Here is a 115,343-nt window from a genome sequence, read left to right as displayed (position 1 = left end):
TCACTGGCCAAATGGTATCAAAAGTAACGTGGTCTACGAACACCCCGTTTCGGCATTGGATCTGTATCCTACGTTCGCTGCATTGGCTAAAGCTAAGATACCAGAGGGTAAAGTATTGAACGGAAAGGATGTTTTGAAAAGTATTAATAGCAACAAAAGTGCTCGTAAAGATGAAATGATTTTTGCGATGCGTCACCGTTCAGGATATAGCGATGTCGGCGTAAGGAAAGATAATTGGAAAGCTTTAAAAACTGGAAACGATGAATGGAAACTCTTTGACCTAAAGCATGATATTTCGGAACAAAAGGATTTGAGTATCCAGCATCCTGAATTATTAAAAGAAATGGTTCAGAGTGCTCAAAACTGGAGTAAGACACATACAGCACCTCGTTGGTTTGACCCACAAGAGCTGCGTCAAATATGGGAAGAAAAGGAAATGGGCAAATTTAAAGAAACCTTTGTCTTGAAAGATTTAAGGTAATATAAGATAATCTAAAGTCAATTGACGCGAAGCCCTTCGGCTCAATTAGAACTTACTTTGTTATAAAATAAATTCAAGATAATAGCTCTATTAAATGCCTGGAGTCAGGTTTTAGTAAACTTTAAAAGTCACCCATTGAAAATGAAAAAAATAATTTTGCTTTTCGCAAGTATGTTTTCACTGCAGGCAGCAATAGCCCAAAACGCAGGGATTATCAATAATACAGCCAGCCCCAATGTTAAACTTAAAAGTATTGACATTGGCGATTGCCAGTGGACCGAAGGTTTCTGGGCAGACAAATTTAAGTTGGCTGAAACGGTCATGGTGCCTTATATGGGTGAGGTATTAAAAGGCGATATTGGACATGGGCTTAATAACTTTAAAATAGCTGCCGGTTTAAAAGAAGGTAAGCATGAGGGTTTTGCTTGGCACGACGGCGACTTCTACAAATGGATGGAAGCGATGAGTTATGTGTATGCTCAAAACAAGGATCCAAAAATTCAGAAAGAATTGGACGAGATTATAGCCATTATTGCTAAAGCCCAAATGGCGGATGGTTATCTTCAAACTCAGATTCAGCTTAACCCAAATGTTGATAGATTTGAAAATAGAAGATACCATGAAATGTATAACAGTGGTCATTTATATACCAGTGCATGTATTCATAACCGTGTAACGGGTCAAACCAACTTTCTGGATATTGCTATAAAGCATGCTGATAATCTATATTCGGTATTTATGCCAGAAAGTCGCAATTATGGCCGATTCGGTTTTAATCAGACTCAGATAATGGGCTTAGTGGAACTATACAGAACCACCAAAGACCAGCGATATTTAAAACTTGCCGAGAAGTTTATCAATAACAGAGGAAAATACGGAATCGATGAAAATGCGGCTACCAAGGGTTATCCGGTAGGGGATATGGTTCAAGAAAGAACGCCGCTGCGTGAATCTACAGAAGCGGTAGGGCATGCCGTACTGGCACTTTATTATTATGCAGGTGCTGCAGATGTGGCCGCAGAAACGGGAGAAGTGGCATTACTAGACGCTCTAGATAGGCTTTGGGATAATGTTACCAATAAGAAAATGTATGTTACTGGAGCAGTAGGTCAAACACATTATGGGGCGTCTACCAATAGAGATAAAATAGAAGAGGGATTCATAGACGAATATATGATGCCTAATATGACAGCCTATAACGAGACCTGTGCCAATATCTGTAACTCCATGTTTAACTACCGCATGTTGGGCTTAAAAGGAGAGTCAAAGCACGCCGATGTGATGGAGTTGGTACTTTTTAACAGTGCTTTATCTGGGATAAGTGTCACAGGCAAGGAATACTATTATGCCAATCCTTTAAGAAAGATAGAAGGCTCTAGAGATTATTCCAAAATGAATACAGAGTATGCAGAGCGTCAGTCGTATTTGGAGTGTTTTTGCTGTCCACCTAACTTGGTTCGTACCATTGTGCAAGTGTCAGGATGGGCTTATAGTTTGTCTAAAAACGGTATAAGTGTTAACCTATATGGTGGTAACAAATTAAAAACGAAACTATTGGATGGTTCTGCGTTCGAGATGACCCAAGAAACGGATTACCCTTGGAAAGGTGCCGTTAAAATGACTATCCAGGCCTGTAAAGAAGCACCTTTCGATATGCTTGTAAGAATTCCTGATTGGGCTGTGGGTTCTAAAATTAAAATCAACGGGAAAGATGCGGGTATTAAAACGGTGGCAGGAACTTATACGACCATAAACCGCAAATGGAAAAAAGGAGATGTGATTCAGCTGGATATGCCCATGGAAACGAGTTTGGTGCAGGGGAATGATAGAATAGAGGAAGTTAGAAACCAAGTAGCAGTAAAACGTGGCCCTGTGGTTTATTGTATGGAGTCTCCTGACTTGCCAGAAAATGTAAAAATAGTTGACGTTTATATGAATGGTGACGCTGAGTTTAAACCTGATTACCAATCAGACTTCCTAGGTGGACTTACTACTTTGAAAACCGAAGTCATGCTAAGAACAGATAAAAGGGAAGGGATGTATACCAAGGTTTCAAAGCCTGTTTTTAAGCCTTTCAAAACGCAAATGGTTCCTTACTATGCATGGAGCAATAGGGGACAGGCAGAGATGTCGGTATTCTTGCCCGTGATTTGGAAATAGGAGTTTAAATAAACAGACCTTAAACGAATTCTTTATAATAAAAAATAAGCCCAACATGAAAAAAGTATATATGCTCATATTGGGCTTATTGATAATCCCTTCGCAGCTGTTTGCACAAAAGCAGCCAAATATTCTATTTATTGCAGTGGACGACCTCCGTCCAGAATTAGGCTGTTATGGTTCTCCAATAGCCAAGACACCTAATTTCGACCGATTGGCTGCCCAGTCTTTGCTCTTTAATAGAGCATATTGTCAGCAGGCCATTTGTAGCCCGTCTAGAGCTAGTATCATGACAGGTGCAAAACCAGAGTCTATCAATGTCATAGAAAACTTCTCTTATTTTAGAGATATTAATCCAGACATCATCACCTTGCCTCAGCAGTTAAGGGCTCATGGTTATGAAACCGTCTTTTCTGGAAAGATATTCCATCCAGGTTATACCGACGACGAAAAATCATGGAGTAAAAAAGAAGCCAACGTAAAGTTTGATGCTTCACTACCTAAACTTATAGGAGGTTATGCTTCACCAGAAAATCAGGCCATTTTTATAAATAATAAAAAAGCCATAGAGGCCAGTAACAGTGAAGACGGTAAATATGGTTTAGGACGTGGCCCTGCCTATGAAAGTTATGATGTTCCAGACCTCACTTATCCAGACGGTCAAAATACCGAACTAGCCATTGCCACTTTAAAAGAGTTGGTTCAAAATCCAGAGAAACCATTTTTTTTAGGACTGGGCTTTAAACTCCCACACCTAGATTGGATTGCCCCTAAGAAATATTGGGATTTATTTCAAAGAGAAGAAATCCCACTGGCAGATTATGATTACCCGCCTAAAGATGGAGCTGCAGTGGGTCTTCATGCTTCGTTTGAACTAAGAGCTCGCTCTGGGATACCAAAGTATGACAAAATAGATACAGAGCTGGCCCTAACTTTAAAGCATGCCTATCTGGCGAGCGTTAGTTATGTGGATGCCCAGTTAGGGCGTATGTTGGATGCTTTAGAGGCTTCTGGACAAAAAGACAATACCATAATAGTACTATGGAGCGACCATGGCTGGCATCTGGGCGACATGGGCGTATGGGGGAAAGCCACCAATTATGAAATAGGAACCAGAGTTCCTTTAATGATTTCTACACCACAGATGCCCGTAAATGTTAGAGGTCAAAAGACAGATGCCATTGTGGAGCTTTTAGATATATTTCCAACGCTTTGCGATTTAACCCATACTTCCAAACCTTCCCATTTGGAAGGAAAGAGTTTAGTGCCGCTTTTAGAAAATGTGAATACCAAGTGGAAAGAATCGGCATTTAGTCAGTTTCCCAGTCCTGCTTTAAGAGAATGGGCCGCCAATCCGCTATCTGAAGGTATGCGAAAGACCTATTTTGGGGCTTTAATGGCGGATTTAGAAGTAAAGATTGAAGAACAGGAAAAGGAGAAATGGGATAGAGACTTATTTGAAAACCACTTAATGGGTTATGCCATCCGCACAGACCGTTATCGTTTTATAGCTTGGAAAGATAGAAGGAACCCAGACTCTGAGCCCGTATTCCTTGAACTTTATGACCATAAATATGACCCTAAGGAAACGGTAAACATTGCTTTACAAAGAAAAGGGGTCTGTAAAAAGCTGTTGTCGCAAATAAAAGAGGAGTACAAATGACCTTTTTACTATAAGTTCAATCACAAATCATAGCTGTATTATTTGCTTATATACTATATATAGGAGAAGGATACTGCTATATATTTTATGCTCTTTAAAAGAGGTAAGCATATTTGAGTAATTTGGACAAAAAAGGATATTGCAATTACATTTACTGTTTTTGGCAATATTAAAATCCATTTTTCTTCTTAAATAAATTTCTGGTGCGTGCCAAACGGCTGCGTTTTTAGGGTCAAATATTTAAAATGGCCACAATTTTTTCTACTCCCCTTAATTTTTTTTGAAGTTTTCTAAGTGCCTTAGCGGTGAAGCTTGAAAACGCCACCCTTTAATAATCTATTGATTATAAGCCCCTAATGCATGATAAATGAACGACAAATACCTGAAGTTTGTCTATTTTCAGGTACGTAAGTCACTGGTTTATAACATTTTACGTAGGTGTGTTTTTTCTTTTGTGAGGCTGTATTGGCACGATGTTTGAAATTAATCAATCAGACTTCATTGCTACTTATCAAATAGTAATTGCCATGGATGTATTTAAATATTAAATATATAAACGTAAAAAAATGAAAAAAGAATTAGGACTACTTACTTTCGCTCTAGGAACGCTTTTATCAATGACAGGTTTTGCTCAAGACTCAGAAACAGACAATCATGTAATAACCATTAAAGTACCAGATGTTGCTTTACTAGATTTAGAAACTACAGTTTCTAAGAGCTTTGACGCTGAATTTATCCAAGAAGATAATGAAGCAGGTGAAAAAATAAAAGATGCAGTTGATAATACGGATACTTGGTTAAACTATTCTTCTATTCTAACAACAGAATCTTTAAGAAGTGTTTATGTAAAAGCTAATGTATTGGTAGCTGGAATAGATATTAGTGTAAATGCTGCTGCCGCTGCTACTGGTGCAAAGGGTACTTTAGGTACCACTGCTGGTAAAACGACATTAACATTAGCTAATCAAGCCATGATTACTGGAATAGGCAGTGCTTATACAGGAACTGGTAACGATAAAGGTCATAAGTTAACCTATACATTTGAGGCTTTAGATGATAGCTATGGTCTATTAAGAGCAAAAGATACTGACGTTACAGTGACCTATACGCTTGCAGATTCAAATTAGAATTGTTTAAGAACTGGCGGGCTTTGCTGCCTTGCCAGTTCTTTTTCTTTTAACTGACTTCTTTCCTGATGAAAAAAAATATTATTCTATTCTTGCTATTCTTACTATGTACCTGTCAGTCTCTTAAGGCTGCTGTTGTTATTTTAAACGGGCTCACACATGTACATAACATAGGAGGAAATCAAAGCATTAGCGGAAGCGTGGTGCTTAGAAACGAGTCTGATGTGCCTAAAAGGGTTATCTTTTATAAAGAGGACGTCACCGTTCACTGCGGAGAAGATGTAAAATACGGAGGAGGATGGCATAAGCGTTCACTTACCAAATGGTTAAGTACCACAGTAGATGAGAAAACGCTTGAGCCTTTAGAAGAGTATACGCTGTTTTATACCATAGACGCACCAGCCGATATGGAAAGTGGCTCCTACTGGACCGTACTGATGATAGAAGGAGCCAACCCCGTAAACGAAGTTCAGCCTAATGGAATTTCTGTAAATTCTGTGATGAGATACGCGGTTCAAATCATTGGTGATAATGGCACTTCAGGAAAATCTGGACTACTGGTGAGCGACTTAAGCATGAATGATGTCAGCGATTCTACCAAAATGATGCATGTGACGGTTAGAAATGACGGTCAGTTTTCTGAGAAAGTCAAATTATACCTTGAAGTATATGATGAAGATGGTAATCATGTTGAGACCTTTAAAACACTGAGCAGAAGAATATATCCTGCTATGTGTTCCTCTTATGCCTTAGAATTATTTGGCTTAGTTAAAGGTAGCTATGAGTCGGTTTTGGTCATGGACAATGATAATGATCTTTTTGCCTCCAATATCTCCTTAGATATTGATTAGTTTATCCAGTGTTCTTTCCTATTAAATTCTTAATTGTAAAGATTGAAAAATGTCGTTTACATATTATTTCTTACGCTTATCCGGTTTTGTGCCTTTGGTCAAAACCTGGAGAATATCCGCGTTGTAAATAAACTTGAAAACGTAAAACCTGGTGCTTACTTTTCTTTATTTCTGGAAGTGGAGCAAGATTTTCAGGAATCTTTTCCCGAAAATGAATCGGTTCTAAAGATTCCGGAGGGTTGGAGCATTCTTTCAGAAAAAAAAATAAATAAAGAGTCCGGAATGCGGTATATGTATACCATATCCACCTCCAAAGAAACGTCCTCTAAGTCCCATTTCTTAAGTTTTGGACTCTACATCAAAGGCAACATTATTGCTTATAAAAGTATTGAAGTTAAGATTTCAGAAACGTACTTTTTGGAGATCATTCCATTGGAAAAGAAAGAGTATGTGATAGAGGGAGATACCTTGGTAACCTCTTTTTTAATTCAAAATCTGGGAAATGCCTCGGAGAAAGTTTTTTTAAGTAGTACAACGGGTCGCTTAGTATCAGATACTTTAACCATCCAACCCAATGCCAGTAAAGTAGTAAAGGTGACGCAAATAGTTCCCTTTACGAAACAAACAAGCTGGCATATATCATCAGATATCCACTTAAAAGTAGCAAATAGAATTCCCTTGTATCAGGTGGTTTCTATTCCCGTCTATACGGATAGACAAAAAAAACTGGATAATCATTTGAGATTACCTATAGTGGCAGGTCTTAATTATGTCAACTACAAACTTGGGAATGTCAACTTTAGTGCATTACAATTTGATGTAAGCGGAAAAGGCCATTTAGACTATGGAAAGAAACACTATGTAGATTTTGTGGCTTTGGGTCCAAGTAATACATCCCTACCAACCCTTGGGGGCTATAGCCAATACTCCGCTCTTTATAAGTACAAAGAACAAAGTATAGTTACACTGGGCGATTATTCCAACCACGTTTCAAACTTGTTGGAATTTGGACGTTTTGGAAGAGGGGTAAAGCTAGAACAAAAAATAAATAATAATACGGTAAGTGTATTTTTTCAAAAAAGTAGATTCTCTAGCAATCAGAAATATGCTTTTGGGGGGAGTTATGAGCTGCAACTAGAGCATAAGAATAGCGTGAAATTCAATTATATGTCAAAGAAGCTGTCAGATAATGCTGGTGAATTTATGTCTAATCTTGTAAGCACTTCGGGATACTTTAATTGGAAAAATTTAGAAATAGATGCCGAGGTTAGTTTTGGTTTGGCTAAAAATAAGCTGGATATGGCCATTTATAGTAAAGCCCGATATAAGATAGGTAAATTACTGCTTCAAAATCAGCTGACAAAGGCGGGTAAAAATTATCATGGTTTTTATAACAATAGTAACTTTTTTCTTAATGCTATTAATTATCAAATCAGTAAAGAATTATTTATAGGTGTTAGCAATAGCTATTCCCTTGTAAATCCTAGCCAAGATATATTTAATTCAGCCGTCTCGCCTATAAGTAAATCAAATTCCATTTTTATGAACTATACCATAAATCGGAAGAATACGGTTGCATTAAATTATACCAATCAAGAAAGGGAAGATAGGATGGAAATTTCCTCTTTTCATTATAAAGAGAGTTATGGTAATTTTTCTTATCGGTATACTTCAGAAAGGCTAGAAATTAATTCTCAAACACGTTTTGGTAAAACAGCCAATCTATTGGTATCGGATACAGAAAAAAGTAGAAAATCTTACGGCACCACCTTGCAGCCTCATGTGGCCATTACCCCTTGGCTGAATTTAGGAGGATATGCGGAATATCAACATACCAATAAATTCTCATCGGATAACAGTAGCCAAAATTTAATATATTATGGAGGAAATGTCAGCATGAATTATAAAGATTTTATACGGCTAAACTTCATGTATCGTAATAATTATGCTCCCGATGAATTGTTTGAGAAAAGAAATTATAGCAATGCCTCCTTATCTTTTAATTTCAAGAATCACTCGCTTTCTTTGGTTGGCGGACGAGCTTTTTCACCATCCATGGTGGATAAAGGGCAAAATTCCTCCTTTTTCTCTATTAAGTATACCGTTAAACTGAACCCGAGCGTAGCAAAGGACGAGAATATTGGTCAGCTGAGTGGAAAACTCATTGCATTGAATGCTGGTATACAGAAAAAAGGGATTATGGTAAGACTGGGGCCTTATACCGCTTTGACAGATTCCTCTGGGAGTTTTCATTTTAATAATATAAGTCCTAATAAATACATTTTTTCTATTCCACCGACTTTTGAACTGGCAGGTGTGGTTTCTCAAGAAAAAACACCTTTGGAGGTAAATATTGTGGCTAATAGAACCGAATATTTAGAAGTGGGCTTGGTGAAAACGGGTGGAATAGCTGGTGTCCTTGACTTTAGTATAACAGAAAAATATAGTATCGCCAAGGACGGGCAAAATAAACCTACAGTCTTGGTAAAGTTAACAAATGGGGAAGAGAGTTATCTGACCACCGTGACTAAGGATAATAGATATTCCTTTAAGGAAATAAAGCCAGGGGACTGGAAGCTTACCATGTATATTCCTGGAAATCAGCGAGAGTATGAGATTACGGACAATGTTTTAAACATTCAGATAGCTTCGAGTAAGATAGAAATGGCTAATTTTACCTTGAGATCTATTGAACGGAAAATTCAAAGTACGGGTCAGGAGTTTCATCTGTCGTCAACCAATAAATGAAATACATATTTGGCTTACTTTTCTTAACTGGGACGCTTTTCGGGCAGTCTACGGTTGCGATTAATTTTACGTTGCCAAGTATTTCAAAAATGGATATCGAACCCTCAGGTACTGCACTGACTTTAGCACTGACCTCACCTGCAGAGTCCGGCACCTCCGTTTTGGATGCTCTTAAAGACTCCTCTAAATGGCTTAATTTCACTTCTGCTGTAGGTCCTAGTACCTCTAGAAGAATAACCGCTGAGGTGCTAGAGACTAACATTAATGGGCTAAGTTTAAAAATGGGTATTGCCAACTATGCGGGTAATGGAGGCGGTGTCTTAGGTACTTCAACATCTTCAATTATCCTCAATAATACTGCTCAAGCCATTATCAATGGCATAGGAGGAGCATATACTGGTGATGGTACAGGTAAGGGGTATAATTTAAGCTATTCTTTAGAAATAGCAAATTTCAGCCAATTGAGGAATGTTACGAAATCGTTTACCGTTAAATTTACTATGTCCGACAATTAATGAGAATCATAGCCTTCCTCTTATTGGTTTTTAGTGCAATTGACCTTTGTGGTCAGAACATGGATGTAAGTCAAGGATGGACGTACGTTGTGTCAAGTACGGCCATAACGGAAGCTGGTAATGACTATAGTGGTGTATTTGAAAGCCCAACAGATCAGACGCTCATTGATTTTAAAGGTTTAGGTGGGATTACGGGATATACCTTATCTGTAAAAATGAGTAGTAGCACTTGGCCTTCTGCGTTGAGTATTTGGATAAGAAGAACTGGTAGTGGTACTCAAAGTGCGTCAACCATAAGTGGGGGTACAAACTATTTCCAATTAACCACCACGAATCAGTCATTCTTCACGGCACAAGCTCTCAGTGGAACAAGGAAGGATGTGCCGGTGCAATACCAAATTCGTGGTGCGTCCGTTACGATTCCTGCTCAAGCCTATTCTGCGAGTATTATCTATACGGTATCAAATTTTTAAGCTTTAAATTGGCCCTTGAGTTATCATAAAATGACAATCATTTTAAGGTTCCAAGAAAGAAACACCTTCTAAATGCTCTTTAACAGATTCCGCTAAATTCAGTTCTAAAAACTGGGACACTGTAGGGAAGATATCCACGATGGCTAAGCCGTTTTTGAATCTATCGTTTACGCTCGCTTTATTGGTGGCTATCCAGGTGGTTCTTTCTCTGTCGGTTTGTCCACCATGTCCTTTACCATCTTCTGGGCTTCTGCCATGGTCTGTGGTAATAATAATTAGCCAATCTTCATGATGTACTTTTTCTCGCTTTTGAATGGCGGCATAGATTTGACCCATTTGTTGGTCGGCTAGCTTTACGGCTGCAGTCATTTCTGGGCTATCGCCATATTTATGGCCTATGTCGTCGGTGTATTCCAGATAAACCCATGATAGGGTAGGTACATCTTTTTCAATGCTCCTTGCGGCTTCTTTTACCACCAGCTTGTCAATGTTCTTAATGAATTCCCTTTCTTTATCGTGTGGGAAGGCGAGCGTGTCGTTTTCGTATCCATCAAAAATATAATCCAGCTTTAAGTATTGGGTTTCCGGCCGTCCTTCTCCTAAGAGTTTTGTCCTGTTGTCTTCCCAAGTAGAGTAGATACCCAATTTGATATCTGGCTGGCTTTCCTTTGCCGCCTTGAAAATGCTAGGATAGCTATAGTTGGGTTCTTTGATGCTGTTCCCCCAAACATTATGTTTGTTTGCCCATGTACCCGTAAGCATGCTGTTATAGCCTACTGCAGATATAGTGGGAGATTGAGAAATACCGCCTTTCTCTCCACCTACATAGGCCCTGGCATAGGCACCCGTTTTAGCGATTTGGTCTATGTTTGGCGTGGCTGTTTTTTCTAATACATCGGCAGGAATGCCATCCAATAAAACCAAAAGGCATTTTTTCTCCTGACTGTAGCTATTTAAGAAGAAAAGAAAAAATAACAGAGCTAAAGTGGTTTGCTTCATATTGATAATTTAATAGTCGCAAAGTTCTTCTTTTGAATGTATTAATACAGTAAGTATCGCCAAAATAATAATTTCTTAATACACCGTAATTATTAAAAATGGAGGTTTAAAAAAGCAAAAGACCCTCCGAAAAGGGTCTTTTATTAAAAACTAAATTTTTAAATGCTTATTTATTCTTAAGCTTAATAAGGTTAAGAGCAGAACCTGCCTTAAACCATTCTATTTGAGCTTCGTTATAAGTATGATTAGCCAAAATGCTGTCTTTGCTTCCGTCAGCGTGAACCACTTCAATCGTGATTTGCTTTTGTGGAGCAAAATCAGCTAAATCTGTGAAGTTGAAAGTATCATCTTCTTGGATTTTATCATAATCATCTGGCGTAGCAAAAGTTAAAGCCAACACACCTTGCTTTTTAAGGTTGGTCTCGTGAATACGAGCAAAAGACTTAACGATAACCACTTTTACACCCAAATGTCTTGGCTGCATAGCGGCGTGCTCTCTAGAAGAACCTTCACCGTAGTTATGGTCTCCCACTATGATGGTAGGAATTCCAGCTGCTTTGTAAGTTCTCTGTGTATCTGGCACGGCTCCGTATTCGCCATTAATTTGACTTTTTACAGAGTTTGTTTGCATGTTAAATGCATTCACACCACCTATAAGCGTATTGTTTGCGATATTATCTAAGTGACCTCTGAAACGTAACCACGGTCCTGCCATAGAAATATGGTCGGTAGTACATTTACCGTAAGCCTTGATTAACAATTTGGCACCATCAATATTTTTGCCATCCCAAGGAGAGAAAGACTCTAATAGTTGAAGTCGCTCAGAATCGTCTTTTACATTTATTTTTATGCCACTACCGTCCGCATCTGGCTCTAAATAACCAGCATCTTCTACGTCGAATCCTTTAGGAGGAAGCTCAAGACCTGTAGGCTCTTCAAATTTCACTTCCTCACCTTTATCGTTTATAAGGGTGTCTGTGATAGGGTTGAAGTCTAAGCGACCTGCAATAGCAACTGCTGCTACTAATTCAGGAGAACCTACGAATGCGTGCGTATTTGGGTTACCATCAGCTCTTTTTGCAAAGTTTCTGTTGAAAGAGTGAACAATGGTATTCTTCTTCTTGTCTTCCGCACCTGCTCTAGCCCACTGTCCAATACATGGTCCACAAGCGTTCGTGAATATGGTAGCATCTAGGTCAACAAAAACTTGAAGTAAACCATCTCTTTCTGCGGTAAATCTTACTTGCTCAGAACCTGGGTTGATACCAAATTCAGCTTTCGTTTTCAATCCCTTGTCTATAGCTTGTTTTGCTACAGAAGCTGCTCTAGACAAATCTTCGTAAGAAGAGTTGGTACAAGAACCAATTAAACCCCATTCTACATCTAATGGCCAATCGTTCTTGATAGCTTTCTCTGTCATTTCACCCACTGGCGTAGCCAAATCTGGTGTGAAGGGTCCGTTAAGGTGAGGTAATAAGGTAGAAAGATTAATTTCAATGACTTGGTCGAAGTATTGCTCCGGGTTGGCATAAACTTCAGGGTCACCGTTAAGGTGTTCTTTAATTTCGTTGGCAGCATCGGCTACGTCATCTCTTCCTGTGGCTCTTAAATAACGCTCCATAGACTCGTCATAACCGAAAGTAGAAGTTGTGGCTCCTATCTCTGCACCCATGTTACAGATGGTTCCTTTTCCAGTACAAGACATTGAACTTGCACCTTCACCGAAATACTCTACGATAGCGTCTGTTCCACCTTTAGCGGTTAAAATACCAGCGACTTTAAGAATAACATCTTTAGGAGAAGACCAGCCAGAAAGCTTTCCAGTTAATTTAACACCGATTAATTTAGGGAATTTAAGCTCCCATGGCATTCCTACCATGACATCTACAGCATCTGCTCCACCTACACCAATAGCCACCATTCCTAGTCCACCAGCGTTTACTGTGTGAGAATCTGTACCAATCATCATTCCTCCAGGGAATGCATAGTTTTCTAAAACCACTTGGTGAATAATACCTGCACCTGGCTTCCAGAATCCGATACCATATTTTCTAGAAACAGACTCTAGAAAGTTAAATACTTCGTTACTTGAATTCAATGCCGCCTGTAAATCCTTATCTGCTCCTAATTTGGCTTGAATAAGGTGATCACAGTGAACAGTTGTTGGTACAGCCACTTTTGCTTTTCCAGCTTGCATAAACTGAAGTAAAGCCATTTGGGCTGTTGCGTCTTGACATGCAATTCTATCCGGAGCAAAGTCTACATAATCTTTTCCTCTGTTGAAGGCTCTAGGTGTTTCTTCAGGAGAAAGGTGAGAGTACAATATCTTTTCAGATAGCGTCAAAGGTTTCCCTGTGATTTCTCTGGCTTTTTCTATTTTACTAGCCATTTGACTATATAGAGCCTTTATGATGTCAATATTGAATGCCATATTCTATGATTTTGAGTGTTCTAAATGTGCGGCGAAATTAATGATTTACGAATCTAGATCCTAAGTTTGCCACTATTATAACCCCGTTTAGAAAGGAATAATTTCATGAAAAGGACTCCTTGTTGAAGTCTTTTAAAGTATTTGGTCTGAATTTGGTGCTGAAGGCTTTCTAGAAAGGATTTTAAGAGTGGCTTTAATGGGATGGTATAAAAAGCAAAATCCCTCCAGTAGAGGGTTCTGCTCGCTAACTTGCTTACTTAAAAAACTGATTTAATCTTTCAATGAGGCCGTTGTTAATTTACCCTCATTATATATAAGTTCATTATTATTGACCCTGACTATTATTTTATCAGGCACAGATTTTCCATCCAAAGAGAAGGCTAATTTTTCTGTGCCAAAATCGTCAAGGAAATAATAGGTGTCGGCTAGTTTTACTGAAACCATCCCTTCTGAGAAATCTCTAGCGGAATCGTAAATGATAGGAATAATAACCTCTCCATATTGATTTATGAATCCAAATTTACCATCCATTTGAACTTTGGCCATTCCTTCATGGAAATCTCCAACACTACTAAATGTAGGTTCTATTATTTCTTTACCATCGGTGTTTATAAAACCCCACATATTATTTCTGCTCACGGCATAAAGACCGTTGTTGCTTTGGATGGCCTTATTTAGACCAGAAACTTTTACAGTTCCCTTTTTATTTATGATGCCAAATTTGCCGTCCTGAAAACATAGGGCGTGCCCATTAATAAATTCAGAAATGTTATCAAAGTTTCCTTTAGAGATAGGTGCACCTTTTTGATTTATGATTTTGGTTTTGTTTTGGTCTATTACCGTGGCAATTCCTTCCTTAAACGTAGAGGCAATGTTGTACTGGAAATCTATGATGACCTTATTGTCGGCGTTAATATATCCCCATTTGCCATCTCTCATTACGGGTGCCAAGCCTTCGGCAAACCCCAGAGCAAAGTCATATTCAGGTTCAATGATGATTTCTCCATCTCTGTTAATATAACCGCTTAGGTTGTTTTGTTTTATCACTGCAGTTTCTCCAGTGAAACTCATAGCAAATTCGTAAGTATTCTTGATAACTTCGGCTCCATTGATGTCCAGAAACCCAAATTTTCCGTCTTTTTTGAATAGGGCTCTGTTGCCACTAAACGCTTCTAGATATTCGTATTTGATTTCTGTTATTGCTGTTCCATTTTTTAAGATAAACCCAAACTGATTGTTTTTTCTAACAATGGCAAAACCGTTTTCAAAATCAGAAGCATATTCATATTCACAAGGAATAAGTATTCTACCTTCTTTATTGATAAAACCATAAAGTCCGTTGATCTTTATTTTACATCTACCATCATTAAAGGAATAGCTAGCATTAAAACTAGACATAGGAAGGTAATTGTTTTCGTTGGCAAAAGTCACCAATGATGAGAGCAAAAAGACGAAAGCAATTAAGGCGGAAGTGAATTTCTTTTTCATATTCGTTTATTGTCTAGAGTACATTTAGGTAATTACCAATTACGTGCCAACAAGTGCTTTAAATGTCTTCTAAGAGGGTTTTTAGGATGAATAAGGTGTTTTGGATATGTGAATATAAACTTCAAGTATATACGTTTGCATAATTGCTTTTTTAATCGTCTTTCCGATTTATTAAAGTGAAATACCGTGCCAAACAACACGTATATACTTATTTTTTTATTGAGAAAGTTTCAAATCAGTATTAATGGGTGTTTTTAAAGTATGAAAGCTAAGGTTTGCAGTCCTAGTTTAATGGGTTGTTTAGTTTATTTGTTTAAAGCATTTCGCTGTCTTATCCTGGTTATAATTTCATTTTCATTATTTGTGACCAAGAAATTGAATTATTTCCGTTTTTAAAGATTGAATCTGGTAGTAGTTCTTCTGTCAAAGTAGAGTCATAAGAAAAAGACAGTCAAAGGAAAAACGCTTTAAATTGAATTACGCTTTTGAAAAATTAATTGTTGAGCTCCGAGTAGCATAGCGAAATTGCCTAATTATAGCAACGTTGGGCTCTCGGCACTTACATGCATGATGTACACCATTTTAACGCTTATTACGCATAATAAGGTAGTAAGACTGGCTTAAAAAGAGAAGAGGTCAGCTCCTTTATGGAACTGACCTCTTCTTTTAATTTAATATACGAGTTTAGAAACTGGCTCCAGCCACTAGTTTTCCATTCGTGAAAATCATTTGATTGTTGTTTACGCTGACAATAATTCTTTCAGGTATAGATTTCATATCTAAAGCCACCGCTAGTTGCTCCGTGCCTAGTTTATCTATAAAATAGTAAATGTCATTACTTCTCACGGAAGCTACACCTTCCGAAAAGTCGTTCGCATTTTCGTAAATAACAGGAATGACTATTTCTCCTTTTTCATTAATAAATCCATACTTACCATCTCTTTGAACTTTGGCTAATCCATCTTTAAAATCACCCACTTTACTGTAAACAGGAGAAATCATTTCGTCTCCACTGTTATTAATGAAACCCCAATTGTTATTTTGTTGGAAAGCATAAAGGCCATTACTGGACTGAATGATTCTATCCATACCAGAAAATTTGATATTTCCTTTTTTGTTCATCACTCCGAATTTGCCATCTTTAATAAATAAGGCATAACCATTAACGAATTCAGAAATGTTTTCAAAATTATAATCTGTTACTAAATCTCCTTTGATATTAATAATCGCCGCTTTCCCATTTTTTCTTACTGTAGCCCTTCCATCTTTGAAATTAGAAACGAAGTCATATTCAAAAGCTAATGCAACTTTCCCACTTTCATTGATAAATCCCCATTTACCGTTTTTAAGCACTGGAGCCAAACCTTCTGTGAAGTTCATGGCAAATTGAAATTGCGGCTGTATTATGGTATTTCCTTCTCTGTCAATATAACCAGAAAGCATATTTTCAACGACGACGGCATAATTTCCTTCAAAGCTCAATGCAGATTCAAACGTGTTAGATATTACTTCATTTCCGTTCTTATCTAGGTAACCATATTTGCCATCTTTTTTGAAAAGGGCTCTGTTTCCTTGAAAAGCTTCAAGTGCTTCATATTGAATAGGAGTTAATAATTTCCCTGAAGTAGAAATAAAACCGTAGTTTTTACCTTTTCTTAATATAGAAAAGCCGTTTTCGAAATCAGAAGCATTGTCGTAATCGCATGATATGATAATGTTTCCTTCCTTATTCAGGAATCCAAACTGACCGTTTATCTGAATTTTAGAAAGGCCATCCTTAAAAGCGTATCCTGCTGTAAATCCCTGAGCCGCTGTTTTATCTGGACCAGTGGCATGAATGAGCGTAGAGGATAAAAATAGAATAAGTATGGTTAAGGCAGTAATAGATTTTTGCTTGATCATGATAAGGGGCATTTATTTACCTACCCAATCCCAAATTCTATGCCAAATACCTTATACGTTTGTTATTATTCGATTTTTTTAATGATTAATCCTCGATTTAAAAGCTAAATAGCTAATATTTTCAAAAAAAGAAGATTTAATCTCTTACTGCTTGAATGCCCGTGCCAAATTTGTGTTTAAGCCAAATATTTTGTTGAATAGAAAAGAAAAGGGCTTAATCTTGAGTTTTAAGACACATTTTGTTGGGAAAAAGATTTTTAAGTTAAAGCAGCTGCGTATTGCATTTCGTAAAGGTTAGCATATGCTCCTTGTTTTTTCAAAAGCTCATCATGGGAACCTATTTCCACAATTTTCCCCTTATCTACCACCACAATCTTATTTGCTTTTTGAATGGTGCTTAATCTGTGGGCTATAACTACAGCGGTTCTTCCCTTCATCAGTTTTTCAATGGCCTTCTGGATAAGCTCTTCAGATTCTGTGTCAATCGAAGATGTAGCTTCATCTAAAACTATAATATTTGGGTTTTGAACCATGGCCCTTACAAATGAGATGAGCTGTCTTTGACCTACAGATAGGGTAGCCCCACGCTCCATCACATTATAATCATAGTTCCCTGGCAGCTGCATAATGAATTGATGCACACCCACCATTTTTGCCGCTTCTATAATTTGTTGGTCAGAAATACTATCATCTCCGAGCGTAATGTTGTTTCTAATGGTATCAGAGAATAAGAAAACATCTTGAAGCACCATACCAATTTGTCTTCGAAGATGTGATAGCTCGTATTCCTTTACATTTATACCATCAATTTTTATATCCCCTTTATTGATTTCATAAAAACGCGTTAATAAATTAACAATAGAACTCTTTCCTGCTCCTGTGGCACCAACAAACGCCACCGTTTCTCCTTTTTTAACATGAAAGGAAATATCCTTTAAAACATAATTATCATCCTTATAAGCAAACCAAACCTTCTCAAAGCTGACCTCTCCTTCAATCGGCGTGGTGATAGTGCCATTATTTTGCATAAATTCGTCACTATCTAAAACTTTCAATATTCTATCTGTACTCACAATTCCCATCTGAAGCGTATTCACCCTGTCCGCTATCATTCTAATAGGTCTGAAGAATTGATTGATAAACATAATAAAGGCCGTAATGGTACCGAAAGTAACATCGGCTGCGGGATTCAAAATCTCTTTGGCACCATACCAAACCACCAAGCCCACACCAAGAGCAGAAATGACTTCTACCACCGGATAATATACCGAGTAATAAAGTACAGACCTGATGTTGGCGTCTCTGTGTTTCTCGTTGATGTCTAAAAACTTTGAAAATGATATTTTTTCTGAATTGAAAACTTGCACCAAACTCATGCCTGTAATCTGCTCTTGCATGAAGCTGTTTAAATTAGAAACGGCATTTCTGACTTGGTTGAAAGACTTTTTTACCTTCTCTTTAAAGATATAGGTGCTAATAAGCATGAGCGGAATGGTGCTTAAGCTTATAAGCGATAAACGCCAGTCTGTATAAAACATGACCGCCATGATTAGGATGAGTTGAAGAATATCCCCAGCGATAGCCGCAAATCCGGAACTAAAGACATTTGAAAGTGTCTCAATATCTGAAATGGTTCTGGTTACCAGTCTTCCAATAGGTGTTTCATCAAAAAACCTGAGCTTAAGGCTAAGGATTTTGTCATAAAGCTCTATTCTAATATCTCTAATAATATGCTGACCTAACCATCCCGCTAAATAGGTATTGAAAAAAGAGAGTAAAGAGGATGTAAACAATAGCCCAATCATTATCATGAGCATTTTAGTCAGCTCAGAATAGCTGCCACTTGTAATGGGCCCGTCAATGGTGTATTTTATCAATAATGGCATAATAGGAGACATAACAGCTCCTAATAATATGAACACCACTAACATTATAAACCGACCTTTATAAGGGTTTATGAATGTGAAAAGCCTTTTTAAAACAGCCTTATCAAAAATTTTTCCGCTTACTTTTTCTTCTTGCAAGATTTCGCTTTTTAGAGTCTTTACCTAAAACTACAGACCAAATGTTTTCGTTCAGATATTCTAAAGGAAGATAGCTCGTATATTTCTAAGCTATTTTCTCTAAGCTTTTTCTGTTGGCTGTTAGAATATCCTTTATATCCTTTGTGCTTAGTGCCGCAGATATAAACATCGTCTCAAACTGAGAAGGTGCCAAATAGATACCTTGCTGTAACATATTTCTAAAATAATTACCAAAAGCTACCGTGTCTGAGGTCAGAGCAGTTTCAAAATTAACCACTTTTTCTGCAGTAAAGAATAAGCTATACATAGAGCCCACCTGATTCATAGTGAAAGGTAGACCAAGGTCGTTTAAGTCTTTTTTTATTCCATGAACTATCTCCGAAGTAGTCTGCTCTATTTGTTCATAAACCTCAGGATTATCTCTTAAGTGACGTAGCATGGTCAAACCAGCAGACATGGCTATAGGGTTTCCAGAAAGTGTTCCTGCTTGGTAGACAGGCCCTGCCGGACTTACATAATCCATCAATTCTGTTTTCCCACCATAAGCACCTACTGGCATTCCTGCTCCTATAATTTTACCTAGGGTAGTCATATCAGGAATTACGCCAAACCTTTCTTGTGCCCCGCCTATGGCAAGCCTAAAGCCTGTCATGACTTCGTCAAAAATCAAAATTATTTTTTCTTCGTCACAAATTTTTCTCAAGCCTTCTAAGAAACCTTCTGCGGGAAGTACGCAGCCCATATTTCCTACTACGGGTTCTAAGATAATCGCAGCAATCTCGCCTTTATTGGCAGCCACTAAAGTTTTAACGGCTTCTAAATCGTTATAAGGTGCTAGTAAGGTGTCTTTGGCTGTACCTACCGTTACACCAGGGCTGTTTGGTTCGCCCATGGTTATGGCACCACTTCCGGCCGCTATTAAAAAGGAATCACCATGACCATGGTAACAGCCTTCAAATTTTATAAACTTATCTCTTCCCGTAAACCCTCTAGCCACTCTTATGGCAGACATGGTAGCTTCTGTGCCAGAGTTAACCATTCTTACCTTATCAATAGAAGGCACGAGTTCCGAAATGGTTTTAGCCATTTCTACTTCCAAAGAAGTAGGTGCTCCAAACGAGAATGAATTTTTTAGAACTTGCTGCACTTTCTCTTCAACGGGCTTAAAAGCATGCCCTAGCAGCATTGGCCCCCAAGAGTTGATAAGATCAATGTATTGATTGCCATCAACATCATATAAATAGGCACCTTCGGCTCTATCCATAAATATTGGATTTCCACCTACAGCTTTAAATGCTCTTACAGGAGAATTTACACCTCCAGGGATATATTTTTGTGCTTCAGCGAAAAGCTGGTTACTTTTTTCAGTCATTGATATTTACTATTTCGAATCTTCCGTGGTTATATTTTACAATTGGAACCAGTTTATTTTCAAAACTCTTGTTTGAATAATTGAAACCAGAAAGAAGAAGGTCATCCATTTGAGGGCTCTCATTGAGGTTTAAACGGAATATTTCTTTTCCATCTTTTAACATTCTGGCATAAAATAGCATCATGTCATAGCCTAAATAGGCATAGTAAGAAGGAATCATCTTCATTCTAGCGATATAAGCCTTATTGAAATCATGGACAGAACTTTTTTCTGTATTGATAAATTGTGGATAGATGATATATAGGTTTTTGGATAGCAGGCTTCTAGAGACAGATTCCATATTAAAACAGGCGTCGGTTGCTATAACCGTGGAGTCTAATTTGTTTTGACTCAGAGCTCTTATCATCTTAGGACCAAATTTTGAATCACCCGTCATAAAAACGTGACCTACATTCTTCTTATTAATAATGGAAGACTGGTCGTCAAATCTTTTTTCTTCGATTATTTTATAACCTCTTTTCTTGGCTGTAATACCGTAGATGTGAGCCAGAATAGAATCTTTTCTGGAACCATCGTGATAGATACTAACCGTCTTTTGTCTTCCTAAAGATTCTACGTAGTTTAAGCATTCTTCCGCTTGAGTTTCATTGGATGCTTGTACCAGAAATCTTGAATCCGAGTCGACTATGAGGCTTCTGCTATTAGAAATAGGATGAACTTGGAAGATTTTATTCTTGTCGGCAAATTCCTCAGCAAGTTTATTTGGTCTGCCGTAAAGTGGACCAAAAAACAAGTCGATCATCTTGAAATTTTTATCATTCAAATACTTCTGAAGACTTTCTGGGGTCTTAATAACATCAAATCCGTAAAGCTTTACGGGGATTTTTTCTTTGGCAAGTTTTTCTGTGGCCATCTTCATGCCCATATACATGTCGTAAACGAACCTGTTTTCGCCCGTGGCATCTTTTATATTGATGTCTTCTAGTTCAAAAGGCAGTAAAACTCCTATGTCTATAGTTTTGTCGTCATAGCTTCTTTCATAATTAACTTGACCATTTGTGGAGCGGCTGCCTTCTTCTGGTAAAATCTCAAAAAGGTCTGTGAGTTTATCAGATAGCTCTAGATCCGTTTTGGTATTATATTTTCTGTTTTGAATCCTTTTTACCAGTGTCTCCGCAATGACCCTTTCATTAGGGAATTTTTGATTTAGCTCCTTAAGAAGTAGAATGTTTTCGATTTTTGGGATGTCTGTTTCCAGTAAGCCTTGTACGTCTTCTTCTAGTTCCTTAGCGTTTATTCTATTGAGGAAAGAAAGCCCTTCTTCATAGTATTTATCTTTAAAGTTGGCGTAGGCATATAGGTAATAAACCTCATCTATTTTCGACCAATCTGGGTATCTGGTAAATAAATCTCTCAACGAAGCCCTAGCCTGGTAGGCTTTATTCTCCTTTAAAGAGGCCAGAGAAAAATAATAGAGGACATAAGGAACCACCGCATTATCATAGCTGGGAGAAGAAAGGGGCGTTAGCTTCTGTAAAACACCCTTAAAGTCATCTTCGGCGTATAGTTGAACAGCCGCCTTATAATCTAAAAGGTACTCTTGGTCAGACCGTTGTGCGGAAGCCAAATGAGCCAAGAATATAAATCCTATTACGAAATAACGCATATGTCTTTTGGGGTTCTATAGTAAAAAAACAAAGATGTTCTGTACTAATCAACGCACAGAACACCTTTTATTATTTGTTTTTATTCTTACGCTGCTTCAAATCTTGGGCTTTTTGTTTATTAGCTTCTTCCTGAGCTTGAAGTTGCTTTTGCATATAGTCCGCAAATTTGTTTTTCTTTTTAGGCTTCGTAGCGTAATTCTTTTTGTTTTCTAGTAATACCGCTCTGATTTTATCTTCATCTATAAATCTCTTAACAGTAAGCTGCTGACCAATAGTTACTAAGTTAGAAACTAAATAGTAGAAACTCAAAGCTGCAGGGAAACTGTTCAAAACAAAGAAGAAAACCAATGGGAAGACGTAAGATATCTTTTTCATATCTATGGGTCCTGGCTGCTCTGGCGTAATCTGATTATTGTAATAAGTAAATGCCAAACTGGAGATGGTCATTAACACAACAAAAAGACTCAAGTGATTTCCTATAATCGGCAAACTGGTAGCCCAGCTAATAGGTGCATCATAAGTAGAAAGGTCATTTGCCCATAAGAATCCTTTCTGACGGAACATTTCCATGTTTGGAAAAAGGAAGAAGACAGACATTAATATAGGCATCTGAAGTAGCATAGGTATACAGCCACTAAGCGGACTAACGCCTACCTGCTGATAAAGCTTCATGGTTTCTTGTTGAACTTTAACGGTGTCATCACCAACTCGCTCTTTAATTTCTGCTATCTCAGGAGCTAAGATCTTCATTTTAGCCGAACTGGTATAAGATTTATAAAGTAATGGTGTTAAAGCAAATTTGATGATAAGAACCACTACAATAATAAGGAAACCGTAATTAGAGAAGAACTGCTCTAACCAGTTAAAAAGAGGCACAAAAACGAACCTATTAATAGGTTTTACAATGTCATAGCCCAAATAAAGGTTCTTGGTGAATCCTTCAGAAATTGGCTTAAGATCTTTAATCGTGTTTGGTCCGAAATAGAAGGTGAAATTTCCTTTACCTGAGGTCAATCCGCTATATGGGATTTGGGCAGAAACGGTAGCATCTTTTACGATTACAGTGTCATTTTTTGGCGTAAGAAGGGTCAAACTTAAATTTTCGAAGGCCTCATTTTTGCTCACTAAACCAGTGGTGAAATACTTTTGTTTGAAAGTAAACCAGGTGATAGGCGTTTCAGCTTGCTCTGTGTCATCACCAACGCTTCCTAGACCTATGTCTTCGAAATCGCCATCAGTTTCATAATAGTTTATTTGTGTGGCTTTACGGTTTTCTTCTAAATCGTTTTCTAACTTTTTAAGCTTATTTTCCCATTTCAAGTTAACGGGCTCATTATTTATTAAGCCTGAAGTACCTTCAAAGGCTAAATCGTAATCTAGAGCGTAGCCTTCTGCAGGAAGCGAATAGGTCTGTTTTACAGATTTACCTTCTGCTAGTGCTAATTCTAAAACAATGCTACTGGCAGTTTGTGCAGAAACATTGAAGTAAAGGTTAGAAAGGTTTACTATGCCAGTGGGTGTTTTAACCTCTAAGTCAATTTTTGAACTAGATTCGTCAATAAGCACAAGGGGGGTATCAATACCCTGATTATAGTTATCGTACGTTTTATGCTTTTTTAGAATGACCTCTTTAATCTTTCCACCTTTTGAGTTGATGATTACTTTAAGATCTTCGTTTTCTAGCGTGAATTCTTCTGCAGTTCCATTAGCTGCAGCAGCAAAACTTCCGTATTGAGCTTGAGCCGAAGCCGAATCTAAAACTATCGGTTGGTTGTTTTCCGCAATTATTTCCGCAGATGAGGATACCTGTGAACTTTCCGCTACCTGAGGCTCTGCAGGTACAGCTGGATAGAAATACATGTACGAACCGTACATCAAAAACAAGAGAATAAAGCCTATAATATAATTTTTATCGAATTTTTCCATTGAGGATAATTGTTGTAACAAAATTTCCGCAAAAATCGGAAAAAACTTTGACCTGAGTGAAGTAAAAAGTGATTATATGAGATATTTAAGGATAATAGGCGATATAAACGTTTGGTCTTTAGATGTGCTAAATGGTTTGATGCTAAAAAACGTAAGTTTTAAATTGATTTAGGCATGGGACCAACGGCACACCACCCGCCATCTACAATGAGGTTCTGGCCAGTGATTTGCTGTGCCTCGTCAGAAAGTAAAAATAAGGCGGCAGCGGCTATATCCGAAGTGGTGGAAGCTCTTTTAGTAGGAATGAGCTCCGCCCAGCCTTCTTCATAACCTTTTACTGAAACCGTTCTTTCTGTAACCGTGGCTCCTGGGGTAACGGCATTTACCGTTATGCCATAACCAGCCAGTTGTGTTCCAAGAGATTTAGCCAGAAAAGCAATAGCAGCTTTGGTCATTCCATAAGCCTCCAGCTCGTTGTGAGGTTGAATTCCGGTGGTGCTTGAAAGCATTATTATTCTACCTCCTGTTTTCTGTTTAATTATTTGTTTTGCTGCCTGCTGAGCTATAAAAAAAGTACCATTAATATTGACATGAAGGAGCTGAGACAATTGCTCTTCCGTATAGTCCAAGAAGGGTCCAAATGTGGTGATGCCAGCATTGGCAATAACATAATCTAATGCTCCAAATTGCTCAACGGAAGCTGCTATAAGTTTTTTGATGACTTTTAAATCTCCAGAATCTCCTCCGATGAAAACTGATTTTCCATTTTTTGATAAGCCCTCTACGGCCATCTGTCCCAGTGCTTCATCAAGGTCGTTCAAAACAATATTGGCACCTTTTTCCGCCATGCGTTTCGCCATTTCAAAACCAATACCTTGACCGGCTCCTGTGATAATTAAAGTTTTATTTTCGAAAGACATGGGCTGTTTTAATTTTTATAAAGGTTGATTTTGATGGAAATAAAGCTTTCAAGCTCAAAGTACCATGGAAATCAGACAATATGCATTCGGATGGGATTTACCATCATAAAGTTCTGCTCTTATAATTTATTGCAAAATGGCATTAAAGCTTCAATATTGAAATTTCCAAGAACAATATTGATGGAATTCCTAACTTTGTATCGCTCATTCAGCAGAAAAAATAGATATGACAAAAATAAAATCAACAACTGTATTAGGTATTGTTCATAATGGTCAAGTTGCACTGGGAGCAGACGGTCAGGCTACTATGGGAAATACAGTGGCTAAATCAAATGTTAAGAAGGTTCGAAGGCTTGCAAATGGTAAAATCTTGGCGGGTTTTGCAGGAAGCACGGCAGATGCTTTTACTTTAATAGAAAAGTTTGAAGAGAAATTAGGTGCCTACGGAGGAAACATGAAAAGGGCGGCTATTGAGTTGGCTAAGGATTGGAGAACGGATAGATACTTGAGGAAATTAGAAGCCATGATGATAGTGGCCAATAAAGATGAAATGCTGATCATCTCTGGCACAGGCGATGTGTTAGAGCCTGACAATCAAATAGCTTCCATTGGTTCAGGAAGTATGTATGCTCAGTCGGCGGCTATTGCCATAAAAAAACATGCGTCTGGCCTCAGTGCTAAAGAGATGGTGGAAGAAGGACTACACATAGCTGCGGATATTTGTATCTACACCAATCACAATTTGGTCATTGAAACTTTGGATTAATTAGGGCATTATTCATATAAGTGCTTAACTTAAAGCATTAATTACTTCCTAAAAAATTTTATGGCCTCTGTTTTTGCTAAAAACTTCAGATTTTTAAGAGAAGAAAGAGATATTTCCCAAACAGATATGGGAAACAGGCTTGGGCTTACTAGAGCATCTGTGGATGCCTATGAAGATGGCCGTGCCATGCCGCCGTACCCTAAGCTGAAGAAAATAGCAGACCATTTTAATCTAAGTATTGAGTGTATTACAGAAGATAAACTCTGGAAAAGTCCGCTGGAAAAGGAAATTGAAAGATTAAAACAAGAGGAAAGCTTTAATCTAGATTACGAAGAGCCCATTAAAAGAGAAGAAGGTAGCGATGCTACCTTTGAAGAGCAGTTAACTTCTTTGAATATTAAGCTAGAGGATAGGTCAGAAAATCTTTTACCTGTTTTCCCTTTGGTAGAACGCAGACATTTCGCCAATTATCTAAATGATACTTGGTCGGAACTCAAATTTGAGCTTAAACAATTGTCTTTCAATTTACCGCCTGACGAAGAATATCGGGCTTTCGAAGCAGGAGATGATTTCCCCGTTAAGAATAGTGTGTTGGTAGGGGCTCTCATTAAAAATTTTAGCCATATTCAGGATGGTGAAAGATACATCGTGGTTTCCGTTAAACATGGCATACTATATAGAACGGTTTTTAACCAAGTTAATAGAAAAGGAACACTCATTTTAAGTGGTGAAGTAGGGGAGATCAGCACCAAAGAAATCTCCATTTCTGAGGTGAAAGAAGTTTGGGAAGTAAAGGCTTTTATGTCCTATGCTCTTCCAGAACCTGCAAAAGATTTATCTGTTGCCATGGATTTGGCAAAGCAGCTTAAGAAAGAATTAAAACGATTGAAAGGAAATAATTAAGATAGATACTGCTGTATTTTAGAAGGCTGTATCAGATAGCTTTTTCCTAATTCATACCAAAGATCGTCTCCAATATTTAGGTAAAGACCAGATTTCTGAGGCGTTCTTTTACTGGCTTGCTCAGGTCTAAACTCACCGGAAAAAACATCTTTTAAGAAGACGTTAAGATCCTCCCAGGGGTGCACTGTTTTTGTGCCGTTTACTTCTTCAGAGTATGTCCTATCCTTAAAAGTGGCTTGAAAAATATGCTTTTTCGTTTCTGAGCTTGAAATTCTTAGCACACTTAAATTTAAAGGTGCTTCTCTGCCAGATGCTTCAAAAGCGGCTTGCTGCAACTCTTGAATAAAAACCAATAAATATCCGGTTTCGTCTGGATAACCCGTCTTACCCTTAAAGGTGATCTGCCAGAAATCTTCGCCAGATCTAAGCTCCGACTTCTTTCTTAGATGAAGGTCGTTGGCAATGTCGTTGATATAACTAGCCCAGTTTTCATTCAAATCTCCTGACCATTTTAAATCATCATCTTCAGAAAATCCTTCATCTTCAATTTCGGATATATCTAAGCCATCTCTATCAATATAGGTAAGCTCAAAGTCCATTTTAAAGCCCTTGCTCGTATTTTCTTCTAGTGTAATTTCCACCGCATAAGCGTATGGAGGTGGTACTAAATCACTGGTTTGAAATTGAATATGCATTGACAGTCTTGGTTTTATCTATTTTACCCGAACCCGTTCTTTGGAATGGCGAGAAGTAAACAACTTCCTTTGGGACATCAAATTTAAGCATTTTGAGTTTTAGTAGTTCCAAGATGCCATTTTCTTTTGCTGAGCCTTCTATGAAAAGTACAAGTTTTTGACCAAGCCGCTCATCTGGAAGTCCATAACAAAAGAAAGCACTTTTCAGGCGTATCACCGTGTCGATTTTCTGCTCTAAGGTATCAAGGTTTAGTTTGATACCACCACTGTTTATCACACGGTCTATTCTACCCTGCAGTTTAAATTCCTTAGGGCTAATTAGATCTACTATGTCGTTTGTGGTTATCCATTTATCCTCTGTAGCTTCGTTTTTAATACAAAGGCATCCTCGTGAGTCCGTTTTGATTTTGGTGTCACCCAGGGTTTTGAAATTCTGGTCCACCGCATCTCCATTCAGTCTTTTAACGGCCATGTGCGTAACCGTCTCCGTCATGCCATATGTAGCATAAACAGGAGCCTTAATGGCCTTTATGCTTTTGGCCAAGGTCTTATTAATGGCTGCACCGCCTATAATGATGGCTCTTGCGGTGTTAAGAATGCTTAGAGCTTCTTCGTTTTTCACCAATTTCTCTAGCTGCATGGGTACAAATGCAAAAAAGTTTCTACCCATATTTTTAGAAACAAAGTATTTTTGATTTCCCAAGTTTTCTAAAAAATCTCCCTCAGGAGAAATAACCAATAAATCGGCACCAAGTTCTATAGCCCTAATAATCATGAGCTTACCAGCTATGAAATCCATAGAAAGGTTACAGACAAAAAGGGTGCTTTGGTCTAAATAAAAATTCTTGGCCGTTTGAGCTACCGAGGCCTTAATTTGTGCTGTAGAAAGTTTTATATTTTTGGGTTGCCCCGTTGAACCCGACGTCTTTACTTCCAAGTCATTAACACCTCTTTCCCATTCAATAATAAAGTCTTTAACTTTTTTAAAGTAAGGACTTGAAGAAGCAGAGTTTATAAGGTCGCCATCGGAACTTCTAAAAATCATCTATTCAAAAACTCTTACTAAGTTGTTTGTCTCATCAAAAGTAACAGCATATTTGGTCAGAGGGCTGGTAGCTGGCCCTTTTTTAACCGCTCCAGTAGCCGCGAATTCGGATAAATGGTTAGGACATAGGAAATCGTTGGTGCTGGCTCTATAATTAATGATAGTGCCTTCATGAGTACAGGCTGCTGCTACTGCAATAAATGTATCGTTTTGGGTTCTGGCCACTATAACGCCATTGGATACTTTAAAGCCACCTTTGGTGTTGAGAGCTGAATTGGCAGAAAGGTTTAAATCTAAAGTGATATCTACTTTTCCGGTATTGCCTCCAGGCATTGGATCAGGGATTTCGGTGTCGGCACATGCTTGTAAACAGTTCATGAGTAGAATAGCCCCAAAGCCCATTCCTACTTGTTTCATGAATTCCTTACGCTCAATGGTTTCTGTTTTTTTTTCCTTAGGTAGCGTATTGATTTCCATTTTTTTTAACTTTTAATGTGAGAATATGTCCTGAATCTATTTTCTATTTAATAAACGAAAAAATACAGGAGTCAGTCCACTTTAGACCAATATTTTTACTAGACGATGGCGAAAAGATTGGCTTTAATTAGCTTAATAGCAATGGCCAAAAGAATTAAACCAAACACTTTTTGGAGTACTTCTATGGTGGCAGGACTAATTTTTCTTTCTAACCAAGAAGAAGATTTTAAGACAATATAAACTAAGATGAGGTTGATTAAAATACTAACAATAATATTATCCACATGGTAAGCCGATTTTAGGGATAAAAGAGAGGTCATGGTGCCGGCTCCTGCAATGATAGGGAAGGCTAGCGGAACAATAGAGCTAGACCTAGCACCCGTAGATGGGTTGTGTTTGAAGATTTCTCTTCCCAGAATCATTTCAAAACCCATTAATAAGAGTATGGTGGCTCCTGCTACTGCAAACGAATTTACATCTACACCAAAAAGTGCTAATATTTTTGTTCCAAGGTAGAGGTAGCCAAACATCAAAACACCTGAAAATAAGGTGGTTCTTTCTGCATCAATACCGCCAGTTTTTTTTCTAATATTTAATATGACAGGGATAGAACCCAGTATATCAATAATGGAAAAAAGAATGAGAGAAACAGATAGGATTTCGGTGAAATCTAACTTCATTATTTTAAAGCGTGACTTAAAAAAGTCTTTAGTTGATGATAGTCATGGTCGGGTATTGCGGGGAAATTGGCCACCCTAAAGGTGTTGTTTTTCCATTCGCCGTAACCATTACCCAAAAGTATTTCATTTTCTTGGGCATTGACTTTGATTCTCGAGATTATTTTTTCGTCTCCGGTTATTGCTACCACCGTTGAAGAACGTGTTTTTTTGTTATAAATCAAAGGTTTTACCATTTCAAAACCTTCTAAAAAATCATAAAAATCATTGGCTCTTTCTTCAAGTTTGGCAGAAACCGTGGCGATATTTTCAAGTTGTTTTAAGAGTCTATTCAATAGAAAAATAGCTAAAATGTTTGGCGTGTAATGTGTCTGATTTTTAAGGAAATTCTCTCTGATGAATAAGAAACTGTTGTAATGATTTCTTTCATTAATAATTTCAGCTTGAGCTATGGCTTTAGGCGAAACTATCAAAACGCCCATGCCAGATGGCAGTCCCAAGCATTTCTGAACGGAGGCCAAGAAAACATCACCTGACGAAAAATCGATGGTCTGTCCGGCTAAGGACGAGGTGACATCAAAGCATTTTAAAAAATGCTTTGGGAGGGCGTTTAAATTCTCATTATTAATAAATGTGCCATTGGACGTTTCGTTTTGAACCACACAAAAACAGTCATAATTTTCTGCTATCTGAACCTCCCGCAATTCTTGTTCCAAAAAGAACCTTGAGCCTCGTATTCCCATTGTTGCTTCAATACTCTTTTCTACCTGTGGGCTGGGGTTGGTGACGGTATATTTAAACCATTTTTTACCGAAGGCACCATTATAAGCAAACTGAACATTTCCTGATAATAAAGATTGAGCCACAATCTCCCAACACTCAGTAGCCGAGGAGGTGAAAAAGACCTCATAATCAGGAGGAATATTCATCTTTTCTTTAAAAAGAAGGATGGTTTCTGCTAGCATAACCATGAAGTCTTCACTTCTATGGTTTCGCTCTAAAATACCGGAATCAAAAGCCTCCAGCGTATAATTTTTGACCTCTGGATATATTTTGGATGGGCCTGGATAAAAATTCATAGTTCAGATGATTTTACACAAAGGTCGTGAAAATAAGTGGTGGAAAAATTCACTAGTGATAGAAGTTTTTAACAAGTTTTAGTCTTGGTCAGATGCTTTTCTAAATGATTGGAGGCGTGCTGTAAACCATAGCATTTTGACGTTTTTTCAAGAAAATATACCCCAAAAATTGGTTCTAGAAAAATCTTAAAACCATGGTTTTATTACGGTTTTTCAGGCTCCTACAGTGTGCCCTCAAATGCACACTTTTAAGGCTAGAATAAGATGGTATAGAAGAACTTAAATGTAATATTATCAATAGATTAAGTGCTTTTTATTTGCTGTTTTACTTGAGGGAGAGTTTTTGGCACGGTGATTGGTATTATATAATAGCTTACCCGATACATGTATTAACTGATTTAAAATTTGAATTGACTGGCAGAGATAATTTTCTACAATCGTTCATAAGAATACAATAACCTTAAGTGATTTATCATAAAAACGAAATAAAATCATCCTCAAATAGGGCTTTTGGCTTGCTGCAGTATTGTGGCACTTTGTCAAAGGTTTTTTTTGTTTTTGCACTTTTCATTTCGTTTCAATCCTTTGCCACCCAAATTGAATTAGTCACCAACGGAAATTTCAGTTCTAATAACGACGGTTTTACTTCCGATTATAGTTACAGCGGGAAGAATAATGGGGAAATTGATGTAGATGAACAACCGAGCAAAGTAGACAATAGCTTCTATAGCTTCTACGACCATACTTTCGGAAACAGTGATGGCGATATGTTGGTGGCCAATGGGCATACCAGTACCAATAAGGACGTATGGAAAGTAAATTTGTCTGTACAAAGTGGAAAAACTTATACCCTAACTTTTTGGTTGAGAAGTGCCGCTAGTGGGAACCTTTCGCAGGTGGGCTGGAAAGTGGGTGGTGTGCAGCAGGGAGCTGTCGTAACCGCCAATAGTACTTGGCAGCGAGTGTCGGTAGTATATACCGCCACCACCACTGGTAGCGTAACCTTCGCCATAATGGAGTTTACGCAGGCTTCAGCTGGTAATGTCTTTGCCTTAGACGATGTTTCTATAAAAACAGAAATTGCTGCTACTTGTTCTGGTATTTTCTACGATACGGGAGGAAGCAGTGGCAGTTATAGCAATAACGAAGACTATACCAAAACCTACTGTTCCGGTTTTGGCCAAAAGATTCAATTTGATTTTACCGAGTTTGAAGTAGAAAACAAATCTGATTACCTAACTATTTACGATGGTAGTACTACTTCAGCCAAATTAATAAAAGAATACACAAACAAGAATAGTCCTGGTACGGTAAGCTCCAGTGGGAACTGCCTTACTTTTAGGTTTACTTCAGATAATTCAGGGACAGATCCAGGCTGGAAAGCCAATATTAGTTGTATAACGGATACTAAATGTTCTAGTATTAGCAGTGTTGTCATCAAAGATTTGAATGGTAGTTCAGATATCAATATTACATCTGGAGCTACATTGTTTCTAGGTCAGCTGCCTGCCAACTGGAATTTAGATGCTACTTCTACAGGGACGGTAGGAAGTATTAAATTTGAAGTTAGTGGTGGCACAAGTCAAATAACGATTGATAATAGCAGTCCATATAGAATGCCTGCCACTTCTACAGCTCTCAATTGGGGGGCTGGCACCTATCGCATTAAAGTGATACAGTTTAGTGAGTCTGATGGAAAAGGAAATATTTGTGATGAAAAGGAATTTACCCTCATTATAGATGCCTGTGCCATTACTAATTTAACGGCTACCTCTAATTCGCCTGTTTGTACGGGTAGTAATTTAAATTTGACAGCTACTGGTGGTGGAACGGGTGCTGTTTACGCTTGGACGGGTCCTAATAGTTTCACTTCCAGTCAGCAAAACCCTACTATAAGTAATGTGGGTACTCCTGTGGCAGGAAATTATGTAGTCTCGGTAACCAATGGAGGATGCTCCGCTACTGCAAGCACCGTAGTGACCGTATTGACGGCACCTAGTGTAACAGTGAGTAAAACTAACGCAAGCTGCGGGCTTAATGATGGTGCCATAACCTTTGTATTCCCAGATAATACTTCTAGAACATATCTTCAGTTCAGTACCAATAACGGCTCAACTTACTCTGCTAACGTTCTAGACAATTCAGGAACATATACGATCACTGGGTTAGGACCAGCCACATACAATGTTTGGGCAAGGTGGGATAATAGTGAATGTCCCGTAAGTTTAGGCTCTGTTACGATTACTCGTCAGTCGGGTACCTTGACTAAAAGCTCCAATGCAACCATTTGTTCTGGAAAAAGTACGGTATTAACGGCTGCTCTAAATAATGCAGTGGGAACGGTGACCTATTCATGGAGTAACGGCCTAGGTACAGGAAGTAGTAAAACCGTTTCGCCTACAGCCAATATAACGTATTCTGTTACGGGCACAGATTCGCAAGGTTGTACGGCTTCTGCTACCATCTCCGTTGCGGTAAACAGTTTACCTACACCCACTGTTGGATCTAATTCTCCTGCATGTGCGGGAGGTACCATTTACTTAACTTCTTCTGGTGGCTCTTCTTATGCATGGACAGGCCCCAATAGTTTTACGTCCTCTACTCAAAATCCAAATATCAGCTTTGCCACCTATGCCAGAGCGGGTGCTTACAGCGTTACGGTAACCAATGCCAATGCTTGCAGTGCCACGGCAGCAGTTAACGTAGTTATCAATTCTGGCTTGACGGTAACGGCTGCTACCAGTTTTAATAAGATTTGTGCAGGTCAGACTTTAGATTTATCCTCTTCTGGAGCTAATAATTACACCTGGCAAGGGCCTAACGGCTTTACCTCTAATAGTCAAAACCCATCCGTTGCTAATGCCACCATTTCGCATGGTGGTACCTATACGGTTACTGGAAGTAACCTTCAGGGCTGTACCGCTACGGCCACCACGTCTGTAAATGTGGTGGTTAATAATCCAACCGCCGGAAATGATTCTCCAAAGTGTATGGGAAGTACCATAAATTTTACCTCAAGTGGGGGAGATGATTATTCATGGGCAGGCCCCAATGGTTTTACTGCGTCTATTGCTAACCCAAGTATTGCTGCTGCAGGACTAAATAGGGAAGGCATTTACACCGTGACCGTTACCATAGCTGGGGGATGTGCTAAAACGGCTACCACAGAATTAAGTCTATACAGTTCGCCTAATATTTCAATTACAGACCCCATACCAGCTTGCCAATACGATAATGTACAGTTGCAAGCCTCTGGAGGAACTTCTTATGCATGGACAGGACCAAATAGCTTTAGCTCATCATCTCAGAATCCATATGTAAATAACATAACCAACGCAAAAACAGGCATCTATTCGGTTACCGTTACCAATGCATCAGGTTGCTCTGCTACAGCCACCACAGAAATTACTTTATCATTTCCAAGTTTGGTGGTTTCTAGCGATACCGCCCTTTGTGTAGGAGGCACCATGAGCTTATCTGCTTCAGGTGGAGTAGGTTATAACTGGTCAGGGCCAAATTCCTTCTATTCTTCAGCCGCTAATTTTAGCCTTCCAAATGTAACCAGTTTGGAATCTGGAGTTTATACCGTAACGGTGAGTAATTCCTTAGGCTGTACAGCCACCACAGGCGTTAATGTTAACGTTTTAAGTACATCTGCCGCCATTACCACCATACCCTCTATTTGTACTGCCGACAGCTTGAAGTTAGAAGTGCCTGGTTGGACAAACTATCAATGGACTGGACCAAATTCCTTTAGCTCAACACAGGCTAAACCGTCAATCCCAAATGCTACTATCGCTCATTCAGGTGTTTATAGCGTTACGGTAAATGTAGCAGGGTGTACTACCACGGCTACATCTTCGGTTACAGTCAGACCTTTACCTGCTCCTATTATCACGAGCAATCAACCTGTATGTTTAGGTGGTACGTTAAATCTTTCTAGTACAGCAGCTTCCAGTTACACTTGGAAAGGCCCAAAAGGGTTTACCAGTGGAGCACAAAGTCCGAATATCAATGTAACAGATAGTCTGGTTCAAGGGCTTTATTCTGTGAAGGTGGTGAGCAGTTATGGTTGCGTGGACTCTACCACCCATTTGGTTGATGTAGATGTAATTTACCCAAAGGCTAGCAACAGTGGTACGGCATGTATTGGTAGTAATGTATTACTTAGTGCACAGGGTGGTTCTTCTTATTCTTGGACAGGTCCAAATGGCTATACCTCTAATTTGCAAAATGCCACAATAAGTAATGTTACCGCCGCACGTACAGGAATTTATACGGTAGTGGTTTCTAGTGCTAATGGTTGTACAGCATCAGCCACTACTGCGGTTCTGGTTTCTGTTCCTTCGGTTAGTGCCAGCAGTAATTCACCCGTTTGTGTGGGTGCTACCGTGTCTTTTACAGGCAGTAGTTCCGCTCAGTACAGCTGGGTAGGTCCTAAAGGAAGTCTTTCTAATCTGCAAAATCCAAGTATCGCTAATGCTCAATTGAATGATAGCGGCACCTATACTTATACCGTTACGGATTCTGTCTCATGTGCTGCTTCTACTTCATTAAATGTTCAGGTAAATGCATTACCCACAGTTACCATGTCTAGTAATGGACCTAAATGTCAGGGACAAACATTAAACTTGACCGGTGGTGGAGGTACTTCTTATTCTTGGGCTGGACCTAACGGGTTTTTGTCTTCTGCTCAAAATCCTATTATCAGTAATCTTGCGGCGGCGGCTAACGGAATTTATACTTTACAGGTTGTAAATGCCAATGCCTGCTCTAGCATTTCTACTTTAAACGTTCAAGTTAATCCATCTCCTGTTCCTACAGCTTCTGCTACAATTAAGGATATTTGCGTGGGCGAAACTTTGAATTTATTAGGAGGCGGTGGAGGAACTTACGCATGGGTAGGGCCAGCTAGTTTTACATCTACTAGTCAAAACCCTAGTAGAAGCACTGCCACAACTGGTATGACGGGTACATATACTGTTACCGTTACTTCAAGTCCTCAAGGCTGTTCTGCTACAGCCACGGTAAGAATATCCGTGAACACCATTCCACCTGCACCATTGGCAAATGATATAACAAGGTGCGGACCAGGAACCCTAACGCTTACTGCTTCTGGATGTTCCGGGATTTATTCTTGGTATAGTACCACCTCCAGTACCACGGTTTTAGGAACTGGGGCGACCTATACCACACCTTCTCTATCGACTGATAGATCCTATTATGTTGATTGTACAGAATTTACCTGCCCTAGCAGTGCTAGGAAAGAGGTTAAAATTCAAATATTGCCTGTTCCTACGGCCACCGCTTCTGTTTCGCAGCAGCACTGCAAAGGTTCTACGGCTAAGTTTACTGGTGGAGGAACCAATGTTAGTTCTTATTCATGGCAAGGTCCTTCGGGCTGGACAAGTGCTAGTCAGTCACCTAATTTTTTAGTGACCGCAAACTCGGATGCAGGAACATATACCATTACCACCACAAGATCTAACGGATGTACCGCCACGGCGACCACAAATTTGACTGTGGCTACTAATTGTGATAATATCTGTAATTCACAATATGTTATTATCCCTACTAATCCTTCGAGTTGTGGTTCAACCACTGGGCAGGTTTATATTTCTGCTACGACCTCTTATCAAACAAGTTTGGATGGTGTTACATGGTATAGAGGTTCATATACATTTACGGGACTAGGGGTTGGTAATTACTTCTTCTATGTGAAAGATTACGCCACACAAAACATCTGTAAGAATGTTAGTAATACGCTTGTTTCTACCACCAGTTCATTTTTTACGGGAACTCAAGTTACAGCAGCCAGTGATTGCTACGCAGCCAATGGCTCCATTAAGCTTCAGGGTGTAAATGCATCTGATGATGTTACGTGGTTAGCTACTTTAAAAGGTACGTCTGTGCCGGTCTCTTCCCTTGTACCGTCCAATACCATAAGTGATTTAACACCTGGGAAGTATTATGTCAAGGTCTCTAGGGCAAACGAATTTTGCTATGGTGAAAAATACGTAGATGTTCCTAATAATGGTACCTCTTGTATAAATACCAATATTTGCGATGATACCTCATTTCCTAATTTATTCCCTAATGGAGATTTTGGATCTGGAACAGATAAAAATGGACCTGTTTATACAGATACCCAGTATGGTTATTCCAACTATACCTGTTATGCTCCTTGGGATGGTTTTTATGCCATTACCAATAATACAGATTGCGATGGAAATGGCCATAAGGCTTTCCAATATACTCAAGCCACTGGATGGTGGGATATTCTATTAGAAGATCATACAGTAGGAGATACAAATGGTTATATGATGGTGATCAACGCCGGTTATACACCCAATATCGTTGTGGAAAAAAGGATAAATGATTTATGTCCAAATACGCAATACAATTTTACCGCTTGGATGAGGAATATTTCTCCAGACTCTGATATTCAGCCCAATGCCGCCTTTATTATTGATGGGGTAATTCAGGCTACATCCGGAGCGGTAAGCGGAAACCAATGGCAAAAAGTTGGGTTTTCTTTCAAAACAGGAAATGCCACTACCTCAGCACTTTTTGCTCTTAGGAATATTGCTCCTGGAGGTTTTGGTAATAACTGGATTCTGGATGATATCAAGGTAAGTAAATGTCCTTTATTGATAAACCTAAGTGGAACCACCATAGCATGCCTTGGAGGGGATAATGAAACCATAAATGCCAGTGTTCAAGATCCATATCAAGAACATAAATTCTACAAATGGGAAAAAAGTGATGACAACGGGGCTACATGGGATCAGGTGACAGCCGTAGCTCAGGGTACTTATACTTCTGGTTCAATGAATGTTAGTGTCAACCTACCAACGCCAATTGTTTCTGCTATAAGTGGAAGAATATATAGAATAAGATTAGCCACTACTGCGGCCACTATTGATGACCCAAAGTGCTCTATCTATAGTTCACTTACTCAGTTAATTGTACCGCCAATTCAGATAAACGTTACCGAAGATCAAGTCAAATGTATCGGTAGCGGAAGTATCAATTTATTGGCTTCACCTTATGGTGGAAATGCTCCGTATACTTATCAATGGAATAATGGACTACCTGCTACTGCCTCTGTATCTGTGAATCCAAGTGTTACCACAGATTATATAGTTACGGCAAGAGATTCTTCTAATTGCCCTGTAACAGATACCATAAAAGTGGTGGTTGAAGACCAACCCACTTTAACGGTGAGTATTGATGAAGATTCTGTGTGTGTAGGTGGTATAACAGATATCACGGCTCATGTGACAGGAGGTTCTGGAAACTTTGACTTTACTTGGTATTCTGCTTCAGATACAACGGGTACCTGGACTACATTAACGGGCGAAAAGGATTCCATATTGATTCCTAATACCTCCATAGCTCGCCAAATTTATTATCGTGTTTATGTTGAAGATTTAACCTACGACTGTAACGACGCCTTGTCAAATGCCGTTTTATTTAATGTGGTAGATGACCCCACATTTAGTATAGCCACAGATGATATCACGCTATGTCTTGGTGGGGTAGTGGAACTTATCCCTACTATAAATGGAGGAGCTGGACTAGTCACATATCAATGGCAGTCTTCGTCTTCTGGGAATGCTCCATGGACAGATATAACTGGAGGGGATGAAAGAAATACAATTGTGCCTTCTGGTAGTGTCGGTAAATATTATTACCGATTATTCTTAGACTATAACGGGAATGGCTGTAATGCACCGCCATCGGATTCTGTGAAAGTAGAAATCCTTCCAAATTTTGATGTAGATGTAAGCCTATTAAGCAATGAGGTTTGCTTAGATGGCGATGTGGTACTAACCGCGGATACGACATCAGGAACTGGGACGGTAACTTATCAATGGCTGAGAAGTACAAATGGTAGCACTTTTACAGCGGTCACAGATTCTACAGGCAAGACTTTTAGACCTGTAACTTCTGCAGAAGGGACCCTATATTATCAAGTAAGAGCTACTTCTAGTGGGGCAGGTTGTGGAACAACCACTTCTGATGATGCCTATGTAAGGGTTTTGCCAACTTTTGAAGTTGATATCGCTGTAAATAATCCTGTGGTATGTATTGGTGGGGCGGTGGAATTAGTGGCAGATACCACCAATGGTACAGGTTCCATAACCTATCAATGGTTAGCGTCTACAGACGATGTTAATTTTACAGCCATTTCTGGTGCGGTAAACGTAAATTATGTACCAAATACATCGACCACAGGAATCAAATATTATCAGGTTCAGGCTACGGCTAGCGGTGCCGGCTGTGGCACGGTAACTTCTGCTTCAGTGAGTGTTGAAGTGTTACCTGTGTTTTCTGTACAGGTGAGTTCAAATGCTGGTATCGTTTGTTTAGGAGGTACGGTAACCTTAACCGCAGACACAAGCAATGGCTTAGGAACAATTACTTACAAATGGTTTGAATCTTTAGATAATAGTACTTTCAGGTTAATTACTGGAGCTACAGATGCTACTTTAAATGTGACTACTTCCACAGTAGGTATAAAATACTATCAGGTGGAAGCCACAGCCAGTGGGCCTGGTTGTGGAGCGGTTCGTTCTAATGTAGTCGGTGTGGAGGTTATTCCAGCCTTCGAGGTTGACGTCAATCCTTCAGATAATATCGTTTGTTTAGACGGGCAGGTGTTACTGTCGGCAGACACTACTTCAGGTTCGGGTACCGTGACTTTCCAATGGTTAAGTAGTACAGATGGTACTAGTTTTTCACCCATAGCAGATTCTACAAGTCTAACATTAAGGCCATCTACCGCTACAGAAGGTTTAATTTATTATCAAATTCAAGCGACAGCTAGTGGAGCAGGTTGTGGTACGGTCACATCAGAAAATGCCGCGGTTACCGTTTTACCAATTTTTGATGTTGATGTCATCGTAGACAATGCGGTGGTTTGTATTGGCGGAGCTGTACAATTAGAAGCCGATACCATTAACGGAACTGGTAATGTCACTTATCAATGGTTGATGTCTACGAACAATAGCTCGTTTACGCCAATAAGTGGAGCCACAGATTCTATTTATACTCCTAATACAAGCTCCGAAGGCATCATTTATTATCAAGTTCAAGCTACCGCCAGCGGCTCTGGTTGCGGAACCGTTACGTCTGCGTCTGTTCCAGTTCAGGTTTTACCGGTCTTTTCTGTAGAAGTTACTTCCGCAAATAATACGGTTTGCCTAGGAGGTACAGTACAATTAGTGGCTGATACCACAAATGGAACAGGAACAGTCACCTATCAATGGTTTGAGTCATCAGATAATATTTCTTTCAGCCCATTAAGTGGAGAAACAAATGCTAACCTGACCGCAAATACATCGGCTGTGGGAATTAAATATTATAGAATAGAAGCTACTGCCAGCGGCTCTGGTTGCGGAACGGTAACTTCTAATTCTGCTCTGGTAGAGGTTTTACCTGTTTTTGAAGTGGAGGTTTCTTTAATGTCCAATACGGTTTGTATCGGTGGAGCAGTTGAGCTATTTGCAGATACCACTTCAGGAACGGGCACCATCACTTATCAATGGTTTGAATCTACCAATAATAGTACGTTTACTCCTATTACGAACGAAACAGATTCTACTTATACGCCTAATACCAGTGCTGTAGGTTCTTTATATTATAGGGTACAGGCCACTGCTAGTGGGGCTGGTTGTGGAACAGCTACGTCAGATAATGCTACGGTTACGGTCTTACCTATTTTTGATGTTGAGGTTTCGGTGGATAATGACGTGGTATGTATTGGTGGAGTCGTAAAGCTAGAAGCAGATACCATTAACGGAACTGGAACGGTAACTTATCAATGGCTAAGTGCTACCGATAATAGTACGTTTACACCAATTAGCGGAGCTACAGACTCCATCTACATTCCAAATACAAGTACAGAAGGTATAATTTATTATCAAGTACAAGCCACAGCGAGTGGTTCTGGATGTGGAACAGTGACTTCTGCTTCTACACAGGTTCGAGTTTTACCTATATTTTCAGTAGACATCGTTTTGGCAAATAATACAGTTTGCTTGGGAGGAGCGGTTACCTTGAAAGCGGATACCACCAATGGTACCGGTACGGTGACCTACAGATGGTTTGAATCTACTAATAATAGCACATTTACAGAAATTAGCGGAGAAACAGATTCGACTTTAAGCGTGAATACTTCTGCCGTCGGAAGTAAATATTATCAGGTAGAAGCTACCGCGAGTGGTTCTGGCTGTGGTACCGTGAGGTCTACTTCAGCCGTTGTAGAGGTCTTACCAATATTCACGGTAGAAGTTGCGGTAGACGATGACGTGGTCTGCCTTGATGGCTTGGTGGAGATTGTGGCAGATACCACTTCAGGAACTGGAACAGTGACTTATCAATGGTTCAGTTCTACAGATGGCAGTTCATTTACGGCAATAGCAGACTCTACCGCTAAGAAGCTTTATCCTAGTACTTCAACTGTGGGTACCCTATATTATAGAATAGAAGCGACTGCCAGTGGAGCGGGATGTGGAACAGCCTCTTCAGATATAGCCAGTGTTGCGGTGTTGCCTCAACTCTCTATTGACGTAAATCCTAGTGCATTTGAAATTTGTATCGGTGAATCCGTCGTTTTAGAAGGAAATCCAGAAAACGGCGTAGGTAACATATCTTATCAGTGGCAACAATTTAACGGTGTAACGTGGCAAAATATATCGGCGGAAATTGACTCTGTTTATAGTCCTGCTACCAATGTTTCTGGTAGGTTCCAATATAGAATAAATGCTTTTGCCGATGGCGTAGGCTGTACAGATGCTTCTTCTGCACCCGCGGTTTTAACCATTAATGAATATCCAGACGTAACAGTATCTTCCACGAATCCGCTATGTGTGCCAAATAATGGTCAAATTCAGTTTAGTTTCAGTAATGAACCTTATCAAGATTCATTACTGTTGAGCTTGGATGGAGGAATCACTTATCCTTACGTCACTTTCGACTCCTTGGGTTCTTGGTCTATTGATACCTTAAGTGCAGGTACTTATTCAATATTTGCCAAATGGGGAGATAATAGCTGCCCAGTAGATTTAGGTACTGTAGTCTTGGAAGATAGAGCCAGCCCAGCGGCAATAGTAAGCTATGTAGACCCTACTTGTACTGTAGATAATGGTCAAATCACATTTACTTTCTCAGATGAAAGCACAAGGACACAATTAGAATTTAGCCTAGACGGTGGTTCAACCTACCAGCCTGCAGTAAATGATAATTCGGGTGCTGTTACTTACAGCAATCTGGCTCCAGCAAATTACGATTTATGGGTGAGATGGGAGAATAATGAATGCCCTGTAGACCTAGCGGATGTAGAATTGGAAGATCATCCAGGACCTGCTTTAACCGTTTCTGCCGATACCACCATTTGTGTTGGTGCTACGGCTTTTTTATGGGCTAGCAGCACAGGGGGAGATGCACCCATTACCTTTACTTGGGATAATGGATTGCCAAACGGATCATCTAATTCTGTTTCTCCACTAAGTACAACTACTTATATGGTAACAGCCACAGATTCTAATGGTTGTACTACAGATGAGACTATACTGGTTACCGTTAACCCTCTTCCGGTAATTACCCTTTCAGGTGGAGAATATTGTGAAGGTGATACCATCCATTTAACAGCTTCTGGAGGTGTTTCTTACGATTGGACTGGCCCAAATAGCTTTACATCCGCTAGCCAAAATCCAAATATAGCTAAAGGAGCACCTATTCATAATGGTTACTATTCGGTGCTTGTAACGGATGGGAATGCGTGCCAAAACACGGATTCTGTAGATGTTTTAGTTAATCCAGCCCCAGAAGCCCCAACAGTTACAGATGCATTTCAATGCGGTCCAGGGGTGCTAACTCTCACTGCTTCAGGATGTTCTGGTGTTACTACATGGTTTGATAATCAGTTTTCTAATAATGTTGTAGGACTTGGCACAACATTTGAGACTAAATCATTGGTGGCCACCTCGCATTATTTTGCGAATTGTACATCAGCAAGTAACTGTGTGAGTTTTGATAGAAGCATGGCACTTGCAGAAATTAGGGAGGCTTCCAATGCGGAGGTACTTCCTGTGAACAGTACTTGTGTAGGGGAGGTAGCATTAAATAATGGAATATTGATAGCGTCAGGATTTAGAGAAGGAGAAATGTACTCATTTAGCGAAGGCACCACATTCAATGCGGCTTCTGCTATTCCTGCTACACCAACATTAATACCTACCAATGGCAGAATGTACGAAACGATTAATAACCCATCTGGAGTGACGACTTATTACACCGTAAGGATTATAAGTACCGATGGATGTCCTATTGACCAAACGGTGGAGTTTGAAAGACAGTGCGAAGATTGTTTGCCGTTTTGCGAACCAGCCACCATAAATAGAGTAAAATAATTTGGAAAAAATTTACATCAGCAATGATTTAAGCACACTCACACACTTTTTAAAAGGTTTACAGAAACCCCCCATGTATAAAATAAATTTTAAACTTTTTTAATTCGAATGAAATGGAATTATTGATTAAAAACAAAAAAAAGCTCGCCATGAAAGGGCTTGGACGGTTTGGATTCATTCTTTTATCAGCTTGCTTGTTTTTACTTGCGAATACCGCTTTTGCCCAATCTGAGTGTGCTGAAAAAATTGAATATACCGTACAATCCATCGACGAATCTACAGAAGGTACTGGTAATGCAAAGCTAGTATTGTCTGGAGTTCCCGACAACAGTTATTTCGTTAACTACACCGCTGGCTCCACTTATTCTGGAGCAGCACCTACAGGTACTTATGGTGCCTTAGCTGCTGCCTTGGAAACCAATACCCTTGGTAGGTATATTGCCACTGGCCTTGCTAACCCAGCGGGAGTTGGAGGAGACCAGTATACGGTGAGGGTTCAAATGCCGGATAACAGCTGTTATTCCGATTCTACCATAGTTTTACCAAGAGTAAACTGGTCTAAAAAGCCAGAATACACAGATTTGGAAGTGACGGTAATTAAAAGTGGTGATGCCGCCACAATAGGTCAGACAGTGACTGTAACCGTAACGGTAACAAATAATGATACCAATGCGGGTGTAAATACTGTGGATGCCACAGGCGTTGAAATTGCGGTTTATACACCAGCTGTCGGATTAACTTTTGTAGCTGGTTCAGCTTCTATGGCCAATGGAACATTTAATGAGACTACCATGGAATGGAGCGTAGGAACTGTAGCTGCTGGAGCAACTTTAACCTTACAGTTAAGCTATGTGGTTTCTGAAAGAGGGGTTTTCCAATTCTCTTCGGAAGTTAAAAGCACTACGGGTACAGAAGATGAGTTGGACTCGGTGCCTTTAGATGATGACGGTGGTACCGTTTTTGAAGATGAAGATGATGAAAGCTCCGTTTGTATAGCTACACCTTGGGACTGGTGTACTGGAGATTCTTTCGATTTCAAGCTAAATAGGAATTCTTATACTGGAATCACTTGGCAAAAAAACAATGGGGATATAACAGCCTCTGTGCCTGGTGAGTATACTTTAAATGGAGATGGCTCACTAACCATCCTATCTATCGGAACTTATAATTTCGTATTTGATAATCCTAAAGGACCAAGTTGTGATGCCACAGGATGTTGCCCTATTAATATCGTACAGGGTAAAAGGCCTGAATTAATGCCAATTCCTCCTGCAGCTATATGTTTAAATGAAACATTGCCTACTGTAATTGCTCAAGATACAGCAACAGCCTATGATTCTGATAGAGGAAATGTGGTATACCAATGGTTAAACGCCAACGGAACAAGCAACCCAACAACGGATAGCCTTACAGGTCAAACTTCTTTAACCTTGGATTTATCGGTATTACCTCAAACTGCAGGTACCTACCATTACCAGATTAAAGCATATGATGATTTACATAAAACATGTATTGATTCTACTACTTTTGAGTTTGTTATTACAGACATCGAGAAGCCTATTGCTTCTTCTAATACACCTATTTGTGAAGAAGAGCAGATAGAATTAACGGTAACCAATATGACCGCATACCCTGGTGGTAACTACGATTTTAATTGGTGGTTTAGAACGGATTCAACTCGATTTACCGCCGTTGGTGATAGTGTTGGTTTATTAGACGCAGATCCAATTCAAAACTCGGGAGATTATATCGTTCAAGTTTCTCAAACTTTTACAAGTCCATTCACTTCAGGTTCTGTAGATACATATTGTGCAAAAACAGATACGGTGGCTATGGTGGTCAATCCACTTCCTATAGAGCCTACCATGAAGGATAGCACGTATTGTCAATATGAGCAAATTGCGGAATTGATAGAGCACGTAGTAGATTCTACAGGGGGGTATTTAAGATGGTATCAAACGAAAGGAGGAACCGCATTCTTAACAGATAACTTATGGCCAAAACCAGATTCTTCTGTAGCTACTCAATGGGGTCCATATTACGTCACACAAACGGATGCTAATGGATGTCAGTCTTATCCAGATTCTTTCGTAGTGAATATCAATGCACTTCCAGAGCCACCACTTGTCCAAGATTTGGCATATTGTGAAGGAGCCACGGGTTTAGCACCTTTAGATGCTACGCCGCTGAGTGGAGGGTATACCTTAAAATGGTACAGTGATACGCTTGCTACAGGTGCTGGAAATACGGTTGCCGACCCTGCTATACCTACGCCAGACGCATCTGCTGTGGATACTTTAAGGTTCTATGTGACCCAAACATTAGGTACCACCAGCTGTGAATCCTATAATGCCGAGCTCGTCGTATATATTAAAGATACGCCTGATCGACCGTCCTTTACGGATCCTATTTACTGTCTAGACGAGACCACCGTTACGCTGGATAATCATTTGACCCAATCAGCGGCAAGTACCACATCGCCATCTGCCACTTATGTACACTGGACTTATCCGGGCTTTACAGATGACGGTTCAACTTCTCCAACGCCATCTTCTACAGATGCTGGTTCTAGTTATGGTCTAGTATGGGAAGCTTGGGATTATTTAGCTCCAGATGCTACTACTACATTAACGTGTACAGGACCTCAGGAAGACCTTCGTGTCATTATTAATCCTAAGCCAGAAGTTGATTTGATAGCTGTAAACGCTCTTTGTATTGGAGATGCACCTCAAAATGATGCAAGACTTTACATTACGGAGTATCGTGATTCTGATAAATTACTATGGCATGTAGGAACTATTTTCGACGAGGCTACTGCCACAGCGAATGCAGGAGAGCAAGTTGGTAGCGATATTAGAGCTAATGGTGGTGCTTTTGCATCTAGCTTAACGAATCCAAAAGCTGGTGACGGACCGGTTACTTATGCTGTTCAGATAGAAAATGAGTTTGGATGTATCCAAACAGGTAACATCGTTATGACAGAAAAGGATTGTGTGTGCCCAGGTGGCTATTGTGAGCCTGCAACCGTCACAAGAACAAAATGATAGATTTAATTTTATGATTTATAAAGCTAGTCCAGAATGTAATTCTGGGCTAGCTTAATTTAAAGACCTTTGTTTTTTTCTTAAAAGGCAGCCTACTACTTACAAAAAAACTGTAATAAGTTCTCTCATCAGAACAGCTATTTAAATGAATCAAGGAAACCCAAATGGTTTGAGTTCCGTAAAGAAGAAGATAAAACTCGTTTTTACCTTCGCTCTTTTGATTCTAAATTTTACGACTGTATTTGCTGCTACACATTTTGCTGGTTTAGATTCACTGGTAAAAAATTGCACGGTTCCAACCTATACCGTTGGAGGTAAAAATGTAACTAATTCCAAAACCAATGATGGTAAGATTATTATAAGCGGTATTGAAAACGCTACGCACTACGAAATCCTACAAAACAACACCATTCCTTTCGATTTCTCCCAATCATCTGCCTTGGCTCCAGGTCAAGCGAAAGTAGAGATTAAAGGATTAAAAAATCCAAATCAAGATATCGCCTACAAGATTAGACTTTATAATGGCAGCTCTATTTGTTACACCGATCAATCCATTCATTTATCTCACATAAACTTTGCAGAAAAGCTAGATTATACGCAGATAGAGGTGATTCAAGGAGTAGATAACCCCTCCCCTGCAATCGGTGATATCATTACATTTACCACCATAGTTCAGAATAATGGTGGGCAGGCAAGTATTAATCTAGAGCTAAAACAGTTTTTTTCTTCTTCCTTAGAAATTGTCTATTTCTTTGCTGATTTCGGTGCATTTTCACCCGTAGGAAACGTTTGGAATATAGGCACTTTAAAGCCAGGGCAACAGCCCAAACTGGTGATAAGAGCTCGTGTAAAACAGCAAGGACTATCTTATTTGACCTCCTATATTTCAAAGGCCAATGACTACGTCATACTTTACGGCCAGCAGCTTCCCACTCAAGATGCCTCGAATGCTATTTCGGCTACCAGCTGTGTATCGGTACCAATAGAAATTAAAAAGGACGAAGTTTACCGGGTTACACTAGCCAATTACGCTGGGCTTACTTGGTATTATAAAGATGCGGCGGGTAATTTTGCCGCTATAAATGAACTTACCAATCCATCAATTGCAGAAATAAATCCTGATAGTTCCTTAAGTATCAAACAAGGTGGAGAATTTACATACACCAAACAGGTTGATAAATGTACATTTAGTTCTTGTTGCCCTATTCTTGTGCAAAGCTGTAAGGGTCCAGCCATCGTAGTAGATTCGGTGTACTGTAATAGTAATGTAGATAGTTACAGTATGGTGGTGCATTTGGTCAATGACAACTGGAGTGTGGTAGAGAAAGTCTATTACGCCTTATCTAATTTAAGTTTCCCAGTATTAACCAATTTCCTAAAGAGATTAAATCTATTGCCATTGTCTTCCAGCTCCGGATATGTGACCTCGCTAGGTGGAGGTTATTATAGGGTAGATAATATTCCGGCTTTTATGCCTAATGTAACGCTGGTTTCTACGGATTTAAGTGGCGAATGCCGCTCTTTTAAAATTGTAAATGCCCCAAACTGTAAAGAGGAGCTCATGCAGCAGCCAGCCCTTGTGAATAATGTAGAATACTTTAGTCCAGCTAGGGTTATGCCGGCTCTAAAAGTAGAAAATGGAGAAAGGTCTGTCAAAACAGTTTGGTATTCAGACGAACTCGGCAATAACCAGGTCGGTAAAGGTAATTCTTTCAGGCCTGATGCAGTTGGGAAGTATTATGTCGCTTTTGTAAGCAAAAAGAATAAAACTCGAAGTACTTTGGTGGAAGCCGAGATTAAAAGCTTGGTAGACGAAATTCCGGGTCAATTTGTGAACGTGGCCATCTGCGATTGTGAAAGTTCATCCATGATACCAACGGGAACAAAAGAAGCCATTACGGTGGCCAAAATTTATCCAAACCCAGTGGATGCCGAACTAAACGTAGAGTACATTATTCCTCAGAGTGCAAAAACGGCAGATATGTTTGTTTTTAACATTGGAGGAAAAAAACTAGGATCCTATGTTGTGGACCTTAATCAGGATACAAAGAAGGTGGATGTAAGTTCTTGGCCTGATGGTTTGTATATTATGACGATAGCGGTAGACGGTCAGAAAAAGCTGACACAACGTTTCGTTATTCGTCACTAGAAAAGTCCCTTTTAAAAGTATTTCTCTACTTTATGGAATGATTTTATCCTATTCCTTTGTTTTTTCTTTTTACAAACTCGTGTTTGCAAAAACAGAAAGATTAACTTGCTTTGCAGACTGCAAAATCAAAGATTACGTTTAATGTCGAAAAACATCGAAAACCTCACACCAAGACAAATTGTTGAAGAGCTAGATAAATATATAATTGGTCAAACTGACGCAAAAAAGAATGTAGCTATTGCCCTTAGAAATAGATGGAGAAGAATGAATGCCTCAGCAGAAATTAGAGCTGAAATAGTTCCAAATAATATTCTGATGATTGGCTCTACGGGAGTGGGGAAAACAGAAATAGCGAGAAGATTAGCCAAAATAGCAGACGCCCCTTTTACCAAAGTAGAAGCCTCAAAGTTTACAGAGGTAGGTTATGTAGGAAGGGATGTAGAAAGCATGGTAAGAGACCTGGTGGAACAGTCGGTTAACATGGTGAAAATCGCTAAAAAAGAAGAAGTCAAAATTAAGGCAGCGGAGACGGTAGAAGAGTTGATTTTAGATATTTTGATTCCGCCCATGTCAAAGAAAAGTCTTGTTGGTATTCCGGATGGTGTGCCACAATCCAAAGATGAGGAGTTGAATGAAAAAACCAGAGAATCTTTCCGCGGCAAACTTAAAAGAGGAGAGCTAGACGAAAGGAAAATAGAAATAAACGTACAAAACAGCGGTGGTTCTTCCATAGGCGTAATGGGTGGCCCTATTGACGACGTTTCCATGATGAATATCCAGGAGATGATCGGTGGCATGATGCCTAAAAAGAATAAGAAGCGTAAACTGCCTATTGCAGATGCTCGCAAAATCTTGCTTGAAGAAGAATCAGCCAAACTCATTGATATGGATGAGGTTAAAGAAGAGGCCATCTGGAAGGCGGAGAACCTTGGGATGATATTTATTGACGAGATAGATAAGATAGCCTCTGGAGGTGGTAAAAGTGGCCCAGATGTGAGTAGAGAAGGAGTACAGAGAGACATGCTACCGATAGTGGAGGGCTCTACGGTTAATACAAAACATGGTTCTATAAATACAGACCATATCCTATTTATTGCAGCCGGAGCTTTTCATGTTTCTAAACCATCTGATCTTATTCCAGAGTTTCAAGGGCGTTTTCCTATAAGAGTAGAGCTAGAAGCCTTAACAGAAGAAAACTTTTATCAGATTCTTAAAAAGCCTAAAAATGCTCTTACTAAGCAGTATGTAGCTATGCTCAAGTCAGAGGGTGTTGATTTAGAGTTCAGTGATGATGCATTGAAAGAATTGGCTAAAATAGCTTTTGAAGCCAATGGCGAAGTAGAGAATATTGGTGCCAGAAGACTTCAAACCGTCATGAGCCATTTGCTGAACGAGATACTATTTGATGTTCCAGACGTAATAGGAGCGGGTACTAAAATCTTGATTGATAAAGAAAAAGTAACGGAAAGACTTTCTGGTTTAATTAAGAATAAAGACCTCAGTCAATACATTTTATAAATAATTATTCTGAAGATGCTTTATGCATTATAGAGCATCTTCTTCTTGTAGCCATTAAAGTGAACGGTTTATCGTTAGTTCGATTGTAAAGGCCTAGTAGCTCCTAAGGAGCGAAATCCCAACCAAAGCCGCCAAGATTAATTAATTCGGTGTGATATTGTACCTTTGCAGATTGCCTTAAATGGCACCTAAATGTTTAACTAGGGTCACTATATCTTTCTCTATCTTCATATTTAATTTTTCGGATGTAACCTTGTGCATAGCTGCTTTGCTAAAATTTTCTAGGGATTTTAGAAAAGACTTTCTTTTTGTAACTAGGACTAATTTATTACCAATCACCACGTAGTACTTCTCTCTTTTTTCATATACACCTTCATAAAGATTCGCTTTAGCAGAGCCATATCCGTTGTCTACGTCAGATTTACTCACAGAATATTTACAATCATATTGTTTAAGAAGCATGGGTTGGGTATGAACCAAGGTTTCATAATAGTAGTCTCCCGCCCCTTGAAATTCATCTTTATAGTTTGAGAAACTGTGTCCATTAATGATAAATTCTGTCGGTTTCAATTCTACTGCGTTTGAATTGGCATTTTTTGAGTAATATACACTACTACGCACCAGATCATATGCCATAACCCCTTCTACCGGTTCGCTGCCTGGTAATACAACCTTACCCATATACCAGCCATTGTTTAAATAGGGTGTTCCCATATAGTATCTCTCAAAAGATTGTGAACTATTTAGTTTTACATTTCTAGTATGGTATTCTGAAACTAAGATGGTATCTCCCTCTGCATTGACGTCTATTCTGGAGCCGGTGGAAGCAGAGTTTACTTTATCCATAAAATAGGCGGCATTGCTATTTTGGCTAAACGCCCAAAATGGACCTAGTAAAAATAGTATGGCTATGTAGATTTTGTTCATGTTAAAAAGTTTTCAATATGGTATTTATGTTCTAGCGAAAATAATAAAAATATCCAATATATCGTAAGCAAACATAGCATTACTAAGCAACTACTAGGCTTAATATGAAAGTTTTAATGCTCTATGACGCTAGATATTTTATAAGCTAGTTAACCTACCTTGAAGCCCCCCAGAATGATATATGACTATTTTAGAACCTTTCTTGAAATGTCCCTTTGCTATCATGTCAAAAACACCGAAGCATAACTTGGCGGTGTATACTTGTTCAAGTTGGATATGGAATTTAGATTCAAAGTCCTTGATGAATTCTAGTAGAACGGGGGTGTGCTTTCCGTAGCCACCAAAATGATACGACTCGAAAAAGCTTAAATTTTCTGGATGCTTACCTAACAGGTTTTCAATGTCGGTTTTTAGGAAACCACCATTTTTAAGAACAGGAAAACCGTAGATATGGCCTTTATAAGTTTCGTTGGTGAGAACGCCAGCGGCTGTGCCTCCGGTGCCAGCGGCCAAACAAAAATGTGTAGGTTCTATTTCTGTTAAAACTTCGTCCAATATTTCTGAGCAGCCCGGTAATGCCAAAGCATTACTGCCCCCTTCGGGTAAGAAAAAGTGATTTAGGGATATGAATTTCTCCATTAACTCATCTTTATCCTTATAAGCCGTTCTGGTGACAAAATGCAGTTTCATGCCTGATTTAGTGGCGAAAGATAAAGTTGGGCTAGAATTTTCATTCAATTCGTCACCTCTTATGACAGCTTCCGACTTAAAATTGAAAAGTTTGGCAGCGGCAGCTAATGCATAAATGTGATTGGAATATGCTCCGCCAAAACTTATTAAGGTATCTTTTTTTTGTTTTCTAGCGGCTAAGAGGTTGTATTTCAGTTTTCTATATTTGTTGCCAGAGAGCTCAGGATGGCATAATTCATCCCTTTTTACCCAAACTTCAAGACCCTTTTCCGTAAAAAGAGAGCTTTCAATTTTTTGTAATGGCGTAGGACTAAGAATGTGTTTTTCAAAAACCAATTTTAAAGCGGTAACTTGCGACCTAAAATTAAAGCTTTTTGGAAGACATACATATAGAAGACGATCAGGAAGACGATGAGTTGTTCGAACATCTCAATCTAACCGCAGACCCAGGGCAGATGCCAATGAGGGTTGATAAATTTATTGGGCACCATACCAATAGCTCTAGAACTAAGATACAGCACGCTATTGATAGCGAGTCTATAAAAGTTAATGGTAACATTGTAAAAGCCAGTTATAAAATTAAACCCGGCGACAATGTTATTATTTCCTTGGCAAAACCACCTAAAGAACCTTCAGAGGTATTGCCAGAAAACATTCCTCTAAATATTACTTATGAGGATGACAGCCTTTTAATTGTCAATAAAGATGCGGATATGGTGGTTCACCCTGGTTATAACAATTGGGATGGTACACTGGTAAACGCTTTGGTTTATCATTTTGATAACTTACCAACTTCCAAAAACGGTGTCATTAGACCAGGTTTGGTTCATAGGATTGATAAAGGAACAACAGGCCTATTGGTGATTGCTAAGACAGAATATGCCATGCAATATTTGGCGAAGCAGTTTGCCGACCATAGTACAGAACGAACCTACTACTGTATGGTGTGGGGAGAACCAGAAGAAGATAAAGGAACGATAAATGCTAATCTGGGTAGAGGTTTTAAAGACAGAAGAATTTCTGAAGTCTTTCCAGAGGGTGATCACGGAAGGGTGGCTATCACGCATTATGAGGTGATAAGAAGAATGAGATATGTGAGTTTGATTAAATGTAACCTAGAAACGGGGCGTACGCATCAAATTAGAGCTCATATGAAATTTATAGGTCATCCGCTTTTTGGTGACGTGACTTACGGTGGCGATAAGCCCTTGAGAGGGAATATGTTTACCAAGTATAAGCAGTTTGTAGACAATTGCATGAAAATAATGCCACGTCAGGCACTACATGCCAAATCTCTTGGATTTAAACATCCTGAGTCTGGTGAATGGATGCAGTTTGATTCAGAATTACCGGACGATTTGGTGGAGCTTATTGCAAAATGGGACCATTACGTACAGCATAACTAAAGAGGAAATATTTCTTCTTGGCTATATTTATAAAAACAATTATGAGTCTGATTTCTCTGGAAGTCCAACTGATAATTGTTTTTCATTATTTTAGGATCATTTAGCCATATGAAATTTAGGAATGGAACCATACAACCAACCCCAGTTTGACAAGAAACTATTATTAGAAATAGTAAAGATGAGAATGCCTTTTGGTAAATATAAGGGTGTTTTGATTGCAGATTTACCAGTGTCTTATTTAGAGTGGTTTATGAGAAAAGATGGCTTTCCAGAAGGAAAACTGGGAATGCTTATGGCAACTACTTTAGAGATAAAAAGCAATGGTCTGGAAGAAATAATTTGGAAATTAAAAAAGTTGGCCACCAAATGAGGTCATTATAATCATGAAAAAAAGCGTAATTCTTTTATCGCTATGCCTTTTTAGCGGATTGGCTTATGGCCAGAAATTCAAAAAGGTACCCGAGTCTAAACTACAATCTTCTCTTGTAGAAAAACACATTAGATTTTTAGCTTCCGATGAGCTCATGGGGAGAAAAACAGGACATGCAGGAAACAATTCAGCTGCCAGATATATTGCAGAAGAATTCAGAAGCTATGGCATGTCGGCCATCAATGCAGGCTCTTTTTATCAGACTGTACCATTTGAGATGACCTATCAGCCAGAAACTGCGGAAATTAAAGCAGGTGCTTCGGTCTTAAGAGCCAGTGAAGATTTTCTCTTAATGAACGGTGGAGGAATTCATCAAAAAGGTCTTGAAAAGGAACATTTAGGCTATGGCTGGGTTGCTGAAGATGGCAGTTATGATGATTATAAGGATGTGGACGTTAAAGGTAAGGTTGTGGTTGTGCAGATAGGAACACCCGAAACGAAAGGCTTTAGAGAGATGATGGCTGCATCTAAAAGAAAGGAGAAAATAGCCAAAGAAAAAGGAGCAGTGGCTCTCATTGAGATCTTTAATGCCCCAATACCATGGGGAGTTTTGGTTCAAAACTTTGGAGACGGTAGCATTAGTTTAAAAGAAGAAGATAGCAATGAGTTTACAAGGTTTTTGATTTCAGCAGAAACTGCAAAGAAAATATCAAAGAGTGTAGTAGACTTGATAGACATTAATACGGATGCCATCATTAAGAAGTCGGCTTCTAGCCAAAATGTTATAGGATTAGTAGAAGGCTCAGACCCCGAATTGAAAAAGGAATATGTGGTTCTTACGGCCCATTACGACCATATAGGCTTTCACGAAGGGGAGGATTTACCGGACGATTGGATTTTCAATGGAGCTAGAGACAATGCCATAGGTGTAGCGGGTTTGTTATCCGCAGCTCAGAGTTTGGCTACTAAGCCTGCAAAACGCTCGGTTTTGTTTATTGCTTATACAGGAGAAGAAATAGGATTAAGGGGAAGTGGTTATTATGTTGAGAACCCATTGGTGCCATTAAATCAATGTGTTTTCAATTTAAACATTGATGGTGCAGGATATAATGATAAAACAAAGATTACAGGAATAGGTATCGCTAGAACGGGTGCCGAAGCTGAAATCAACACAGCCGTGGAGGCCTTGGGTTTATCGCTTATTGATGACCCTACACCTGAATTAGGCCTTTTTGATAGGTCTGATAATGTAAGATTAGCGGCAAAGGGTATACCCGCTCCTTCTTTTTCTCCAGGGTTTACTTCTTTTGACGATGAAATTGCCAAATATTATCATAAGGAAGCCGATGAAGCTGAAAGTTTGGACTTTGCTTATTGCACAAAATTTTGTCAAGCTTATGCTTTTGCAGCGAGGTTAATTGCTAATAAAAAAACAGCTCCTCAATGGATAAAAGACGATAAATATGAATCCGCCGCAAACGAACTATATCGGAAGTAGATTTGTAAATATTAAGGAATTTAAAGGATTTATAGAGGTTTCCTAAATATCTGCTGTAGTCTTCCTTTTTTTGTCCTAAAAATCTATTATTTATGTAATACAAATTTTGTTTTGGCTTCAAATTATAGTGTTTTTTCACTAAATTCGCAGCCTGATTTAAAGATTATCGAATTCATTATTTTATAAAGAGAAACCCATAATGGCCGAAACTGCTAAGCTGACACTAGGAGGCAAAGAATACGAATTTCCAATATATACTGGTACTGAAGAAGAGAGTGCTATTGACATTTCGAAATTAAGAGGACAATCTGGATATATTACTATCGACCCAGGTTATAAAAACACGGGAGCTACCACTTCTGCCATTACTTTTTTAGATGGTGAAAAAGGTATCTTAAGATATAGAGGATATTCTATTGAAGAGTTGGCAGATAAGGCTGATTTCTTAGGAGTTTCTTATTTATTGATATACGGTGAATTACCAAATAAAGCACAATACGATAAGTTTGTAAATGACATCACTCGCCATACCATGGTGAATGAGGACATGAGAAAAATATTTGATGGTTTTCCTGTGAATGCACACCCTATGGGTGTTATGTCTTCATTGGTAAGTGCCATGAGTGGTTTTTATCCAGAGTCTTATAATAAAGACACTGAAAAGGATATAGACCTTCATATTATTAGATTAATGGCGAAAATGCCAACTTTGGCTACTTGGTGTTATAAAAAGTCTCAGGGGCATCCTATCAATTACCCAAAGAATAAACTGGATTATTGCTCAAACTTCCTTCAAATGATGTTTGGACTTCCAGTGGAAGATTACACGGTAAATCCGATTGTATCGAGTGCATTGAACAAACTATTGATTCTTCATGCAGACCACGAGCAAAATTGCTCTACTTCTACAGTAAGATTGGTAGGTTCTTCTCAAGCGAATTTATATTCTTCTATTTCTGCTGGTATTTCAGCACTTTGGGGACCTCTTCATGGCGGTGCAAACCAAGCGGTGATTGAGATGTTAGAATCCATTAAAGAAGATGGTGGGGGAGTTGAGAAGTATCTGAATAAAGCTAAAGATAAAAACGACCCGTTTAGATTGATGGGTTTTGGTCACAGAGTATATAAAAACTTTGACCCAAGAGCAAGAATTATCAAAAAGGCTGCGGATGAAGTTTTAGAAGCTTTAGGAATTGATGATCCTATTTTAGAAATAGCGAGAGGTTTGGAGGAAGCGGCTCTTAATGATGAATATTTCATCTCTAGAAAGCTTTATCCAAATGTAGATTTCTATTCTGGAATTATTTACAGAGCCTTAGGAATCCCTACCAACATGTTTACCGTGATGTTTGCTATTGGTCGTCTTCCAGGTTGGATTGCCCAGTGGAAAGAATTACGTGAAAACGGTGAGCCTATTGGTCGCCCACGTCAAATATACACGGGAGAAAAAGAAAGAGCCTTTGTGGATATTGAGAACAGATAATATTCCCATATGGATATAAAGCAAAAGAGAGTGGCCAAATGGTCACTCTCTTTTTGCTTTTTAAGGATCGAGTAGTTTAAAGATTTAAGCTCTTGAACGAACCGCGTCTAAGAAGGCATCTTTTCTTCTTCTGCTTATCTCCGCGTTTAGGTTATTTATAAGTCTAACCATTTTTACGCCCCCATTCAATTGAATGCTGGATATATGGTCTAAGTTTACCATATAAGATTTGTGTGTTCTGAAAAATGAAAATTTAGTAAACGTTTTCTCCATTTCCTTGAGTGTTTTGGAAATGATAATCTGCTCTCCATCCTCCATAGAAACCTCAGTATAATTGGCATCTGCTTTAAGAAGCACAATTTCACTTGGGCTTACATGCCTTTTTCCGATTAATCGTATTTCTGTTTTCATGTAGTTATGGAAAATTTTATGGTTGAAAGTCTTATAGATGACCCGCGAACTTCTGGAATGGTTGGAAGTATCAAAGAAATAATTTAAAATAAACCCAATTAAATTGAATTTCACCCTTTTATCCTATTTGATTAATTAGATGATAAAGCTTGCTTACTTTTGAGTAGAAAAATCAGAAAATTCAGTGAGTAATATTTTAGAAATTCGGCATATCGTTAAGAATTATGCCAGCCACCGTGCTTTAGACGATGTAAGTATATCTGTCCCTCAAGGAATAATTTTTGGTCTATTGGGGCCAAATGGAGCAGGCAAAACCTCCTTAATTAGAATAATCAATCAAATTACAGCACCAGACGCTGGTGATGTTTTGATAGATGGGGAGCATCTCAGTCAAAAGCACATTTATGACATCGGTTATTTGCCAGAAGAACGTGGTCTTTACAAAAAGATGAAGGTAGGAGAGCACCTGATTTACCTGGCTAGGCTTAAAGGATTGTCAAAGGCCGAAGCCATGGAGAAATTGAAAGAATGGTTTATCAAATTCGATATAAAGACTTGGTGGGATAAACCGGTGGAAGATTTATCGAAGGGGATGCAGCAGAAAATTCAATTTGTAGCCACCGTCCTTCATAAGCCTAAACTACTTATTCTAGACGAACCCTTCAGTGGTTTTGACCCCATTAATGCCAATATTATCAAGGATGAGATTTTGGAATTAAAAGCCAATGGCAGCACTATTATCTTTTCTACGCATAGAATGGAGTCTGTGGAGGAGCTTTGTGATAATGTGGCTCTGATCAATAAGTCTAAAAAGATTTTAGATGGCTCTAAAGCAGAATTGAAAGAAGCCTTTAAGACGAATACTTTTGAAATTGAATTTGAAGGAATATTAAACGCCAATGAGCAGGTCTTTTCAATTTTGAATACACAGGAAGGAGAGAATGGCATCATGAAAGGGCAGGTGAGGCTTAATGAAGGCGTGGGTACTAACGACATGATTAAAACACTTATGGAGCAAGTGGAGCTGAAAGGTTTTAATGAAAAGATACCTTCAATGAACGACATTTTTATAGCAGCGGTAAACGGTGAAAAAGCATAATTTATAAGACATGAAAAACATTTTACTAATTATAGAAAGAGAATATTTAACTCGCGTTAAAAAGAAGAGTTTCATACTGCTCACGGTTTTGGTACCAGTGTTGATAATGGGTATGTATGCGGCTATATTTTTTGCGATTATTAGTGGAACTGAATTAAAGAAAATTGCAGTAATAGATGACAGTGGGCTGTTTATAAATAAAATAGAGACCACCAAAGAGTATGAATTCTCTTTTAGTGATAGGGACTTAAACGATGCCAAAAGCAATTTCGCAAATGAAGGAACAGATGCACTTGTTTTTATTCCGGAAGACATCATGGATCATCCAAATGGTGTGAAGATTTTTGCGGAAAATGGCGTGTCTTTGGATCTGCAAAGCAAAATAGAAAACAGTATTGAAAGGGAAATAGAAAACATCAAACTTTCGGAGGCTGGAATCGCAAGATCGGTGCTCAAAGATTCTAAAATAAACGTTAATTCTGAAACCATCAGTATTCAAGAAGGAGAAGAGAAAACAAGCAGTTCGGGTGGAGCTACGGCCATTGGTTTTATTACTGCTTTTTTAATTTATATGTCTATTTTTATTTATGGCGTGCAGGTGATGAGAGGCGTAATGGAAGAGAAAACCAGCAGAATAGTGGAAGTTATTATTTCCTCTGTAAAGCCTTTTCAACTTATGATAGGTAAAATTATAGGGGTGGCTCTTGTGGGTTTAACCCAGTTTACGCTTTGGATTATTTTTGTCATAGCCTTAATGTCTGTAGCAGGAAAAGTGCTAGCACCTAAAATGCAAGAGGTTTCTAAAATTAGTGCAGCACAGATGCAAAATTTGCCACCAGAAGCCAGAGAGGCAGCAGAAGCCCAAATGCAGAGTGGAGTTGGTATTAACGGAGCATTGCCAGATGTGATGCAAGCCATTGAAGCATTGCCAATAGGAACAATAGTCGTTTCTTTTTTATTCTATTTTTTAGGGGGGTATTTGCTTTATAGTTCACTTTTTGGAGCTGTGGGTTCAGCAGTAGATGGAGAAACGGACACGCAGCAGTTTGTGCTTCCTATCACGCTACCCATCATTGCGGCCTTTATTATGGCTCAGTTTGTTATTAAAGACCCACACGGTCCATTGGCATTTTGGGGTTCCATGGTACCTTTCACTTCACCTATTATAATGATGGTAAGGATTCCTTTTGGGGTGCCAGTATGGCAAATCGTACTCTCTATTTCCTTGTTAATTGGTGGCTTTATTTTTACAACCTGGTTGGCATCTAGAATTTACCGTATAGGCATTTTGATGTATGGAAAAAAGGTGACGTGGAAAGAACTTTCTAAATGGATTTTTTATAAGGGCTAGAAAAGCTTATTTATCAGGATAGAAAAAGGCGAACCATGGATTCGACTTTTTCTATAATGTCACTATTTGTTAGTTATGTGCTCTCCGTAACGCCTCCTTCTGGCACTTCAAATACTTTTGTATCAGGAATAGACTTCAGGAATTTAAAATCAGAGAATATTCGTTTATAATTGGTGTTCTCTTCACCCATCGCCCCATCTTTCCATGTGAAATTTCGCATGCTACCAGGCATCATAATACCATTAATGCTCTGATAATCGGAGTAAATTTTCGCACTATTTATTCCAGCATTTTCTTTGTCGAAAAATGATACGGAATAAGTCAAAATCTCTAAAAGTGAAGTGCTAGGGTCTATGTATAAATAGTAAACATCTTCTGGTGTTAATCCTATTTCAGAACCAAAAGTAACTTTCAGTGTTTCGTATGCTTTTTCATTAATGGTGGTTTCTCCATCGTAAAATACATGGACACCATTATCTTTTAAAACAAAAGGAATAGCCACAAAGTAAAAATCTAGGTTATAGTAAAAGGCTGCCGATTTACCGGGTACTTTTTCTGCGTTTGGAAGAGACCAAGCCACTTTTCCATTAAAACCAATTTCGAAGTCTTCGGCTTTAGTGTATGTTCGTCTATCCTGTAGCTGCGTAATTTGATATAGCGACTTACCACTATTTAGTAAGTTATATGATAAGCCTTCAAAGCTGTTCCAAGTATCAAGACCACCATGGGCTGCAACGGTTTTGTCTAATAGTTCTTGTCCTTTTATTTCTTCTGGACTAAGGTTTTTTTCTTGCGTTTGTTCATTTTGACAAGACAATATGGCAAGCGTGAATATTGAAAATAAGACGTATTTGATTGAAGTTAACATTTGGTTTTAGGAATAAATTGGTAAAAGAATAAGAACGGTATATTTATGTCAAAGGATTTGCTAAGAATGACTTTTGTATCCGAATCTTGTTTTTCTGATAATTAATATTTGGAAACTATTATATTCACATCGATTAAATTAGTAAATAGGCAGATTTAAACTCAAAATGTCCGATTTAGAATCATTGTTTCAGTTTATTCATCATATCTCGCCTATATCTGCTGAGACCCAAAAGGCGTTTGAAAAACTTTTTAAGCAGAAGCATTTGAAAAAAGGAGAGGTTTTCATTGAAGCAGGCGTTTATGCCAGAGAAATGGGATTTCTGAAATCTGGAATTCTACGAGCATTTTATAGAACTGCAGACGGTAAAGAATATAACAAACACTTTTTTCAAGAACCCTGTTTTATTGGCGGTTACGCTTCTTTTATTTCTGGCCAGCCAAATCAAATTATTCAGGAAGCACTAACAGATTGTGAGATTTGGGTAGCAGATTATACTAAACTGACAGATTTGTACGATAATCACCCTGACTTAGAAAGGATGTCGAGAAAGCTGGCGGAGTATTTTTTTGTTCAAAAAGAGCAGCGTGAGGTTGAAATTGTACTCTTAGATGCTGATGAAAGATACGTTATTTTCCAAAAGCAATTTTCCCATTTAGAACAACAAATTCCTCAATATCATATTGCCTCGTATTTAGGTATTACCCCCACTCAGTTAAGTAGAATTAGGCGAAAGCGGTGATTTCTTTACATATGTAAATGTGCAGCAAATATCAAGACTCGATATTGCAGCATGAAAAAGACATTTACCATTCTGATTTTATACAGAGCCACTCATCTTTGGCTTAGCCTTACCCGAGAAGAACGAGCAGACGTAGTTGAAAAGGAAATAGCTCCTTTGCTAAATAAATTTAGCAAAACGCTACATGTTCGTTTTTTTGATAGTGAAGCGTTTCATGCCGAAACCTCCGATTTCATCATTATAGAGTCTGCGGAGCTAAACGACTACTATTATTTCATGGAACATCTTAGAGATACCAGTCTTTTTGGTAAACCTTATATTGTATTAAATGATATAATCATGGGTCTTGAAAATGGGTTTAAAAATTTTGAAGAAAATGAAGCTAAGTAAAAACAAGGTTCTAATAACGGGTGGTAGTAAAGGAATTGGTCTAGCCATGGCTCAAAAGTTTTTGGCTTTAGAGAATGAAGTCATCATAGTAGCTAGGAATTTAGACGGCTTAAAAAGTGTACAAAAGGAGCATCCTAAGCTTATAATTTATCAATCTGATTTAACTCAGCTTGAAGCGATGGCAGCCTTAGTCACTTTTATGAAGAGAGAGCATCCGGACTTAAATATCTTAGTCAATAATGCTGGGATACAACATAACTATAGTTTTTTAGAAGAAAGTGATCTGCCAAGCAAGATTGAAGAAGAGTTTCGTATCAATCTTTTAACGCCTATCCATCTGATTACAGCTTTGTTGCCAGTATTAGAGTCGAATGAAAACTCTGCTATTGTAAATGTAAGTTCAGTCTTGGGGATTGTGCCAAAGGCAAATGCTGCAGTTTACTGTGCTTCAAAGGCGGGTTTACATATTTTTAGTCTATCGTTTCGATATCAATTAAGGAAGACAAAGCTTTTTGAACTAATTCCACCACTTGTAGACACACAAATGACTGCTGGGAGAGGGACAGGGAAGATTTCGCCAGAGTCTTTGGTAAATACATTTTTCAAGAGTTTTGAAAACGATAATTACGAGATTAGCGTTGGCAAAGTAAAACTGCTCAGACTAATCAATAGGATCAGCCCGAGCATAGCTGATAGAATAATGAAAACTAATTATAAATCTAGTCCTAAAAAGGGATAAGGATTAAGACAAACGGATTTATAGTGTTCTAAATCACTTTCTGAACACACCCCTGGGAAATCTCCCACCTGACCTTCCATGGTATTCATCACCTGAAAGTGTACGTGCGGCGGCCAGTTGCCGTTTTCTGGAAAAGAGCCAACTTCTGCAAAATGCTCTCCTTTTCTTATCACTTTTCGGTTTTTTAGGCCTTCTAAGGATGCTAAGGAAAGATGCCCAAAAAGGTAGAAGGTTTTAGTAGCCATAGACCTTAAAATAATGGTAGGACCATAATCACCATTTTGAGCATTGTTTTTGAAGCTGTGAATAGTACAGTTTTCTGGGCAAAAAAGAGGGGTATAAGCATCCATCCAGATATCGACACCTAAATGATGTGAACGCTGTTTGTCACCTTGAAAGTGACTTTTTTGATTATAGACCACTCTGTTTTCCAACCAGCCACCGAGGCCTACTTTAACATTAGCTTGCTTTAATTTGTCAGAAACGTATGTATTAAAGGCTTCTATATCTTCAAAGTTTATCGTTTCTAATGCTTTGTTTTCTTTGGTAAAGTCCAGTTGGAGGTATTGACCAGGCTTAAGGTCGAAAGGCGTAATGCTAGCGTACATATTTCTAAAAAGGAACCCATTTAAATTTGATCACAAAGATTCAGAATAAGTATTTAAAACTTAAAGGAATTTCTGCATTTTAATATCGGACCTAGCATACTGGCTGTTGCCTAAATCCACCTGCTCAAAGCCTGCTTTTATATAAAGAGAAATAGCAGACTTTAAGATAGAATTGGTATAAATAATAAGTTTTTGTGCTCTTAAAATCTCCGCATGAGTGATGGCATGTAAAAGCAATTGTTTTCCAATTCCTTTTCCTTGGAAACTTTCATAAACCGCCATTTTACCTAACTCGTAGGTGGTGTCGTTGATTCTTAATAAAGAAACCGTACCAGCTATTTTGTCTTGATAGCTGGCTAAAAAGACGTAACCGCCCTTTTCCAAAATTTCGGTTTCAGGATTATTGAGCTGAGTGATATCTGAAGGCTCTAAGTAGAAATACTTTTCTAACCAAGCCACATTCAGGTCTTTGAAATGATGTTTGTTTTCGTCGTTAAGACTTATGATTTTCAGCATATCGGTAGATTTTGAAGAATGTATTTAGTCTTTTTTAGTTCCTCTTAGTACATCTATTCCTGATGGGAGTGGGTTTCCTGACGTTCTTCTAAAGCTTACTACTTGTCCTATATGCCAGAGGGCATCTTCTATAGGGCCATTAATGATATTCCAAAATGGGCTTTCAGAATTACCTTTGGCACTTTCAAAAACTAACTTTTGATTTTCAGGGTCTAGTTCATGTCCTCTTAAATATTTTGAGGCTTCTTCTAGTTTGAAGAGTGTTTTAATTCTTAATTCTCCAAAGTTATTTGGCGTTATACGCTTTGAGGAATTAGTAGGAACACCCAATATGGCGTTTCTAGTCATATCTGTTAAATCATATATGTGATTTAGAGTTTCTAGGGTACTTCTTCTCTTGTCGCCATCTGGGCTATATTCTAAATCTTTTTGCTCTAGTCCAAAGGTGGCCCAATAATATCTAAAGCCAAGGCCATCAATCATTCGAGCTAAGAGGTGACTGCTAGAATAGCTTTCTGGAGCATCTGGAATTTGATAGAAATAATCTGTCTTTTGTGACATGCTGTTAAAGTAGGAAATGCAAAAGATTAGAAGGAGAAGTTTTTTCATTTTTAAGTGTTTGGGTAAGGACATTTTATCTTTTTCAAAAGTTGCTTGAATTCTTTAGAAAGTAGCGGTGAGCTGCCGAAAATTATCTGTGCCAAAGCAAAAGAGCCTAACACTTTGCAAGTATTGGGCTCTTTTTTTGATGTTAACGGGTGTGTTTAATAAGGATAATTTCTGCTATTCAGATTCTAATTGAAAGAATATGGGCATGGTGAAGTAAACATTTACTGGCTTCCCGCTTTGGAACCCAGGCTTCCATGTTGGCATCGTATCCAGTATTCTTAGTACCTCTTCATCTGTGCCGTAACCTAAACCCTTAAGTATCGAATAGTCTCCAATCGACCCATCTTTTCTTACTACGAACTTTACAAAAACTCGTCCTTCAACTTTGGCCCTTTGTGCCGCGGCCGGGTACCGAATTTCAGAATTAATAAACTTGTAAAGTTCACTGACTCCACCAGGGAACTCGGGATTTTCTTCTACCGCTGTGAATATTTCACCTGCGGTGGTAGGCTGAAGTTCTGAGTCGTTATCTACGCAGGCAGCAGCCAAAACCATCATACCCATAAATAAGGGTGCAATTAACCCGTACTTAAGTAAAGCCGTTGTCCTCGACTTTTCTTTAGTGAGCATTTGTAGTCGCGTTTTTAAGATAGACTGATTAAAAAAGTTATTAATAAGTACATTCGTATTGGTTTTAAAATGAGAACCCACCAGAATCTGTGCATAGGCTTTTTTAGAGCCTAATATTTGAGCAGCTTGTTCATCTGCCAAATACTCGTGTACCAGCTTAATTTCTTTTTGCATGAAATGAGCTACTGGATTAAACCAGCAAATCACCCCTAAAAGCTCAAACCAGAAGACATCCAAAGAGTGATATGCCCTGCTGTGCACCTCTTCATGATTTTTTATGGTTTGGTAGTTTTCTAAGTTCTTATCAATAAATATCTTTCCAAAAACAGAGAAGGCCTGTCCTTCTAGATTCTTAATGCGGAAAAGCTGCTGAAGCTTAAAAAGACCAATACTAAAACGCAATAAACCAAAGCCAAATCCGAAGAAATAAATACTAGCCAATAGTAAATTCCAGTTCCATGTAGGGCTTTCTGAAAGGTTGTCAATGGTAAACTCTTGTAATGGAATGACAGCCACTGCGGTGGAGACTTGTTCTGTCAATGACCATGATTGAATGATGCCCATTTGTAAGAAAGGTACTCCAAACGATAAAATGGAAGCCATCATCAGGTAAGCTCTATTGGCATTATAAAAGGTTTCTTTTCTAAGTACAAACCAATAGAATGCGAAGGTGATAATAAGGTATAAATTTACCTGAAGGAGATAATTAATCCAGTTCATGAGTTTAGTATTATTTCAGTGTGAGGCATTTTTTATAATGAAATGCCTGGTTATTACTGTCAAGTCATCTAATCTTTCATCTTTTCAATCAATTTCATGATGGCATCCGCCTCTTTAATGTCAATTTTTTGTTCTTCCACAAAATAAGACACCATTTGACCTACACTGCCATTAAAATAACTCGACATGAGTTTATTAGACGCAAATTTTCGGTATTGGTTTTTACTTACCAATGGAAAATATTCATAAGTTTTTCCGTAGGCTACATGGTCCACAAAACCCTTTTGCTCAAGAATCCTTACAATGGTAGATACCGTGTTATAAGCAGGTTTTGGAGTGGGTAACCTTTCTATAATGTCTTTTACAAAGGCCTTCTCTAGTGTCCAGAGTTCCTGCATTATTTCTTCTTCCGCTTTTGTTAAATCTCTTAATTCCATTTCACGTGTTTTTTTATATCGATATTCGAAGATAGAACTAATTCATTAGTTTACAAACTAATGAATTAGTTATCTTGGTGTTTTTGTGTTTTAATATTTTGAAGCCATTATAATATGGTCTAATCATCTGCTGTCGATAGGTTTGACGGATGGCTAAGTTAATATCGATATATTTTTTACTATTTTTGACCAAATACAAACTAAAAAACTAAGCCTATTTTATATGAATTCAAACGAGAAAACTCTTTTCGGGCAACCGATGGGACTTTATGTCCTGTTTTTTACAGAGATGTGGGAGCGATTCAGCTACTACGGTATGCGTGCCATTCTTCTTTTATTCTTGCTAGACTCCATAAATGGTGGTCTGGGATTAGATACAGGAGATAGTGGTGCTGTTTATGGTCTTTATACCGCATCTGTTTATTTGCTGTCTTTACCAGGAGGTTGGGTTGCAGATAATTTAATAGGTCAGAGGAGGGCTATTTGGTATGGTGGTCTTACCATTATGATTGGTCATATTGTCTTGGCTTTTCCGGCTGGGCAGCCTATTTTCTTTTTAGGCTTAGCAGTAGTGGCTTTTGGTACGGGTCTTTTAAAACCAAACATTAGTACCATCGTAGGTGAGCTTTACCCAGAAGGTGGAGGAAGAAGAGATGCTGCATTCTCTATATTCTATATGGGTATTAACCTAGGTTCTTTCTTAGGAATTACCATTGTGGGTTATTTAGGTCAAAAAGTAGGTTGGCATTATGGTTTTGGAGCTGCCGCCGTGGCCATGTTTTTAGGACTAGTTGTTTATAAGATATTTGGAACCAAATATTTGAAAAACCTAGGTATGGAAGTCAAAGTGAAAGAAAGCAGTGTAGGCTTGGACGGTAACCATGTGAAAGCCGGCAATATTAAACTAACATATACTTTTGTAGCTATTTTTGTTGCTTTGATGGTTTTCTTTGCAAGCAATGGCACTTTCATTTGGACGGGTAAATCGGAGGTTGTTCAGTCTATAGGTATCATTATAGCTACTTTATTGCCGTTTTATTTCTTAAACATGATTTATGCTTCAGGCTTAAATAAAGTGGAGCAGAAAAGGGTGGCCGTATTGGTGGTATTGTTTATCGGTGCCGTTACTTTCTGGGCAGGTTTTGAGCAGCAAGGTTCTACTTTACAGATTTTTGCCGATAGGCATTCAGAACTGCCATTTGGTATGCCATCTAGTTGGTTTCAGAATTTCAATGCCATTTTCATTCTAATGTTTGCACCTGTTTTAGGAGCATTATGGATATGGTTTGATAAGAAAAATATCAATTATTCCACTCCCGCTAAATTTGGAACGGCCCTTTTATTCTTGGCTCTTGGTTTTTATGTCATGGTTTTGGGTTCTAAAGTGGCCGTAACGGGAGCAAAAGCATCAGCCATGTTTTTAACGCTGACTTTCTTCTTTCACACCATTGGTGAGTTATGCTTAAGTCCGGTAGGTTTAAGTGCTTTTACCAAACTAGCACCAAAGAAGTTTATGAGTCAGCTGATGGGGATATGGTTTGTGGCCACTTCCATGGGGAATCTGATTGGTGGGCTTTTTACAGGAGGTTTTGATGAAGAAAACTTAGCTCAAATGCCAGAATTATATATGATGGTGGTTTGGTCGTCGCTTATTATAGGTGTTATTATTTTATTGCTTTCTAAGCCAATTACCCGACTTATGGGTGGCGTGAAGTAAAACAACATACCGTTTTAATAGATTTATTTATGGCGTTAAGGATAGGATAATGGTATAAACTGTTATCCTATTTTGCCTTTTAAACATTTAGATTTCAAATGAATATTACAGTTAGAGAAGCTCAAAAAGATGATGTGACGGCCATGATGGCACTTGTAAAAGAGCTGGCCGTTTACGAAAAAGCTCTGGAAGAAGTAAGCAATACAGAGGAAGAAATGCTTAAAGATGGTTTTGGTCCAAATCCTATTTTTGGGGCATTTGTGGCTGAGACGGAGAAGGAGATTATAGGTATCTCTATCTATTATTATAGATATTCAACATGGAAAGGAAAGCGGATCTACTTGGAGGACATCGTTATTAAGGAGTCTTTTAGAGGCCACGGTGGTGGTAAATTATTATTTGATGCCACCATAGAAAAAGGGATGAAAGAGGGTTGTACAGGAATGATGTGGCAAGTGCTGGATTGGAACAAATCTGCTATTGGTTTCTATGAAAAGTACGGAGCCAAGTTTGACGAAGAATGGGTGAATTGTCATTTGGATTTTAAGAGGTAACATGGCTTAGATGTTTCCTTTAAAATGTTAAATAATTTGCTTTATATAAGGAGTTTGGGTTGATTTATGAAAGAAAACTATCTGTCAATGAAAAAGCTTAACCTTCTTTTGTTTTTTTTGTAAGCTCGGTGGCCATGGCTCAAATTCCTTATACTCAAAAGGAATCTTTGATGAAGGAATTTCAATATGGAAGTCCAATGAAACAGCCAATTACAACTTTTCATCAAAACTGGATGAAACCAGAAAAAAGTGAGATAGACGGAATGCCCATTTTAAAACCAAAGTTCAGTTCTTCTGGAATATTGGAGGTTTCCGCTCCAGAAGAAATGCCAAACCCTCTTTTTAAGAATGAGGATTAAGCTTACAGAATAATATTTTTGAAATAGCATGTGATGAAAATCACCCATATTCCATTTCCAATCATGTATTTTTGTTGATATGTCAATCTATGTGAAGAGAGCTTTATACATCCTTATACTTGCAGGATTTTTAATCACTGTGCTTTATGCCGTTTTTTTTAAGGAGAAAGAGGTGGTCACTCCTTTGACCCAAACTTGGGAAAAACCTGTGCCTCATCAAGAAATCCCCGAAGGTTTAGTTTCTCTTAAATCGGAAGATTGTGGCGTCTGTCATCAAGAACATTATGCGGAATGGAAATTAGCAACGCATGCTCATGCCTGGACAGATTTACAGTTTCAAGCAGAGTTAAAGAAGGAATCAAGTCCTTTTATGTGTATTAATTGCCATATTCCACTTCAGAATCAGCAGCCAGACATAGTTACAGGATTAATCAATGGAGATATCTATAGGCCTGTAAAAGAAAAAAATCCGTTTTTTGATCCCGTGCTTCAGCAAGAGGGAATAAACTGTGCCAGTTGCCATGTGAGAAACAATGAGATAATTGGCACGATAGGCAGTGAACTGGCTCCCCATAAAGTAAGAAAGGCACCGGAATTACTTTCTGAAAACCTGTGTATTGGCTGCCATAATGCCAATGCCGTGATTACACCGACGTTGGCTTGTACTTTTCAAACAGGAGATGAGTGGAAGGCTGGGCCATTTTATGGCGAAAAAAACTGTAAAGATTGCCATATGCCTGAGGTAGTAAGGCCATTAGTACTTGGTTATGCTCCTCGAAAAAGTCATAGTCATTTTTTCACAGGCTCTGGTATCCCTAAGTTTGACTCGGTAAAGACGACCGTTTTAAACGGGCTGAATTTTTACCCTGAGAAAGTTGCCAAAAGCTATGTGGTGAACGAGGACTTTAGTTTTAATATAAGACTAAAGAATGAAAATGCGGGGCACAGAGTGCCTACAGGCGATCCAGAAAGGTTTTTTATGGTGGAGCTTACGCTATCGAACGAAGCAGGTCAATTGGTGAAAACCGAGAAATATAGAATAGGAGAGGAGTGGGAATGGTATCCTGAAGCCAAAAAAACAAACGATAATAATCTCAATCCTGGAGAAGAGCGAAGTTTCAAACTTCAAACCGTAATCCATAAAGAAGGGAATTATAGACTACAAGCCAAGGTAACAAAGCATCGCCTTAATAAGGAAAATGCAGAATATAATAAACTTGGAGCTAATTATCCGCTGTTTATCACGGTTTTTGATGAAAACTATTCTTTTGCCGTGAAATAAAAACTACAAGAAAGGCCGTCACGTGTGTGTCTCACCTCATTGAACACTTACTCATTGGAAGTGCATTAATAGCAAGCTTTTGAATGCTTAAATCTTATGCCATCTATATGATTGGAAGGATGAGGTATGCTATCTAAGAAAATAAAAGAGATGGCCAATATTTAACGATCATTATGATTGTCAATACCCAATCCGAGTTAAAGCAATCGGAAACGTCAACACTACTATTAAACCTAGTTGTAATTTGTAAGAGGTATGGGTCTGTTTTTTGCCAGCCCTCTCTTCAGTTGGAATTTCAAGAAAGTTTAAAATCACTACCTCCATTTCCATGGAAAATGCTAAATGGTTTCATCCATTTTTTCAGGAATGAGTTCCACAATCACATCCAAAATCATTCGATCAAAACACCACCAGAAGAATTTCAATTCAACGTTTAGAGGCTGTTAAAATAGAGCGTTGATTATTAGAAATTGGTTGCACCAATTTACCTTCTTAAAAGCATGTAATATTTACGCTAGAAATTTGAAATTAATAGACTGATTCAGGATTGAATAAATGTATTTAAGACACTTATTGTTTTCTCTTGATTATTTATGTAATAGTCTATAAATGAAGTGGTTGAAAGTGTCCTATCCGTATTCTTTGGTAATTTATCTTGATAGAATCTCCCTAAGTATTAGGCCGTAATTCCAATTGTAATAATTGATGAAAAAAAATAATTATATTAATTATATAGTATGAGAATTTTTAGCATAGATTTGACACTTTTTTAAAATTATATAACCTATAAACGTAATATTCTCAACTATCTAATTTCTATGAAAAAACTCTACAAAGTTCCCATCCGTGGAACAAATTTGCTTCTGTTCTTTTTTCTAGTCTCGTTGGCCGGCGTAGCTCAGAAAAAAATTACGGGTAATGTAAGTGATGGACCTTCTGGCGAAGGTTTGCCTGGTGTTTCGATTACGCTCAAAGAGACAAATCGAGGTACGATGACAGATGCTTCAGGAAATTTCATTTTTGAAGTTCCTGCAACAAAAGCTGTCTTAATATTTTCTTCTATTGGTTATTTTCCTCAAGAAATTGAAGTTGGAAACCAGACCGTTATCAATATCTCTATGATACTTGATAGCAGATCCCTTGAAGAAGTTGTAGTTACTGGTTATGCATCGCAACGGAAGAAGGACATAACGGGAGCTGTAACAGTGGTAAATGCCAAAGAACTCACAGCCACTCCTGCTGCCAGCGTAACTCAGATGCTTCAAGGTAGAGCATCTGGAGTTGTGGTCGGTAACGATAACTCCCCTGGTGGTGGAACCATGGTTAGAATTAGAGGCTTTGGTACGGTGAATAATAATAGTCCGCTTTATGTCATTGATGGGGTTCCTACCCAGGGAACGCTTAATCAGTTAAATCCTAATGATATAGAGTCTATGCAAGTATTGAAGGATGCTTCTGCGGCGTCTATTTATGGAGCTAGAGCTGCCAATGGTGTTGTTATCATTACAACTAAAAAGGGTACAACTGGTGAGCCTAACATTACTTTTGACTATTATACAGGCACTCAGAAACCTGGAAAAATGTTGGATTTGTTGAATGCTGACGAGTTGGGTCAATATTTATATCAGGCTGATTTAGGGGCAGGGAAAAACCCTTCGGTTACCTCGCCTTCTGTTCAATACAAATTTGGACCAAATGGTGAAGTTACAATGGCAGACTATATCTATCCAAACGTTTATGGAGCTTTGCCTTCTAACTACACCTATACCAATGATATCACTGACCCAAATTTGGGAAAAACGGCCTTTAATATTACCAAAGCGAATAAAGAAGGTACAGATTGGCAAGATGTAATTTTTGACCCGGCACCAATAAGCAATTATCAACTTGGTGCAACTGGAGGCTCTAGTGCCGCTAAATATGCGATTTCTGCTAATTATTTCAATCAAGATGGAATTTTAAGATATACGAAGTATAGTAGATATTCCGTTAGAGCAAATACGGAATTTAAGAAGAAATTCGTAACGTTCGGAGAAAACTTAACCTTCTCTTATGATGAAAGACAAGGAATAACGAACAACAACGAGTCAAACCCAATTATGTTTGCCATTCGTGTTCATCCTATCATTCCAGTGTTTGATATTACGGGCGGACCTACCGCTCTAGGAGGAACAAACACTTCTCCATATAATGGATTTGCTGGTAGTAAGGGGGTTAACTTAGGTAATGCACCTAATCCCTTGGCCAGATTGTATCGTGAGCAAGACAACCTTACAAAAGGATCGCATTTGTTTGGAAACGTGTTTTTGGAATTGGACTTAATGAAGGGCTTAAAAGCTCGTACCAGTTATGGACTCGAGTATAATCAATTTAACAGGTCAGAATATTTTCATAGAGATATTGAAGCTGCAGAGGCTAGAAATGCAAATAGCTTAAATGTCATTAATAGCTATGATAAATCATCTACATGGTTTAATACACTTAACTATAACAGATCATTGGGTCTTCATGAGTTAAATGTATTGGTAGGTACAGAAGCTGTAACTACATATTATTTTGGTTTTCAGGCAAGTAGAAGTGGTTTTGCTTTTGATGACTTAGATTACCGTTACCTTAACTCAGGGTCAGCTGCTGGACTAAGTAATGCGGGTGATGGTGCAATTCGAAGTGCCTTGTTTTCTCAATTTGGTAAAGTTAACTATGCTTTTAAAGACATTTATTTGGCAGACTTTACCTTACGAAGAGATGGCTCTTCTCGTTTTTCTGAAGCAAATAGATACGGTGTTTTTCCTGCATTTTCTGTTGGAGTGCGTGTGTCTGAATATGACTTCTTGAAAGATGTGTCGTTTGTAAATGATTTGAAGGTAAGATTTGGTTGGGGTAAAACAGGTAATCAGCTTATTCCTAATGTGAATAACGCTTACACTTTATATGCCGCAGATCCTTCAAATAATGCCTATGACATTAATGGTACGGGCTCTTCAATTGTTGGCGGTTTTGACTTAGTTCAATTCGGAAATCCAAATGGTAAATGGGAGACTACCACTTCAAGTAACTTGGGTATTGATGCCGTTTTGTTAAACAATAAAATGGAATTTGTTTTCGACGTGTACGACAGAACTACCTCAGATATGTTAACACAAATTGCCATTCCAAGAACTGCTGGTACTGGATCTATACCGTATACCAATATTGGTGAAGTGCAAAATAGAGGTTTTGACTTAGGAATTAACTATAGAGATAAAGTGGGTAATTTTAGATACCAAGTGGGTTTAAATATTGGTCATTATAAGAATAAAGTCATAAAACTTAATGATGATCCTAATTCAACTATTTTTGGATTCTCAACGAGGTTACCTGCCATTTCTGCCACAAAAGCTGGTCTTCCTATTGCTAGCTATTATGGTTATATCGTTGATGGCGTTATAAAAGATGATGCTGAGGCAGCGGCTGCACCTAAATTTGGTTCATATACAAGGGCTGGGTCTTTCAATTTTAGAGATGTTAACGGTGATGGAATTATAACCGCTGCTGACAGAACAATCATTGGAAGTCCTCATCCAGACTTCAATTATGGTATCAATATTAATTTGGGGTATAAAAACTTTGATTTAGCCATGTTTGGTCAAGGTGTTCAAGGAAACGAAATATTTAACTATGTAAGGTACTGGACAGACTTTAACACGTTCCAAGGAAATAGATCAACAGATTTATTGTATAACTCATGGAAAAATCAAGGTGATGATGCCAAACTGCCACGCTTGAATTCTGGTGATGCCACTAGCCAACAGATTTCTAGCTATTTCTTGGAGGATGGTTCTTATTTGAGATTGAAAAATGTTCAGTTGACCTATACCGTACCGTTATTTATTGCTGAAAAAGTAAAGTTGAGCTCTGCTCAGATTTATGTACAAGGTCAAAACATGCTGACATTGACTAAATACACAGGTCTTGATCCAGATATCAACCTTAGAACTTCGGGTAACGACAATCAAGATATTCATATGGGAATAGATGAAGGAGCGTATCCTGTTGCCAAATCCTTATTGGTTGGTATTCGTTTAGGTTTATAATTTGAATGATTTAAATAGTATATAAAATGAAGAAATTAATAATCCTTTTCGTAGCTGTTTTTATCAGCTTTTCATGTACCGATACGTTTTTTGATTTGAAACCCCAGGGGCGTGCGTCGCTGGCTCAGCTATCCAATAAATCTGGGGTGAATGCCTTGTTGATTGGAGCTTATTCACTATTGGATGGAGTAGGTGCTGGTAATACCGGTCGCCATTCCACGGTTTCAAATTATGTTTTCGGTGGTATAGCATCTGACGATGCCGTTAAAGGCACGGATGCTGGTGACCAACCAGAGCAGTCCTTTATTGAACAATACAGCTGGTTGGCTGACAATACCTATTTCTTAGGTAAATGGCAGCATTCGTATGATGGTGTTGGCCGTGCCAATGAGGTAATTCAAATTGTCAATAGTCCAGATGTTAAAGACATGACTGATGCCGAAAAAACACAAGTCATTGCTGAGGCTAGATTTTTGAGAGCTCACTACCATTTTGAGGCTAAAAAAATGTGGGGTAAAATACCGTACATTGATGACAAAACTTATAATGCAGGTGACCCTAGTTCTACAAAACTACCTAACACTGCAGATATCTGGCCTAAAATAGAAGCTGACTTTGAGTTCGCAGCGGCAAATCTTCCAGCGGTACAATCCCAAGTAGGAAGAGCGTCAAAATGGGCAGCAAAGTCTTATTTAGCTAAAGCAAAAATTTACCAAAAGAAATGGGCTGAAGCAAAAGTTTTACTGGAAGATGTGTATAAGAATTCTGGAAAAACACTAGTTACCAATTATCATGATAACTACAGATCAGGAAGCAGAAACAACGTAGAATCTATATTTGAAGTGCAAATGTCTGTAAATGATGGAACGACAGGTAATAATGGAAATGCGGGAGACGGACTAAATTATCCGTATTCTTCTACCGCACCTGGTAGAGGATGTTGTGGATTCTATCAGCCATCTCATAACTTGGTCAATGCATTCAAAACAAGTGATGGCTTGCCAATGATTGGTGCTGCAGCAGATGGTACGGAAGATTCTTATAACAAAGTAGATTTACCTAACGATCAGGGTATAAGCTCTGGAGCCGCTTTTACACTAGACAAAAGTATAGCAGTGGATCCTAGATTAGACTGGACGGTAGGTAGAAGAGGCGTGAATTTCTTAGATTGGGGTCCAATGCCTGGTTCTACTTGGATTCGTGACCAAGTTTATGCAGGGCCATTCTCAGGTAAAAAATGGATGTACTATTTAGCCGAAGAAAGCAGTACTACGCATTCTACAAGTAAGAGAAGTACCAACAATAACTATAGACTTATTAAGCTGTCTCATGTTATTTTATGGCTTGCTGAGTGTGAAATAGAACTTGGAAACCTTGCCGCTGCGGAAGGCTACGTAAACCAAATCAGAAAAAGAGCACAGACGGGTTCAGTGCAAGACCCAACAGTGAAGTATGTCGTAAACACTTACCCTGTGGGTACATTTGCCACTAGAGGTGCAGATTTTGCAAGAAATGCGACACGTATGGAGCAAAGACTAGAGTTTGCCATGGAAGGTCACAGGTACTTTGATTTAGTACGTTGGGGAATTGCAGAAAAAGTGCTCAACAAATATGCTTCAGAAGAGGCTTTGCCAGGTAAAGAGCCATCTGGCAGAGTGTTCAATAAAAGAGGTTATATGTCTGGAAAAACATTTACCTCAAAGAATAATGTTTTTCCTTTACCTCAAGATGAAATTTTGAATAGTCAAATAGATGGAAAACCTACCTTGATTCAAAATACGGGATATTAATTCAATCAACAGACTAAAAAAGCCTGAACAGAAATGTTCAGGCTTTTTGCGTTTTAAAAGCCTCGTAACCCATAATTAAACCCGGATTATGCATTGGGGAATCGTTATGAGTTATAAAGTGCAATAAATCAGACAATTAAAGAATGTTAGCATAGCGTTTACCCTGAGCCAATGTCGAAGGGCTATGATGATTGAGTTTAAATGGGTGTAGCCTGTGCTGAGCTAGACGAAGTAAACTGATTTGAAATAATTTAGCTATGGTCCCGATAAAATCGGGAAATTGCCTAATGCGGGTTAAACGTTCTGAAAACAATTATTCACTATTGGAAAGAGGTTCAAAATTTGGATTTAAATGGATAGAAATTTGAAAGTGAAATAATATGAAGGTTTTGAGTTCTTAAGCCTTATTTTTGTGCCCCAATTTTACTTTTCTATCTAAAAAATACTTGATTTCTATGTCTCAGTTTATTTATGGAGTGGATTTCGGCACCACTAATTCCGCATTGGCAATTCTCGATACCACTAAAAATGAGGTTGTAAAAGTATTCACCATGCCCTCTATTTTGTTTTTCCCAGAAGTAACAGCAGCAAATGGATTTTCTTATTACATCGGAAAACAAGCCACAGAGAAGTACGTGGAAAGTAAATCGAAGGGTAGACTGATGAAGTCTATCAAGTCTGTTTTGCCTATTAAAAGTTTTACCAATACCATGATAGGAGGTAAGGTTTTTAGGGCAGAAGATTTGGTGGCTTTGATAGTGACTTCCATGAAAAAGCAGGCGGATGATTACCTCGGGCAAGAGATAAATACGGCTGTTATCGGCCGACCGGTAGTTTTTAGTGAGCATCCTGAGAAGGAGGCTGTTGCTCAAAAAAGGTTAGAAAAGGCCATACGTTTAGCAGGTTTTGAGAAGTTTTATTTTCAAATGGAACCTATTGCTGCTGCCTTTACCTATGAGCGTACGCTTAAAAAAGAGGAACTCATTCTGGTGGCGGATTTTGGAGGTGGAACCTCAGATTTTACGCTCATGAATCTTGGTTCTAAGCATTCTGGACAGAAAGAAAGAATGCTTGCCAAAGGAGGGATTTATATCGGAGGTGATGACTTTGATTCAAAATTGATGTGGTTTAAAGGCACGCCACATTTTGGTAGAGGTGTGAAAGAGAAGTTTTTTGAGAAGTGGCTGGAGCTGCCATTATCTTATTTTGTGAGTATTACTTCATGGACTAAAATGAACTTCCTGAACACGCTTAAAATGAGAGATGCCATCAAGAAGTCTTATTTTCAGTCGGATAATCACCCAAAAGTTAAAAACCTTCTGACGCTCATAGAGAAAAACTTAGGTTACTTCCTGTTTTTAGAAGTGGAGCAAACAAAGATAGATTTAACTAAAGCAGACAATGCCGTTTTTAAGTTTAAAGGAGAAGACATAGACTTTAAAGAACCTGTAACTATCAAAGAATTTGGCGAAGATATTATTGCAGAAGATGTAAATAGGATAATGGCTTATTTAGACCAGTTTTTGGAGGGAAATAATGTTACTATAAATGATATAGACTCTGTTTTTATGACAGGAGGAACCTCTATGGTAAGACCACTTCAGGATGTTTTTGTGAAGAAGTTTGGTTCACATAAAATAAAATCAGGAGACAATTTCAATAGTGTTGCCATGGGATTGGCTTATAGTTATGATAAACTAAAGTGAGTTTGACTTTAGGGGGCTTTTAAAAATTTTAGAAATTCAGTTCTTTTTACTTACTGAACAGAAATTTTGTCAACTATACTGTATTAGGATAATTTACTAAAATGCTTAAAAATAGGGTCTTAGAATGATAGGTTTAGAGCTTAAAACCGGTTTATTCATTGGAGAATCGTAATGAGTTTTTAAAGTGTAATAATTCAGACATTTAAACGAGATTAGCATAACATCATTCTGGTGATTGAGTTTAAATGAGTTTACCAACTAATTTGAAGCAATTTAGCTACAGTCCCGATAAAATCGGGAGATTTTCTAATGAATAAAGCAGGTTAAACCCTTCGCCGACTTTTTCTTCTCTAAATAATAAGAAAAGATTGTCTTTTTACTATTTCTTATAGTACAAGCTGTTTGTCCCTATAAGATACTTATTCAACTTTCTGGATTACGCATATACCTGGGCTAACAGAGGATCTCGAAATTACCATTTCTCCCAAGGATACCTTTTTTTTGCTTTTTTCTTTTTGCCATCATCAGCACCGGGTACAAAATCCGTATCTGGATTAGCCTCACCTTTGTCGCCATCCCAGAGATAGTGCACCCTGTGAGGAATGCCATTTCTTGGAGAAAAAACGCCCGCCACTAAATCGTTATGTCTATGTTCGTATTTTGACTTACAAGTTTCCATTGGGCATCTAGGAGCCCAGCAGGAAGATAATATGCCAACCAAAAACAACAGGGAAATAGAATATTTTAAAATCTTAATCATGTTCCTTTATACTTAAAGTGGTAAACAAAGCCTTACTCCAGCAGTTTTACTTAAAAACAATCCTTTTGAAGCCAGTTCTCGATCTGGTCTTCTAAATGAAAAGGCTTGTTTTATTTGTTTTGCGTCTAAATCTGGGGAAGTAGAGCTGTATTGACCTACACCAATACCTGCATATGCATCCACAAAAAACCATTTGGTCACGATAAAGTGATTCCCAAATTTTACATTCAAAGCCCTTTCCAAATAATTAACTGCAAATGGCCCGATGCCCTCTACCTGCGTGCCACCGTAGCTCTCAAGGTTTGGAGAAGCATCATATTTTAAATCCTTTTGGACATATTCCAGAGCATAATATCTTCCAAACGGTTTTTTATCTAAAGCGTAGAAAGGGTACCAGTCAGAGAAATAACCTCTTATTTCACCTCTAATAATTCTTGTTTCTTGCTCAGGATGATTTTCCTTTTGCTCTTTGTTAAATGAATTGCTGCCTTTTCCTTTTCCATAGTCAAAACCAAAACTGAACTTTCCGAAGGGGGGAGCCAATTCTACACCATACTGTAAAACATTATCTCTACCTATTAGGGCTGTGGGTGTTATTTTCAACAGCAAAAATGGCTGATGAGAAAATGAAACGGGTTTTTTCCTGTTGGTTTCAAGGTCACCTTCCGTTTGGCTGAAAAATTGAGCCTGAGCGGTATTGAATACAAGAAAGCAAATTATTAGTCTTAATATCATTAAATCTGGAATGGCGGAACAGGGTAAAAACGATACGTTACCCTATTTTATTTTCAAATAAGATGCCATTTCCTGCGAATAATATAATTGGCAAGGATTTAGATGTAAACTTATTAGAAAAACTTTTCGTTAAATTTGTGCTATGAAGAGAAAGACTCTCAGAATATTGGCTTTTATAATGGCTCTAAACGTACTGTTTAGTGCTACTGGCTTTGCTATTTTTGAGCATAGTTGCCATGCTTTGGGACTTACTTCACGAAGTCTGTCGGATGATGAAGTTTGCGGAATGGAGCTAGAAGCCGCGGATACCATTGATAATGGTGAACTTAGCTTCAAGCAGAATTCATGCTGCGAAACACATGCACATTTTAATAAAGTAGATCACCAGACCAATACTAGCATTCAGCATATTGATATGCCCTTTTTGGCTGTGGTATTACAAAAAAGTGATTACCTTTTCGGCCTGGATTTAAGCTCCTCTGTTATGGAAGATAGTATGCTTCCACCTGTGAATGCACCTCCAAGTACTGGGCGGGATATTCTTCTTAAAAATCAGACATTCCTTATTTGATAATATATAGCTATTCGATTGTTAATCAATTGTTTAATTATAATATTTATCATGAAATACATCTTACTATCAAGTATATTATTACTTCATACTTTGGCTTATGGCCAACAAATTAGTGGTACAGTTTCGGACAATACCAATCAACCACTTATAGGTGCCGTAGTCAAATGGGCTACCGAGCCATCTAATGCATTACTGACTAACGAAAACGGTGGATTCACCATAAATCGAGGAGCTAAGCAGCACCAGCTGATTATTAGTTATTTGGGTTATAAGACAGATACCGTAATGGCACACGGAGATGGGCCGTTTAGTTTTTCTCTTAGCTCAGATAATACCAGTCTAACCGAAGTGGTGGTTAAAAGTAACTCCACAGTTATAGATAGATTGGCTTCTGTTCAAACTCAAATTATTACAAGTAAGGAATTGGCAAAAGCGGCTTGCTGTAATCTTTCAGAGAGTTTTGAGACCAATGCTTCGGTATCGGTAAGTTTTGCCGATGCCATTACAGGAGCGAAACAACTTCAAATGCTGGGCCTTTCTGGAAAGTATATACAGACCAATATTGAAAATATGCCAGGAGTGAGAGGCCTGTCCATTCCCTTTGGACTTAATTATGTTCCAGGTACCTGGGTGCAGTCTATTGATGTGGCTAAAGGAACATCATCTGTTATTAATGGCTATGAATCGATGTCCGGAACAATTAATGTGGAACTTCAAAAGCCAGATTTAGCAGAGCCTGTTTATTTGAATTTTTATGCCAACGAATTGGGTAGAGGAGAAGTTAATCTAAACCTAGCTAAAAAGCTGAACGATAAATGGTCTGTTGGTTTATTAAGTCATGGTTCTTTTCTACAAACTGAAGTAGACAGAAACGACGATGGTTTTAGAGATTTACCGCTCTATGGTCAGTTTAATATTCTGAACAGATGGAAATACAATGGAGAGCGATTTATGGGGCAAGCCGGTGTTAACTTCCTTACAGAAAATAGAGAGGGTGGACAAATGTCCAAAATTGCGAATCCCTATGTTTTTGAGAATAATACGCAGAAACTGACCATGTTTACCAAAACGGCGTTATTGTTTCCAGAAACACCCTATAGAGGGCTTGGGCTTATTTTGAATGGTACGTTTTTAAATTCGAATTCCGTTTTTGGTTTAAATCCTTATGATGCTAAAGAGAATACTTTTTTTGCAAATATGATTTATCAAGATATTATTGGAAATACTTTTCATACTTATAAAACAGGCCTAAGTTTTTTAGCAGATTCCTATGATGAGAGCTACGCCAATTTTGAGAATCCAATACATCTAAGTAGGCAAGAGCTCGTTCCTGGCGTATTTGGAGAGTATACTTATAATAAGTTAGACAAAACCATACTTGTGGTAGGATTGAGGTTAGACCAACATAATTTGTTTGGAACGCAGGTGACGCCGAGAGTCCATTTCAAACAAGATTTGGGCGAAAATAGTACTTGGAGGATTTCTGTAGGAAAAGGAATAAGAGTTCCTACACCACTAGCTGAGAACTTTGGGCAATTGGTCAGTAATAGAGTTGTCATCATTCGAGACAATATAGCTCCAGAGATTTCTTGGAATTACGGTACCAGCTGGACCAAGGAGTTTGGCAGAAATAATCTAAGTTTAGATATTTACCATACCGAGTTTAAGCAACATCAAATGTTGGATATGGAGCAGGAAGGTGAATTGATTTATTATAATTCTAAAGACCGTTCTTTTTCCACCAGTGCTCAGATAGAGTTAAACGTGGTGCCAAACGATAGATGGGAGATGAAAGCCGCTTACAGATGGTTAAATGTAAAACAGACCTTTTATACGAATCCTGATGAAAGCAGTTTAAGAGATAAGATGTTTGTGCCTAAATCTGCGGCATTACTTAATGTGGCTTATGCCAGACCCTATAATAAATGGAAAATGGATGCTACCCTATCTTATAAAGGAAAGCAAAGAATTCCTGACATTATGGTTGATGATTATGCTCCTGGTTTTGTAACTTTAAATAGTCAAATTTCAAGGAATTACGTAAGATGGGAGTATTATTTAGGAGCAGAAAACTTATTAAACTTTACGCAAGACAGCCCGATTATTTCAGCTGCTAACCCTAACAGTAGCAGCTTTGATGCAGGACAAGTCTGGGGACCCGTGATAGGTAGAATCGTTTATATTGGAGCTAGGTATAGACTTAGATAGATGATACTGAAAATTAAAAATATGGTTTGTAACAGATGCGTGCTAAGCGTGGAACAGCTCATGCACGCATCCGGCATGGCTTATGAAGAGATAAACTTAGGAACGGTAAAGCTGAAGGAAGATATGACAGAAGAGCAAGAAATTCAGCTGTCTAAAGATTTAGAAAAGCTAGGTTTTGAGTTATTGATAGATAAAGATTCTCAGTATGTGGAAGCCATTAAGAATGCCATTACCAAATTAATTTATCAGCAAGAGAATGCTTTAATGAAATATACCATTTCTGCATACATTGAGTCAGAGGTTAAGAAGGATTACAAATGGCTCAGTAGTTTGTTTTCTTTGAAAGAAGGTATCACCATAGAGCATTATGTGATAGCCCAGAAAATAGAAAGGGTAAAAGAATTGATAAGTTATAAGGAATTAACAATAAGTGAAATAGCAGATAGTTTACATTATAGTAGTGTGGCACATTTGTCAAATCAGTTTAAGAAGATAACGGGAATGACTCCGAGCGTTTTTAAAACATTAGGAACCAGAACAGCTCTGGATAAAGTATAAATTTAAAAAGATAAAAAAGATGAAGGTAAAAATAGTTTTAGGCTTGTTGTTTTTAGGATTTTTGAGTGCTTGTGATAGCGGTTCTTCGGAAGCTACAGAGCATTCTGGAGAAGTAGCTCATGCACATTATGCATGCTCTATGGAGTGTGAAGGTGATAAAACGTATGAAGAGCCAGGTCAATGCCCTGTTTGCAAAATGGACTTGGAAAAAGTAAGCTCGGATGAGGATTAATCATCTCGTTAACAATTGATTAGTATAAAATTGGTTTTAAATTTAATAAATTAGAATATGAAAAAAATATTAGGAATTATTGTTTTGGGCTTTTTAATGAGCTTTGGTGCTGAAGCTCAAAGCTTTGCATCATCAGAAAATGTAGTTAAGATAAAAACCTCTGCTATATGTAAAATGTGTAAGAAGAGGATAGAGAACGATTTAGCTTTGACGAAGGGTGTAGAAAAGGCGGAGTTGAATCTGGACGATAAAGTGGTGACTGTGGCCTATAATGCGAAAAGAACAAATGGAGATGAAATTAGAAAAGCTATTTCTAAAATTGGTTATGACGCAGATTTAGTTGTAGCAGATCAAAAAGCCCATGATAGATTACCAGATTGTTGCCAGAAAACAGCAGCACCTCATCAAGATTAAGATCGGGTAAATGGGTATTTACAAAAAAACGGGATGGCATGCCATTCCGTTTTTTTTTATGATTAAGCAGCTATTAAACTTGCCTTAAAACCGGCTTCTTCCACCGTCTTTATGATTTCTTCTGCAGTGAAATCGTCACCTTCTATCGTTAAGATTTTGTCAGGATTTTCAGTGTCCACTTTCCATTCGTCTATTTCGTCTAGTTTATTTAGGAAGGGTGTTACACCTTTTATGCAGCTACCACAATTTATGTTGGTTTTGAATTTTAATTGTTTCATTATATTGGAAATTAAAGTTTTATAGAATTCTAAAGTTTTAGTCTTTTTAGTCTCAAACTGTTCAGCACTACGCTTACAGAGCTAAAAGCCATGGCCGCTCCGGCTATCATTGGATTTATCATGAAGCCATTAAAACTATATAACACACCTGCCGCTAGAGGAATTCCTATAATGTTATAAATGAAGGCCCAGAACAGATTTTGTTTTACGGTATTCATCGTTCTTTTTGACAGCTTAATGGCGTCCGGTATTTTAAGTAAATCATCAGATATAATGGCCATCTTAGCCACGTCTAAGGCGATATCTGAGCCAGAACCCATTGCTATTCCCACGTCTGCTTTGGCCAGAGAAACGCTATCGTTAATGCCGTCTCCTACCATGGCCACCGTGTGTCCTTCTAGTTGTAAGTTGGCTAAAAAGTCGCTTTTGTCAGCAGGCATACAGTTGGCTCTAAAATCATTGATGCCTACTTCTTGTGCTACGGTGGCTGCCGTTTTTTCATTGTCTCCTGTTAACATAATTACCTTTAAGCCCTGCTCTTGCATTTTTCTAATTGCCTTAGCGGAAGTTTCCTTTATACTGTCGGAAATGGCAATGATGGCTAAAATGGATTTTTCGTTAGAAAAAATAACCACAGTTTTGCCTTGATTTTCTAGTTTTGAAATCGTTGAATTTTGTTCCTCAGAAATAGAAATTTCAAGCTCTGTAGCATAGTTGGGTTTTATGATGTAGTAAGTTTCATTTTCATATTGACCTTTTACGCCTTTGCCAGTAATAGATTCGAACGCTTGAATGGCTACCGAATCAGATTCTTTAAAGTGTTCGGTAATTGCGGTAGCCAAAGGGTGTTCAGAATCAGATTCTAAACTCTTAATAATGGATTTCAGGATTTCGGATTCACCAAAATATTCAATACTTGTAAGCTTCGGTTTTCCTTCGGTAATAGTACCAGTTTTATCCAATATAACGGTGTCAATCTTTTGAGCCAATTCTAGACTCTCTGCATCTTTTATCAATATTCCATTTTCTGCCCCCTTTCCTACACCTACCATAATAGCAGTCGGTGTGGCTAATCCTAGGGCACAGGGGCAGGCTATCACCAAAACAGACAAGGCGGAAAGCATGCCCAGGGCTATTTTGTTTTCACCTCCTAAAGTCATCCAAAGTACAAAAGTCAGGATGCCTATACCAATGACCACTGGTACGAAGACACTGGCAATTTTGTCGACCATTTTCTGTACAGGGGCTTTACTGCCTTGTGCGGCTTCTACCATCTGTATGATTTGCGACAAATAGGTGTCGTTTCCTACTTTTTCTGCCAATATCCTTAAACTTCCCTTTTGATTTAGTGTGCCTGCAAAAACGACTGATTTTTTCTCTTTTAATACGGGAATGGGTTCACCGCTGATGCTACTTTCGTCCACATAAGATTCCCCTTTTTTAACCTTGCCGTCCACTGGGATTTTATCTCCAGGTTTTACCAAAAGCAAATCTCCAATGATGACTTCATCAATACCGATGCTTTGTTCTTCTCCATTTCTAATGGCAATGACGGTTTTGGGCTGAAGGCCAATCAACTTTTTCAAAGCTTCTGAGGTGCCAGATTTAGCCTTTTCTTCCAACCATTTACCTATTAAAATAAAGAAAATAACCACCCCTGCAGCTTCAAAGTATACATGAGCTTCTAGGCCTCTGTTGACAAAATAAGCAGGATAGAAAGTATTAAAAAGACTAAAAGTATAAGCTATACCCGTACTCAAAGCCACCAAAGTGTCCATGTTTACTTTTCCAATTTTAGCTTGTTTGTACGCATTTATGAAAAAGCCTTTGCCGAATATGAACAGTACGGGAGAGGCTAAGGCCAGCATGATATAATTGGCATAAGGCCAGTGCATGCCCAGCATCCCTATGATGAGTAAAGGCACAGAAAAAACACCTGCCCATATGGTGTTTTTCTTCGCTATTTTAAGACGGTCTTGCTTTAACTCTTCTGCCGAGCCATCTTTTTCAATCACCAAATCATAGCCAATGGCTTGTACTTGTTTTTGAAGTAAGGGTAAATTCGTAATTTCTTCGTCAATACTCAGGTATGCCTTTTCATTGGCATAATTGACGGAAACGGCTTTAACACCCGGAGTATTCTTTAAAATTTGCTCCACACTTCCGGCACAGCTGGCACAGGTCATACCTAAAACGGGAATTTGAAGTTTAGCTTCCATATTTATCATCTATTTTTACAAAACTAATCAGAGTATCAGTCGTTCTAGTTATATCATTTACAGTTAAAATTGTAAGATTTACTTTATGAGAATACATGTTTTAAGTCTTTTCCTATTCATCCCTTTTGTGGAATCTTGTATTTATCCGCAAGGACCTACCACCGATGCTTCTAAAGATACGACCAATGTGGAGGTGACAGTACCATCTGAAAGGGGTTTAAAAGTAGGGCAGGGCGTTTTGAAAACAGACCAAGAGGCTTTTACCAAAGGTCAAATGTTTTATGACGGGAAGGTCATGCAAAGGGCTTCTCAGTTGGCATTTAAGGCTGATGTCAATAATAATCTATTACTAACAGATACAGAATGGTCGGGAGATTGGCAGGAGGATATCAATCATAAAAAGGTGGTGTTTTGGGAAACGGAACACTATAAGGATGTGAGGAATAACAAACTTCAAGACGCCAATATGGAAGATATGAGAGGTTTTGATTTTGCTCCATTGGTTTTGCAGATGAATAATGTCCCGCCTTGGAACGGTGGCACTTTTGTGCAGCATTTTGTGACTATTCCTGGCGAGAATCGAAACCACTGGAAAGAAGGAAATCTGGAGTACTTCTTTATGCCAGATGATTTTCCACAAAATATAAGTCATACACATCTTCCTCAATTTTATAAGTATTTTCCAGATTATAAATTGCCTAATAATAAAATTGGAATCACCAGCTTCATGATAAATGACGATGTTGAGAACAAGACAGCTAAAAAGGGTTATACCTATACCGGTAGTTTTGTGGCACCAAAAGAGCAGCGAGTTTATTATGATTATGACACTTGGCTTTATGAGAGTGGGGCACCAGCAGCGTATTCTGTTTCTCAGCAGGAAATAAATGCTTGGCTAGATAAGGTAGACGAAAACGTACTGTACAGGAATTTTGAAAAGTATGTTTTAAATAAATATCAGAATGTGGGGCATTTAGTGCTGAACTGGGAAGCTTTGCAAAGCCCTTATGGTAAGTCTATCTATAAATTGGAGCGATGTTTAAACGCTTATAAAAAGAAATATCCTAAAACCACAATTTCGCTTTGGCCACGGGGATTGTTCTTTTTGAATAGGGTCAATGTGGAAGGAAATAATTTTAAATATGAGCTCACAGATGATTTGAAATTTCAAGGGAACCTTGGTCAATGGGACACCAATCAAAATCCTAAAAGCCCCTTTTCTATCAATAGCTTTTACCTGAATAATGTAGATATAAATTATGTTGGCGGGTATTTGAATTACCCTACCAATTACGGCTATGTTCAGCATTTAGTCATACAGCACATCATGAATAAGAAGTTTCAGCCTACTAAGAAAAGTATCTTAATGTGGTGGCATAATCAGGAGTATGTAGGAGATTTTGAGATGGGTACGGCATGGTTTACAGACGATAAAGGAAGAATACTTTCAGTGAAAACCAAGCCGATGGTTTTTCCATCTGCCATGCATAATGCAGCAGTTTGGGCTTTTGCTTTTTGTGATGGAGGAGAGCTGTGGTCTGAGCCTTATAGCAGAAGAGATCAAAATGATTATTTGGGAGCGGCTACTGATGTCTATGATAAAAAGGGAAACAAAGTATCCACTGCTTTCTCTCCAAACTTAACGGGTCAATATGCCATCCAAAACTATAGGAATATAGACAGATGGGAAGCAGGGAAGTGGTCCGTAAGTGCTAATAAGGATATAGTTGAAGCTAAAACGGACTGGAACTTCGTATCTTCCGCCAGAGAAAATAATAGATTTACCAGAGGAGATGAGGTACTTCCATCTTATTCGCTTTATGACAAGAGCCAGATGGTGGCGGTTAAATTTAATGAGCAAGAAACCCAAGCCCTAGTGCTGGTTTATGATGCCTGGAACGACCCATTAAAAGAAAGTGTGATACATGTGACGGTGAAGGATAAAGTGATTCCTGTAAAAGTATTTGGTAGGTATACTTCCGTGGTAAGAATCAACGAACTATAAAATTAATGAAGAAAACTGTAGAATTAGAAAAAAGAGATATTGAGAAGTTAAGTGATGAAGATATCGCTTTTTTAAAAGAATCTGAAAAAGCGGCAGAGCTGTCTTATGCTCCTTATTCTGAGTTTCATGTCGGCTGTGCCGTGGTCTTAAAAGATGGAGAGATAGTACATGGGGCTAATCAAGAGAACTCTTCTTTTCCTTCGGGTTTGTGTGCAGAAAGGGTGGCTCTTTTTCAATGTGCAAAAAACTTGGAAAATAAGGTGGAAAGAATCGTGGTTTTTGCAAAATCCAAGAAATATGAAGTGCCAAACCCTTTAGTGCCCTGTGCGGGATGTTTGCAGGTGATTTCCGATATAAGGAATCGTCAAAAACAAGCCATTGAGATATGGTTATGGGATGGCAAATCTGAACTGTATATAGCAGATGATGTAAGTCAGTTTTTACCCTTTCATTTTGAACTGGTTAAGCTATAATAAGCAATAAGGGTATTATTTTTTTCCTTTTTTTATGAGTGTAACCCCGAAAAGGGCTAAAACAACACCTGTAACTAATGAGATAAGTTGAAGTGTTTTTTGATCTTGAAAAATAGTCAGTCCTAGTATAGTAAAAAGTCCACCCAAAGCAGCGGTGGTATTACCTAGTTTACGATTATTGTTTTCTTTTTTCATGTAGCGTTCAGGTTTTATATCTAAAAATAACTATAAAAAGGTTTTCTGAAATGGCGTTTTTTAAATTCTTGTTTTTAAATGAACGTATTCTTGGTCTCTGGAACAAGGGTTAACACCTTTTTACCTAAGAATGCTCTTTTGATTAAATAGTCTTCAGTTATATCTTTTTAAAAGCATATGTTGTCTTTCGTAATATAAAGCCTTATTAAAGAAAATTTGAGGTCACCAGGAAGTTTATTTTGTGCTACAGAATTACTGATATGCGTATAAAAGTAGTCTTCGGTGAGGAAGAGAAAATAGTCTAAAGGCGTGTTTTCTGATTGATTGGAAATGGACTGTTCTGCATTTTGTTTGACCAGATTTTCAAGTTCATATTTAATTCCATTTAAGATACTATATATGGTTTTTCTAACCTTTACAAGTTGCCCTTCGGTTAAACCCGGTTTATGAATTGGAGAATCGTAATGAGTTTTAAGGTGGAGTAAATCAGGCATTTAAACGAGATTAGCAGATTACCTGAGCTTTTTGTCGAAGGGTTCTGGTGATTGAGTTTTAATCAGTTTACGCCTGCACTGAGCCTTACGAAGTGAACTGATTTGTGTTACCCTGAGCTTGCGGATGGGAAGCAATATAGCTATGGTCCCGATAAAATCGGGAGATTTTCTAATGCATAAAGCGGGTTAAAGGAAGACAAGCTCACAGAAAGAGTAACATAATCCCCGTTATTCAGGAAATCAATCAGCTGATTCATCTCACCTTTTTCAAAGAGATAAGCTTCTACATTTTGGGAGGGATCTAAAGAGTTACTTAGCTCTTCTATAGGGTTATGAAGTCTAATAATGGAGTCATCTCTATTATCGTTTTTTACCAAATGAAACAAATGAATGTCACAGTCAAAACTCCATACGTTAAAGAGTAAAGTTTTCATAGAAATCTCAGATGATTTAGAAAAGTCGGTATTGAAGCCAATTTTTACCGTTTCTTTTATTCCTACTCGTTTAGCTGCATTTTGGGGTATGGGTTCACACCTTTTTTAAGGTTTGATATGATTGTATCGTCCACGTAACTTCTGTAAAGCGTGAAATTCCATCTGATACCGTCTATATTATTATTCATAATGTTTAGCATGAAATTTTCGCCGTAATCATGCTTAAAAACAACAAAGGCGTCTATGTTGTCCTTTTCAATTAATGTTTTTAGATTTTCAATACATTGGCTTTTATCATGATTTGCTATCGTGATATCTAAATTAGGCATTATTTTTTTGACCTTTTCATGTGTTTCATTAAAGGCCTTTATATCTAGCAATTCATCGGACAAGATAATTATAGTAATCTTTGCAAAAAGGAATTTATAGTATTCTTCAAACAGGTTGGTTATATGGAGATTATCTAGATTCTTTATATCTAGCAGTATGGTAGTCCTGTTTTCTATTTTGACTTTATGGTTTGCCGGAATTAACGTGAGATCTTTGTTGACTTGCTTTGTTAGCTGAGTAATAAAAGAGTTACATTTTTCGGAGGTTTTAAAAGGCATACCACTAGCAATGATATGATACTTCCCATTATTGAGGTTATTTATCATTTCTTGGCATTCATTTTTTCTGAACAGTCGATTTTGGATATCTTGACCCTCACTGGCCTCGAGCTTCACTTCCTCCGTAAGAAGATTTAGTTTTGACAAGGCCGTATCTTCATCTTCATCTTCTAAATAATGGAGAAGATGAATGTTACAATTGAAGTTCCAAGTGTTAAATAGTATACTTTCCAGCGATGCTCTAGACAGCTCAGAAAAGTCTGTACAAAAAGCAATATTTATAGAATCTGACATGGTTTTTATAACCTTTTTTTAGCGACAAATTGAAAGTTGCTTCGCTCTAAAAGAGCTGAGAATTTAAGTCTGAATAAACTTAAATTGTAACACTAGATTATGATACTATTTAACTTAGTAATCAAATATTTACGGTCAGTGTTTTAGTTATTAGATGAAGCAGCATTAAACGAATTATATTACAAAGATATAGCATAACTGGCTTGTAGACAATGAATTTACATGCAGTATATGGATAACAGTTTTTTTTGAAGAGAAATTTTTGAATCCATTTTATGGGTTAAATTGCTTATTTCCGTATCTTGAATTATTTAGCGGATACATGTTAAATTTGCTTTTTTTTGAATAAAAATCTTTAAAATGTGCAATTAACACCTCTTTTGAAAACGAAAACAGAAAGCTTAACGTATTTCAGGTATAAGAAATGGTGCGTGTTGAATGTTCCTTTGTAGTTTACGGTTCTGTTTTTGGAAACGTTTACTCCGAAATAGGTGGCGATTTTAGGAAAGCAGACTTGCAGAAAAATCCTTTAAAGAAAGTTTCTGAAAATCTGGATGATTTGAAATAGCATGACCCAATATTTCAGGAGTGACATGAAGTCTCATGAATGAAAAATGAACGGCATTCTCCTTAAGACTTGTGTTAATACCGTTGTTTACTAATTGGTCGATGCTATCGTCTTGAGAATAAATCAAAAAGTCTATTTTGTTTTCGCTTATTTCCTTCTGTAAACCTGCAATGCGGTTCTGATGAAGTAGGTTGATGACATCAAAATTTAGGCGTGGTAGCGTATCAGAAATGAATAGATGAGCCTCATCCATCTCCTTAGGTGACAGCGGAGTTTCTGAAATAATAATGAACTTTATTTTGGCATAATTGAATAAGAAGTATTCGTGATATTTTTTAATGGCAAATAGGTTGATAAGGTTGTTTATGTCCAAAGTCATTATCCCCCTGTTTTCTATTTTAACTTGGTGGCTTTGCGTTACAAAATTAGCATCTGTATGAAGCTTATCGTATAAGTCATGACTCAAGGTTCTGAAGCCATTACGAAAGCTAACGGTAGGCATCGGTAAATAAGTCAAGAAGTAATGCTCCTGATTGATAAACTCAATCATCTTATGGTCTTCATTTTCATAGAAGATTTTGATCGAGACTGTTACTCTATCTTCCATGGAGTTTTCTATTTCTCTTTTCAATGTTTCTAAAGATTCAAAGGCTTTAGAATCATGATTGCTTTTCAGAATATGTATGAGATCTAACTGGAAATCAAAACTCCATATATTAAACATAAGGGTTTCAAATGCGACTTTTGCACCCTCTGAAAAATCGGTAAAATAAGCTAGTTTAACTGTGTGATTCATGCTGGATTTATAAAATTAAGTTATGCAAGTTACGGGTTATAACGCCTTATGGTTTTCATTAATTGCGGGATTCTATAGATTAAAGTGAAGAATTGGTAGATATGTGACTTTTAAGCTTACTGCTTTAGTGCGTCTATAGGTACTTAGCCTTAGGTTTCGGTTCTGAAATGGTTAGTTGCAAACGTTTGTAAAGAAAATTGTGGAAAAAATTTAAAAACGTACCCAATACCTGTTGGTTTTGATTTGAAAGGAGAGGAAATCTAGGTGATTGTCGAAAAAAACAGCCAAGGGGTATAAGATTAAAGACTTGTTCATGATTAATCTCACATATTTGTGCATCATCTAATTAATAAAAATTCTATATGAAAAAATATTCGTTTATCCTTTTGCTTGTACTTAGTACATTTTTAGTAAAAGCCCAAACTTGGAATATTGACAAATCTCATTCAGGTGTAAGCTTCGAGATTACACACTTGATGCTGTCTGATGTCAGTGGTAAGTTTAAAACTTATGATGTTAAGTTTACATCTGCCAAAGAAGATTTTTCTGATGCGGTCTTTGAGTTTAGTGCCGATGTGGCAAGCATAGACACAGATAATGAAAGGAGAGATGGACACCTTCAAGGTGAGGAGTTTTTTGATGTCGCCAAAAATCCTAAGGTAATTTTTAAAAGCACCTCTTTTAAGCATGTTTCGGGTAAGAAGTATACCATGACGGGTAACTTAACCATGAAAGGTAAGACTGCTCCTGTTACACTTGCTGTTACTGTTAACGGACCTGTTGTTAATTCCAAAAGTCAGAAACAGATGATTGGCTTGAAGGCTAGCGGTGAGGTTGACCGTACGGTTTACGGAATAGGTGACAGACCTGCTTCAGCCTTGAGTCATGAAATTCAAATAGTGGCTGCAGGTGAGTTTACGAAGGACTAAAACCCCTGTAATTTTTATCCGAGAAGGTCGGAGTCTTTAGAAACTTCGACCTTTTTTTTGTCAAAATCTAAATACATAATATGGTTAGGATTAGTATGTGACGGTGAAATTTGGAAGTCGTATTTGCCCGCTATCTGAAAGCCAATTTTAGAATAAAAGTGAATAGCCTTGGCGTTTTCCACCCATACGGCTAGCCAAAGACCCTGTTGCAAGTGATTTTGAGCATATTTCAGATTAAAACCCAAGAGTTCTAAACCTAACCTTTTACCTTGAAATGCTTTGCTCAAATATATTCTATCTAATGTGGCTGTGTTTTGTGGTTCTAAGTTAACGTTAGGATTGTCAAGTTTTAATTTAGAAAACCCAGCAGGCTCCTGGTGATGGTAAATGATATGGTAGATGTTGCTTATCTCTAGTAATTCAGCCTTTAGAGCATCTTCCGTATAATTTCTGCTGATGTATAGGTCAATGTCTTCCTTTGAAGCACTATGACCGTGGGCATCTATCCAAGCTGTCTTTCCGATTTCTAAAATAGCAGAGACATGCTCCACTGTCGCTCTGATTATTGAGGTCATAAAATAGTTTCAAAATATTTTAAAGGCCGATACTAAAACAATTCCGCTAGAAAAGAAAAGTAGCAAGTAGGTTTCCCTATTTGCTTCCAATTTAATAGTAAGAATGTTTCATTTCTGAAGGATGGGTTTCCCGTCTTTTGAGTAGTCATGGAGCCAGCCTTTGGGTTATGCTGCGTATTCCTCCTAGTTGGTTTTAAATCCTCTTTTAGGGCTAGCTTTAACACACTATTTGTGTATGCCTGGAGGGTAGAATAAAATCATAATCCTTCTTGTTCTCACTATGTTAAATCGTTCTTTGCATGGCCCACGCCCGGTATTAATTTATGGATACTTAAAAGCGAAAATTAAGGTTAGTGTATTGCGAAAAGCTTAAACTTTCAGTAGTCAATGAACCTATAACTGCCTTCGCAGATGCACTTTCTCTTCATTCCAATAAATTTTGTATTTGAGAGGCATCTCTGGCTAAGGTTAGCAAATAATCGTTTTTTACATAATCCAGTTTTTTTGTATTTGCTTCCCTTTCTAAGAAATTGATTTGGTCAGTTTTATGGAAATACATAAAAAAACAGGCTCCCTAAAGAGAGCCTGTTTACATAAAGCGTTAAAACCAAGGCTAAACCTTAGGCTCCCATCCTTTCTCATATTCTCTTCCCCAAAGTTTCATAGCTTCTACACTTTTCGGCTTGCCGTTACTAGTGTCTATATGGAGCGTTTCGCCAGTTTTCTGAGCCATGTTTCCTAAATGACATAGAAGGGTACTTTTCACCGCTTCATCTATTGGAGAATTAAGCGGAGTTCCTTTTTGAATAGCATCCACAAAGTTTTGCATGTGGTAGTTATCCAGTCCAGTAATTCCTAAGGTATCAACAGACGAACTACTGTTTCGCTCATTTTCTATTTGGATAACTCTATTGGCCTTATCATATAAGATATAGCCACCACGGTCTACCACTGCGGTACCTTGTGTTCCATATATCCAAGTTCCTCTTCCGCCTGGTCTGCCATGTACATCCATGCCATTACAGCTTTTACCTTCCCAGCTTATCATTTTATTGCCATCAAATTCATAAGAGGCGTTTTGGGTATCATAGAATTCCCAATCGTCCTGTTGTGTAAATCGACCGCCGGACGAACTAACTTTAGTAGGGATATCAACACCTAGGGCATACCTAGCGATATCCATTTCATGTAGTCCATTATTGTTTATTTCTCCTGTTCCCCAATGCCAAAACCAATGCCAATTATAATGTACATAATTATCCATTAGTTCTCTCCTTGGAGCAGGTCCTTGCCATAAGTCCCAATTAAACTCTGCAGGTACCGCCATTTTTTTTCCAGTTCCAATACCCCCTCTATTGCTCTCATACCAAGCTTTAGCATAATATACATCGCCTATGATGCCTTCGCGTAGGTTCTTAACCAAACTGATAGTAGTGGGAGCTGAACGCTGTTGGTTTCCTATTTGTAATATTTTTCCAGTTTTAGCAACGGTGTCTTTCAGCCAATAGCCTTCTTGGGGATTATGACAACACGGTTTTTCGAGGTAAACGTCTTTACCTGCTTGCATAGCCATCATGGCCATAGGTGCATGCCAGTGGTCAGGTGCGGCTATACTCAAAACATCTAAATCCTTATTATCTAAAATTTTTCTGAAATCAGAATAGGTTTTGGCATTTCCTAGAATAGATTTGAATTCAGTTTGTACCCTAGCGAAAGTTCTAGCGTCTGGGTCAATTAAGCCAATCACATTCAAAGATTTACTTAATGACTTGGCCATGGAAAGATGAGCTCTACCTCTACTATTTACACCGGCTGTAGCCATGTTGATTCTGTCATTGGCACCTAAAATTCGAGCGTAACTTTTGGCAGAAAATGCCAAACCAGCCGCTCCTAGGGCAGATGTCTTAATAAATTTTCTTCTTGAATTGAAATTTGATTTCATTTAGATAAGGAATTGGTTGAACTTGAATCAAAAAGTAAGGATTGTATTTCAGTTATGAAAATGTGGGCTCTAATATTTTTTGAAAAAAGCAATTTCAATATCAGAATGGGGTATCTTTATATCAAAGAGCCATTCTGCATCATATATGTGCAATCAATTGTACACGCTGATAAGATATGATAGAGCAGAATGAATTACGTCTTTTATCTATTTCTTAATCTTCAAGATATCAAAATAAGTCCAAAATGCGTAGTATTGGCGTTTGAACAAAATTAACCCGATGAAAAAATACGTTTTAAGAGTCTCCATGTTTGTTTTTGCGGCCTTGCTAGTGTGGTCTTGCATGAAAGTAGCCAATAAACCAGGTGGATTGATTTCTAAATTTGCAGATAGCGAAAATGCCGCACTTACCGCTCGAATTGAAGGTAACACGCCTATAACCCTCGCAGAAGGACTTAAGATTAGTTTATGGGCTACAGATTCTTTAGCTCCAGATCCTATTGCCATGTCTATTGACGATCAAAATAGAATTTATTTAACAAGAACCAATCGTCAGAAAAATTCAGAGTTTGACATTAGGGGCCACCGCGATTGGATGACGGAGTCTATCAGCCTTCAATCTGTAGAGGATAGGAGAGCATTTTTACGTAGAATTTTTTCTGCCGAAAACTCTAAGGAGAATGAGTGGTTAAAAGATTTAAACGAAGACGGTGTTCACGATTGGCGTGATTTAACTGTTGAAAAAGATGAAATCTGGCGATTAGAAGATACAGATGGAGATGGCAGAGCAGATGTTTCTACACAGGTTTTAAGCGATTTCCATGAAGAAATTACGGATGTGGCAGGAGCTGTTTTAATTAGAAGAAATGATGCATTTATTGGTATTGGTCCAGATTTATGGAGAATAGAGGATACCAATAAAGATGGCCTTTACGACAAGAAAACGTCTATTGCCACAGGTTTTAATATACATATTGGTTTTGGAGGTCATGGCATGTCGGGTTTGATAGAAGGGCCAGATGGTAAAATTTATTGGGGTATTGGTGACCCTGGTTTAAGCATGACAGACCAAACAGGCAAAAAGCATCATTTCCCTAACCAAGGTGTGATAGTTCGTTGTAACGCTGACGGCTCAGATTTTGAGGTGTTTTCTCACGGTCATAGAAATACGCATGAATTTGTTTTTGACGAATATGGTAACATCATAAGCTCAGATAACGATGGTGATCATCGTGGAGAGTCTGAGAGACTTGTTCATATAGTAGAAGGGAGTGACTCAGGCTGGAGAATAAACTGGCAGTTTGGGAAATATACAGATGATAAAAACAACGGTTACAAAGTCTGGATGGACGAAGAAATGTATAAGCCAAGATGGGAAGGTCAGGCTGCTTATTTCTTACCTCCAATTAGGAATTATCACAACGGACCTACAGGAATGCAGTTTAACCCTGGAACAGCTTTGGGGTCAAACTGGTTGAACAAATTTTTCTTGGTAGAGTTTACGGGTTCTCCTTCTAGAGCACACATTTGGTCTTTTGACTTAAAGCAAAAAGGTGCCAGTTTTGATTTTAACTCAGAAGTTGATATGGTGGCGGGTGTATTGGCCACAGGCATAAGGTTTGGAACAGATGGAGCATTATATGCTGCTGACTGGATAAACGGCTGGGATACTAAAAACTACGGTAGAGTTTGGAAAATAGACGTGAAAGAGTCGGATTTAAAAGCAGAAAGATTAGAGACCAAACGTTTGATGACCTTGGATTATGAAGCTCAATCTGCAGACCAGCTTTATAAATTACTCTTTAATAAAGACATGAGAATTCGTCAGAAAGCTCAGTTTGCTTTAGCCGCAAGTGGAAATTCTGCCACTTTATTAAAAGCAATGGCTCAAAAGGAGTTTCAATTGGCGAGAGTACACGGTTTGTGGGGTATGGGTCAAATAGCCGCTAAGAACAAGAAAGTGGCGACTGAAATAATGCCTTACCTGAATGATAATGATGGAGAAATAGTTGCTCAAACGGCCAAGGTGATCGGTGATGTAAGATATAGTGGAGCTTCCGCAAAATTGACGAACTTATTGACCTCTTCAAATCCTAGAGTTCAATTTTATGCCGCTCAAGCTTTAGGAAGAACAGGGGAGAAGTCTGCTGCCGATGATTTAATCAAAATGATTGAAGTCAATAATGATGAAGATAATTATCTGAGACATGCGGCCGTTTTGGCTTTAAGTAGAATTGAAAATAAAGCTCCCGTTTATGCCATGCAAAAAAGTGCTTCTAAAGCAGTGAGAACTGCGGGTGTTTTAGTGCTTAGGAAATGGCAAGACCCTAAAATAGTAGCCTATTTAAACGACAAAGAAGAGTATATCGTAGCAGAAGCTGCAAGAGCCATCAATGACGATTTCTCTATTGAAGCCGCTTTACCTGCCTTGGCTGAACTTATAAATAGACCAAATTTGACTTCTGAAGTTATTCTTAGAAGAGCTATTAACGCTGCTTTAAGAGTAGGAGGCGATAAACAGCTGAACGATGTGCTGGCTTATGCTCAAAATGGCAATGCCCCAGAAGCAATGACGGCAGAAGCACTGGCGGCATTAGGAAATTGGGCAGAGCCATCAGTTTTAGATAGAGTAGATGGCAGATACAGAGGTGCGGTGAAAAGAGATGGTGAGAAAATTAGAAATGTGGTTATACCTAAAATGGAATCATTTTTAAGTTCTGAAGACCCAGTTGTTTTAGCAGCCACGGCTCAGTTACTGAAAGATTTAGGAATTAGAGGTTATAATAATTCTTTAGCCGCCATTTATGATAAAACGAATTCAAGCGATGTGAAGTCTGGTGTTTTATCGGCTTTAGCTTCTTTGAAATATCCACAGATCGGTGATTTTGTCAATAAAGCACTAGCAGATAAAGACAGAAACGTAAGAACTACGGCCTTGGGAATGCTTAACGAGGTGAATATCTCTGCCGATTTATTACCAGAAATGGTGAATTCAGTTTTAGAGAAAGGTAGCCAAAGAGAGCAACAGCAGCTTTTACAAAGTTTAGGTACCATGCCGTTGGCAAAAGCAGAAGTTGTTTTTGGCCAATTATTAGATAAACTAAAGTCGAATAAGATTGACAACGCGGTTAAGTTAGATTTGTCGGAGGCTATAGAAAAGAGTGGTTCTACAGCATTGATAGCCAAACTTAATGTGGTGATGCCTAAAGGCAATTTGCTGGAAGAATACAGTGGTGTGTTAACTGGTGGAAATCGTGCTGAAGGCGGAAGATATTTCAATAATAACTCCACTGGACAGTGTATTAGATGCCATGTGGTAAACGATGCAGGAGGCACGGTAGGGCCAGACCTGAGCAGTATTGGTAAAACGCTAAGCCGTGAGCAAATTGTAGAGTCTTTGGTAGACCCAAGTGCTAGATTATCTCCTGGTTTTGGAACCGTATATTTGACGCTTAAGGATGGTCAAGAGGTCGTAGGTATTTTGGCAGAAGAAAGAGCCGATGAATTAATTATTACCACGGGTGATGCAGAGCCACTTGAAATTCCAATTTCAAGAATAGCGAAGAGAGAAAATATGCCGTCTGGTATGCCTCCAATGGGCAGTATCATGAGCAAAAGAGAAATGAGAGATGTTGTAGAGTTTTTAGCGAACTTAAGAAGATAAGTTTAGCTTTTTTCTTTCAATCAAAATCCGTATTTCAGATGGTGAGTCTGAGATGCGGATTTTTTTATTTTAGAAGTAAAGCCATAAAATCCTTGTCAATTCCATAAAATCCCTTTCTGCCGATTTATCCTCAATTAGGAGCACAGGCAGGAGTGTTCTATTCAGGAGGAAAAATTAATCAAAATTATACATCTCCTTTACTTTCTTCTTTACCTTAATAAGTCTGATAAAGCCTAAGATTAAAATCAAAGGAAATAGTCCAATAAAAGCCCATCCTAGCTCCCGTATATCAGTGAAGTAATCTAGTTTTAGAAAAGTAAGCCCAGTAACTAGAAAGACAAAAGAAGTTCTGAAATAAGCTAGAAAAGTACGTTCGTTAGCCAAATGAGTTCTTTCAATAGCCAATTTGTCGCGAAGTATAAGTTCTAATTTTTCTTGCATGACGTGAATATAATGTTCTCGGATAAAAATGTGTTAAGCTTGGATGTCTTTCCCGTATTTTCGGAAGAATTATTTTCTTAGTATTGTGATTGTATAATACGTTTAACCCTAGACTTAATTAAATTTCTGTAAATGAAAAATGTATCATTCGTATTTCTTCTTTTTTTAGGTTTTAGCCTTAGCCTTTCGGCTCAAAATATGCCTAAAATTACGATAGAAGGAAACAAATTTATAAAAGAAGGCCAGCCATTTGTATTTCGAGGATTAAATATTTCCGATCCCTATAATCTAGATAATAAAGGGCACTGGGATAAGCGACTTTTTGAAGAACTGGTGTCCTGGGGTGCCAATGTTGTTCGTTTTCCAGTTCATCCTAAATCATGGAGGGCTAAAGGACAGGAAGGCTATTTAAAACTTTTGGATGAGGGCATTGCCCTAGCCCAACAGCATGGTCTTTACGTGATTATGGATTGGCATAGTATTGGGAATTTAAGAACGGAGATGTATCAAGCAGATATGTATGAAACCACCAGAAAGGAGACTTTTGAGTTTTGGAGAATTATAGCAGATAGATATAAAAATAACACTGCTGTAGCCTTTTATGAGATTTTTAACGAGCCCACCACCATACAAGGGAAATTAGGAAACTGCACATGGGCAGAGTGGAAGGATCTGAATGAAGAGATTATTGGTATTATTAGAGCCAATGGCGGAACAGGCATTCCTTTAGTAGCAGGATTTAATTGGGCTTACGATTTGACAAACGTGAAGTCGAATCCCATAAATGCCGTAAACATAGCTTATGTAGCCCATCCTTATCCACAGAAAAGAGCCAAACCGTGGGAAGTGCAGTGGGAGAATGACTGGGGTTTTGTGGCCAAGACCTACCCATTAATTTTAACAGAAATTGGATTCTCTTTAGCGGAAGAGCAAGGAGCTCATATTCCAGTAATTTCTGATGAAACTTATGGTGATGCTATTACCAAATATACGGCGGAAAGAGGCATTTCTTATGTGGTTTGGGTTTTTGATGCCAACTGGGCACCACGTATGTTTAAAGATTGGGAAACCTTTGAACCTACCACACAGGGCAAGTATTTCAAAGGAGCTTTGAGGAGATATAATGCTTTGAAATAATAGTCTTTAATTCCCTGAGATAAGAAAGCCAATAGATTGAAGAAAGTAAATTTTAGACATTTAGAATTTCTTGTTGATTATGATTACAACAAAAGTAATTATGAAATAAAAAATCCTGAAGGTGCATCTAGTTGCCCTTGTAGCGGTTGCCAAAACTATATAGCTCAAAATCGTAATGTATTCCCGGAGGAATTGCTGTCTTTTTTTGAAAAAGTAGGTATAGATTTCCTAAAGGATTTTGAAACTACTTTTTCTCATAAAAGTGATGAAGGAAAATATGAGTACTCTGGGTCTTTTTATTTTAATGGGGTGATTTTAAATTCATTTGTTAAAAATGTTAAATATATCAGCCAGTTGACTAATATTTCTGTGAATGATAATTTCAGAATTCACTTTGAATATGACACTCAAAGTAGAGATTGGAGGAGTGATAACCTCATGTATGTTTTGGTTAGCTGTAGTCTTCCTTGGGTTATTGATCCAGCTTTAGATGACTATTAAAGTGCATTGGGATCTTTAATTTGTATCATTATTATACAAAACTACCCTTTGCAGCCCTGTGGCATGCCTTAAGGGTATAACTTTGATAATGAAACATCAGACATCAAATCCCAATTAATATGTCACATTCGCATCACCACCACAGTCATTCTCATAGCCATACAGATGGCACCGAAAATATATCAACCGCTTTTTGGTTGAATTTATCCTTCACCGTCATCGAAATTATAGGCGGAATATTTACAAACTCTGTGGCTATTCTTTCTGATGCCCTGCATGATTTGGGCGATAGTCTGTCACTAGGGCTGGCTTGGTATTTTCAGAAAAAGTCAAATAAGGGAAGAAATAAAACTTATACGTATGGGTATAAGCGTTTTTCATTGGTTGGTGCCTTGGTGAATTCCATCGTGCTGGTCATTGGTTCTGTTTTTATGCTGACCGAGGCCATTCCACGCCTCATGAATCCTGAAAGCTCTAATGCTCAAGGGATGATAGTTTTGGCCATTTTTGGTGTGATTGTAAATGGGGCCGCTGTTTTCAAACTAAAGAAAGGGTCCTCTTTAAATGAGCGGGCTGTAATGCTTCATCTTATGGAGGATGTTTTAGGCTGGGTGGCCGTATTGATTGGGGGTATTTTGATGTACTTCTTCAAATGGGAAATCATCGACCCACTTTTGTCTGTTGGTATTACGGGCTATGTACTGTTTAATGTGTATGGAAATCTAAAAGGGGTTTTTAGGGTGATTTTACAGGGTACGCCAGAAAACTTTGAAATGGATGATATCAAACCAAAACTCAAAGCCATTGATGGTGTTTTAGATATTCATGATGTACATGTTTGGTCTATGGATGGCGAGTTTAATGTTATGACGGTGCATACGGTGGTCAAAGAAAATACCAACCAGGTAGCTATAAAAAAAGCCATAAGGCATAAACTGCAACACATGGAGGTGGAGCATGTAACCATAGAGATGGAAACAGAAAACGAAAACTGTGGTATGGAGGACTGCTGTGGGTCATAAATGAGAGTTAACTGTAAGTTGGCGAACGCAATATTTATAGATCTAGAGGAGCGGAATATGAATAGAACAGTCAGTTTAAGAAAATATTTGTTTGGTGTGATTTAGCCGGATGGCTGATTTCACCAAAATTATTCAAACGCTTCTTAAGGGTCTCTTAAATACTAATTAAAAGGGAGAAGGCGTTATTTTGGCGAGGATTTTGACTTTGTTCCTATCATTATACTTAACGCATGAAAACGCTCCTTACTGCTTTCCTGATCACTATTATGTTAGGCTGCAAAGCTGATGAAGACCTACCAGAGGGGATTTTAGATGGTGAGCTCTATTTTCCGTCGGGAGCAGTTTGGGACACGGTAGACAAGTCCCTTTTGGGTATTACAGACAAAGAGTTGGACGGCTTGAAGACCTTTCTGGAAACCAATAATACAAGGGCATTCCTGATATTGAAAGATGGGAAAATTGTGATGGAAGAATATTTTGGGAAGGATTTATTGAAAGTTAGCGATTTTAATCAAGAAAGTATATGGTACTGGGCATCGGCTGGAAAAACGTTGACTGCCTTTACCGTGGGTTTGGCTCAAGAGCGGGGTTTATTGAATATTGAGGATAAAACTTCTAAATACTTGGGTGAAAAATGGACCAGTTTACCTTTAGAAAAGGAGAACTTAATTACGGTCAAAAATCAACTCAGTATGACCTCTGGTTTAGATATGAGTGTGGCAGATTCCCATTGTTTTGAGCCTTCTTGTTTGCAATATGCCGCAGATGCAGGTACAAGATGGGACTATCATAATGGCTCATATACCTCACTGCATGAGGTGCTGGCCAGTGCTAGTGGTAAAAGTTTCGAGGCCTTCTTTGAGGAAAGTTTAAGAGATAAAATAGGTATGAATGGCGTGTGGCGATTTATCGGAAACGACCATGTGTATTTATCTACCCCTCGCTCATTTGCCAGATTTGGTTTATTGGTGCTGAATAAGGGAAACTGGGACGGTGAAATTATCATGTCAGATAAAACCTTCTTTGAAGAAATGGTCAATACTTCACAAAACCTGAATGAGTCTTATGGCTATTTGTGGTGGTTAAATGGAAAGTCTACGGCAATGGTACCGGGTTTACAGACTGTTTTCAAAACCATGCTTACGCCAAGTGCTCCGCACGATATGATAGCAGCGATGGGTAAAAATGGACAGATTTTAAATGTTATTCCTTCCGAGAATCTCATTGTGATTAGAATGGGAGATGCTTCAAGTGACCAAATAGGACTAACCTTCCAAAACGATTTATGGAAGGAATTGAATGCCATTTTAGATTGAGTTAATGCTATCAAATTTGCAATTAGGTTGTTAGTATTAAGTAATACGTCTAATTTGAGTATTTAAATTCAACTGGAATGAAAAGATACTTTTTAGGACTTTTATTTTCTTGTTTTGTGGCATCTGGTGTGGCTCAAAATCAAGCTAATATCACTTATGGAATAACGCCAGAGCGAGAACTAAAATTAGATGTTTATCTGCCGAAAGGCGTTGATAAGCCTATTTTGGTGGTTTGGGTCCACGGCGGAGCTTGGCACTCAGGAAGTAAAGAAAACCCTCCCTTAGATTTATTGAAAAGAGGCTATGCCTTAGCCAGTTTAGATTATCGTTTAAGTGTAGAAGCACCTTTTCCAGCAATGCTTTTTGATATCAAAGCGGCTGTCAGATTTTTACGAGGCAATGCTGAAAAATATGGTTATCAAAAAGATAAAATCATTATTTGGGGTGCTTCAGCAGGCGGGCATTTAGTGGCTTTGTCAGGCTTGACCAACGGGCTTAAGAACTTAGAAGGTAACATTGGCGATTATTTAGACGAAAGCTCGGATGTCAATCTGACTTTAGACTTTTTCGGTCCTACCGATTTTAAAACTATTTTAAGCCAATCCACATCGCATGGCATGAGTGTAAGAGCACCGGCTTTGGCTGTATTATTAGGAAAACCAGTAGAAATGGTTCCAGAATTGGCCGTACTGGCAAGTCCAGTATTTCATGTAGATGCTACAGATCCACCCTTGTTTATAGCTCACGGAAATCAAGATAATCAGGTGCCCATCAATCAGTCGATTGAGCTTTGGCAAAAGCTAAAAGAGCATGGTGTAGCTACACAATTTGAGATTTTAGGGAATATGGGACACGGTGGAGTCGATTTTTCAAGCGATGAGTTTATGGATAAGGTGGTGAGTTTTATAGAGGAGAACCTCTAAATAGATGATGAATAAAATGACTTTTAAAGAAATAGTAGAAGCACGCAGGTCTATCAGGAAATTTGATACCGAACATGCTTTTAAGCATGAAACGGTGAAGGAAGCCTTGCGATTAGCTCTGCTTTCACCAAACTCTTCAAATTTGCAAACTTGGGAGTTTTACAGGGTGAAATCAGGGGATAAACTCAAACTTCTTTCAGAGGCCTGCCTTAACCAAGGGGCTGCAAGAACAGCTTCTGAGATGGTAGTTTTTGTGAGTAGGCATGACCTGTGGAAAAAGCGAGCCAACTGGAACGCACAGCAGATTAGGAACAAAATAGGGGAGCGGAAAGAGCTGACCAAGCGAGAAAAGAGAGGTATTCATTATTATAAAAGCATGATGAAACTTTTCTATGACAATTCGCTTTGGCCACTTAATTCCATTTTTAGGCAACTGGTATTAGCATGGCGAGTGGTAAACGGAAAACCTATGATGCGTTTCACGAGAAGAAATGACAGCAAGGTGGTTTCAAATAAATCGTTGGCGATAGCGGCTCAAACCTTTATGTTAGCCATGAAAGACCAAGAATACGACACCTGCCCCATGGAAGGTTTTGACTCGGTTTGGGTACGCAAAATCTTGAATTTACCAAAGTCGGCCGACGTTAGTATTATAGTAGCCTGCGGCAAAGGACTGCCAGAAGGAGTAACCAGTGAAAGGCTTAGGCTGCCTTATGATGAGGTCGTATTTGAAGTGTAAAAATTAGACCATGGAGGTTTTATACGCCATGGTCTAATTGAAATTAAGAACGCAAATTCGAAATAACCTATACCCCAGCGGGGTTTAAAGTGAATAGAAAACCTTGAAAAGAGATAAGGCTGTATTATTTGGCGGAATTTTGGCCGATAAAAGCCAAAATTGTTTCAAATGTTTTGACTGAAATGCTGTTACCAATTATCTCTATAGATTTGCATTGAACTCATATTAAATTACTGATTTTACTAAGCCGCCTTCCACTCTAATGGCAGCACCATTGGTGGCGGAAGCCAATTTGCTAACATAATAAGCTACAGTATCTGCTACTTCTTCAACCGCCGCAAAACGCTGGATGAGCGAAGTAGGACGGTCTTTTTTAAAGAAACCTTTTTCAACCTCGTCTACAGTTGTTTTACTTTCAGTAGCTAGTTTTTCTAAAAACTCTTCTACACCTTTTGACTTGGTAGGGCCAGGTAAAATAGAATTCACGGTTACCTTAGTGCCTTTGGTCAATTCCGCTAATCCACGGCAAACGGCCAACTGTGCCGTTTTAGTCATGCCATAATGAATCATTTCTTCCGGAATGAATACGGCAGATTCACTAGAAATAAAGATGATTCTTCCCCAGTTATTCTTGAGCATTTGAGGGAAGACGTGGCGAGAAAGTCTGATGCCACTCATTACATTAACCTCAAAAAGCCTATACCAATCTTCGTCAGGAATATCTGTAAACGCCTTAGGTTCAAAGATGCCGGCGTTGTTTATCAGTATGTCAATTTTTGGCAGTTTAGAAATTAAGTTATTAACTTCTTCTACTTTTGAAAAGTCAGCTGCAATACCAGAAACTGTGGCATTTGGATACTCTTTTTTTAGCTCCGCTATAGCCTTTTCAATACTTGCATCTGACCTTCCATTAATAATAACTTGAGCCCCTTCGTTTAATAATCTTTTAGCAGTGGCAAATCCAATACCTGCAGTAGAACCACTTATAAAAGCTATTTTATCTTTAATTCTTAAGTCCATTTTAAGTTGATTTTTTGTAATTGAAACATGCCGATTAGGCCTTCGTTTTAATACTTCTAGAATGAAGTTTTGGCTGAAGTAGTTCCTTTAAATGGAAGCTTATTTCGGTATCCTTTTTTAGGATATTAGTATCTATTGGGAATGTAATAGGAGAGACTCCTTCACATGAAAAAGCTCCATTTAATGATTAAATGGAGCTTAGTATGAAAATCGGAATACGTTATTTTACGGAGCCTGGTTTTCTTCGGTTCGCACCTTCGTTAGATGTTAAGTCGTCTCCTAAATCTGCTCTAGCTTCATCGGCTAAAGTCATCAGTCTTTCTACCACCTCAGGATAGTCTTCTTTTAAATCATAAGATTCTCCTGGGTCTGTATTGAGATTAAACAACTGCATTTCGTAAGGGTGGTCTCTCTTAGGAGAACCCATTTCGCCGTCTTTGCCGAATTTGGTGTTGGTATACGTTAATCCTGGGTGAGGTAGTATTAATTTCCAATTTCCCTCTCTCACACCTTCCAGGTTATTTTTTCCATAATAGTAGTAGAACTGTTTCCTTGGGTTTAGAGAAGTATCCTCGGTTAAGGCTGAAAGAAGGTTAATTCCATCAATTTTTTTCTCAGGAAGCTCTGCTCCTATAGCACTTGCCAAAGTAGGGAAGAGGTCAATGGTACTACTTAGTTTATTGAAAATAGCACCGCCTTCTATCATTTTTGGCCATCTGATTAAACAAGGCACTCGCATTCCGCCCTCAAAACTAACTTGTTTTCCTTCTCTAAATCCTCCAGCAGATCCAGCATGGTTTCCGAAAGTTAACCAAGGTCCATTATCACTAGTGAAAATAACTATGGTGTTTTCATCTAAACCATTTTCTTTTAGACTAGACATGATTTGCCCTACCGACTCATCAATTTCCATCATTAAATCACCAAAAAGACCTTGGTCGCTTTGTCCCAATTTCTCTGTAGGAACCGCAATAGGTACATGTGGCATATTATGAGCTAGGTAGATAAAGAAAGGGTTTTCTTTATTGGCATTGATATAATCTATGGTACTGTTGGTGTAAGTGGAAACGAGTTCAGCCTGGTCTGCTAAAGTCTTCATTTCTTTCACTTTTTCTGTACCGTCATAAAGATATAAAGGAGGCATTTTATATCTCCAAGTACTGGTATCTGTAGCGGCTTCACCATCAAAACCAACTGGCCACATGTCATTAGAATAGGGCAAGCCCAGATATTTGTCAAAACCATTGTTTAAAGGAGAGAACTCAGGATTGTCTCCTAAATGCCATTTCCCAAACATGGCGGTATTATAACCTACTCCTTTAAACATTTCGGCAAGGGTGGTTTCTTCTTGGTTTAATCCAATAGGCGAATTTGGGAAAAGGGCACCCGTAATTCCAACTCTGTTTGGGTAGCAGCCTGTTAAAAGTGCTGCTCTAGAAGCAGAGCAAACGGCTTGAGCAGCCAAGAAATTTGTAAGCCTAACACCTTCCGTTCCAATTCTGTCAATATTGGGAGTGCTAAAGCCTGTGGCACCATAGCTAGATAAATCGCCATAGCCCATGTCATCCATAAAGATTAAGATGACATTCGGTTTTGTGTTTTTTGACTCCTTCGTAGAACAAGATTGCAAAACGCAGATCGTGGCTAAAACTAAAAATATTTTTCTCATCGTATTCGTTAATTAGTAACCTTCGTTTTGAATCATTTTCTCATTAGAGTCCATCTCTCTTTGCGGTATTGGGAAAAGTTTTTGGTGCTCTTGGGCTGGTTTTCCTCTAGTCAAAGCGTTTGATATGAAGGTTCCGTATCTTATTTGGTCTTCTCTACTTTTACCTTCAAAGAAAAATTCAACAGCTCTTTCTTTTATAAGTGCTTGTCTTAAACTTTCTTTATTTAATGCTGCGAGTTCTAAAGACTTAATACCAGATCTATTTCTTACTTTATTAAGGAGATCAACAGATTCTTGATTGGCACCATTGGATTCATTGAGTGCTTCCGCTCTACTCAGAAGTATGTCGGCATATCTTATTTCCGGAGTATCTAAACCACTTTGAGCACCTGCTTGGTCTGGGTCTAGTTCATATTTATAAGGGATAGATTTGTTATTGCCATAGCCTTTTATCAATTGGCCAGAAACATTGACATACTCCGTTATAAACATTTCTTTTCTTTTGTCGTTTGCCTCAAATGAATCCAAGAAGGCATCAAAGAAAAAAGTATTTGCCGCAAAAATAGTCTGCCCTGGAAGTCTAGGGTAATCTGTAGGTAGCGTTAAAGCAGTAGTTTGGTTACCTGCGACATTCGTTACTGAAGGGTGAACCATTATCATTTCTTTATTTCCTTCATTGGCTATTTGGAATAAGCCTTTGTAGCTAGGAAACAGTTCATAATGATTCAAGTCCATGATTTTTTTGGCTGTTTCTGCAGCTTGAGACCATTTCTTTTGATTCATATACCATTTGGTTAAGATACCCAAAGCGGCACCTTTGGTGGCTCTACCATATTCACTTTGAACTAACGGCAAGTCGTTTGCTGCTTCAATCAAATTCGTTTCTACAAAGCTCTGGAATTCTTCTTCCGAGGCTTTTGGTTTTATTATTTCAGGGTCTGATGCCGAAGTGAACAAAGGACCTGGCCCAAAAAGCTTATAAATACGACTATAGCTAAACGCTCTTAAAAACTTAGCCTCTGCCGTTCTTGTTTTGATAAAATCTGAAGATGCGGTTACATTTTGAATGTTGTCCAAAACTAGGTTTGCATCACGAATTGCATTGTACTTCCTGTTCCATTCGCTGTTCAGAAATAAATTGTTTGCATCCCAGGTGAAGTTAGAAAGAGGAGCAAGATATGCATTCACAGTACCTCCTAAGCCCCAACACTCTCCGGTTGTAAAACCTGATAGCGTTAAGGACTCAAAGGGATCGTTGCCACGTGATGAAATGGCACTGGCATAGGCAGAGTTTAAAACTTTATCTATTCCACCGGCGGTAGAAAGTATAATTGAAGGGTCTAATTCCGAGTAAACTTCTTCTTCCAAAATGTCTTCACAAGAATTTAATGAAGTTAAACTGAGGGCACATAAGGCCACCATTATTATCGTTTTTTTCATAATATTATTCTTTATTTTTTTAAGTCAATTAAAAACCAATGTTTGCACCTAACTGAATTGATTTGGCTACTGGATAAGCATTGTAGTCAATTTTCATGTTGTTACGTCCGAATGCCGAAGCTTCAGGATCCCAACCTAGGTAATTGGTGAAAGTGAGCAAGTTTTGACCTGTGAGGTTCAAGTTTATACTTGAGATTTTTCCGTTAGGTTTGATTGGAACGGAATAATTTAATTGCAAAGTTTTCAATCTCAAATAAGAGGCATCTTGAACAGTTAGTGAGTTCACCTTATCGCCACCATAAGAACTTGGCAATACTCCAGATGGCCATTTGGCGTCTGTGTTTTCTGGCGTCCATCTGTCAAGATAAATTTCAGCGATTCTGTTTCTTCTGAAGTTAATAGGATACATGGCCTCTATCACATTCACGTTTATCAGCGATTGTTTAAACGCACCATAGAAGAAAATGTCAAGACTCAGGTTTTTGTAAGCAATATTATTACGAAGACCTAAGGTTAGCTTAGGAAACGGATTCCCTAGGATTTTCTGATCGTCAGGTGTTATTTTGCCATCATTATTTAAATCTGTAAAAATAGGATATCCTGGCTTAGAGTTAGGCTGTGCCGAATTGTTAATTTGCTCTTGGTTTTGGAAAATCCCTGTGAGTTCATAACCATAATAAGAGCTGACAGGAGAGCCAGGTTCTATAACACCGGTGTTACCAACATATTCAATATTACCAACTCTGATGCTTTCCAAATTACCTAAAGAGGTGACCTCGTTTTTAATAGAAGAGATATTAAACGAAGAAATCCATTTGAAACCATCTTTGTTGATATTGGTAGAATTAACCATAAACTCAACCCCACTGTTTCTCATGGCACCCACATTACTAAGAATAGTGGAGTATCCTGATGAGTTTGGCAGTGGAAGGTTTAATAATAAGTCTTTAGTATCTTTAATGAAAAAGTCTAAAGAACCATTAATTCTACTGTTGAGTAAAGCAAAATCTAAACCGGCATTATACTGTTCTGCAACTTCCCACTTTAAATCAGGATTTGCGATTCTAGAGGGTGCTATGGCACTAGATGTAGAATTATTCAAAACAGCAGCTGTGGCTGGAATCAATGTAGAAATAGAATTGTAGTTTCCTACATCTTGGTTTCCTGTTTGTCCCCAACTTAAACGAAGTTTTAAATCATCAAAAGTACTGTTCAGTATATTGTCTTCGCTCATTCTCCATGCAAAGGCAACTGAAGGAAAGTATCCGTATTTGTTGTTTGTTCCAAACTTGGAAGAACCATCGGCTCTTATAGATGCGGTAAACAGATATTTGCCATCAATGTTATAGTTTACTCTGCTTAAATAAGAAAGCAGGGTGCTTTCAACAGTATTACTGGAAAGGTTGTCGTTATTGTTATCTCCAAAGTTCAAGTTATTGGTAGATAAATTATCGGATGGGAATCCTTGAATTTCACCAGAAAACGAACGCGTTAAGAAATTTTGATAAGTTACACCGGCAAGTACATTTAATGTGTTTTTATTGAGTTGCTTATTGTAATTCATGGTATACTCCCCCAAGAAGTTAGACATGTCAAGCGTAGAAATGTTGGCTATTCCATTGGCTGAGCTACCAAAAATGGTTTTGGTATTATTATAAATGTCTCTACGTACACTGGTTACATCGTTTCCAAGGTTAAGTTTAGCACTTAAATCATTCGTTATTTTATAATCCAATACTAAGTTTCCAAAAGTTCTATTAGACTTGGTGTCAATATCTATCCCTTCCAAAAGAGAAACTGGGTTATTAACTGTGATGTTGGCAGAACGAGTCAAATTACCGTTTTCGTCATACACAGATTCTGTTGGGTCATAAGCCAATGACGAGTTAATAGGACCACTTCTTTCATTATTATGAATACCATCTGAGTTTGACTGGTCTTTAATCGTGGTCGTATTCAAGTTAAGTGATACGCTTAGTTTGTCAGTGATTTCTTGGTCTAGGTTTAACCTTGTTCCAAACCTTCCCATACCAGAATTCTTAACTGTACCCATCTGATTGAAGTAATTCATAGAAACATAGTAGCCTGTTTTACCAGACTTTCCAGAAATGGAAACATTATGACTATTGATAGGAGCAGGTCTAAAAATCAAACTCTGCCAGTCTGTACCTACGCCAATTTTACTGATTTCATCTGCTGTAAATGCTGGAACACCGTTTATCTCTTGTGAAAGACTGTTGGTGATATCAATGTATTCTTTGGTGTTAAGAACATCCATTCCTTTAGGCTGCAGCTGAATACCCGTTATCATATCGTAATTCACTTTTGGCTTACCGCTTTTACCTTTTTTTGTGGTTATTAATACCACGCCATTAGCACCACGAGCACCATAGATAGCCGTAGAAGAAGCGTCCTTTAAAATCTCAATAGACTCAATGTCATTAGGATTTAGAGAATTTAAAGGGTTTTTAGGATTAAGGTTACCCGTAATACCAGCTGTAATTTCAGTTCCTGTAGCACCTAAGGTGGTAGAGTTGTCAATAGGGAATCCGTCAATCACATATAAGGGCTCATTACTGGCATTGATAGAGGTAGCTCCTCTAATTCTGATCGACATTCCGCCTCCTGGTTCGCCACTAGTTTGAGAAACCTGTACGCCAGAAACTCTACCTTGAATAATTTGGTCTGGGGAAGCATTAGCTCCCTTATTAGCATCTTCTGGTTTTAAAGAAGAAACGGCACCAGTAACATCACTTTTTTTAACCGTAGCATAACCTACCACTATGACTTCATCTAAAAGACTGGTTTCTTCTTTCAGAATAATGTTCATTATAACGTTATTTCCAACAGGAATTTCTTGCTTTATGTAGCCAATGAAGCTTACCACCAAAACATCTCCATCTTCTACGTTACTGAGATTGTAATTTCCGTAAATATCTGTGGAGGCACCATTTGTAGTTCCTTTGATAACCACAGTGGCTCCAATTACAGGCTCACCAGATTCGTCTTTTACATTCCCCTTTAGGTTATTTGCCATGGTAAGAATAAGGTCTGTATCAGCAAAATGATCTCTTAATTTTAGCTTGCTGGTACTCTTGCTAATAGGTTTTAAAACCACTTTTTTCCCTGATATAATATAAGTGATATCCAGTGGAACGAAGAGCTTGTTAAAGACGGTTTGGAGCTCCGTGTTCTGTAAGTTTAAGGTTACTTTTCTGTTGGAATTTATAAGTCCAGAACTGTAAATAAAATTTACAATAGACTTATCTTCAATTTGTTTAAGTACATTTTCAATAGGTTCTTGAACAGCATTAATGCTTACTTTTTGTTCAAGGATATTCTGAGTATATCCGTCACTGGCGAAAGACATACTGAAAAAAGCTGCTGAAAGAATAAGCTGACTTATTGTTATTCGCATTAATTTTTCAAATAATCTACGAGGTCGTAGTATTTTATTCATAATTTTAAAATGTTTATGTTAAGATATTTTTAGCAAAAACCTCCGTTTCACTCTGAAAGGCCAATTTCTAGTTACGGAGCGTATAATTTTGGGGTATAATATGCCCCAAAATTTACTATGAGGAGTTATTCTTCATCTTATTTTGGTTAAGGGTTGACAGCCATTAGACTTTATGGTTATTACTTCATTTGATATTTTGTATTCTGCATTTAAGGCAAAGCATATAAGTCTCACTTTCTCTAGTAGGGGCTCATCTGAAAGCAATGCTGTAAGTTTACAATGTGCCATTTCTTCTTTATTATAATTTATCTCTACGCTATAAACGTCTTCTAGTTTTTTAAGAACTTCTATGGCAGGTGTATTCTCAAAATTGAACTTGACGGTCTGAATAGGCATATCTAGTTTTTTAGGAATGACAGCCGTTGGGAGCGTTAGTTTATACGATTTACGCTGAAATGATATAGTTTCATTTGGCTTTAGAATTAGGCCATCCAACTTTTTCATTTCCATCTTCTTCGCCTTGTTTTTGTCTTTTTGAGTGAAAACTTCAACAAGTCCCGTTTTAACGGTTATGTACGTTTCGTTACTTTCTGGAGCAGCGTGGATGGTAAAGCTGGTGCCTAATACCTTGGTGATAATTTCATTGGCAAAAACATAAAAAGGCTTCTCTTTATTCTTTGTTATTTCGAAGAATGCCTCACCAGAGAGAATAACTTCTCTGTTGGCGGTGTTGAATTTTTTAGGAGAGTAGCTGATTTTACTATTTGGCTGGAGTAAAACGGAACTTTCATCCGGTAAACTAACTAAAATGGGATGATTCGTTAGATTCATCTTTTCATAGATCTCGCCAGTTTCTTTTTGCGAATCTTTGATGAGGTTATTATACGAAACCTTGTTACTTCTGAAGTCGAACTGGTTCATTAGAAAAATGGAAACAATAAAAAGTGATGCTGCAGCCGCCAAAAAAAGCATGGCTTTAGGGTTCCAAGACTTTAGTTTAACAATTTTTACCGTTTGATTTTCAGAGATGTTCTTTATATCATGTAAAACTTTATTAAAAGCCTCATCCGCTTGTGTTACCACTTGAGGATGTGAAGATTCCCATTCGTCTAAATATTCAAAATAAACCTCTTGGTTATTGGCATCATGCAGCCATTCCTCAATGAGTTTATTTTGAAGAGAGGTGGTTTTTCCGTCAAAGAAGTCGAAGAATATATTTTTTGTAAGTGATGAATTCATTTGTTTTTTTTCTATTAGACAATTAGCATCTTTAAAACCCCACATTTATGCGGAAAGAATAAGCTATGCCGTCCATTCTGATTTTAGTTCTTCTTTAAGTTTAGTTAGTGCTCTACTAATAAGTCGCTCCACAGCACTTATAGTAATGTCTAACTCTATGGCTATTTCTGAGTACTTTTTACCTTCTAATCTATGTAATTGAAATGCCTTTCTAGATTGTTTGGGTAGTTTTTGAATGACCCTGTCAATCTTAATAGTGAGCTCCTGTAGTTGGAGTATTTCATCTGGTTTTAGCAGCGAGCTCTGGGTGTTGGCAATTGGAATGTTCTCTAAGGAATCAGGTTCTCTTGCCGTTTTATTCAGCTCGTGTTTGATATAATTAAAGGCTCTGTTTCTTACGGAGGTGTATAAATAAGAGCGATATGATGTTTTTATGTCTAAGTAAATTTCCTTGTGCCAGAATTGAGTGAAAATTTCAGCAACAATGTCTTCCGCCACTTGTTTGGCGTATACGAACCTTATGGCCTGATTACACAAGTTTTGATAATACTTGCGGAATAGTAGTTCAAAACCCTTTGTAGGAGATTTTAAGAATTCCTGTTGGATAAGATATTCGTCCGAAAATATTTTCACAGCATTACGCTCCCCTTCGAAAAGAGTAATCTTTCGATTTCGCTCCGATTGGTTTTGATTAGTATTTTCCTGATGGTTGGATAACATGTAAAATGTTTTTGTACTTAAGTAAGACAAAATTTGACTATTCGACCCCACGTTATTTTGAATTATTTTTCAAAATAGTTAATCGTTCATCTCTGGATTTATTCTTAATCATTGAAAGCCAGCATGATATATTTAAGATTTATTTTTAAAGTAAATCTATTTTATTCAAAAGAACAGGTAGGGTACTTTGAGAGGTCAGTAGGGGAAGATAAGGAATTTAAGCTTGAAAAGACGAAATGTAGCATAAGGTTGGGTAACCTTTATACTTAGGAGAAAATGAAATGAAGAGGTAACCTTATTGGTATAGACGTTTATTTGTAAAAATAAATTTGTTTACGAAATAGGGTGAAATTAAAAAAGCTGAAGTTCCTTATTTAAACTTCAGCTTTATAAAGTACATCGTGAATGTCTGGATTACTCTCAAAATAGCGTTTAGCGAATGGACAAAGCGGCAATATTTTGATGTTTTCTTTTCTGGCAAATGCTACACCAGCCTTTACCAATTCTTTACCAATTCCTCTTCCACTAAAGCCATCATAGACACCCGTATGATCAATGATGAATTTCTTGGTACCAGCCCAAGTATAGGTCATTTCCCCTGCTTCCAATCCGTTTAAATAGGCTTTAAAAATACCTTTCCTTTCGTTTGTTGGGGTTTGAATTATTTCTAAATCCTTACTCATTAACTATACTTAAAGCACCAGATGGGCATTGAGCTACTTGAGCTATAATTTCTTCACCCGTGGCATTTTCTGGTTTAATCCATGGTCTGTCTTTTGGGTTATAAACCTGGGGTAAAGTTTTTACACAAATACCAGCATGCGTACACTTATCTGCTTGCCATAGAATGGTGACTTCTCCGTTGCTATATGTTTTGTTTTTCATGGTTCTGATTATTTTAATCTAAAGTTAAGGAGTTCTCTACATCTATAGAAATGCTGTCAGACAGATTTTTCACTGTAAAGTGACCTTAACATTATTTTATAAAACAATCAATCTCCATTTTTGCGGTATTACCAATAAAGAAACTCCCCATACTATCTCCAATTTTAAAATCTTCTCTATTAACTACAAGGTTCCCGTTAAAATGCTTGGCTGAGTGAGTGAAATCAATTATTACTTCTTTGGTAATGCCATGCATGGTTAATTGTCCTTTGGTTTCAAAACCGTCTGGAGTTACATAAACATAGGTAGATTTGTAACAGATTTTAGGGTACTTTTCGACGTCAAAGAATCCAGCTTCTTTAAGCGTTTTGTCTCTGTTTTTGTTATTTGTGTTTATCGTTGCGGCATCTAAACAGACATCGAAACTGGCATTATCTAAATCTTTTTCGTTAAATTTTATTTTTCCGTTCATTCCAGTAAAAGTCCCTTTTACGGTATTTATCTTCATGTTAGAAATTTTAAAGTTGACGGTAGATTTTTGAGCGTCAATACTTTGAGCCTGAATGTTAAGCGATAATATGGCTGTAAAAAGTAATAGAAGTAGTTTTTTCATGTTGATGTCAAATGTGTTTTATGAGTACAAGATACTTCCTAAACGCTGAATAAGTTTTTAACATTCAGGAAAAGGGAGTTTTGTTAGCCGATAGCAATAGAAACCGTGGACACTTTTTAAAGTGTTTTGACCCAAATCTTAATTAGTTTTCTAATATTTCAATTACTGTTTCTTCCAAGTCTGAGCTAATGTTTAGCCCACAAGCCAGTCTGACGTCTGGATGGTATTGACCAAACTTAGTTAAAGTAGCCACTTCATTTCTGTCTCTTTCCAATGCCGCTCCTTTTAGCCCTGTAACTTTAATTAAGCAGGTGGCACATCTTCCCATACCGCCACATTCACCAAAATCATCATCAGGGTAATGTTCTTTGAGGAGAAACATTAGGTTTTTATATGTGTTGCTCTCGGTCTTTATAACTTTCTGATACCCATTATAAAGGAGCGTAAATCTTATTTGGCCCAAAATATGTCTTCTAAATTATCTTCGAACTTCGTTTCTTCATGCAAAAGCTCAATATCCTTCATTTGTTTAGGGGTAGCCACCTTTTGAACCTCTAGAAAAAGTACGCGTTCTTCAAATCTGATGTGATTTTCTAGTTCCTCTTCTATATGATTTAAAGATTTATAAACATCTTTCTTTTCTTTAAAAAGCCTTTTAAGTCGTCTGTGTTCAGATATCCCTTTTTTGACGAGTGGATTTTCCTTTCCAAGGATAGGGTAGATGTACTGTTCTTCTATCTCAAAATGTGGGGCAATATGATGTTCAAAA

General features: G+C 38.1%; 91 protein-coding genes (2 of these 91 cut by a window edge). 45 read left to right on the top strand and 46 right to left on the bottom strand.

Translation table 11 applies throughout. The annotated features are described in order from the left end of the window. The 8 genes from ACSBFT_RS09800 to ACSBFT_RS09765 form a co-directional block, all read left to right on the top strand. Nucleotides 1-481, top strand: partial view of a sulfatase-like hydrolase/transferase gene (locus ACSBFT_RS09800; protein WP_489604465.1) — the 3' end only. The gene continues 974 nt to the left of window position 1, outside the view; 481 of the gene's 1,455 nt are visible here — the last part of the coding sequence; the start codon falls outside the window, past its left edge; the stop codon is at nucleotides 479-481. A 141-nt stretch (nucleotides 482-622) separates the two neighbouring features. Beyond that, nucleotides 623-2,641 carry a glycoside hydrolase family 127 protein gene (locus ACSBFT_RS09795; RefSeq protein WP_489604464.1) on the top strand — a complete coding sequence of 673 codons (2,019 nt, stop codon included), beginning with the start codon at nucleotides 623-625 and terminating at the stop codon, nucleotides 2,639-2,641. 55 nt (nucleotides 2,642-2,696) lie between these two features. Then, a complete protein-coding gene (locus ACSBFT_RS09790) occupies nucleotides 2,697-4,304 on the top strand; it encodes a sulfatase (RefSeq protein WP_489604463.1) in 1,608 nt (535 codons plus the stop codon). Between the two features lie 566 nt (nucleotides 4,305-4,870). Beyond that, nucleotides 4,871-5,431 carry a hypothetical protein gene (locus ACSBFT_RS09785; protein WP_489604462.1) on the top strand — a complete coding sequence of 187 codons (561 nt, stop codon included), beginning with the start codon at nucleotides 4,871-4,873 and terminating at the stop codon, nucleotides 5,429-5,431. A gap of 68 nt (nucleotides 5,432-5,499) precedes the next feature. Beyond that, entirely contained in the window at nucleotides 5,500-6,282 is a 783-nt protein-coding gene (locus ACSBFT_RS09780; protein ID WP_489604461.1) for a hypothetical protein, read from the top strand. A gap of 42 nt (nucleotides 6,283-6,324) precedes the next feature. Further along, a complete protein-coding gene (locus ACSBFT_RS09775) occupies nucleotides 6,325-9,030 on the top strand; it encodes a porin family protein (protein ID WP_489604460.1) in 2,706 nt (901 codons plus the stop codon). Beyond that, nucleotides 9,027-9,545 (top strand): hypothetical protein, encoded by a 519-nt coding sequence (locus tag ACSBFT_RS09770; protein WP_489604459.1) that lies wholly within the window; start codon nucleotides 9,027-9,029, stop codon nucleotides 9,543-9,545. The genes ACSBFT_RS09775 and ACSBFT_RS09770 overlap by 4 nt, the downstream gene beginning before the upstream one ends. Next, nucleotides 9,545-10,018 (top strand): hypothetical protein, encoded by a 474-nt coding sequence (locus ACSBFT_RS09765; RefSeq protein ID WP_489604458.1) that lies wholly within the window; start codon nucleotides 9,545-9,547, stop codon nucleotides 10,016-10,018. The genes ACSBFT_RS09770 and ACSBFT_RS09765 overlap by 1 nt, the downstream gene beginning before the upstream one ends. 42 nt (nucleotides 10,019-10,060) lie before the next feature. On the opposite strand, the gene ACSBFT_RS09760 is transcribed toward ACSBFT_RS09765, so the two are convergent. From ACSBFT_RS09760 to ACSBFT_RS09720, 9 genes are all read right to left on the bottom strand, one after another. Beyond that, nucleotides 10,061-11,017: an alkaline phosphatase family protein gene (locus tag ACSBFT_RS09760; RefSeq protein ID WP_489604457.1), complete on the bottom strand. Its 957-nt coding sequence runs from the start codon at nucleotides 11,015-11,017 to the stop codon at nucleotides 10,061-10,063. A 166-nt stretch (nucleotides 11,018-11,183) separates the two neighbouring features. Further along, entirely contained in the window at nucleotides 11,184-13,448 is a 2,265-nt protein-coding gene (locus tag ACSBFT_RS09755) for an aconitate hydratase (protein ID WP_489604456.1), read from the bottom strand. A 270-nt stretch (nucleotides 13,449-13,718) separates the two neighbouring features. Further along, nucleotides 13,719-14,936, bottom strand: a complete 1,218-nt coding sequence (locus tag ACSBFT_RS09750) for a WG repeat-containing protein (protein WP_489604455.1) — start codon at nucleotides 14,934-14,936, stop codon at nucleotides 13,719-13,721. 684 nt (nucleotides 14,937-15,620) lie between these two features. Further along, nucleotides 15,621-16,838, bottom strand: a complete 1,218-nt coding sequence (locus ACSBFT_RS09745; protein ID WP_489604454.1) for a WG repeat-containing protein — start codon at nucleotides 16,836-16,838, stop codon at nucleotides 15,621-15,623. A gap of 257 nt (nucleotides 16,839-17,095) precedes the next feature. Continuing rightward, nucleotides 17,096-18,862, bottom strand: a complete 1,767-nt coding sequence (locus ACSBFT_RS09740; RefSeq protein ID WP_463044813.1) for an ABC transporter ATP-binding protein — start codon at nucleotides 18,860-18,862, stop codon at nucleotides 17,096-17,098. Between the two features lie 85 nt (nucleotides 18,863-18,947). After that, nucleotides 18,948-20,234, bottom strand: coding sequence for a glutamate-1-semialdehyde 2,1-aminomutase (gene hemL, locus ACSBFT_RS09735; RefSeq protein WP_463044812.1), 1,287 nt, complete (start codon nucleotides 20,232-20,234; stop codon nucleotides 18,948-18,950). Next, the gene (locus ACSBFT_RS09730) at nucleotides 20,227-21,900 is read right to left on the bottom strand and encodes a hypothetical protein (RefSeq protein WP_489604453.1); all 1,674 of its coding nucleotides are present in this window, start codon (nucleotides 21,898-21,900) and stop codon (nucleotides 20,227-20,229) included. Before ACSBFT_RS09730 ends, hemL begins: the two co-directional genes overlap by 8 nt. 70 nt (nucleotides 21,901-21,970) lie before the next feature. Beyond that, nucleotides 21,971-23,827, bottom strand: coding sequence for a membrane protein insertase YidC (gene yidC / locus ACSBFT_RS09725; protein WP_489604452.1), 1,857 nt, complete (start codon nucleotides 23,825-23,827; stop codon nucleotides 21,971-21,973). A gap of 158 nt (nucleotides 23,828-23,985) precedes the next feature. Continuing rightward, nucleotides 23,986-24,747: an SDR family NAD(P)-dependent oxidoreductase gene (locus ACSBFT_RS09720; protein WP_489604451.1), complete on the bottom strand. Its 762-nt coding sequence runs from the start codon at nucleotides 24,745-24,747 to the stop codon at nucleotides 23,986-23,988. Nucleotides 24,748-24,973: 226 nt separating this feature from the next. On the opposite strand from ACSBFT_RS09720, the gene hslV reads away from it, so the two are divergent. Then, nucleotides 24,974-25,513, top strand: a complete 540-nt coding sequence (gene hslV / locus ACSBFT_RS09715) for an ATP-dependent protease subunit HslV (RefSeq protein ID WP_489604450.1) — start codon at nucleotides 24,974-24,976, stop codon at nucleotides 25,511-25,513. A gap of 60 nt (nucleotides 25,514-25,573) precedes the next feature. Then, nucleotides 25,574-26,416: a helix-turn-helix transcriptional regulator gene (locus tag ACSBFT_RS09710; RefSeq protein WP_489604449.1), complete on the top strand. Its 843-nt coding sequence runs from the start codon at nucleotides 25,574-25,576 to the stop codon at nucleotides 26,414-26,416. Here the strand turns inward: ACSBFT_RS09710 and ACSBFT_RS09705 are convergent. From ACSBFT_RS09705 to ACSBFT_RS09685, 5 genes are all read right to left on the bottom strand, one after another. Continuing rightward, the gene (locus tag ACSBFT_RS09705) at nucleotides 26,413-27,111 is read right to left on the bottom strand and encodes a hypothetical protein (RefSeq protein WP_489604448.1); all 699 of its coding nucleotides are present in this window, start codon (nucleotides 27,109-27,111) and stop codon (nucleotides 26,413-26,415) included. The genes ACSBFT_RS09710 and ACSBFT_RS09705 overlap by 4 nt on opposite strands. Then, the gene (locus ACSBFT_RS09700; protein WP_489604447.1) at nucleotides 27,086-28,156 is read right to left on the bottom strand and encodes an AMP-binding protein; all 1,071 of its coding nucleotides are present in this window, start codon (nucleotides 28,154-28,156) and stop codon (nucleotides 27,086-27,088) included. Before ACSBFT_RS09700 ends, ACSBFT_RS09705 begins: the two co-directional genes overlap by 26 nt. Beyond that, on the bottom strand, nucleotides 28,157-28,633 hold the full coding sequence (locus ACSBFT_RS09695) for a QcrA and Rieske domain-containing protein (RefSeq protein ID WP_489604446.1): 477 nt from the start codon (nucleotides 28,631-28,633) through the stop codon (nucleotides 28,157-28,159). A 98-nt stretch (nucleotides 28,634-28,731) separates the two neighbouring features. After that, nucleotides 28,732-29,313, bottom strand: a complete 582-nt coding sequence (locus tag ACSBFT_RS09690) for a MarC family protein (protein WP_489604445.1) — start codon at nucleotides 29,311-29,313, stop codon at nucleotides 28,732-28,734. Further along, nucleotides 29,313-30,389 (bottom strand): aminotransferase class V-fold PLP-dependent enzyme, encoded by a 1,077-nt coding sequence (locus ACSBFT_RS09685; RefSeq protein WP_489604444.1) that lies wholly within the window; start codon nucleotides 30,387-30,389, stop codon nucleotides 29,313-29,315. The genes ACSBFT_RS09690 and ACSBFT_RS09685 overlap by 1 nt, the downstream gene beginning before the upstream one ends. A 464-nt stretch (nucleotides 30,390-30,853) precedes the next feature. On the opposite strand from ACSBFT_RS09685, the gene ACSBFT_RS09680 reads away from it, so the two are divergent. From ACSBFT_RS09680 to hslU, 4 genes are all read left to right on the top strand, one after another. Then, complete coding sequence (locus ACSBFT_RS09680) at nucleotides 30,854-42,808, top strand: DUF8696 domain-containing protein (protein WP_489604443.1); 11,955 nt, start codon at nucleotides 30,854-30,856, stop codon at nucleotides 42,806-42,808. Between the two features lie 149 nt (nucleotides 42,809-42,957). Next, on the top strand, nucleotides 42,958-45,852 hold the full coding sequence (locus tag ACSBFT_RS09675) for a hypothetical protein (RefSeq protein ID WP_489604442.1): 2,895 nt from the start codon (nucleotides 42,958-42,960) through the stop codon (nucleotides 45,850-45,852). 145 nt (nucleotides 45,853-45,997) lie between these two features. Continuing rightward, nucleotides 45,998-48,001, top strand: a complete 2,004-nt coding sequence (locus ACSBFT_RS09670) for a T9SS type A sorting domain-containing protein (RefSeq protein WP_489604441.1) — start codon at nucleotides 45,998-46,000, stop codon at nucleotides 47,999-48,001. Between the two features lie 141 nt (nucleotides 48,002-48,142). Next, nucleotides 48,143-49,519 (top strand): ATP-dependent protease ATPase subunit HslU, encoded by a 1,377-nt coding sequence (gene hslU / locus ACSBFT_RS09665; protein WP_489604440.1) that lies wholly within the window; start codon nucleotides 48,143-48,145, stop codon nucleotides 49,517-49,519. 177 nt (nucleotides 49,520-49,696) lie between these two features. On the opposite strand, the gene ACSBFT_RS09660 is transcribed toward hslU, so the two are convergent. Next, nucleotides 49,697-50,446, bottom strand: coding sequence for a hypothetical protein (locus ACSBFT_RS09660; protein WP_489604439.1), 750 nt, complete (start codon nucleotides 50,444-50,446; stop codon nucleotides 49,697-49,699). A gap of 138 nt (nucleotides 50,447-50,584) precedes the next feature. Further along, nucleotides 50,585-51,472: a 1-aminocyclopropane-1-carboxylate deaminase/D-cysteine desulfhydrase gene (locus ACSBFT_RS09655; RefSeq protein ID WP_489604438.1), complete on the bottom strand. Its 888-nt coding sequence runs from the start codon at nucleotides 51,470-51,472 to the stop codon at nucleotides 50,585-50,587. A gap of 38 nt (nucleotides 51,473-51,510) precedes the next feature. On the opposite strand from ACSBFT_RS09655, the gene ACSBFT_RS09650 reads away from it, so the two are divergent. The 4 genes from ACSBFT_RS09650 (at nucleotide 51,511) to ACSBFT_RS09635 (ending at nucleotide 55,893) form a co-directional block, all read left to right on the top strand. After that, nucleotides 51,511-52,542, top strand: a complete 1,032-nt coding sequence (locus ACSBFT_RS09650) for an RluA family pseudouridine synthase (protein ID WP_489604437.1) — start codon at nucleotides 51,511-51,513, stop codon at nucleotides 52,540-52,542. 121 nt (nucleotides 52,543-52,663) lie between these two features. Beyond that, entirely contained in the window at nucleotides 52,664-52,912 is a 249-nt protein-coding gene (locus tag ACSBFT_RS09645; protein ID WP_463046719.1) for a DUF3820 family protein, read from the top strand. Between the two features lie 13 nt (nucleotides 52,913-52,925). After that, a complete protein-coding gene (locus ACSBFT_RS09640; RefSeq protein ID WP_489604436.1) occupies nucleotides 52,926-54,410 on the top strand; it encodes a M28 family metallopeptidase in 1,485 nt (494 codons plus the stop codon). A gap of 199 nt (nucleotides 54,411-54,609) precedes the next feature. Further along, nucleotides 54,610-55,893, top strand: a complete 1,284-nt coding sequence (locus tag ACSBFT_RS09635; RefSeq protein WP_463046717.1) for a citrate synthase — start codon at nucleotides 54,610-54,612, stop codon at nucleotides 55,891-55,893. A gap of 84 nt (nucleotides 55,894-55,977) precedes the next feature. On the opposite strand, the gene ACSBFT_RS09630 is transcribed toward ACSBFT_RS09635, so the two are convergent. Beyond that, nucleotides 55,978-56,304, bottom strand: a complete 327-nt coding sequence (locus tag ACSBFT_RS09630; protein ID WP_463046716.1) for a LytR/AlgR family response regulator transcription factor — start codon at nucleotides 56,302-56,304, stop codon at nucleotides 55,978-55,980. Nucleotides 56,305-56,488: 184 nt separating this feature from the next. Between ACSBFT_RS09630 and ACSBFT_RS09625 the strand changes: the two genes are divergently transcribed. Together ACSBFT_RS09625 and ACSBFT_RS09620 are read left to right on the top strand one after the other, a co-directional pair. After that, entirely contained in the window at nucleotides 56,489-57,403 is a 915-nt protein-coding gene (locus ACSBFT_RS09625; RefSeq protein WP_463046715.1) for an ABC transporter ATP-binding protein, read from the top strand. Between the two features lie 10 nt (nucleotides 57,404-57,413). Beyond that, nucleotides 57,414-58,754 carry an ABC transporter permease gene (locus ACSBFT_RS09620; RefSeq protein ID WP_489604435.1) on the top strand — a complete coding sequence of 447 codons (1,341 nt, stop codon included), beginning with the start codon at nucleotides 57,414-57,416 and terminating at the stop codon, nucleotides 58,752-58,754. Nucleotides 58,755-58,827: 73 nt separating this feature from the next. Here ACSBFT_RS09620 and ACSBFT_RS09615 read toward each other — a convergent pair whose 3' ends face one another. Beyond that, complete coding sequence (locus tag ACSBFT_RS09615; protein WP_489604434.1) at nucleotides 58,828-59,622, bottom strand: DUF6503 family protein; 795 nt, start codon at nucleotides 59,620-59,622, stop codon at nucleotides 58,828-58,830. A gap of 166 nt (nucleotides 59,623-59,788) precedes the next feature. Between ACSBFT_RS09615 and ACSBFT_RS09610 the strand changes: the two genes are divergently transcribed. Genes ACSBFT_RS09610 through ACSBFT_RS09600 form a run of 3 tightly spaced genes read left to right on the top strand, consistent with a single transcriptional unit; the run spans nucleotide 59,789 to nucleotide 61,493 of the window. Further along, nucleotides 59,789-60,364: a Crp/Fnr family transcriptional regulator gene (locus ACSBFT_RS09610; protein WP_489604433.1), complete on the top strand. Its 576-nt coding sequence runs from the start codon at nucleotides 59,789-59,791 to the stop codon at nucleotides 60,362-60,364. A gap of 51 nt (nucleotides 60,365-60,415) precedes the next feature. Next, nucleotides 60,416-60,754, top strand: a complete 339-nt coding sequence (locus tag ACSBFT_RS09605; protein WP_489604432.1) for a darcynin family protein — start codon at nucleotides 60,416-60,418, stop codon at nucleotides 60,752-60,754. Next, nucleotides 60,741-61,493, top strand: coding sequence for an SDR family oxidoreductase (locus tag ACSBFT_RS09600; RefSeq protein ID WP_489604431.1), 753 nt, complete (start codon nucleotides 60,741-60,743; stop codon nucleotides 61,491-61,493). The genes ACSBFT_RS09605 and ACSBFT_RS09600 overlap by 14 nt, the downstream gene beginning before the upstream one ends. On the opposite strand, the gene ACSBFT_RS09595 is transcribed toward ACSBFT_RS09600, so the two are convergent. From ACSBFT_RS09595 to ACSBFT_RS09575, 5 genes are all read right to left on the bottom strand, one after another. Next, entirely contained in the window at nucleotides 61,466-62,101 is a 636-nt protein-coding gene (locus ACSBFT_RS09595) for a peptidoglycan DD-metalloendopeptidase family protein (protein ID WP_489604430.1), read from the bottom strand. The two genes, ACSBFT_RS09600 and ACSBFT_RS09595, sit on opposite strands and share 28 nt — an antisense overlap. A 60-nt stretch (nucleotides 62,102-62,161) precedes the next feature. After that, nucleotides 62,162-62,617, bottom strand: coding sequence for a GNAT family N-acetyltransferase (locus tag ACSBFT_RS09590; RefSeq protein ID WP_463046709.1), 456 nt, complete (start codon nucleotides 62,615-62,617; stop codon nucleotides 62,162-62,164). 24 nt (nucleotides 62,618-62,641) lie between these two features. Beyond that, on the bottom strand, nucleotides 62,642-63,226 hold the full coding sequence (locus ACSBFT_RS09585) for a DinB family protein (protein ID WP_489604429.1): 585 nt from the start codon (nucleotides 63,224-63,226) through the stop codon (nucleotides 62,642-62,644). A 174-nt stretch (nucleotides 63,227-63,400) separates the two neighbouring features. Then, nucleotides 63,401-64,576 (bottom strand): M56 family metallopeptidase, encoded by a 1,176-nt coding sequence (locus ACSBFT_RS09580; protein ID WP_463046707.1) that lies wholly within the window; start codon nucleotides 64,574-64,576, stop codon nucleotides 63,401-63,403. Between the two features lie 68 nt (nucleotides 64,577-64,644). Then, nucleotides 64,645-65,013, bottom strand: a complete 369-nt coding sequence (locus tag ACSBFT_RS09575) for a BlaI/MecI/CopY family transcriptional regulator (RefSeq protein ID WP_463046706.1) — start codon at nucleotides 65,011-65,013, stop codon at nucleotides 64,645-64,647. A 223-nt stretch (nucleotides 65,014-65,236) separates the two neighbouring features. Between ACSBFT_RS09575 and ACSBFT_RS09570 the strand changes: the two genes are divergently transcribed. The 7 genes from ACSBFT_RS09570 (at nucleotide 65,237) to ACSBFT_RS09540 (ending at nucleotide 76,494) form a co-directional block, all read left to right on the top strand. Beyond that, nucleotides 65,237-66,730: a peptide MFS transporter gene (locus ACSBFT_RS09570; protein ID WP_489604428.1), complete on the top strand. Its 1,494-nt coding sequence runs from the start codon at nucleotides 65,237-65,239 to the stop codon at nucleotides 66,728-66,730. Nucleotides 66,731-66,828: 98 nt separating this feature from the next. Next, a complete protein-coding gene (locus ACSBFT_RS09565) occupies nucleotides 66,829-67,284 on the top strand; it encodes a GNAT family N-acetyltransferase (protein ID WP_489604427.1) in 456 nt (151 codons plus the stop codon). A 134-nt stretch (nucleotides 67,285-67,418) separates the two neighbouring features. After that, entirely contained in the window at nucleotides 67,419-67,643 is a 225-nt protein-coding gene (locus tag ACSBFT_RS09560) for a hypothetical protein (protein ID WP_489604426.1), read from the top strand. A 91-nt stretch (nucleotides 67,644-67,734) separates the two neighbouring features. Further along, entirely contained in the window at nucleotides 67,735-68,925 is a 1,191-nt protein-coding gene (locus tag ACSBFT_RS09555; protein WP_489604425.1) for a multiheme c-type cytochrome, read from the top strand. An 818-nt stretch (nucleotides 68,926-69,743) separates the two neighbouring features. Beyond that, on the top strand, nucleotides 69,744-72,998 hold the full coding sequence (locus ACSBFT_RS09550; protein ID WP_489604424.1) for a SusC/RagA family TonB-linked outer membrane protein: 3,255 nt from the start codon (nucleotides 69,744-69,746) through the stop codon (nucleotides 72,996-72,998). Nucleotides 72,999-73,024: 26 nt separating this feature from the next. Then, complete coding sequence (locus ACSBFT_RS09545; protein ID WP_489604423.1) at nucleotides 73,025-74,788, top strand: RagB/SusD family nutrient uptake outer membrane protein; 1,764 nt, start codon at nucleotides 73,025-73,027, stop codon at nucleotides 74,786-74,788. A gap of 455 nt (nucleotides 74,789-75,243) precedes the next feature. Further along, nucleotides 75,244-76,494 carry an Hsp70 family protein gene (locus ACSBFT_RS09540; RefSeq protein ID WP_489604422.1) on the top strand — a complete coding sequence of 417 codons (1,251 nt, stop codon included), beginning with the start codon at nucleotides 75,244-75,246 and terminating at the stop codon, nucleotides 76,492-76,494. Nucleotides 76,495-76,966: 472 nt separating this feature from the next. On the opposite strand, the gene ACSBFT_RS09535 is transcribed toward ACSBFT_RS09540, so the two are convergent. Continuing rightward, nucleotides 76,967-77,254 (bottom strand): hypothetical protein, encoded by a 288-nt coding sequence (locus ACSBFT_RS09535; protein WP_489604421.1) that lies wholly within the window; start codon nucleotides 77,252-77,254, stop codon nucleotides 76,967-76,969. A gap of 12 nt (nucleotides 77,255-77,266) precedes the next feature. Beyond that, nucleotides 77,267-77,989, bottom strand: coding sequence for a hypothetical protein (locus ACSBFT_RS09530; protein WP_489604420.1), 723 nt, complete (start codon nucleotides 77,987-77,989; stop codon nucleotides 77,267-77,269). 142 nt (nucleotides 77,990-78,131) lie between these two features. Between ACSBFT_RS09530 and ACSBFT_RS09525 the strand changes: the two genes are divergently transcribed. Genes ACSBFT_RS09525 through ACSBFT_RS09505 form a run of 5 tightly spaced genes read left to right on the top strand, consistent with a single transcriptional unit; the run spans nucleotide 78,132 to nucleotide 81,975 of the window. Beyond that, on the top strand, nucleotides 78,132-78,560 hold the full coding sequence (locus tag ACSBFT_RS09525) for an HYC_CC_PP family protein (RefSeq protein WP_489604419.1): 429 nt from the start codon (nucleotides 78,132-78,134) through the stop codon (nucleotides 78,558-78,560). A 51-nt stretch (nucleotides 78,561-78,611) separates the two neighbouring features. Beyond that, on the top strand, nucleotides 78,612-80,771 hold the full coding sequence (locus tag ACSBFT_RS09520) for a TonB-dependent receptor (protein ID WP_489604418.1): 2,160 nt from the start codon (nucleotides 78,612-78,614) through the stop codon (nucleotides 80,769-80,771). Then, on the top strand, nucleotides 80,772-81,329 hold the full coding sequence (locus tag ACSBFT_RS09515; RefSeq protein WP_463045570.1) for an AraC family transcriptional regulator: 558 nt from the start codon (nucleotides 80,772-80,774) through the stop codon (nucleotides 81,327-81,329). It abuts the gene before it with no gap. 19 nt (nucleotides 81,330-81,348) lie between these two features. Beyond that, nucleotides 81,349-81,561, top strand: coding sequence for a heavy metal-binding domain-containing protein (locus ACSBFT_RS09510; RefSeq protein WP_463045571.1), 213 nt, complete (start codon nucleotides 81,349-81,351; stop codon nucleotides 81,559-81,561). 57 nt (nucleotides 81,562-81,618) lie between these two features. Continuing rightward, nucleotides 81,619-81,975, top strand: coding sequence for a heavy-metal-associated domain-containing protein (locus ACSBFT_RS09505; protein ID WP_463045572.1), 357 nt, complete (start codon nucleotides 81,619-81,621; stop codon nucleotides 81,973-81,975). Between the two features lie 62 nt (nucleotides 81,976-82,037). Here ACSBFT_RS09505 and ACSBFT_RS09500 read toward each other — a convergent pair whose 3' ends face one another. Together ACSBFT_RS09500 and ACSBFT_RS09495 are read right to left on the bottom strand one after the other, a co-directional pair. Continuing rightward, entirely contained in the window at nucleotides 82,038-82,253 is a 216-nt protein-coding gene (locus tag ACSBFT_RS09500) for a heavy-metal-associated domain-containing protein (RefSeq protein ID WP_463045573.1), read from the bottom strand. A gap of 29 nt (nucleotides 82,254-82,282) precedes the next feature. After that, nucleotides 82,283-84,472: a heavy metal translocating P-type ATPase gene (locus ACSBFT_RS09495; RefSeq protein WP_489604417.1), complete on the bottom strand. Its 2,190-nt coding sequence runs from the start codon at nucleotides 84,470-84,472 to the stop codon at nucleotides 82,283-82,285. Between the two features lie 85 nt (nucleotides 84,473-84,557). Between ACSBFT_RS09495 and ACSBFT_RS09490 the strand changes: the two genes are divergently transcribed. Together ACSBFT_RS09490 and ACSBFT_RS09485 are read left to right on the top strand one after the other, a co-directional pair. After that, the gene (locus tag ACSBFT_RS09490) at nucleotides 84,558-86,477 is read left to right on the top strand and encodes a hypothetical protein (RefSeq protein ID WP_463045575.1); all 1,920 of its coding nucleotides are present in this window, start codon (nucleotides 84,558-84,560) and stop codon (nucleotides 86,475-86,477) included. 5 nt (nucleotides 86,478-86,482) lie between these two features. Beyond that, the gene (locus ACSBFT_RS09485; RefSeq protein WP_489604416.1) at nucleotides 86,483-86,950 is read left to right on the top strand and encodes a cytidine deaminase; all 468 of its coding nucleotides are present in this window, start codon (nucleotides 86,483-86,485) and stop codon (nucleotides 86,948-86,950) included. Nucleotides 86,951-86,965: 15 nt separating this feature from the next. Here the strand turns inward: ACSBFT_RS09485 and ACSBFT_RS09480 are convergent, their stop codons facing one another. The 5 genes from ACSBFT_RS09480 to ACSBFT_RS09460 form a co-directional block, all read right to left on the bottom strand. Then, on the bottom strand, nucleotides 86,966-87,145 hold the full coding sequence (locus ACSBFT_RS09480; RefSeq protein WP_463046626.1) for a hypothetical protein: 180 nt from the start codon (nucleotides 87,143-87,145) through the stop codon (nucleotides 86,966-86,968). Between the two features lie 167 nt (nucleotides 87,146-87,312). After that, the gene (locus ACSBFT_RS09475; RefSeq protein ID WP_463046625.1) at nucleotides 87,313-87,639 is read right to left on the bottom strand and encodes a hypothetical protein; all 327 of its coding nucleotides are present in this window, start codon (nucleotides 87,637-87,639) and stop codon (nucleotides 87,313-87,315) included. A gap of 140 nt (nucleotides 87,640-87,779) precedes the next feature. Beyond that, a complete protein-coding gene (locus ACSBFT_RS09470; RefSeq protein ID WP_463046624.1) occupies nucleotides 87,780-88,073 on the bottom strand; it encodes a hypothetical protein in 294 nt (97 codons plus the stop codon). A 62-nt stretch (nucleotides 88,074-88,135) separates the two neighbouring features. Further along, the gene (locus tag ACSBFT_RS09465; RefSeq protein ID WP_463046623.1) at nucleotides 88,136-88,975 is read right to left on the bottom strand and encodes a hypothetical protein; all 840 of its coding nucleotides are present in this window, start codon (nucleotides 88,973-88,975) and stop codon (nucleotides 88,136-88,138) included. A gap of 500 nt (nucleotides 88,976-89,475) precedes the next feature. Then, nucleotides 89,476-90,339, bottom strand: a complete 864-nt coding sequence (locus ACSBFT_RS09460; RefSeq protein ID WP_489604415.1) for a hypothetical protein — start codon at nucleotides 90,337-90,339, stop codon at nucleotides 89,476-89,478. Between the two features lie 362 nt (nucleotides 90,340-90,701). Between ACSBFT_RS09460 and ACSBFT_RS09455 the strand changes: the two genes are divergently transcribed. Beyond that, nucleotides 90,702-91,268 (top strand): YceI family protein, encoded by a 567-nt coding sequence (locus tag ACSBFT_RS09455; RefSeq protein ID WP_463046621.1) that lies wholly within the window; start codon nucleotides 90,702-90,704, stop codon nucleotides 91,266-91,268. A gap of 14 nt (nucleotides 91,269-91,282) precedes the next feature. Here ACSBFT_RS09455 and ACSBFT_RS09450 read toward each other — a convergent pair whose 3' ends face one another. Both ACSBFT_RS09450 and ACSBFT_RS09445 read right to left on the bottom strand, forming a co-directional pair. Further along, entirely contained in the window at nucleotides 91,283-91,843 is a 561-nt protein-coding gene (locus ACSBFT_RS09450; protein WP_489604414.1) for a GNAT family N-acetyltransferase, read from the bottom strand. Between the two features lie 613 nt (nucleotides 91,844-92,456). Further along, nucleotides 92,457-93,785, bottom strand: a complete 1,329-nt coding sequence (locus ACSBFT_RS09445) for a Gfo/Idh/MocA family protein (RefSeq protein WP_463046619.1) — start codon at nucleotides 93,783-93,785, stop codon at nucleotides 92,457-92,459. A 280-nt stretch (nucleotides 93,786-94,065) separates the two neighbouring features. On the opposite strand from ACSBFT_RS09445, the gene ACSBFT_RS09440 reads away from it, so the two are divergent. Next, entirely contained in the window at nucleotides 94,066-97,449 is a 3,384-nt protein-coding gene (locus ACSBFT_RS09440) for a HEAT repeat domain-containing protein (protein ID WP_489604413.1), read from the top strand. 174 nt (nucleotides 97,450-97,623) lie between these two features. Here the strand turns inward: ACSBFT_RS09440 and ACSBFT_RS09435 are convergent, their stop codons facing one another. Then, on the bottom strand, nucleotides 97,624-97,890 hold the full coding sequence (locus ACSBFT_RS09435; protein ID WP_489604412.1) for a DUF202 domain-containing protein: 267 nt from the start codon (nucleotides 97,888-97,890) through the stop codon (nucleotides 97,624-97,626). Between the two features lie 132 nt (nucleotides 97,891-98,022). On the opposite strand from ACSBFT_RS09435, the gene ACSBFT_RS09430 reads away from it, so the two are divergent. The 6 genes from ACSBFT_RS09430 (at nucleotide 98,023) to ACSBFT_RS09405 (ending at nucleotide 103,528) form a co-directional block, all read left to right on the top strand. Further along, the gene (locus tag ACSBFT_RS09430; protein ID WP_489604411.1) at nucleotides 98,023-99,027 is read left to right on the top strand and encodes a glycoside hydrolase family 5 protein; all 1,005 of its coding nucleotides are present in this window, start codon (nucleotides 98,023-98,025) and stop codon (nucleotides 99,025-99,027) included. 36 nt (nucleotides 99,028-99,063) lie between these two features. Further along, nucleotides 99,064-99,528 (top strand): hypothetical protein, encoded by a 465-nt coding sequence (locus ACSBFT_RS09425; RefSeq protein ID WP_489604410.1) that lies wholly within the window; start codon nucleotides 99,064-99,066, stop codon nucleotides 99,526-99,528. A 119-nt stretch (nucleotides 99,529-99,647) separates the two neighbouring features. Next, nucleotides 99,648-100,550 carry a cation diffusion facilitator family transporter gene (locus ACSBFT_RS09420; RefSeq protein WP_489604409.1) on the top strand — a complete coding sequence of 301 codons (903 nt, stop codon included), beginning with the start codon at nucleotides 99,648-99,650 and terminating at the stop codon, nucleotides 100,548-100,550. Nucleotides 100,551-100,780: 230 nt separating this feature from the next. Continuing rightward, the gene (locus ACSBFT_RS09415; protein WP_489604408.1) at nucleotides 100,781-101,866 is read left to right on the top strand and encodes a serine hydrolase domain-containing protein; all 1,086 of its coding nucleotides are present in this window, start codon (nucleotides 100,781-100,783) and stop codon (nucleotides 101,864-101,866) included. Between the two features lie 77 nt (nucleotides 101,867-101,943). Further along, nucleotides 101,944-102,789 (top strand): alpha/beta hydrolase fold domain-containing protein, encoded by an 846-nt coding sequence (locus ACSBFT_RS09410; RefSeq protein ID WP_489604407.1) that lies wholly within the window; start codon nucleotides 101,944-101,946, stop codon nucleotides 102,787-102,789. 4 nt (nucleotides 102,790-102,793) lie between these two features. Further along, the gene (locus tag ACSBFT_RS09405) at nucleotides 102,794-103,528 is read left to right on the top strand and encodes a nitroreductase family protein (RefSeq protein WP_489604406.1); all 735 of its coding nucleotides are present in this window, start codon (nucleotides 102,794-102,796) and stop codon (nucleotides 103,526-103,528) included. A gap of 225 nt (nucleotides 103,529-103,753) precedes the next feature. On the opposite strand, the gene ACSBFT_RS09400 is transcribed toward ACSBFT_RS09405, so the two are convergent. The 11 genes from ACSBFT_RS09400 to ACSBFT_RS09350 form a co-directional block, all read right to left on the bottom strand. Next, nucleotides 103,754-104,548 (bottom strand): SDR family NAD(P)-dependent oxidoreductase, encoded by a 795-nt coding sequence (locus ACSBFT_RS09400; RefSeq protein ID WP_489604405.1) that lies wholly within the window; start codon nucleotides 104,546-104,548, stop codon nucleotides 103,754-103,756. 220 nt (nucleotides 104,549-104,768) lie between these two features. Next, on the bottom strand, nucleotides 104,769-106,217 hold the full coding sequence (locus ACSBFT_RS09395; RefSeq protein ID WP_489604404.1) for a sulfatase family protein: 1,449 nt from the start codon (nucleotides 106,215-106,217) through the stop codon (nucleotides 104,769-104,771). Nucleotides 106,218-106,229: 12 nt separating this feature from the next. Continuing rightward, nucleotides 106,230-107,657, bottom strand: coding sequence for a RagB/SusD family nutrient uptake outer membrane protein (locus ACSBFT_RS09390; protein WP_463046609.1), 1,428 nt, complete (start codon nucleotides 107,655-107,657; stop codon nucleotides 106,230-106,232). A 28-nt stretch (nucleotides 107,658-107,685) separates the two neighbouring features. Further along, nucleotides 107,686-111,117 (bottom strand): TonB-dependent receptor, encoded by a 3,432-nt coding sequence (locus tag ACSBFT_RS09385; RefSeq protein ID WP_489604403.1) that lies wholly within the window; start codon nucleotides 111,115-111,117, stop codon nucleotides 107,686-107,688. Between the two features lie 132 nt (nucleotides 111,118-111,249). Further along, nucleotides 111,250-112,356, bottom strand: coding sequence for a FecR family protein (locus tag ACSBFT_RS09380; RefSeq protein ID WP_489604402.1), 1,107 nt, complete (start codon nucleotides 112,354-112,356; stop codon nucleotides 111,250-111,252). Between the two features lie 63 nt (nucleotides 112,357-112,419). Next, complete coding sequence (locus tag ACSBFT_RS09375; RefSeq protein ID WP_489604401.1) at nucleotides 112,420-113,076, bottom strand: RNA polymerase sigma-70 factor; 657 nt, start codon at nucleotides 113,074-113,076, stop codon at nucleotides 112,420-112,422. A gap of 374 nt (nucleotides 113,077-113,450) precedes the next feature. Continuing rightward, nucleotides 113,451-113,759 (bottom strand): GNAT family N-acetyltransferase, encoded by a 309-nt coding sequence (locus tag ACSBFT_RS09370; protein ID WP_489604400.1) that lies wholly within the window; start codon nucleotides 113,757-113,759, stop codon nucleotides 113,451-113,453. Then, nucleotides 113,752-113,961, bottom strand: a complete 210-nt coding sequence (locus ACSBFT_RS09365) for a (4Fe-4S)-binding protein (RefSeq protein WP_463048691.1) — start codon at nucleotides 113,959-113,961, stop codon at nucleotides 113,752-113,754. Before ACSBFT_RS09365 ends, ACSBFT_RS09370 begins: the two co-directional genes overlap by 8 nt. A gap of 91 nt (nucleotides 113,962-114,052) precedes the next feature. Then, entirely contained in the window at nucleotides 114,053-114,574 is a 522-nt protein-coding gene (locus ACSBFT_RS09360; protein ID WP_489604399.1) for a YceI family protein, read from the bottom strand. Nucleotides 114,575-114,716: 142 nt separating this feature from the next. After that, entirely contained in the window at nucleotides 114,717-114,956 is a 240-nt protein-coding gene (locus ACSBFT_RS09355; protein ID WP_463048689.1) for a hypothetical protein, read from the bottom strand. Nucleotides 114,957-115,024: 68 nt separating this feature from the next. Continuing rightward, nucleotides 115,025-115,343: the 3' portion of a hemerythrin domain-containing protein gene (locus ACSBFT_RS09350; protein ID WP_489604398.1), read on the bottom strand. Its footprint extends 149 nt past the window's final position; only the last 319 of its 468 coding nucleotides appear in the window; its start codon lies off the right edge, out of view — the gene reads right to left on this strand; it ends in the stop codon at nucleotides 115,025-115,027.

Source organism: Arcticibacterium sp. SM2516, assembly GCF_057914865.1.
This window is presented reverse-complemented; position numbering and strand designations above follow the sequence as displayed.

Excerpts from the sequence above, each read along its gene's own strand:
- ACSBFT_RS09780 (WP_489604461.1), top strand. The coding sequence starts at position 5,500 with ATGAAAAAAAATATTATTCTATTCTTGCTATTCTTACTATGTACCTGT.
- ACSBFT_RS09535 (WP_489604421.1), bottom strand. The coding sequence starts at position 77,254 with ATGATTAAGATTTTAAAATATTCTATTTCCCTGTTGTTTTTGGTTGGC.
- ACSBFT_RS09485 (WP_489604416.1), top strand. The coding sequence starts at position 86,483 with ATGAAGAAAACTGTAGAATTAGAAAAAAGAGATATTGAGAAGTTAAGT.
- ACSBFT_RS09445 (WP_463046619.1), bottom strand. The coding sequence starts at position 93,785 with ATGAAATCAAATTTCAATTCAAGAAGAAAATTTATTAAGACATCTGCC.
- ACSBFT_RS09755 (WP_489604456.1), bottom strand. The coding sequence starts at position 13,448 with ATGGCATTCAATATTGACATCATAAAGGCTCTATATAGTCAAATGGCT.
- ACSBFT_RS09670 (WP_489604441.1), top strand. The coding sequence starts at position 45,998 with ATGAATCAAGGAAACCCAAATGGTTTGAGTTCCGTAAAGAAGAAGATA.
- ACSBFT_RS09540 (WP_489604422.1), top strand. The coding sequence starts at position 75,244 with ATGTCTCAGTTTATTTATGGAGTGGATTTCGGCACCACTAATTCCGCA.
- ACSBFT_RS09545 (WP_489604423.1), top strand. The coding sequence starts at position 73,025 with ATGAAGAAATTAATAATCCTTTTCGTAGCTGTTTTTATCAGCTTTTCA.
- ACSBFT_RS09560 (WP_489604426.1), top strand. The coding sequence starts at position 67,419 with ATGGCTCAAATTCCTTATACTCAAAAGGAATCTTTGATGAAGGAATTT.
- ACSBFT_RS09765 (WP_489604458.1), top strand. The coding sequence starts at position 9,545 with ATGAGAATCATAGCCTTCCTCTTATTGGTTTTTAGTGCAATTGACCTT.
- ACSBFT_RS09590 (WP_463046709.1), bottom strand. The coding sequence starts at position 62,617 with ATGCTGAAAATCATAAGTCTTAACGACGAAAACAAACATCATTTCAAA.
- ACSBFT_RS09375 (WP_489604401.1), bottom strand. The coding sequence starts at position 113,076 with ATGTTATCCAACCATCAGGAAAATACTAATCAAAACCAATCGGAGCGA.
- ACSBFT_RS09495 (WP_489604417.1), bottom strand. The coding sequence starts at position 84,472 with ATGGAAGCTAAACTTCAAATTCCCGTTTTAGGTATGACCTGTGCCAGC.
- ACSBFT_RS09635 (WP_463046717.1), top strand. The coding sequence starts at position 54,610 with ATGGCCGAAACTGCTAAGCTGACACTAGGAGGCAAAGAATACGAATTT.
- ACSBFT_RS09565 (WP_489604427.1), top strand. The coding sequence starts at position 66,829 with ATGAATATTACAGTTAGAGAAGCTCAAAAAGATGATGTGACGGCCATG.
- ACSBFT_RS09475 (WP_463046625.1), bottom strand. The coding sequence starts at position 87,639 with ATGCCTGATTTACTCCACCTTAAAACTCATTACGATTCTCCAATTCAT.
- ACSBFT_RS09420 (WP_489604409.1), top strand. The coding sequence starts at position 99,648 with ATGTCACATTCGCATCACCACCACAGTCATTCTCATAGCCATACAGAT.
- ACSBFT_RS09505 (WP_463045572.1), top strand. The coding sequence starts at position 81,619 with ATGAAAAAAATATTAGGAATTATTGTTTTGGGCTTTTTAATGAGCTTT.
- ACSBFT_RS09520 (WP_489604418.1), top strand. The coding sequence starts at position 78,612 with ATGAAATACATCTTACTATCAAGTATATTATTACTTCATACTTTGGCT.
- ACSBFT_RS09580 (WP_463046707.1), bottom strand. The coding sequence starts at position 64,576 with ATGAACTGGATTAATTATCTCCTTCAGGTAAATTTATACCTTATTATC.
- ACSBFT_RS09750 (WP_489604455.1), bottom strand. The coding sequence starts at position 14,936 with ATGAAAAAGAAATTCACTTCCGCCTTAATTGCTTTCGTCTTTTTGCTC.
- yidC (WP_489604452.1), bottom strand. The coding sequence starts at position 23,827 with ATGGAAAAATTCGATAAAAATTATATTATAGGCTTTATTCTCTTGTTT.
- ACSBFT_RS09605 (WP_489604432.1), top strand. The coding sequence starts at position 60,416 with ATGAAAAAGACATTTACCATTCTGATTTTATACAGAGCCACTCATCTT.
- ACSBFT_RS09400 (WP_489604405.1), bottom strand. The coding sequence starts at position 104,548 with ATGGACTTAAGAATTAAAGATAAAATAGCTTTTATAAGTGGTTCTACT.
- ACSBFT_RS09530 (WP_489604420.1), bottom strand. The coding sequence starts at position 77,989 with ATGATATTAAGACTAATAATTTGCTTTCTTGTATTCAATACCGCTCAG.
- ACSBFT_RS09415 (WP_489604408.1), top strand. The coding sequence starts at position 100,781 with ATGAAAACGCTCCTTACTGCTTTCCTGATCACTATTATGTTAGGCTGC.
- ACSBFT_RS09455 (WP_463046621.1), top strand. The coding sequence starts at position 90,702 with ATGAAAAAATATTCGTTTATCCTTTTGCTTGTACTTAGTACATTTTTA.
- ACSBFT_RS09790 (WP_489604463.1), top strand. The coding sequence starts at position 2,697 with ATGAAAAAAGTATATATGCTCATATTGGGCTTATTGATAATCCCTTCG.
- ACSBFT_RS09660 (WP_489604439.1), bottom strand. The coding sequence starts at position 50,446 with ATGAACAAAATCTACATAGCCATACTATTTTTACTAGGTCCATTTTGG.
- ACSBFT_RS09490 (WP_463045575.1), top strand. The coding sequence starts at position 84,558 with ATGAGAATACATGTTTTAAGTCTTTTCCTATTCATCCCTTTTGTGGAA.
- ACSBFT_RS09390 (WP_463046609.1), bottom strand. The coding sequence starts at position 107,657 with ATGAAAAAAACGATAATAATGGTGGCCTTATGTGCCCTCAGTTTAACT.
- ACSBFT_RS09510 (WP_463045571.1), top strand. The coding sequence starts at position 81,349 with ATGAAGGTAAAAATAGTTTTAGGCTTGTTGTTTTTAGGATTTTTGAGT.
- ACSBFT_RS09770 (WP_489604459.1), top strand. The coding sequence starts at position 9,027 with ATGAAATACATATTTGGCTTACTTTTCTTAACTGGGACGCTTTTCGGG.
- ACSBFT_RS09585 (WP_489604429.1), bottom strand. The coding sequence starts at position 63,226 with ATGAAAAAACTTCTCCTTCTAATCTTTTGCATTTCCTACTTTAACAGC.
- hemL (WP_463044812.1), bottom strand. The coding sequence starts at position 20,234 with ATGACTGAAAAAAGTAACCAGCTTTTCGCTGAAGCACAAAAATATATC.
- ACSBFT_RS09395 (WP_489604404.1), bottom strand. The coding sequence starts at position 106,217 with ATGAGAAAAATATTTTTAGTTTTAGCCACGATCTGCGTTTTGCAATCT.
- ACSBFT_RS09525 (WP_489604419.1), top strand. The coding sequence starts at position 78,132 with ATGAAGAGAAAGACTCTCAGAATATTGGCTTTTATAATGGCTCTAAAC.
- ACSBFT_RS09620 (WP_489604435.1), top strand. The coding sequence starts at position 57,414 with ATGAAAAACATTTTACTAATTATAGAAAGAGAATATTTAACTCGCGTT.
- ACSBFT_RS09410 (WP_489604407.1), top strand. The coding sequence starts at position 101,944 with ATGAAAAGATACTTTTTAGGACTTTTATTTTCTTGTTTTGTGGCATCT.
- ACSBFT_RS09380 (WP_489604402.1), bottom strand. The coding sequence starts at position 112,356 with ATGAATTCATCACTTACAAAAAATATATTCTTCGACTTCTTTGACGGA.
- ACSBFT_RS09695 (WP_489604446.1), bottom strand. The coding sequence starts at position 28,633 with ATGGAAATCAATACGCTACCTAAGGAAAAAAAAACAGAAACCATTGAG.
- ACSBFT_RS09440 (WP_489604413.1), top strand. The coding sequence starts at position 94,066 with ATGAAAAAATACGTTTTAAGAGTCTCCATGTTTGTTTTTGCGGCCTTG.
- ACSBFT_RS09570 (WP_489604428.1), top strand. The coding sequence starts at position 65,237 with ATGAATTCAAACGAGAAAACTCTTTTCGGGCAACCGATGGGACTTTAT.
- ACSBFT_RS09705 (WP_489604448.1), bottom strand. The coding sequence starts at position 27,111 with ATGCATATTCAATTTCAAACCAGTGATTTAGTACCACCTCCATACGCT.
- ACSBFT_RS09675 (WP_489604442.1), top strand. The coding sequence starts at position 42,958 with ATGAAAGGGCTTGGACGGTTTGGATTCATTCTTTTATCAGCTTGCTTG.
- ACSBFT_RS09710 (WP_489604449.1), top strand. The coding sequence starts at position 25,574 with ATGGCCTCTGTTTTTGCTAAAAACTTCAGATTTTTAAGAGAAGAAAGA.
- ACSBFT_RS09370 (WP_489604400.1), bottom strand. The coding sequence starts at position 113,759 with ATGAGTAAGGATTTAGAAATAATTCAAACCCCAACAAACGAAAGGAAA.
- ACSBFT_RS09500 (WP_463045573.1), bottom strand. The coding sequence starts at position 82,253 with ATGAAACAATTAAAATTCAAAACCAACATAAATTGTGGTAGCTGCATA.
- ACSBFT_RS09645 (WP_463046719.1), top strand. The coding sequence starts at position 52,664 with ATGGAACCATACAACCAACCCCAGTTTGACAAGAAACTATTATTAGAA.
- ACSBFT_RS09795 (WP_489604464.1), top strand. The coding sequence starts at position 623 with ATGAAAAAAATAATTTTGCTTTTCGCAAGTATGTTTTCACTGCAGGCA.
- ACSBFT_RS09460 (WP_489604415.1), bottom strand. The coding sequence starts at position 90,339 with ATGAATCACACAGTTAAACTAGCTTATTTTACCGATTTTTCAGAGGGT.
- ACSBFT_RS09470 (WP_463046624.1), bottom strand. The coding sequence starts at position 88,073 with ATGAAAACTTTACTCTTTAACGTATGGAGTTTTGACTGTGACATTCAT.
- ACSBFT_RS09405 (WP_489604406.1), top strand. The coding sequence starts at position 102,794 with ATGATGAATAAAATGACTTTTAAAGAAATAGTAGAAGCACGCAGGTCT.
- ACSBFT_RS09360 (WP_489604399.1), bottom strand. The coding sequence starts at position 114,574 with ATGAAAAAACTACTTCTATTACTTTTTACAGCCATATTATCGCTTAAC.
- ACSBFT_RS09355 (WP_463048689.1), bottom strand. The coding sequence starts at position 114,956 with ATGTTTCTCCTCAAAGAACATTACCCTGATGATGATTTTGGTGAATGT.
- ACSBFT_RS09575 (WP_463046706.1), bottom strand. The coding sequence starts at position 65,013 with ATGGAATTAAGAGATTTAACAAAAGCGGAAGAAGAAATAATGCAGGAA.
- ACSBFT_RS09550 (WP_489604424.1), top strand. The coding sequence starts at position 69,744 with ATGAAAAAACTCTACAAAGTTCCCATCCGTGGAACAAATTTGCTTCTG.
- ACSBFT_RS09630 (WP_463046716.1), bottom strand. The coding sequence starts at position 56,304 with ATGAAAACAGAAATACGATTAATCGGAAAAAGGCATGTAAGCCCAAGT.
- ACSBFT_RS09600 (WP_489604431.1), top strand. The coding sequence starts at position 60,741 with ATGAAGCTAAGTAAAAACAAGGTTCTAATAACGGGTGGTAGTAAAGGA.
- ACSBFT_RS09450 (WP_489604414.1), bottom strand. The coding sequence starts at position 91,843 with ATGACCTCAATAATCAGAGCGACAGTGGAGCATGTCTCTGCTATTTTA.
- ACSBFT_RS09640 (WP_489604436.1), top strand. The coding sequence starts at position 52,926 with ATGAAAAAAAGCGTAATTCTTTTATCGCTATGCCTTTTTAGCGGATTG.
- ACSBFT_RS09430 (WP_489604411.1), top strand. The coding sequence starts at position 98,023 with ATGAAAAATGTATCATTCGTATTTCTTCTTTTTTTAGGTTTTAGCCTT.
- ACSBFT_RS09615 (WP_489604434.1), bottom strand. The coding sequence starts at position 59,622 with ATGTTAACTTCAATCAAATACGTCTTATTTTCAATATTCACGCTTGCC.
- ACSBFT_RS09760 (WP_489604457.1), bottom strand. The coding sequence starts at position 11,017 with ATGAAGCAAACCACTTTAGCTCTGTTATTTTTTCTTTTCTTCTTAAAT.
- ACSBFT_RS09465 (WP_463046623.1), bottom strand. The coding sequence starts at position 88,975 with ATGTCAGATTCTATAAATATTGCTTTTTGTACAGACTTTTCTGAGCTG.
- ACSBFT_RS09690 (WP_489604445.1), bottom strand. The coding sequence starts at position 29,313 with ATGAAGTTAGATTTCACCGAAATCCTATCTGTTTCTCTCATTCTTTTT.
- ACSBFT_RS09595 (WP_489604430.1), bottom strand. The coding sequence starts at position 62,101 with ATGTACGCTAGCATTACGCCTTTCGACCTTAAGCCTGGTCAATACCTC.
- ACSBFT_RS09515 (WP_463045570.1), top strand. The coding sequence starts at position 80,772 with ATGATACTGAAAATTAAAAATATGGTTTGTAACAGATGCGTGCTAAGC.
- ACSBFT_RS09480 (WP_463046626.1), bottom strand. The coding sequence starts at position 87,145 with ATGAAAAAAGAAAACAATAATCGTAAACTAGGTAATACCACCGCTGCT.
- ACSBFT_RS09365 (WP_463048691.1), bottom strand. The coding sequence starts at position 113,961 with ATGAAAAACAAAACATATAGCAACGGAGAAGTCACCATTCTATGGCAA.
- ACSBFT_RS09385 (WP_489604403.1), bottom strand. The coding sequence starts at position 111,117 with ATGAATAAAATACTACGACCTCGTAGATTATTTGAAAAATTAATGCGA.
- ACSBFT_RS09785 (WP_489604462.1), top strand. The coding sequence starts at position 4,871 with ATGAAAAAAGAATTAGGACTACTTACTTTCGCTCTAGGAACGCTTTTA.
- ACSBFT_RS09700 (WP_489604447.1), bottom strand. The coding sequence starts at position 28,156 with ATGATTTTTAGAAGTTCCGATGGCGACCTTATAAACTCTGCTTCTTCA.
- ACSBFT_RS09610 (WP_489604433.1), top strand. The coding sequence starts at position 59,789 with ATGTCCGATTTAGAATCATTGTTTCAGTTTATTCATCATATCTCGCCT.
- hslU (WP_489604440.1), top strand. The coding sequence starts at position 48,143 with ATGTCGAAAAACATCGAAAACCTCACACCAAGACAAATTGTTGAAGAG.
- ACSBFT_RS09745 (WP_489604454.1), bottom strand. The coding sequence starts at position 16,838 with ATGATCAAGCAAAAATCTATTACTGCCTTAACCATACTTATTCTATTT.
- ACSBFT_RS09685 (WP_489604444.1), bottom strand. The coding sequence starts at position 30,389 with ATGAATTTTTATCCAGGCCCATCCAAAATATATCCAGAGGTCAAAAAT.
- ACSBFT_RS09435 (WP_489604412.1), bottom strand. The coding sequence starts at position 97,890 with ATGCAAGAAAAATTAGAACTTATACTTCGCGACAAATTGGCTATTGAA.
- hslV (WP_489604450.1), top strand. The coding sequence starts at position 24,974 with ATGACAAAAATAAAATCAACAACTGTATTAGGTATTGTTCATAATGGT.
- ACSBFT_RS09720 (WP_489604451.1), bottom strand. The coding sequence starts at position 24,747 with ATGTCTTTCGAAAATAAAACTTTAATTATCACAGGAGCCGGTCAAGGT.
- ACSBFT_RS09730 (WP_489604453.1), bottom strand. The coding sequence starts at position 21,900 with ATGCGTTATTTCGTAATAGGATTTATATTCTTGGCTCATTTGGCTTCC.